Genomic DNA, 115,343 nt, shown 5'->3' with positions numbered 1-115,343 from the left:
TTCAGATTCTTCAAATCATTGGACTCGCGCTGATCGCTGTCAGTATCGTGTATCTGCTGGCAGCAAACTGGTGGATGCTGCCGAAATTTGTCCAGTTGTTTATGCCGCAAGTTTTATTGCTGGGTTCGGCATTGCTGAGTGTGCATTTTGCTGCGCGAGAAAAGTTAAGACAAAGTCTGGATACAGTATCCGGTTTAATGCTGGGCTTAAGTCTGGCGGTGATCGGACAGATTTATCAGACTGGTGCGGATAGTTATCAACTATTTTTGCTTTGGGCATTGTTGCTCTTGCCTTGGTTGTATCGGCCTAATATCGGTATTTTTGCTTTATTTTGCGTGGTCAGTCAGCTGGCGCTTTATTTTTATTTTAAGCAAAGCTTTTGGTTGGTGCGTGCTGAAACTGCATATCTGCTCGGTCTGAATGTGTTAACCGGGCTAAGTCTGATCTATGCATTACGCTATTATCCGGTTTTGCGTTATCTGTTGATTGCCGTAGTAGTGCTTATTTCGCTATGGAGCATGTTGCGATTTATCGATGCGGATTCGCTCTGGTATCTGTGCTCGGTACTGGCCTTACCCCTGTTATTGAGTGCTTATTTCTATACCCGGCAGCGACAACTGGAAACCAGTTTGCTGATGGCAGGACTGGCACTCAGTTTGAGTATTCTGATTTTTGACCTGACTGAGCAATATTCGCAAAATTCCGCAGCAGGCTTGTTGGTACTGGCCTTGCTGATATTTGGCTGGTTCGCAGCGATTAGCGCGCTGCTGATGAAACTGCTGCCCAAGAGCCGCTTCTCGGTCATTCCACTGGCTTTAGGTGCGTGGATTGCCGGCGTGATTTTAGCCATGTTATTACTGACTTATTGGGAAAGTTTTTCCATCCTGATGGGGTTAATCTTCATTGCAGTGGCCTGCTGGCTGATTCGTAGCGCGCCTTCGGTTTTTCTACGACAGCTGGCGTATTGTCTGTGGGTCTGTGGTCAGGCTGCCGTCCTGATTCATACTGAAATATTAACCGATAGCTTGTTACTGATCTGGCTCATACAGCTGGCCATGAGCTTGGCAAGTATCATGCGTCGCATGCATTGGCTGGTGGTCTTGTTGCAACTATTACTTGCTCATGCGTTAGCAATAGCTGTTTTAATCGAACAGCATTCATTTTCGGATGAGCATCTCATCACCTGGATCATGCTGCTGAATTACAGCATTTTGACAGGAGCTTTACTTACTGCGAGACGATGGCTTGCTTCATGCTATGCCAAAACGATGCATCTGTGGATGATCAGTATTCTGGCAGCAACGGCCATGTTTCAATGTTTGTTGCAATTTGGCGTGGCGCAGCAACTGTATCCGCGCGGCGTAGATGAACTGATTATTTTCTATATCTTGCCCGCGATCTGGCTGCTGAGTTTTATCGGTATACATCTGAAGCAATTTTCACTGACAGCACTCTGGTTGATTCCTATTATGGGTGTTTTACTGATTGCACTGGGCTATTTTGAAATTTTCATCATTCTGGTACTTATGGCCTGGGCGATGGTCAATCAACAGCGATTGATGCAGGCCTTATTGGTTCTGTTACTGATCTTCTGGTTATGGTTGCTGTATTACAATCTGGGACTCAGCTTTTTATTTAAGAGTGTCAGTATCTTTGCTTCAGGTCTGCTGGTTTTGCTTCTGGCTTATGTGTTGAGCTCACCGAAATTTCAGTCGAAAACAGGAGTAGCCTCATGAAAAAGTTCTGGGTGCTACACCTGAGTATTTTTAGTATTGCCTTATTTGTGGGCTTAATTATCCAGCATGAATGGCATTTAAGAAATAGTCAGAGTATTTTTGTTAAGTTGGCGCCCGTCGATCCGCGTTCGATTTTGCAGGGCGATTATATGGCGCTGAACTATCAGTTGCATTTTGCTGGTCTGGATGCTGATGAAACTGCCCTGAATCAAACAGGTTCAGATATCACTATTCAGGATTTTAAAGATCGGTCTCAGATCGTGAGCTATGTACGCTTGGATGCACAACGACGAGTGATACGAAGCAGTTTTGATCCGCGTCTGTTACAAGTTCATCCGGCATCTTCCGCAAAACTGCTGTTAAAGAATCCACGCAATAGTTTTGAAGCTTTATATCCGGCGGCCAATAGTTTTTTATTCGCCGAAGGCCTAGAGCCGTGTTATCGCAATGCCAAATTTGCCGAACTTAAGCTTAAGGAAAATGGAAAGGCTTTACTGGTTAATCTTGTTGACTCCCATTTAAAGCCCCTAAATTGTGAAAGTTCTAAAAGCTGGCGGCAGGGCAGTTAATTATATTTAGTCATTCTGGCCATAAAAAAGCCCGCGAGGTGCGAGCTTTGGGAATCTGGTCGCATCGACTTAAGCGACTTGTACCGGAATACAGTTGGCAGTATGGCTGACGGTATTGTTTGGATTTGCATAGACCAAGCGTGGCTGATGTGCATTTGCTTCAGCTTCAGTGAAATCACCAAAAGTTGCAATAATGATGATATCGCCTACATCGGCTTGATGTGCAGCGCCACCATTGACTGAAATGATGCCTGAATTATCTTCGCCACGAATGGCATAAGTTGCAAAACGTTTACCATTGGTCACGTTCCACACATGAATTTCTTCGTATTCGCGAATGCCAGCTAAATCCATCAAAACGCCATCAATTGCACATGAACCTTCATAGTGTAATTCTGCATGTGTAACGTGAGCGCGGTGAATTTTGCATTTTAATAAACGAGATAGCATGGCTAGCGTCCCCTGAGTTGAACTAAGACTTTGATCATCATATGGTTGAATCAATTTCTACGACACTGGATAAGTGGGTAGGCTTGCGCATTTTGCGCTTAAATGATCTTTCTGACAAGCGGAATTGTCCAGCGATTTTTGAATGATCAGTTAGGCTTATAGGCATTAATTTGATTCATGGCTTGCTGTACTTCTGCATTCACCAGCATTTTGGTACGTGCGAGCGCATGTGAAATTGCATCATCCATTAACTTTTGTTCGCTGCTGGGCGCTTTACTGAGCACATGACCAGAAACACGGTCTTTGGCACCAGGATGGCCGATTCCAATACGCAGGCGATGGAAGTTTGAACCAATATGCGGCACGATATCGCGTAGACCATTATGACCACCGTGACCACCACCCGTTTTCAGGCGAATGACACCAGGATTCATATCCAGTTCATCATGGGCAATCAGGATCGATTCAGGTGCGATATTGTAGAATTTGGCGAAAGGAACAACACTTTTACCGGAAAGGTTCATAAAGGTTGTAGGTAGAAGAAGACGAACGTCTTGACCTTCGATATTGCCACGACCACTAAATCCATTGAATTTCGGGTCTTTCTTGAGGGTAATGCCATATTGCTCTGCAAGGCGTTCTACGAACCAGGCCCCTGCATTATGGCGGGTTTGGGCATACTCAGAACCTGGGTTGCCCAAACCAACAATCAGTGAAATATTTGACACTAATTACACCATTAACACTTATGCGCGTTTAAAGTCAGCGTGCATAGGCGTGTTTTTAGCTGGGTGACGTTGTAAGGCTTGGATTTTCACGCTTTCAACTTTACCGTCTACATCAATTTCGATAACTTCTTCAAAGAAAGAGTTATTTTCTAAGAATTTAACAAGCTGACGAAGCTCAAGAGTAACAGCTACAGGAGCAGCTTCGCCACCGTAGATGATTGCAGGAACTTTAGCTTGAAGACGAAGGCGGCGGCTCGAACCTTTCCCTTGAACTGCTTCTTCACGTGCTGCTGCGTTTAATACGAAGTTTGCCATGATAGACATCCTATTTAAGTTAAATGAACCAGACTTGCGACCAGTCTAGTGAGTAAAAGCCCTACCAAATGGCAGGGCTTTGAAAATTCAGCGCTCTATTATAGATAAGAATCGAACATTGCGCTAATAGATTCTTCGTTGTTAATGCGACGAATCGTTTCGGCAACCATGCTGGCTACGGAAACCTGGCGAATCTTGCCCAGTGCTAAAGCTTCATCTGAAAGTGGGATGGTGTCACAAACCACCAACTCATCAATCACAGAATGTCTTAAGTTTTCTAATGCTTTACCAGAAAGTACTGGATGCGTTGCATAAGCAACAACCTTGCGAGCACCAAAAGTTTTCAATGCATCAGCTGCTTTGCATAAAGTGCCTGCAGTATCTACCATGTCATCGACGATGACACAATCACGATCTTTCACATCGCCAATCAAATGCATCACTTGTGATTCATTCGCTTTTTGACGACGCTTATCGATGATTGCAAGATCGATATCACCCATTTGTTTCGCAACAGCACGTGCACGAACCACACCACCGACGTCAGGTGAAACCACCATCAGGTTGTGATGTGACTGCTGACGTAAGTCAGCAAGTAGCGCTGGTGTACCGTAGATGTTGTCTACAGGGATATCGAAGAAACCTTGGATCTGGTCAGCATGAAGATCAATCATCACAACGCGGTCAATACCTACAGTCGTCAGCATGTCTGCAACGACTTTAGCAGTAATTGGCACACGGCTTGAACGTGGACGACGGTCTTGACGAGCATAACCAAAGTAAGGAATCACGGCAGTAATACGACCTGCACTTGCACGACGCAAAGCGTCAGCCATGACTAAGATTTCCATCAGGTTATCGTTAGTAGGAGCACAAGTAGGTTGCACGACGAATACGTCTTTACCACGAACGTTTTCAGTAATCTCGACAGCGATTTCACCATCAGAGAACTGACCTACAGAGGCAGCGCCTAGAGGAATATGTAAGTGACTTACGACTTTTTGAGCGAATTGTGGATGCGCAGATCCACTAAAAACGACAAGATTGGGCATGAAGCACCCTTGGCGGTTGGGATATATGGGAATAGATGGCAGGGGTAGCTGGATTCGAACCAACGGATGCCGAGATCAAAACCCGGTGCCTTACCACTTGGCGATACCCCTAATGCGGCAGAACTTTAATATTTTTACGGTAAAGTGTCAAGGTAAATTAACAGTCTTACAGCAAATGAGTGTTCTGTCTTTTTTCGAGAAAATGGCAGGGGTAGCTGGATTCGAACCAACGGATGCCGAGATCAAAACCCGGTGCCTTACCACTTGGCGATACCCCTAATACAGTACATCTACAGGTGAAAATGGCAGGGGTAGCTGGATTCGAACCAACGGATGCCGAGATCAAAACCCGGTGCCTTACCACTTGGCGATACCCCTATCTACACTTTAAACTGAACTAAAGGTGATTCTTGTAAACTGTTGACCAGGTAAGCTTTACATGGTGCATTTGCAAGAATATCTTCGATATTCAGATTTTCAGTGACTTCAATAAACACACAAGCACCTGTACCTGTAAGTTTTGCAATACCGAACTGGTCGAGATATTGCATCGCTTCATCGACTTCAGGATATAAGGATCGAGCCAGTGGCTCAAAGTTATTTCCAAAATCAGATGGCGTTTGCTGATAGGCGCAAAATTTAGTGCTCTTCGTGTCTCTTGTCAATGCTTTTTGCGAAAAAAGCAGTTGAGTGCTGATAAAACAGTCAGGTTTTAACACAATGAATTGTTTTTGATCTAAGTCTATGAATGTTAAGTGTTCGCCAATGCCTTCAGCCCAGGCATTTCGACCATGTACAAATATCGGTACATCTGCACCCAGCTTGACTCCGAGATCTGCCAGTTGCTCGATATTTAAACCGCACTGCCAGAGCTGGTTCAGCACAATCAGGGTGGTGGCTGCATTAGACGAGCCGCCCCCGAGTCCAGCACCCATCGGGATATTTTTTTCCAGACGAATCTTTAGCCCGGTCAGTGTTTGAGCATAGGGCTTCAACAGTTGTACCGCACGATAGATTAAATTTTGTTCCAGATCGACGGAGGCCAGCCCTTCAATCTGGATGTATTGATTATCTGTTTGTTCAAACTCCAGCCAGTCATACAGATCAATCAGCTGAAAAATGCTTTGCAGCTCGTGATAGCCATTTTCACGGCGACCGGTAATATGTAAAAACAAATTCAGTTTAGCAGGCGAGGGAACACGAATCATCATGGGCTAACATCAGGTCAATTAACGGTTTTCAATGATCATTGTAATACGGTTTTCCGCGCCATTTTCAAGTGACTGCTTTAAAATCAAGCGGTTTGGCATTTTGGCCTGCGCATTGTAATTGAGATCGACCGTCCAGCCCTGTTCAATAATCTGGCTAATCCGCTGTGTATCATCTTTTTGCAATTTGGCAGTCGTTGTCGCAGGGCGGGCCTGTACCCAGTCCACTAAATAGCTGATCGGTGCTTGCCAGCCTGTGGCGCGTTGCAGTAATTCTTCGGCACTTGCCGCCTGAATCACACCTGTTTTAGCACTGTTTAATGTGACTTGGCCGGGCGTGCCGGAAATCTGGGTTTTGCCCACACCTAAAATACCACTCAGCTCAATATCAAATTCTTCTTGCTGTTGTACCCAGGTAAAGAATGCACTGCCGGTCTGTTGCGGTGTGCGCACACCAATTTTACCTTGCAGCTGGAATTGATTATCTGCCTGTACAGAAGGTGTCACTGGCGTTTGCGGATTGATCATCTGCTGACAGCCAGTTAAGAATAAAGCAGTTGCTGCAAAGGCACAGCAGCCCAATTGGCTTAAATTGCGCATAAAAGAATTAACTCGTTTGGTTTTGTGGTGCTAACAATAGCGAATTAAGTTGTTTTAATTCGGGGTCATTTGGATGGTTTTGTTGTAATTGTTGTAATACTTGATGGAAGTGTTGTATATCACCATTCATGTACAACGAACGCGCATAACGTACCCCAATCTTCACGCTTGGATTGAGTTGATATGCTTTGTATAAGACATCTGCAGCCGTGGCAAAGTCATTCTGTAAATAACAGATATAACCATAAGTATCCAGAATGGAAGCCTGTTCCGGTGCATATTCCAGTGCCTGTTCGACATAGCGGCGCGCTTCTTCCAGACGCCGGTTCTGCATTGCCAGGGTATAGGCATAGGCATTCAGATAGGTCGGACTATTCGGTTCAATCTTGAGTAAATTTGCCAGCAATTCATCCAGCTTGTTGCGATCCTGATGTGGATCTAGCAATAGCACTTGCGCATAAACCAGTTCCGGATCATCCGGCAGGTTTTTGCTGGCTTCTTCTAGCAGGCGGATCGCGGCTTTTTTATTCTGCATACGCGTTAAAATATCTGCCTGGGCCAGATATAAAAAGCTGGCATGTTGCGGATAATTCACCCGTTCCTGAGTCAAGAAACGCAGCGCATCATGCAGCTTATCCTGCTGGGCAAAAATCGAGATCATGTTACGACGCGAGACGGTGTACAGACTGCCATCGACCAGACGATAATAGGCTTTGGCGGTTTCATAATGCTGTTTGCGTTCAGCATTCACTGCCAGATAATAATAGGCTTCATTTTGATACTGTGCAGAATAACGCAGTTCGACCAGATGTTTTTCGGCCTTCTCGTATTCTTCCAGATCAATACTGGTCAGTCCGGCAATAAACAAGGCTTCTTCAGCCGTTGGCCATTTTTTTAGAATATCCTGCAGTTTTTTTAGCGCCAAAGTCGATTCATTGAGCTTGACCAGATATTTGACTTCGGCCAGACGCACATCCAGATTGTTACGGTGTTTACGGCTGGATTTTTCATACCATTGCAGAGTTTCCTCTGGATCGTCGAGAGCATTCAGCAGATTGGCTTTCATCAGGATATAACCAGTCGCATTCGGACGTTTTTTTAGAGCACGGTTAATGGTATTTAAAGCCTGTTCCAGCTGACCATTTTGTGCTTCCAGACCGGCCACCAGCACCAGAATAGACGGATTGTCTCTGGCTTTGGTGGTGCTTAAAGCCTGAATCAGATAGCTGCGGTCTTCCGTGCCTTCAGGTGAAATCCCAGCGAGAATTTCTTCCAGATCGGCACTGTCATCAATTTGCAGGATTTTCTCTAAGGTCTCAGCAGCCAGCTCATATTCATGCGCTTTAAGGGCAATATGTGATAAATAAAATAAAGCAGGGACGTCTTGTGGCTCTTGTACCACCCAGTGCGTGGAGATATCTAGTGCTGCCTGTAAATCATCATGTTCCAATGCAACATTCAGTGCACGCTGCTTGACCGTGGTGGAATTGCTCTTGATTGCCAGAACCGTATAGTTGTGCAAAGCAGTCGGAATGTCATGTGCGGCAATGGCAAACTCGGCCATCATACTTTGTTTTATGGCATCATAATTTTGATTTGCATGGTAAACTGCTTCCGCTGCATAAAGATGAGCAGTTGAAGCCATGCTACCCACCAATAGGAATGTGGTAGAATATTGCTTAATTGTAGGGCCGTTGATACGGCTGATTGTTTGACGCAATTTTTCTTGATCCAAGTAATGCTTTTTATGACACCGATATTGCACAATAGCATAAATTTATTGAAATGATGACCTGATATGTCTTTCTTTGCATTGGGTGTCAACCATCAAACTGCCTCTGTAGAACTGCGGGAACAAGTTGCGTTTAACCCTGAAAAGTTAAGTGCCATTCTTGCCGAGCAAAGCCAACACCCTGAATTAAACGACATGGTGGTGGTGTCTACATGTAACCGAACCGAAGTTTACGCGATGTCTGACAATGTCGACATGGTGCTGAACTGGCTCGCCCAAAAAAATGGGGTGGATGTCAAACAGCTGCAAAATCATGTCTATCGTTATGAAAATGCCCAAGCCGTGACGCACTTGATGCGTGTCGCCAGTGGTCTGGATTCACTGATGCTGGGTGAACCGCAGATTCTGGGACAAGTCAAAAATGCTCTTTCTCTTGCCAAAGATTCCCAGACGGTGTCACGCAGTTTAAACCGAATTTTTGAATATGCCTTTTATGCGGCCAAACGGGTTCGTTCCGAGACCGCTGTCGGCAGTCATGCGGTATCAATGGGCTATGCGGTCGCACAGTTGGCCCTACAGGTATTTAGTCATCCAGACAAGCTCACCATTATGGTGGTAGCAGCCGGGGAGATGAACAGTCTGGTCGCCAAGCATCTCGCAGAAATGGGTGTGGGCAAGATTATTATCTGTAACCGTACCCGCGAACGTGCCGACATTCTGGCGCAGGAAATTGCGCATCGGGTGGAAGTAGAAATTATTGACTTTGACCAGCTGGCAGACAATCTGCATCGCGCCGATGTGATTTCCAGTTGTACCGGCAGTCTGCATCAGGTGATTCATTTTGCAGATATCAAAGCGGCACTGAAAAAACGCCGTTACCAGCAAATGTTGTTAGTCGATCTGGCCGTGCCACGTGATATCGATCCTAAAGTTGAAAAACTTGATGGGGTATATCTGTATGGCGTCGATGATCTGCAAAGCGTGATTGAGGAAAATCTGGCGCATCGTCGTCAGGCTGCGGTTGAAGCCGAAGTTATGGTGAATCAGCTCGCAACAGAACTGATGACCCAGCAAAAGGTCAAGCAGGCCGGGGCCACCATTCATGCTTATCGTGACCATGGTGAAGAGTTGCGGCAGGAAGAACTGGCATTGGCGCTGCAACGTATTGCCCAGGGTGAAAAAGCAGAAATGGTTATGGCTGAGTTTTCGCACCGCCTGACACAGAAACTCTTACATCCGACTTCTATTGTGCTGCGTGAGGCGGCCAAGGCGGAAGATCCAAGCTGTTTTGAAATGATGCGCGATACCTTGCAAGAGGTAGTTGATACACGCCGCAAGACCAAACATTAGCGAGCTCTTTAACAATAGCTATTTTGAAGAAAGGCGTTTAGAGATAAACGCCTTATTTTTATTTGAAGCGATTTAAAACTGTTAATCGTCCAATAAGGTCATGGAGCGTTTTTTATCAATTTCGTAAATCTGCATTTTCAGATTCTTCATTTCTGCAATGCTGCTAAATTTTTTCGATTTTATCTTGTTTTTCAGACACTGATATTGCAGCTTGGTCGAGAAGTCTGCCGCCAGTTTGTCGGCCTGTTCAGGCGAAGAGGTATAATCACTCACATTGGCATGTTGTAGAATATGCTGTAATTCATGATGATGTACTGCACAGGCACCCAAAACATAATAGATCGACAGTTCAGGATCATCCGGCAGGTCATCAAAAATCACATTCAGAATATTCAGGATTTTAAACAGCAGCTGATCTTCCGCCACCAGCGCACGCAGTGGTTCAAAATGAATATACAAATAGGGATGATTCATCAAAATTGCAATCACATATTCTTCAGCATCAATTTTGGTGCTAAAACTTAAGGATGCATCGGTATTAACCTTGGGTTGCCATTTACGGTTAAAGCCCAGTTTTTCGCGGAAAAATTGCTGCAGCAAATAGCGGAATGAGCCATGTTTAGGCAATAATTCGGTCAGATTTTTCAGTTCACCCATGACCTGACTTTTACCTTCAGGGGTAGTGATGTCCTGATTTTGGGTCAGATGGGCAAACACGAAGTCCGACATCAGCGGCGCCTGATCCAGCAAGCGTCTAAAGTTTTCGATGCCTTCACGGCGGATCAAGGAGTCCGGGTCATGGTCAGCAGGCAAAACAAAGAATTTCAGCTCACGGCCATCACTGAGTAATGGCAGGGCAATGTCCAGCGTTCGGCGTGCGGCTTTTTGACCGGCAGCATCGCCATCAAAGGCAATGGTAATCCGGTTGTTCTGCTTAAACAGAATGTTCAGATGGTCGGTATTACTGGCAGTTCCCAGTGTCGCGACTGCGCCATGAATGCCGTATTGCTGCAATGCAATCACATCCATATAGCCTTCGACCATCAGCCATTCCTGGGCTTTCTGCTTTCTGCCTTCATACAGCCCATAAAGCAACTGGTTCTTATGGAAAACTTCAGAGTCTGGCGAGTTGATGTATTTGGGCTTGATCTCGTCATTGAGCGCACGGCCACCAAAGCCGACCACACGACCCTTGGTATCACGAATCGGGAAAATTACCCGCTCTCGCAGCAGGTCGAAATCACGGCCACTGTCGCTGGTACGAATTAGCCCCAGTAGTTTCAGGCCTTCGATATCCTGAGGAAAGGCTTTTTCCAGATGTTGCCAGTCTTCAGGTGCATAACCTAAGCGCCAATAGGCAATGGTTTCTGCAGTCAGGCCACGTTGCTTGAAATATTGCTGTGCACTGGAACTGTTGGGTAACTGGCGTTCATAGAACTGCGCAATATTTTCCAGCAGGTCGTATAAGTTGCCGTCTTGCTGAACTTCGGCCATTGGCATGTGCTCAAAAGCAGCAAAAGGGTCGCCGTAGAAATCCTGTTCGGAGGCCTGAAACTCTGCAAATGGATCAAAAGAAGCATCCGACACAGAATGTTCTTGTGCTGGGCGTTGCGGAGCTTGCGTATTCTCAACTTTGGTCGCAGCGACTATTTTCGGTTTGGCGGCTTCCCGTTTGTATTTTAATTTATTGGAATCAGTATTGTCTTTTGGCAGTTCAATGCCGGTCTGACTGGACAGGTCTTTCATCACTTCGACGAAATTACGGCTACCAATGTCCATTAAAAAACGGATGGCGTTGCCATTGGCCTGACAGCCAAAACAGTGAAAATATTGTTTGTCACGATAGACGTGAAAAGAGGGCGATTTTTCCTGATGGAAAGGACAGCAGCCCGAATAGGTACGGCCAGTTTTTTTTAGTTTCACGAATTGACCAATCACATCGACAATATCGGTGCGATCGAGAATCTGATCAATCGTATGTTGAGGAATTGCCATAATCTGCTGAGCTTCTCGTGCTGCGTATCTAAGGTTTAAGTGATTGAATCAATAGGATTCAACTGATTCAGGTCAATTCTTTTTAACTTCCTTTGTATACCTTTTGCACGATTTGTTCAAGCCTGGCCGGGACAAAGCAAAAGGGCAAGTATGATACCTTGCCCTTAAAGAAAATGCACCTGCGACAGTCGGCTTATTCGGCAGTCGGTTCAGGTTGCTCTGCTTCGGTATTTTTAGGACGATCAAGCAAACCAAAAGATACACGATTGGTCAGGCTGCGCTTTTCAGTTTCTGGCGCATCCGACTCTGCATTGTTGTCAGTCACCGTCTTGGCTTCTTTACCAAAAATACCCAGTGTGGCACGGTTAAAGAAACTGCTTTCGCTACGTGCTGCACGCAAGTTGACCGTACCATCAGATTTCACCAGATTTGGATAATTCAGCTTTAACACATCAACATATTGCTGAGAGGTTGCTTTATCACCCAGTTGATCATAGCCATAGGCAATCGTTGCCAGTGCTTCTGGAATCTGAGGGGTTTGTGGATAATGTTCCACCACCCATTGTGCACGTTCAACCGCAGCCAGATAGGCTTTACGTTTTAAATTAAAGCGTGCCGCATTCATTTCATGCTCAGCCAGTTCCTGACCGATAAATTTCATGCGCTGCGCTGCATCGACCGCATAGGTGCTAGACGGATAGCGGCGAATGAAATCGACAAAATTCTGATAAGCCACTTTCAGATAGCTGACATCACGATGCGACTGTTTCAGCGAGGTATAACGCAGCAGACCATTATAGTTCTGCTCCATATTGGATACGCCGCGTACATAGTAAGCATAGTCGACATTTGGATGTTGTGGATTCAGACGGATAAAGCGCTCTGCCAGTGCCACTGCACCTTCATAATCTTTTTGCTGAAATTTTACATATAACAGTTCAAGCTGCGCTTGCGGAGCATACTGACTGGTCGGGAAATAGGTTTCCAGTGCTTCTAGCTGTTTTGCGGCATCGGTATATTGATTACGATCTAGCGCTTTCTGTGCTTTTTGAATATAAACTTGCTCGCTAGATTCAGGACCTTTATCGACGACTTCTTTTTTGGGATTACTGCTACAGCCTACCATTGCCGATGCAATGCCAATCGTGAGGGCAAGCATTGTCATTTTATAATGTGGTAGCGACATAAAAATTCCTCTGTTAATACGGGCAATGAGCTACAATTGCACTATTAAACCACTTTTGTCTGAATGAGCAAATGAGTCAAGCACAATCTTCCAATTCTAATATCCCTGATACTGATTTCAATTTACTTGAAGATTCTGAGGATGCAGATAACCATACTTCAGAAGCAACTGCAACACGTTTATCGTTGCAATTTCAACTGGATGAAACTTATATCGGGCAACGGATCGACCAGATTGCCGCGATGGTCTGGAGCGATTTTTCCCGAGAAAAATTAAAGCAATGGATCAAAGATGGCAATTTATTGGTGAATGGTCAGCCGGTCAAGCCGAAATTTAAAAGTGATGGTTTTGAAATCCTGACCTTAAATGTCGAGCTTGAAGCGCAAACGCGCAGCCTGCCGGAAGATATTCCACTGGACATCATCTATGAAGATGATGACATTATCGTCATTAACAAAGCTGTCGGCATGGTTGTGCATCCGGGCGCAGGCAATACATCGGGTACTTTGGTGAATGCTTTGTTACATCATTATCCAAAATCGGCTGAACTGGCACGTGCCGGTCTGGTACACCGTATTGATAAAGACACCAGTGGTCTGTTGGTCGTCGCGAAAAATCTGGAAGCACAGTTCTCTCTCAGCAAACAGCTTGAGAAAAAATCAGTATATCGCCTGTATGATCTGGTGGTTTACGGCAATATTATTGCCGGCGGTACCATTGACGAACCGATCAAACGCCATCCGGTAGATCGTGTGAAAATGACTGTACTTCCAGGCGGTAAAGATGCCGTGACGCATTACAACGTCAAAGAGCGTTTCCAGCATTTCACCCGTGTTCAAGCCCGTCTGGAAACCGGACGTACCCACCAGATTCGTGTGCATTTTAGCTATATCGGCTTTGGCCTGATTGGTGATCAGGTGTATATGCCGCGTGTACGTATGCCGGCAGGTGCATCACAATTATTAGATGATACTTTACGTGGCTTTAAACGTCAGGCCTTGCATGCAGCAAAACTCGGTCTGACCCATCCGCGTAGCAAAGAAGAAATGACCTTTGAAGCGCCGTGGCCGGAAGATTTTGCCAATCTGATTGAAGTGCTGCGCACCGAAAACAAAGCCTATTAATTTTTTTATTTAGCTCGCGTCAAAGCAAGGAATCGAGATGCAATTTGTACCAGGACTTCCACAAGGTGTGTATGTGGGTCAGACCCGCATTCATCATGCGAAAGTACAGCCATCCACGCAGCCTGAGCTTGCAGGTTTTAATCTGGCCTTGCATGTGAAGGATGATGCGCAGCGGGTACAACAGCATCGTATGGCTTTACTGCAAGATTTCGCTGCCTTTGGCGTAGATAAAATTACCTGGATGACCCAGACGCATAGCACCATCTGTCATAGCATTAATGAACAGATGCCCTTTGAGGCATTGGTCGGCGATGGTCTGGTGACACAGCGCAAAGCGCATGCTTTGATGATGATGACCGCAGACTGTTTGCCGGTGGTGTTAGGTAATGCCGATGGTACGGAAGTTGCCAATTTGCATGCCGGTTGGCGTGGTCTGGCCGGTGGTATTGTCGAAAATACCATTGCCGCCATGCAGACTCCGCCGACCTGGGCCTGGCTTGGTGCAGCCATCAGTCAGCCCTGTTTTGAAATTGGCACAGAGGTAAAAGTGGCTTTTTGCAGTAAATATCCTGAACTGGATAGTGCATTTCAGGCCGGGGAACAGCCAGATAAATATTATGCCGACCTGTATGCGATTGCGCGTTATATCTTGCAGCAACATGGGGTAAATACCGTATTGGGCGGGGATCAGTGTTCTTATCGTCAAGCAGATGAATATTTTTCTTATCGCCGTGAGCCTAAAACGGGTCGTATGGCGACATTCGTGTTTATGGCATGAAAATGTTAAACTTAACTGAATTTTTTGGCTTTTGAGCATTATGTCCCTATCTTCCAAATCTGTTGCGATTGTTTATCACAGTCCTTATGGACACACGGCTAAAGTGGCAAATTTTATTGCCGATGGTGCACGGGAAACCGGTGTTCAGGTGCATATGATGAATGTCGAACATATTGATTGGGATGTGCTAGATGCCGCAGATGCGATTGTCTTTGGCTGTCCGACCTATATGGGGAGCCTGACCTCTGCCATGAAGCTGTTTATGGAGCAGTCTTCCAAGCGCTGGCTGGCGCGTAGCTGGCAGGGCAAACTGGCAGCAGCTTTTACCAATGGTGGCGGACTTAGTGGCGACAAACTGGCAGTGTTGCAGCAAATCAACCTGTTTGCGATGCAGCATGGTATGTTGTGGAGCGGTTTGCCCTTGATGCCGACAGGTCGTGCCGTGACTGATCTGAATCGTATGTCGAGCTTTTTGGGGCTGATGACCCAGTCGGACAATGCACCGGTAGAAGTCACCCCACCTGAAGGGGATTTAAAAACCGCGCTCTGGTTTGGCGAATATATTGCTTTGACACTGGCACGCTTAAATCATCCAGCTTAGTCAGTGATAAAAAAACCTCCACATGCTGGAGGTTTTTATATTCAAGTATTGATCCATTATTTATGGAAAATTCGCGCTTTATCACGTTGCCAGTCACGGTCTTTTTCAGTGGCACGTTTGTCATGGAGCTGCTTACCTTTGACCAGTGCAATTTCCAGCTTGGCATGCGGGCCTTTCCAGTAACAGGCCAGTGGCACGCAGGAATAACCTTTCTGGTTAATCGCGCCCATCAGCTTTTCAATTTCACGGCGATTCAACAACAGTTTTCGGGTACGGGTCGCTTCAGGCACCACGTGTGTTGAAGCACTCAGCAAAGGCTGAACTTGCGCACCAAACAGGAAAGCTTCACCATTTTTAAAGGTAATATAGCTTTCTACAATGGTCATACGACCGGCACGCATTGATTTGACTTCCCAGCCCTTTAATGACAGCCCCGCTTCAAATTTCTCTTCAATAAAATAATCGTGGCGGGCACGTTTATTCAGTGCAATGGTACCGCCATTATTTTTTTTTACTACAATAGATGCTTTCGCCATAATCTGATACTTCCAAACGTGCTGCTATTGTACCGCAACTAGAAATAAGGTGAAGTTTTTTAAATTAATGAGGATTATTCACCAAAAAAACAAGTTTTTGCTAAAATAAGATTCTACATAACAAACAGAGTACAAATGGATGTCTAAAACTCGTGTGATTTATCCGGGGACTTTTGATCCAATTACCAATGGACATATTGATTTGGTAACCCGCGCAGCGCGAATGTTTGATGAGGTCGTTGTGGCGATTGCCATCGGTCATCATAAAAATCCGGTATTTAGTCTGGAAGAGCGTGTTGCCCTGGCAAAAGAGTCATTGAGTCATTTGGACAATGTTGAATTTGTAGGTTTTGATGGTTTGCTGGTCAATTTCTTTCGTGAACAAAAAGCGACGGCTGTACTGCGTGGTTTGCGTGCAGTGTCCGATTTTGAGTATGAATTTCAGCTGGCCAATATGAACCGTCAGCTTGACTCCCACTTTGAAGCGGTATTTTTAACTCCTTCAGAGCAATATTCTTTTATTTCATCCACTTTGGTGCGTGAAATTGCTCGATTAAGAGGTGATGTGACCAAGTTTGTACCACCAAACGTGGTTGCTGCCTTCGAGCGTAAACTTCAACAAGGTTGGTAGCGTGTCTTTATATATCACCGATGAATGTATTAATTGTGATGTCTGTGAACCTGTATGCCCGAATGAGGCCATTTATATGGGTGAACTCATTTATGAGATTCATCCAGATTTATGTACAGAGTGCGTCGGACATCATGATCAACCGCAATGTCAGCTGTTCTGTCCGGTGGATTGTATTCCACTGGATCCGAACCATGCGGAAACGCAGGAGCAGCTGCAAGCCAAGTATGAAAAACTGACTGCTCAAAAAACATCAAGCAATTAGTCTCGATATTTGGTACTATGCCGCTCGAAGTGAGCCAGACGATCGCTGCTGTGGAGATCTCCGTGATTGAAGCAGGGGAGGAAAGTCCGGGCTTCATAGGGCAAGGTGCCAGGTAACGCCTGGGCGGTGTAAACCGACGGCAAGTGCAGCAGAGAGAAGACCGCCTTCATTATGTTTTCGAGCAATCGGAATCGGAGGTAAGGGTGAAAGGGTGCGGTAAGAGCGCACCGCATGGCTGGTAACAGTTCATGGCGAGGTAAACCCCACCGGAAGCAAGACCAAATAGGAATCCATTAGGCATGGCCCATGCTGGATTCGGGTAGGTCGCTTGAGCGCATGAGTGATTGTGCGCCTAGAGGAATGATCGTTCACGACAGAACCCGGCTTATCGGCTCACTTCAACAAATTTTGATCAAACAGTGCATTATGGGGTTGACGCTCTTTAAAGAAAATCTCATAATGCGCGCACAGTTTAAGGCTATGTAGCTCAGTTGGTTAGAGCACCGCACTCATAATGCGGGGGTCACAAGTTCAAGTCTCGTCATAGCCACCATATTCTGAAAAAACCCACTCCGATTGAGTGGGTTTTTTTATGTCTGATATTTGGTGATGATGTTGGTGGAAAATCTGAAAAGCACTACAATAGTTAAAATAAAACAAATAACAAGAATATGTATGATGATTAAAAATTTAATGCTATCAACTTTAATTTTATTTATGGCTTTGCCTGTTTTTGCTGCAGATTCAATTAAGTCATTTCCTTTTAAAGAAAAAAATATTTCCAAAGCAGAAATAAGATCAATTTGTCAAAAAGTAAAATTTAGTTGTGATGAGCGTGATGCAAAACTTTGGGTAGTTAAAATTGCTGAAGCTGAAAAATATTATTTAATTGATGAAAATTTACAAATTATTCAGCTTTCAAAAAATCTTGGAAAATATCAAATCATTGATTATTGGGATCTAACCACGTATCAACAGGTTTATGCGCTTAAAGAGGATAAGAGTGGTATAGAATTTATATATCCTGCCTTATACCCACTCAATCGGCATAGTTATGCTATTGCCTTAATTCATGGCTGGGTTTCAAATGATGCAGGTGAACAGAATGCACAGTTTATTCAATTACTTCCAAAAGGAAAGACAAAACTGGTCTTCGAGCATTTACCTTTTTACGAATACCAGAATCGACTTTCCTGCTACAAAGATATGAAAGATAAAAAGAATAATTATTGTGATGATCAGAAGGAGACCGTACTTAAGATCAGCTATAGAGATGTAGGATTGGCTTATTATGAATGGCGTTTAAGTTATTTGAATATAAACTGGCTTAAGAATAATAAAATCGACGAATATAAACAGCGGAGTTTGGCGTTAATCCCTTTTATTCAAGCGCAGTAAAGGCATGTAGCAGTGATCTAACATCATCCGTTTGCAACTGCTCACGCATTTTTAAAAACTGCTTTTCATCTAAGTCATAGAGCTTAAGAGAAAGCAGTTTTTCTATATCTGCTTTAGGAAAACGATATTTAATAATTTTGGCAGGCACGCCACCGACCACTGCGTATGATGGAACGTCTTTGGTGACCACGGCACCTGTTGCCACCACAGCACCTTCGCCAAGCGTTACACCTTGCATAATCATGGCACGTGAGCCAATCCAGCAACCATCGCCAATGAATGTATCGCCAGCAGGCACAAAACTGCGTGTATCGAACGGAAACGCTGAAATCCAGTCGGTACGGTGGAGTTGGTTACCACCCATCATAATCACGCATTCTGCGCCAAAACAGACAAAATTACCGATATGGAGCTGATCAATCGGCTTCTCGGGTGTGGCGGGCTTGTCATGTAAATAACGCACTACACAACGCTCAAACCCCTGATCCCAATAGGCTGAGTAGTAAGAGTAATTCCCCTTGATATGAATATTCGGATTCTTCACCGTTTTTGAGATGAACTCGAATTCACACCAGTGATTCACAGGAGAATTAATTAACTTTTCAGACATGCGTATATGGCGTTTAGAAGGTGGGGGGATTATATCAAACAAAAGTCCCCCTTTGAAAAAGTGGGATTTTGGGGGGATTCTTAAATAAGGCCTCTCCTTTGTCGAGTAGTGTTCTTCCTTTCCTAAAAGGAAAGGCAATTTTATTGTGAATTTTGATTTGTAATGATGGCTTTGTGTCCCTATGGAATAACATCCTCAGAATATATGCTGAGTGTACAAGGGGGTGAAGAATATAATTTAAATTATGAAAAATTTTATCTGAACAAATTCCAAAAGATACTAAAAATACGAGCAATACAATTGGGAAAATGAAAGCCCAGAATTGCGCAGCTGAGTATCGCGGTTGAAATAATCAGGACAGAACTGGTATGCATGTCGATGAAGTATGACCAGTTGATCGCGATGGCAACACCAAGGATCAAACCGCCAAGTGCATAGTAAAAAGCGTGTATGAAGCGATCATCCATTTTTTGTTATCTATTTTATTATTTGCTCATAAATTAAAGCTAAATCAATAGTTTTGCAATAAAAAACCCCTCAATTGAGGGGCTTTAATTGTTGTAAATATCTAAAGCTTAGATATATTCAACTTTCACAATTTCGTATTCAACTTCACCATTTGGTGTCGTAATTTTCACATCATCGCCTTCGTTTTTACCTAAAAGACCACGTGCAATTGGTGAGTTCACAGAGATCTTGTTGATCTTAAAGTCTGCTTCGTCATCGCCTACAATCTTGTAAGTTTTTTGCTCTTCAGTATCCAGGTTTTCAATTGTCACTGTCACACCAAAAACCACACGACCTGATTGCTCAAGTTCTTTCACATCAATGACCTGGCAAGCGCCCAGTTTCCCTTCGATGTCCTGAATACGGCCTTCACAGAAACCTTGCTGTTCACGCGCTGCGTGATATTCTGCATTTTCTTTTAAGTCGCCGTGTTCACGTGCTTCCGCAATCGAAGCCGTGATACGAGGACGGTCAACGGTTTTCAGTTGATGTAATTCTTTCTCTAAGGCAATTTTGCCTTCAGGAGTCATAGGATAACGTTGCATGTTGTCCCTCAAAAGTCAGTTGAAAGATATAAAATCTATAAATAAAAAAAAGCCCGCCACCAAGAAGGTAGCGGGACTTCTTGGAAACTTAATTAACCTTTAGTTAGGTCTTGCAAGCGATATACATCCATTGGCAATTTGATTGCTAAAGCTTGGCATACAGCATCAGCACCGTTCAAGGTGGTCGTGTAATACACTTTACCTTGTAGCGCAGAGCGACGGATCGAGAACGAATCCTGCTGAGCCTGTTTACCTTCAGATGTATTGATAATGAGGTGAATTTCGCCATTTTTCAAGCGGTCCACGATATTAGGACGGCCTTCGGTTACTTTATTCACACGTTCACATGCAATACCCGCTTCAGTAATCACACTGTATGTGCCACCCGTTGCAAGCAACTTGAAGCCATAGTCTACCAGTTGCTGAGCGATACGCGCGACATGCGGCTTATCTGAATCACGAACAGACAGGAATGCATGTTTTACTTCGCCTTCAGTTGGTTTACCTGGTAAGCGATCGTTCGAGCCTAATACAGCTTTATAGAACGCTTCACCAAATGATTTACCAACACCCATGACTTCGCCAGTCGATTTCATCTCAGGGCCAAGGATTGGGTCAACACCCGGGAATTTGTTGAATGGGAACACCGCTTCTTTTACAGAGAAGTGCTGAGGAATAATCTCTTTAGTGAATCCTTGAGATTCTAGAGATTGACCTGCCATACAACGTGCAGCAACTTTTGCTAAAGACTCACCGATACATTTAGAAACGAACGGTACAGTACGTGATGCACGTGGGTTCACTTCCAGAATGTAAACGTCAGTGCCTTTTACTGCAAACTGAACGTTCATCAAACCGATTACACCCAGTTCTTTTGCCATTGCAACAGTTTGACGGCGCATTTCGTCCTGTACTTCTTGAGAAAGCGAGTAAGGAGGAATCGAACATGCTGAGTCACCAGAGTGGATACCCGCTTGTTCAATGTGCTGCATGATACCGCCAATTACAACGTCTTTGCCGTCAGATACGCAGTCCACGTCAACTTCGATCGCGTCATCAAGGAAGCGGTCAAGAAGAACCGGTGCTTCGTTTGATGCTTGAACTGCATCACGTAAGTAGCGTTTCAATTCGTCATCGTTATACACGATTTCCATGGCACGACCGCCAAGAACGTATGATGGACGTACAACGAGTGGATAGCCAACTTTCGCTGCTTCAGCCATACCTTCTTCAGCAGATTTTACAATGCTGTTGTTCGGTTGACGAAGTTGCAGACGCTGAATCATTTGCTGGAAGCGTTCACGGTCTTCTGCACGGTCAATCGCGTCTGGAGATGTACCGATAATTGGCGCACCGGCTTCTTCCAAAGCACGAGCCAATTTCAAAGGTGTTTGACCACCGTACTGCACGATAATGCCTTTAGGCTTCTCGATACGTACGATTTCAAGCACATCTTCCAATGTGATTGGTTCGAAGTACAAACGGTCTGATGTGTCGTAATCTGTAGAAACCGTTTCAGGGTTACAGTTGACCATGATGGTTTCATAACCATCTTCACGCATTGCAAGCGCTGCGTGTACACAGCAGTAATCGAACTCGATGCCTTGACCAATACGGTTAGGCCCGCCACCAATCACCATGATCTTGTCACGCGTTGATGGATTTGCTTCACATTCTTCATCGTAAGTTGAGTACATGTATGCTGTATCAGATTCGAATTCTGCAGCACATGTATCGACACGTTTGTAAACAGGGGTTACGCCCAGGTTCCAACGGTGTTTACGGAATTGTTTTTGTGAAATGCCCATCAAGTCTGCAATACGAAGATCCGATAAACCTTTACGTTTGAAGCTGCGGATGTTGTCCGCGTTCAAATCACCAAAACCTAAAGATTTAATCTGTTCTTCAGTTTTAATGATGTCTTCGATTTGAATCAGGAACCAAGGGTCGATATTGGTTGCAGCAAATACTTCATCAAGTGTAAAGCCGTGACGGAATGCATCACCAATGAACCAGATGCGCTCAGGACCTGGCACTTTAAGTTCTTGAAGAATTTTATCTTTCGCACCTTCAGCACCGATTTCGATTTTTTCATCGAAGCCAGAAGCACCGACTTCAAGACCACGAAGCGCTTTTTGCATAGACTCCTGGAAGTTACGGCCAATGGCCATGACTTCACCGACAGATTTCATCTGAGTCGTCAAAGTTGCATCTGCTTGCGGGAATTTCTCGAAGTTGAAGCGAGGAATTTTCGTTACAACGTAGTCAATCGCAGGTTCGAATGAAGCCGGTGTTGTACCGCCCGTGATGTCATTTTTCAACTCATCAAGGGTATAACCTACAGCCAGTTTCGCCGCGATTTTCGCAATCGGGAAACCCGTTGCTTTAGATGCAAGGGCAGAAGAACGAGAAACACGTGGGTTCATCTCGATCACAACGATACGACCGTCTTTCGGGTTGATACCGAACTGAACGTTTGAACCGCCTGTTTCTACGCCAATTTCACGAAGTACAGCTAAAGATGCATTACGAAGTAACTGGAATTCTTTATCTGTCAGCGTTTGTGCAGGCGCAACAGTGATGGAGTCACCGGTGTGCACGCCCATTGGATCAAAGTTTTCAATGGTACATACGATGATACAGTTGTCATTTTTGTCACGAACAACTTCCATCTCGTATTCTTTCCAGCCAATTAAAGATTCATCAATCAATAACTGTTTGGTCGGAGAAAGATCGAAACCGCGTTCACAGATTTCAATGAACTCTTCACGGTTATATGCGATACCGCCGCCTGAACCACCCATCGTGAATGATGGACGGATAATCACAGGGAAGCCGAAGCGTGCTTGAATAGTTAAAGCTTCTTCCATTGACTCGGCAATATCTGCTTTTGGACATTCAAGACCAATTTTACGCATTGCCTGGTCGAAGAGTTTGCGGTCTTCAGCTTTTTCAATCGCTTCTTTGGTCGCGCCGATCAATTCAACATTGTATTTTTCTAGAATGCCGTGCTCATCAAGGGCAAGGGCACAGTTCAATGCAGTTTGACCGCCCATGGTGGGAAGAACTGCGTCTGGGCGTTCTTTCTCAATAATTTGTGCAACAGTTTGCCAGGTAATCGGTTCGATATACGTTGCGTCTGCCATTGCAGGGTCGGTCATGATGGTCGCCGGATTCGAGTTGACCAAAATAACGCGGTAGCCCTCTTCACGAAGGGCTTTACATGCTTGAGCACCTGAGTAGTCAAACTCACATGCCTGACCGATGACAATCGGACCCGCACCAATAATTAAGATGCTTTTAATGTCAGTACGTTTAGCCATGAATGATGCTTCCTTAATTACTTCTTAGATGCTTCGATAAGTTCGATGAAATGATCGAACAATGGTGCGCAGTCATGTGGACCAGGGCTTGCTTCAGGGTGACCCTGGAAGCTGAACGCAGGCTTGTCTGTGCGATGAATACCTTGGTTAGTACCATCAAACAGTGAGCGATGCGTTACACGCAATACATCCGGCAGGTTGCTTTCATCAACTGCGAAGCCGTGGTTTTGAGAAGTAATCATCACTGTACCATTTTCAAGGTTTTGCACAGGATGGTTGGCACCGTGGTGACCGTGAGGCATTTTTAGTGTTTTGGCGCCACTTGCAAGTGCAAGGATCTGGTGACCCAGACAGATACCAAATACTGGAATTTCAGTGGTTTCTACAATTGTTTTTACAGCTTCAATTGCGTAGTCACATGCAGCTGGATCGCCAGGGCCGTTCGAGAGGAACACACCATCTGGATTCAGAGCAAGTACGTCAGCAGCAGGAGTTTGCGCAGGCACCACAGTCAGTTTACAACCGCGGTCTGCGAGCATACGTAAGATGTTGGTTTTGACACCGTAATCGTATGCAACAACATGGAATTTAAGTTCAGGTTGAGAGAAACCTTTGCCTAATGCCCAAGAGCCTTCAGTCCACTCAAAGCCCTCAGGATCGCAACATTCTTTTGCCAGGTCTAAACCGTTTAAACCGCTAAAGGCACGTGCTTTTTCAAGCGCTTCTGCTTCAGTGATATTTTCGCCAGCAAGGATACAGCCATTTTGCGCACCTTTGTCACGTAGGATACGTGTCAATTTACGCGTGTCGATATCCGCAATTGCCACAACATTGTGTTGTACCAAATATTCAGCTAATGATTGGGTTGAACGGAAGTTACTGTGCAATAAAGGCAGGTCACGAATGATCAATCCGTTGGCCCAAACTTTATGAATACGACCTGATTCAGCGTCTTCTTCATTGCAGCCTGTGTTACCGATATGCGGGTAAGTCAGTGTCACAAGTTGCTGTGCATAACTCGGGTCAGTCAAAATTTCTTGATAGCCAGTCATGGCAGTGTTGAAAACGACTTCACCAGTCGTACTACCCGATGCGCCAATCGAAGTACCTTTAAAGATAGTTCCGTCGGCAAGGGCTAAAATTGCTGGGGTGCTCAAACCAAAGCTCCTGAAATTTAGGCTGTAAAAAAGCGAGAAGACGAAAAAAAAGGAAGGCTAATTTTTAAACCTACCCTCCTATGTCTGCTCGCTTGAACTTAACACGGCATTATACGCAGAATGATGCTTGAAGTCCAATGGCTTTGCAGCGAAAGTATAAGATAAATGCCTTGCTTTTTGAATGGAAGTCTGTTTTGTAAACAGGATGAAAAAATGTAAGCAATTAATAATTGTCAGACAAATCAAATCTTAAATTTTATCAAGTCTACTAATATAGCTCAGTCAATATAACAATAGGAACAAGACAAATGACTACAGCATCAAAATCTACCCAATCCAAAAAAGCCAGCCCGAGCGTCGTGGCAGAAACTGCCGAGAAGCTTGAAAAAGTAGCAGTAGAGGCGAAAGATCAAGCACTTGAAAGCATCGAAGAAAGTAAAGAAAAGCTTGAAGTTGAAGCCAAGCAATTGACCGATACCGTACAGGAACAATTGCGCCAATTTAAGCAGGAGGTGTTGCAGCGAATTGACACTTTAAAGGAGCAGATCTTCGGTTCACAAAAAGAATTAACTGAATTGAAGAGCTTTATCAAAACAGAATTCAATGCAGTGATCGAAGACTTGTCCAGTCTGGGCAAGGAACTGAAAGAGGATGTCAGTCAGATTTCGACCAAACATAAAGAGCATTTGACCGATACCTTAAAACGTTCTAAAGACAGCACCATTGAAGTGCTGAAAAAAGTCAAGCCGGTAGTGAAAGCAGAAAGTTCAGACAAAAAGCCTGAGCTGAAAAGTTAAACTGCGTTGAAAGGCTGCTCTTTAAAAGGAGAACAATCACATGTTCTCCTTTGTCTTTATGTAGCAAAACGGACTCACAATAATAATCAGAAGGGGTTACGATGCCACGGCATTATTTGGTAGGTGTGCTTGTTTTATTGATATTGATTATGCTGCTTAATCTGGAAAGCGGCTTGGGGCGCATACTTTATCTGGGTGTGATTGTGTTATGTTTGGGCGTACAGGGGCTGGTTTTGGGGACTGTTCTGCTCATGGTACTCACTTTTACTTTTATTCTTTATGCTGCAGTGAAAGCCATTCGGAGCCAGCATCAGTTACCTCATTAAAATGCTACTCTAAGATGTTCAAAAACAAGAAAATGCAAAATAACCATACACAGCTAACTACTTTGTTTAGATACAAACAAAAACGTGAGACTTCAAGTCTCACGTTTTATCAGCCTATTACAGATTCAGACAGAGGATATACAGGTTTGATTGATCTAAAATACATGCAACCAGTCACGTTTATTATGAAAATCTGCCTGAGGACTACTATGCTGCATCGCGTAGTACTGGTCACCTTGCGAGGTTTTTAAAACAGCAGATAAACCCAGGAACAAGTTTTCCCATTTGAGTTTATGTGTTGCCATAAAATCGGTCAGATCCACACTGACATTGAGACCATAATGGGTACGTTTGAGCTGATTCAGCTCAATATCATCTGCAGCTTGTGGTGGCATATCTTCAGGATAGCGGTATTCTTCAAATTGATAAGCCTGCCAGGCCTGAGAAGGGGAGAGATTAATCTCACGATAAAAATCTTCACCCTGAACCCCAATAAAAATTTCAAAGCAGGTCTGTTCCCACAAGAAATCCTGACGGGGATGTGCAGCTACCATGTCTGGCCACAGGATGTAATGATTGGGATCGCGGATCCAGAAGCCCACATTTAAACTACATGGACCTTGCTGTTCAATGGCAGCAACCAGAGAGATGGCCTGAAAACGGCGATCAAATGCGCTAAGTTCGTAACTTGCCATAAGTCCTGTACTTAGTTAGACAAATGAGCGAAACGAACAAGATTGGACAATTTTTGGTTCTGTTTTGCCGCTTTCTTATAAAGCAGTGCAATTTTACCAATAGTTTGAACCACTTCAGCACCAGTCGCTTCTGAAATTTCAGCAATCAGCGCTGCACGCGCTTCACGATCTTCAGCGACAATTTTAACTTTAATCAGTTCGTGATCGTTTAAAGCACGCGCTAATTCTTCGATGACATTTTCCGTCAGACCTTTGTCACCTAGCATCACGACTGGGTTAAGTGTATGTCCGATTTGACGTAAACGCTTACGTTCCTGAATAGATAAAGCCGCCATGAGAGATAACCTGAATTTTAAAACGGCTTAGTATAGCAAAAGCAAAAAATAAACGCTGTAAATTATCAGGAAATAATCATATTCAATCTGTCCACGGAGAGAGCAAAAGCCTTAGATTTAGATACACATGTATACTGCAAAATAAGTCTTTTTCACGTACAATTAATAATGAGACATTTTTTTATTTAGAGAGTTATGGCTACACGCATTACCAACCAAAAGTTATCTAAAAGTAGTCGTGATTGGATGAGAGAGCATTTAGACGATCCTTATGTGAAAAAGGCACAAAAGGAAGGCTATCGTGCGCGTGCAGCATATAAGCTCTTAGAAATGCAAGAAAAGTATAAAATCATTAAACCTGGTATGACTGTGGTCGACCTGGGCGCAGCGCCAGGCAGCTGGTCACAGATTGCCGGTAAACTTGTTGGCGATAAGGGTTTATTGATTGCATCTGATATTTTACCAATGGATGCTTTACCAGATGTCACTTTTCTGCAAGGTGACTTCCGTGAAGAAGAAGTTTTCCAAAAACTGCTAGAAATTTTAGATGGTCGTACTGTAGACGTTGTAATTTCAGATATGGCCCCCAATACATCAGGTAATAAGGCTGTAGATCAACCGCGTCAGATTTACTTGTGTGAACTTGCACTGGATTTTGCCAATAAGGTGCTAGGCCCCAAAGGTCAATTTGTGGTAAAAGTTTTCCAAGGCTCAGGTTTTGATGAATTCCGTAAGCAAGTGGTTGATAGTTTTGATATTCTGAAAACATCTAAACCCTTGGCATCACGTGCTCGCTCTAAAGAAGTTTTCCTGATCGGGCAGGGACGCAAGAAGGCTTTAAAATAAGTCTACTTGCCAAGTCGTTAAAAATTGTGCATTTTGTACGTTTTCAGATAATTGTAAGTTAATTTACAGCTTAAGTATTAAGGTCACCCTGAACAGGGCATGATCAAATTAGATTGGAATGGGAATAAAGCTTTGAGCGATCTTTTTAAGAATGCCGTATTGTGGCTCGTGATACTGGGTGTGCTGGTGTTAATCTTCAGCAACGTCAGTGACCGCAATCAACCGACTACAATGAACTACTCAGAGTTTGTTGCCGCGGTCAATGCTGGCCAAATTAAACAAGTTGTTATTGACGGCGAAAGAATTCGTGGCGAAAAATCAAACGGTTCAGAGTTTGAAAGTATTCGTCCGGCAGTTCAGGATCCTGAGCTGATGCCAAGCCTCATTAAAAATAATGTTGTGGTCGAAGGTGAAGCACCACAACGTCAAGGCTTGCTCATGCAGTTGCTTATTGCAAGTTTCCCTGTGCTTTTAATCATTTTGTTATTCATGTTCTTTATGCGCAACATGGGTGGCGGTGCAGGTGGTAAAAACGGCCCAATGAGTTTTGGTAAGTCTAAAGCCAAAATGTTGTCTGAAGACCAGATTAAAGTCACTTTCGTCGATGTTGCCGGTTGTGATGAAGCCAAGCAAGAAGTGGTTGAAATTGTCGACTTCCTGAAAGACCCAACGAAATTTAAACGTCTCGGTGCAAGTATTCCACGTGGTGTTTTGATGGTCGGTCCTCCAGGTACAGGTAAAACCTTGCTTGCCAAAGCCATTGCCGGTGAAGCTAAAGTGCCATTCTTTAGTATTTCAGGTTCTGACTTCGTGGAAATGTTTGTGGGTGTTGGTGCATCGCGTGTGCGTGACATGTTCGAACAGGCAAAACGTCATGCACCATGTATCATCTTTATTGATGAGATTGATGCAGTCGGTCGTCACCGTGGTTCAGGTACAGGCGGTGGTCACGATGAACGTGAGCAGACGCTGAACCAGATGCTGGTGGAAATGGACGGCTTTGAAGGCAATGAAGGTATTATCGTGATTGCTGCAACCAACCGTGCAGATGTACTGGATAAAGCATTACTTCGTCCAGGCCGTTTTGACCGTCAAGTTGTGGTTGGTTTGCCAGACATCAAAGGTCGTGAACAAATCCTGAATGTGCATTTGAAAAAACTGCCTTCAGTCACAGGGGTCGACGTTAAAGTACTTGCACGTGGTACACCGGGCTTCTCGGGTGCGCAATTGGCCAACCTAGTGAATGAAGCTGCTTTATTTGCTGCACGCCGTAACAAGAATACTGTCGATATGCATGACTTCGAAGATGCAAAAGACAAACTGTATATGGGGCCTGAGCGTAAGTCGATGGTGCTGCGTGATGAAGAGCGTCGTGCGACGGCTTATCATGAAGCAGGTCATGCGATTGTTGCTGAAAGTTTGCCGGGTACAGACCCTGTGCATAAAGTCACCATTATGCCGCGTGGCTGGGCATTGGGCGTGACCTGGCAGCTACCTGAATTTGACCAAACCAGCCATTATAAAGACAAAATGTTGAATGAACTTTCTATTTTGTTTGGTGGTCGCATTGCAGAAGAAGTCTTCATTAACCAAATGTCGACAGGTGCTTCAAACGACTTCGAACGTGCAACTAAAATGGCACGTGCGATGGTGACCAAATACGGTATGTCTGACAAAATGGGCGTCATGGTCTATGAAGAAGATGCACAGCAATCGTTTATGGGCAGTATTGGTAGCCGCAGTATTTCTGAAACGACCCAGTTAGAAGTCGATCGTGAAATCCGTCGTATTCTGGATGAGCAATATAAAGTCGCACGCGATATCTTGGAAAGTAAAAAAGATGTTGCCCATGCGATGGTCAAAGCCTTGATGGAATGGGAAACTATTGATCGTGATCAAATCCGTGACATTATGGAAGGTCGTGAGCCTCAACCGCCAAAAGTCTATGTTGCAGAAAATCCTGTGATTGATGTAACCCCAGATGATGGCCCGTTAACGCCACCGCCATTGCCAGCCAACTAAGTTAAATAAAAAATCACCTTCGGGTGGTTTTTTTATGTCAGTCATTTTTATGATAATTTTCTGAATGCTATATTTAACTCAAAACTAATGGGAAAATGTCTTATCGAGCTTTGCTTTATTGCTCTATCCATAAGACAATATTCGAATTATTGTGAACGAGAATGGAAACATGCAGCTGATGCCTTTACGACCACATGTATGGACATTTGGTGAGTTAAAACTGGACTTATCTCAGCCGCATGTGATGGGAATTCTCAATGTCACCCCCGACTCATTTAGTGATGGTGGTCGGCATAATCAAAAAGAAGATGCAGTTGCACGTGCGCTGGAGATGATGGCTGAAGGTGCGACCGTAATTGATATCGGCGGGGAATCGACCCGTCCGGGTGCCGCTGTGGTAGACGTAGAGGAAGAGATCCGCCGCGTGGTGCCTGTGGTTGAAGCCTTAGCAAAACATGATGTTGTTCTCTCGATTGATACTTCACAACCAGAAGTGATTCGTGCAGCGGTTCAGGCCGGAGCGCATATCTGGAATGACGTCCGTGCGTTGACCCGCCCCAATGCCTTAGTAACGGCCGCTGAATTAAATATTCCGGTAATCATTATGCATATGCGTGGTGAGCCGACCACCATGAACAATCTGGATCAATATGAGGATGTCACTACCGAGGTGATTGGCGAACTATCTCAACGTGTTCAGGATGCCTTGGATGTAGGAGTAAAAGCCGAAAATATCATGATTGATCCGGGGTTTGGTTTTGCCAAGAATGCCCAGCAAAATCTCAAGCTGCTTCAAGAATTTTATAAATTGACAGAAATGGGTTATCCGATTTTATCTGCCTTATCACGTAAACGCTTTATTGGGGCTGTCTTAGATGGCGCAGAACCACAGGCGCGTGCGGTGGGTTCGGCAACAGCACATTTGCTCAGTATTCAGCAGGGCGCCTGTATGGTACGGGCACATGATGTGAAAGCGACAGCGGATGCGATTAGAGTCTGGCAAGCCATGCAGATGGCGTAGACATTGATGGCGGGAGAGTAAGCATCTGGCAATGTTGTTTGGCTTTCAGGCAACAATGTGCTATATAGGCACGCTTAGATTAAATTGTCATCTTTTAGAGTGCCTGTAATGTTTGCAGATTTACTTCTCCCCATGTTCGATGATGCGTATTATCCCGATATTCTGGTTGCTGAAATCAAACAGCACATCGAACATTTTGCCCAAAAAGTCGCTAAATCAGCTTTGTCAGATCAAGAAATTTACCAGCTTGCCCATCTGACCGTTGCTGATATTAATGCCATGAAACCGCAGTTTGAAGATCTGGATTCATCTCTGGATGATACCGCTGCAGATTATATTGCCGAAGCCATGATGATGGTGGTGCAAGAGCACGGGTTGTTCGAGATTGAAATGGAAGAGCTGATTACCAATCGTGAATGGTGATCGATAAAACCCTGCTACTGCAGGGTTTTTTATTATTTGTAGAAATAGTCTTTAAAACTTTTAAAGCGAATCGAGCTGAGTAATTTTTGCTCTTCATGCATGCATTGCTGATAAAGATTCTGGTAATAAGCCTGCAGATTTGACTGGTCCTGAATCGGTTGCGGTGTTTTGGATCTGGACTGTTGATAGGCCCAAAAGGCCAGCTGCCGCAGTTTTTGCAGTTTGATCTGATCAATTGCACTACAAGAACTTTTAAATAAAGGTTCTAAGGTCACAGCGCCAAAAGAGGAAAGCGCTAAAATGATCATGCTGATGATCACCAACATATCTGAATGAATTACATACAGATTCAGCAATAAAACCAGAAAAATCGGAATTTGCAGATACAGACAGTTCTGCAAGCGCTGACTATAGGCTTTGGAGCTGAATTGCGCCTGATATTGTGCATACCAGATATAGGGATAAAGCAGGGCCATTAACATGATCAAGGTGACATTAAAGGCGATCGTGGCATTCTTGAAAAAATAATATTCCAGAAGTACTGAGCTGATGCTACAGGCCACGCAGATTAAAAGAGACAGTAAATTAATCGCGATCACAAACTGGAGATTTTGCAGGGCATTAAATTTGAAGCGGCTATAACGCAGCTTCAGGAAAAAAGCGTCTGGATGGCGTAATTGTAATGTGGCGAGATCGAAGTATTTTAATTCTGACATGAGGATTTCGCGCTAAAAGAATAAAATTCAGGCACAAAAAAACCAGCCTAATGCTGGGTTTTCTATTGCACCATTTTAATAAAGATTAAAATGGTGCCCGAGGCCAGACTCGAACTGGCACGCTTTGTGGGCGGGGGATTTTAAATCCCCTGTGTCTACCGATTTCACCACTCGGGCATGTGCGCAATAATAGAGGACGAAATAAAGCTTGGCAAGCACATTTCTAAATGATTGCTTTCTTTTCAAGCAATTCCGTGGCTTCTCTCTAAAAAAAACTAGCAAATCAATCTGTTTTTTTAAGGACCCTTATTAAAAATATTCAAGATGGCTAATCAAAATGATAGAGCACTATGAGTTCTCGTCCAAATAACTGTCGACATCCAGATGCTTGATGGTTTTACAGTATTGATGCTCATGTTTCAGCAGCTGGGTATATAATTCGGCATAGTGATTTAATTGCTGTTTTAGTTCGGCATGCCGAGGATGATTGCTTGAACAAAAACGTAATTTTAGTCGAAGCATACAGGTCTGTTTATAAGCCCAGAAGCAGATTCTACGTAATTGTTGCAACTGATAATGTTCAGTATTTTGGCTGTTTTCCCGGAACAAGTTTTCCCGATAAAAACGGATAAAGCCAAAGCTCACTCCAAAAAAGAATAAACTCCACATCAGTAGGCTACTTTGTACAAAAAACAGATTTAAGGTTTGTAGTAGAATCACCACAGCCATCTTGATTGGGGTATGGCGTAATAACTGATATAGCGAATAAGAAGAATGCTGAACCTGTTGCAGAATTAAGGTGAGACTCAACATCAGGAACAACAGTATCGCCAAAATGGCATAACTTTGCGCCTGAAATTCGCTCACTTGCACAAAAGATTGCTTTATGACGTCACCGAACATCAAACTGACGGGAATAAAAATCATGGCCGCCAAGACCCAGGGAATCAAAAGCTTGGCTTTATCCCAGATCCCACGGATTTTGATCTGGCTATAGAACAGGTAATTGCCTTTAAATGCAGTCGGATACTGTTGTTGAAGTTGCTGCAGCAACAAAGTCACTTGGGTAGTGGGCATCATCCAGAGATTGATTCAGAAATAGACACAGGCACTATAGTCGATTTGACGCAGAATCACAGGACAAATCCATTTTCAGCGCTTATCATTGCTTTAATCACGAAGATTTTAGTTTTTTAGCCACGAATTATGCGAAAATAGCCGATTCAAGATTTATTTTTTTAAGGACAGTTTATGACTGATCAATCTCCTGAGGCGTTAAGCGACATCGAAATTTTAGACATCCTGCAAAGCATGAAAAAGGATGAACTAAATACTGAGGCGAAAGAAGTGATTCGTCAGGGTGGTAAAGCTGGTCGTCAGGAAGCGCATAAAGAAGCGTTAGTGGCATTGAATCAGTCATTTGAAGACAAATTTGTCGAAGCGGTATCTTTGGCTTTGGGCCTGAATACGGCACAAATCAAAAAAATCCGTTATAAAAAAGACCGCGTCCGTATTTTAAAAGTGCGCGGAATTGATTATATGGCGATTGATGGTGCTGAAACTGCACAGGTACTGTCACAAATTGCCCAAGCAATTCTGCGTGAAGATGCGATTGTTACCCATGACCTGCATAATATTTTTCCATTCTGGAAAGAAGGCTGGCCTATGGTGCAGTTCGACAATGCTTACAAGATTCTAGAAGATGATATCCAGATTCACTATCAAGCTGTTTTAGATGCATTGTTAACAAAGATCTAAGCACCTCAATAGATGTAAAAAAGCACCGTTAGGTGCTTTTTTATGATTGAATTTACTGGTTTGAATAAAACAAACTTAAAATAAAACTGATAGGAACGATAAATAGTCGTCCCCATAAAATCAAAGGTATGGCCAAATACTGTCCCCAACTCATGGTTCGGTCATAATGGCCACGGTGACGCTGGTAACCATAAGGGGTAATGATGCAAGCAAAAATCAATAAAATGATCGCTAAAAACAAGAACAGCGGATTTTGTTGTTGAGCAAAAAAGAAATAGATTAAATACAGTCCTGAATAAAAACTAAAACAAGCCAACAGCGCAGAAATGGACATCACTCTATCCTTATGATTTTTATTTTAAAATAGAGGAAGAATCAGATTATTCTGATTCTTCCTGAATTAATGGATTGATTTCAATGATCCGAGTCACCAGCAACTGGTCAATCTTGAAATGATCGACATCGACGACTTCAAATTTATAACCGGCATGAATGACGGTATCGGCAGGACGCGGAATTTTACGCAGCTTGAACATCATAAAACCAGCCAGTGTTTCGTAATTTTCCTCATCTGGCATTGAGTCGATTTCAAGCGCATGTTTCATGTCTTCAATTGGCGTGCTGCCTTCAATCAACCAGGAATTATTGTCACGCTTAATAATTTGCTGATCGGCTTCAATTGGTGTCACCCAGTCGCCCATTACAGTAATCATAATGTCGGAGAGGGTAATCACCCCAACCACCAGCGCATATTCATTAATGACGACGGCAAATTTTTCCTTGGTCGAGCGAAAACGGTCCAGAACTTCCGATAAAGTTAAAGTATCCGGAATGGTCAGGACATTACGGATGGTATTTTCATTTAACTGTAGCAGCGACTGGTTATTCAGAATCCGTACCAGAATATCTTTGGCATCGACATAACCAATCACACTGTCGATGTCATTGCTACACACCAGAAACTTGGAATAGGGATATTCCGCCAGCTTTTGCCGAATACTTTCTTCTGGTTCATTTAGGGTAAAGAACACCACATTCTCACGGGTAGTCATACTCGAAGGTACATTACGCTCTTCCAGCTCGAATACATTTTCAATGAAATGATGTTCCTGTTTTTGCAGTACGCCAGCCTGCGCACCTGCATCCATCACTGCGGAAATATCATCAAAGGTAATATTATCATCACGAATGGTATTCACTTTAAACAGACGGAACAGCATGTTGGCAATAACATTAATGAGCCAGGCCAAAGGCTTACAGACTTTAATGAAAATCTGAATGGGTTCAATGACCGAGACTGCGATCTTTTCTGGTGCAATCATGGCCAGACGTTTCGGCATCAAGTCTGCAAATAGAATAAATAAAGAAGTGACGACAGTAAAGGAAAGTGCAAAGCTAATATTTTCAGCCCAAGGACCCTGGTAAAAGCGGGAAACAAAATTAAAAATATAAGGACGGAAGGCTCCTTCACCTAAAATACCGCCAAGAATGGCGACTGCATTTAAACCGATTTGAGAGGCTGCAAAGAAGTCAGCAGAATTTTCTTGTAGATCTAAAACTTTTTGAGCGCGATGTTCACCCGATTCAGCCAGAATTTTCAGTTTGACTTTACGGGCACCTGCGAGGGCGATTTCTGTTAAAGATAAAAAACCGGCCCCCGCGATGAGTATTAAGATAATCACGATATTTTGTAAGAGGCTCACAAATCCACCTGTGGATGAATAGTATCTTGGGATATTTTTAACACAAAAAAAGGCTTGAGGTGTAAAAACTACCTCTCAAGCCTTCAAAGTATAATCTTAAAAAATAAGAATTTAGAAGAATTTGAGTTTAATAGTGTGAAAATTGAGAATTATTGCTCAGGAATTCACGATTTTCTTCCTCAATCATTTGACGCGCAACATACAAAATCAGCTGACGTAACCAGCGATGTGCAGGGTGATGATGCAATAGAGGGCACCATGCCATTTTGAGTTCAAATTCGGGAATATAAAATGGAGGATCTTTCAGAATTAAATTATGATTCTTGGCTTGCAGGCGTGCGATCCGTGAAGGCAGGGTTGCCACCAGATCGACATTGGAGGCCAATAAACCTGGCATTTGATAATGACGGGTAAAGACCGAGATTTTACGTTTCTGGCCAATACGTTCCAAAGCCTGATCGATCCAGCCTAAACCGGCCTGTTTCTCCGGGTTGACCCCGAAGCCCACACCCATACCGGTTTTAGAGACCCAGATATGCTGTGCATCCAGATAGCTTTTTAAGTTCAGGTTGGTTGCAGCCGGGTGTTTATTGTTTAATAAACAGGAAAAACTGTCACGCCAGACCAGAACCTGATGAAAACTTTGCGGTATTTCATTAAAACGGTTAATCGCCAGATCAACTTTGCCTTGTTCCATGTCGCGATAAGACACATCACTCGGGGTTAGAAAGTCCAAGACCACGTTCGGTGCTTCTGAACGTAAGGCTTTGACCAGCCGAGGAACCAGTGTCGCTTCGGCATAATCCGAGGTCATAATCCGGAAGACACGATTTGACGTATAAGGACGGAACTCGGTACGCGGTTCCAGAATCATGGACAAGTCAGCCAGCGCATCGCGGATACGTGGCTGTAACTCAAGTGCACGTTCTGTTGGTGTCATGCCTTCAGAAGAACGGATCAGGAGAGGATCATTAAATAAATTGCGTAATCGGCGTAAAATATTACTCATGGCAGGCTGGGTAACGCCCAATTGTTCGGCTGCACGGGTGACATTTTTTTCGCGAAGAAGTACATCAAGATAAATTAATAGATTGAGATCGACCCGCTCCAGATTCATAAAAGAAATACCGAGAATAAATACAAGAAATTATGCTGATTATGCCATAACTGCCGGGCTTTGTGTAAAGCGCCGATGAAAAAAAAGCCATGAGAATGCAGATAAAATCTAGGGAATTTATGCAGGTTTAAGCTGAATGATTAATGATTTTATTCGACTGAGTAGAAGCACGGGCTAAGCAAAGATTCAGTATTTTCATGTATGCAGATCAACAGCTCCATAGCCAAGCTTTAAACTTTAAAAATACAGCTGTAATTGCGTGAATAATTGCGTGAAAAGTGTGCTATCTTGATAAATGCTTCAGCCTAAGAAATAATTCAAAATCATGATTATTTTTTAATAAAAGTGGATTTGAGCCAAGCCCAGACTTAAGTCTAATGAATTATTTTTAAGCAGTATGAAGGAAAAACGATCAATTTTATTTTAGTAAAATATAAAATAAAACAATATCTTATTTTAACATCACAGGATTATACTAAGACTTTCATCTACTCATTTTTTAAATAAATACTGAAGATTCTTGCAGACTATTGGATTAATTTTCATAAGCCCACTAATCTTTAGCTATCCCAACGGACCGGCGAAAATCTAAACAAGTTACTGAGGGTGTGATTTGAACGGTTCGTTGCAGAAAAATCCTAATATTATTACAGGAAAATATCATGACTACATACCAAACAGCGATTGATGCAATCCGCGAATTGAAAGCGAAATTCGGTAACACTTGGGCAGACATCAGTCCTGAAGATGCTGCGCGTATGCAAATCCAAAACCGTTTCAAAACTGGTTTAGACATTGCGAAATATACCGCGGCAATTATGCGTCGTGATATGGCTGCTTATGATGCAGACTCTAGCAAATACACTCAATCATTAGGTTGCTGGCATGGTTTCATCGCACAACAAAAAATGATTGCGAACAAAAAATACTTCGGTACGACTGAACGTCGCTACATTTACCTTTCTGGTTGGATGGTTGCAGCACTTCGTTCAGAATTTGGTCCACTTCCTGACCAATCTATGCACGAAAAAACTTCTGTTCCTGCATTGATCGAAGAAATCTACACTTTCTTACGTCAAGCTGACGCGAAAGAATTAAACGACTTGTTCCGTGCCCTTAAAAAAGCACAAGAAGCGGGCGACACTGCTAAAGCAGCTGAAATCACTTCACAAATCGACAACTTCCAAACTCACGTTGTGCCAATTATTGCGGACATCGACGCTGGTTTCGGTAACGAAGAAGCGACTTACCTTCTTGCTAAGAAAATGATCGAAGCGGGTGCTTGTGCACTACAAATCGAAAACCAGGTTTCTGACGCGAAACAATGTGGTCACCAAGCTGGTAAAGTAACAGTTCCACACGAAGACTTCATCGCGAAAATCCACGCACTTCGCTATGCATTCCTTGAAATGGGTCTTGACGACGGTATCATCGTTGCACGTACTGACTCTGAAGGCGCTGACCTGACTCAAAAAATCCCAGTGGTTAAAGAGCCAGGCGACATCGCTTCTCAATATATCAGCTACTTGGAAACATCTGAAATTGATATCGCTGATGCACAAGAAGATGAAATCCTGATCAAACGTGATGGCAAACTTCACCGTCCTAAACGTCTTGCTTCTGGCTTGTACCAGTTCCGTGAAGGCACGCAAATTGACCGCGTTGTACTTGACTGTGTAACCAGCTTGCAAAATGGTGCGGATCTTCTTTGGATCGAAACTGCGACACCAAACGTTGCTGAAATCGCTCACATGGTAAACCGTGTGAAAGAAACAGTTCCAAATGCGAAACTTGTATACAACAACTCACCTTCATTCAACTGGACGCTTAACTTCCGTCAACAAGCGTATGACCGTTGGGTTGCTGAAGGTAAAGACGTTTCTGCTTACGACCGTGCTAAGTTAATGAGCGCTGAGTACGATGCAACTGAACTGGCTGCTGAAGCTGACGAAAAAGTTCGTACCTTCCAAGCAGATGCTGCGCGTGAAGCGGGTGTGTTCCATCACTTGATCACACTTCCGACTTACCACACAGCTGCACTTTCTACGCATGAACTTGCTCAAGGTTACTTCGGTTCTGAAGGCATGTTGGCTTATGTTGCTGGCGTACAACGTAAAGAAATCCGCGGCGGTATCGCATGTGTTAAACACCAGGCAATGGCTGGTTCTGACATCGGTGATGACCACAAAGAAATCTTCGCTGGTGACAATGCATTGAAAGCTGGTGATGACGCTAAAAACACAATGAACCAGTTCAGTGCTTAATCTGCTGAATTGATTCACCAAAAAACCCTGCATCTGCAGGGTTTTTTATTTGGAAAAATGCTATTAATAAATAGGAAATGGCAACCTCAAGAAAGTATTCAAGTAAGATCATCCATAATTTCTCCATGATTGGTTTTTATCACAGTTATTATGTGTTTAATTCTTGCATTTTACTGCTATGTCACTGAATACTTAGATATAGCTTGCTCGTATTTGGTCTAAATTCATCCCTATTTAATTAAAAAGTGACTCGGACTTATGCTGTCTAAATTTTTTATCCACCGCCCGATCTTTGCTGGGGTATTGGCGATTGTCGTGATGGCGATTGGCCTGTTCGCAGTGATGAACCTGCCAGTGGAACGTTATCCGGATATTGCCCCGCCACGGATAACGGTGGCAGCAACCTATAGTGGCGCTTCTGCGGAAACTGTGGAAGAAAGCGTGACCCAGGTGCTGGAGCAGCAGATTAAAGGGATTGACCATTTACTGTATTTTAGTTCGAGTAGTGATTCTTCAGGGCGCAGCCGGGTCAGCATCAGCTTTGAAAATGGTACCGACCCCGATACAGCACAGGTTCAGGTACAAAATGCGATTAATGGGGTATTGAACCGTTTACCGGAAGATGTCCAACGCCAGGGCGTTAACGTGTTTAAATCTCTCGGCGATACCCATATGGTGATCAGCCTGTATGATGAGTCCGGCCGCAGTAACAATATTGAACTTTCTGATTACTTGATGACACATCTGGAGCAGGACATTTCCCGGATTGAAGGCATTGGTGAAGTCGATGTTTTTGGTTCTCAATATGCGATGCGGATCTGGCTGGATCCAGGAAAACTCAAACAGTATAAGCTGATGCCAAGCGATGTTCGTGCCGCCATTGAAGCTCAGAATACTCAGGTGGCTGCGGGCGCGATTGGGGATTTGCCGGCAGTGGATGAACAATACCTGAATGCTAAAGTCACCTCGGGTTCCCGTCTAAAAACCGTTGAAGAATTCCAGAATATTATTGTCAAATCGGATCGTGCCGGTAGTTTTATTTATTTAAAAGATATTGCACGGGTCGAACTTGGTGCTGAAAGTTATCAGTCTTATAGCACCAATAATGGTTATCCTTCGGCAGGTCTTGGAATTTCTCTGGCCTCAGGTGCCAATGCCATTGCCACCTCAAACTTGATTAAAGCTGAAGTTGCCCGTATTTCCCAGCAATTGCCCGAAGGCTATAAAATTGCCTATCCACGAGACAATACGCCCTTTGTACAAGAGTCGATTAAAGAGGTGGTCAAAACCCTGATCGAAGCGATCATTCTGGTTATCATGGTGATGTTCATTTTCTTGCAGAACTGGCGTGCCACCTTGATTCCTACCGTAACGGTGCCGGTGGTGATTTTGGGAACCATGGCAGTGCTGTATGCACTGGGCATGAGTATCAATACCTTGACCTTATTCGCTTTGGTTCTGGCCATTGGTCTATTGGTTGATGATGCGATTGTGGTGGTAGAAAACGTGGAACGGCTGATGCATGAACAGCATTTGTCTGCCAAAGAGGCGGCGTTAGAGTCCATGCAGGAAATTAGTGGGGCATTGGTCGGAATTACCTTAGTTCTAACTGCTGTATTTATTCCGATGGCGTTCTTTGGCGGTTCTACCGGGGTGATCTACCGACAGTTCTCCATCACTTTGGTCGCGGCCATGTCCTTATCCTTATTGGTGGCCTTGATTCTAACCCCAGCACTGTGTGCACTCATTCTGAAACCGAATCCAAAACCGGCAAAATGGGCGGCATGGTTTAACCAGAAGCTGGATCATTTAAAGTATCGTTATCTGCATCTTTCCAAAGTCACGACTCAGCATCAGGCCATTTGTTTACTGCTTTTTGCCGGCTTGATCTGTGTCTTTGCACTGTTTTACCGTGCTTTGCCAACCAGTTTTTTGCCGAGTGAAGATCAGGGGATTTTAAGCCTGCAAATCAAAGTGCAGGAAGGTGCTCCGATGAAAAATACCATTCAGGTCGGAGAAGAGGTTCGTAAATATTTTCTGGATCAGGAACAGGCCAATGTCAGCCTGGTGATGATTCGTTATGGCCGCAATTTCTCGGGAACTGGCCAGAATCTGGCCACCGGTTTTGTGGCATTAAAACACTGGAATGAACGTTCCGGTCAGGACAATACCGCACCCGCGATTCGTGAACGGGCTTTGAAGCATTTTCAAAGTAACCCTAATGCACAAATCAACGTATCCATGCCCGCGTCAGTCAATGGTCTGGGACAAACCGATGGTCTGGATTTCTGGATTCGGGATATCAATGGTAATGGCCGGCAGTATCTGGAACAGCAATTTCAGGCACTGGAAGCTCAGGCTGGCAATTATGCAAGCTTTGAAAATCTGGGTAAACGTTCTAATCCTGAAAAAGCCGAACTACGCGTCAATATTGACCAAAAACAGGCCATGGCCAATGGTCTGACCCAAACGGCAATTAACAGCACCTTATCTAGCGCTTGGGGTGGCAGTTATATCAATGACTTTATTGATCGCGGCCGGATTAAACGGGTGATCATGCAGGGCGATGCCGAATTTCGTTCCAAGCCGGAAGATCTGGCACAATGGCATGTCCGCAATGACCAGAATCAAATGGTGCCTTTTAGTAACTTCTCGCAAGTGGACTGGAGTGGTGGTCCGGAAGTGGTCAACCGTTTCATGGGCTATACCGCACTACAGATGGAAGCAGATCGGGCTCAAGGCAGCAGCTCCGGTCAGGCCATGCAGGATGTAGAGGCGCTGATTGCTGAACAGGACGGTGTAGATGTGGTCTGGAGCGGTTTATCCTTTGAAGAAAAACAGTCCAATAATCAGGCCATCTGGCTGTATCTGATTTCGATAGGTTTTATTTTCCTGTGTCTGGCCGCATTGTATGAAAGCTGGAGTATTCCAACGGCGGTAATGTCAGCAATTCCTCTTGGTATTGGCGGCAATATTATTTTCAGTTATTTGGCTGGCTTCCCGAATGATATCTATTTTCAGATTGCCTTGCTGACCACCATTGGCTTGTCCTGTAAGAATGCCATTCTGATTGTGGAATTTGCTTCGCTGGCACAGCAACAGGGAAAATCGGTGGTGGAGGCAGCATTGGAAGGTGCTTCCCTGCGTCTGCGTCCGATCCTGATGACTTCCTTGGCTTTTGGCGCCGGAATTTTACCTTTGGTCTTTGCCACGGGAGCAGGTGCGGTAAGCCGTCAGGAAATTGGTGTCAGTGTATTCGGCGGCGTAATTTTTGGAACCGTGCTGGTGCTAATTTTTATTCCCTTTATGTATGTGATGATTCGAAGTTTAATGGCTAAAAAAGAACCGGTTGATTCATGATCGTGCGCTCAGAAAAACAATCCATAGCCTGACTCAATCCGGCTGTGATGATTTAGATGCACTGAGAGCAAGGGTAATGTTCGGAGGATGATGCTAAAATCCACGCCTTTGCGCTTATAACCATGGACTGCCTATGCCGAAAATTTCAGAAAAAATACAGCATATTCAACAACAGATCCGTTCTGAAAACCATGCTATGGCGATTGGCTTATTAAATGAGCTGAATGTCGCCGATCAGGCCAGTATTTTAAAAGGTTTGAAGTTAGAAGAACAGATCCGGATTTTTCAGGAACTCAAAGAACCGAGCCGGGTATTCGAGTTTATGCCACTCAGCCAACAAGTCAGTCTGGCTGAGCAATTACCGGTCGCACAGATTATTGCGATTTTAAATGCGCTCGATTCGGACAACTTTGTCGATGTTTATAAGCGATGTTCTCCACAGCTGCAGCAGCAGCTCATGGCAAAATTGTCCGAAGCGAGTCGGCAAACCCTAAAAGATCTGGCGATTTATCCTGAAGGGACTGCTGGTGCGCTGATGAGCTCCAGTTTTGTTTCTTTGCATCAGGATCTGTCGATTCATGACGCTATCCAAATGTTGCGTGTGGTGGCCGCAGATCAGGAAACCCTGTATCTGATTTATATTGTTGATGAGCAGGACCAGCTGATCGGGGTAGTCTCTTTAAGGCAGATGATTCAGGCCAGTCCTGAAACCAGCATTGCCGAGATCATGCAAAGAGATGTGATTTACGCCAAGATTGGGGATGACCAAGAAGACGTCGCAAAAACTTTAACCTATTATGATTTTATGGCTTTGCCGATTGTCGATGAGCATAAAAAAATTCTTGGAATTGTCACTTATGATGATGCCATGGACATCATGGAAGCCGAAACCACCGAGGATATTTTAAAGTCAGGGGCGGTTGAGCCCTTAACTGAGTTAAGTTTAAAAACTGCGCCTATTTTTACATTGTACCAGAAGCGCGTATCTTGGCTGGTGATTCTGGTCTTTGGCAGTCTATTGTCCGGCATTGGCATTGCACATTATGAAGAGACCATTGCCGCGCATATTGTTCTGGTTTTTTTTCTGCCATTGCTGGTGGGCAGTGGTGGTAATGCCGGCTCGCAGTCGGCGACCTTGATGGTGCGTGCTTTGGCCACCGGTGATGTAGAGTTTAGAGACTGGTTTAGCCTGCTCAGCCGGGAAACCTTGGTGGCGTTGTGTCTGGGTGGTACCATGGCACTGGCTGTCTCGGTGTTGGGTTATGTCCGAGGGGATATCATGGTGGCTGTGGTTCTGGCGATCAGTATGCTCGGCATTGTGCTGATGGGCTGCCTGATCGGCATGAGTCTGCCTTTTATTCTGAACAAGTTTAAGATGGATCCGGCCAGTGCCTCTGCACCTTTGGTGACCTCTATTTGTGATGCCACCGGTGTGATTATTTATCTATTTGTTGCTTCCAAATTATTGTTTTAATTCACAGATTGCTACAACTTTGGTCTCAAAATAATTTATGCTGATGAAAGTCAGCCCTATTTTTGGAATCACATATGCCTGAGCCTGGACAAAAAACAAAACTGAGTCAACAAGAGGTCATTCGTCTGGAACGTGATCTGGCCAAGTTTGCCAACATGATGGATTCAGTGGTACGTATTCCATTTACCAAGCAAGGGGTAGGGGCAGATGCCGCGCTGAGTACGATTCCGGTCGCTGGAGATATCGCCGGTTTTGTATTGACCTGTTATGCCATTCATAAGGCCAAACAGATTGGGGTGCCGAGTGCCAAGCTGAATCCGGTCATGAAACTGGCGGTGATGGATGCGGTGGTTGGATTTATTCCAGTGGCAGGTACCATTTTTGATATTTTTATTCGTCCCAGTCGCAAGGCGCTTGATGTGGTGCATGTTCATATTCGCGAAGAATATCAGATTCACAGTGATCGACATGTGGTACACCCTTTTTTGCATGAAAGCCTGGAACGCAAACAGCAGCAATCTGCATTTTGGCGCAATCCCGTAGTGGCCTGGATCTGGATTCATATCCCGGATATTTTAGGCACCTTGTTCCTAATTCTATTTGTTTTTGCGATTGGGTGGGGTGCGATGGCGTTGTATCAGTGGATCAGCGCATAAAGCCCTATATAAATAATGAATAATTGAATCCAATAAAAAAGCCTGCAAGTGCAGGCTTTTTTCAATCAATGAATAGTATTACTTAAGCACAATCAAGCTGTTGTAGTGCAGCAACACGTTGTTCGATGCTTGGATGCGTCTGGAACAAGGCAGCAAGGCTAAAGCCTTCTTCTTTACCCGCAGAAATCGCAAATGCTTTCATTTCTTTCGGCATGGCATCTGGCATTTCAGACTCTGCCTGTAAGCGCAATAATGCTGAAATCATAGCCTGTTTACCTGCCAAGCGCGCACCGGCTTCATCGGCACGATACTCACGCTGACGGGAGAACCACATCACAATCGACGACGCCAGAATACCGAATACGATATCCAGTACGATGGTAATTACAAAATAGGCAATACCCGGTGCTTCACCTTCTTCACGACCAAAAACGTTACGGTCAATAAAATCACCCGCAACACGTGCGAAGAACATGACGAAGGCGTTCACAACACCCTGAATCAGTGCCAGAGTGACCATATCACCATTGGCGACGTGACCAATCTCATGCGCCAATACTGCACGAAGCTCGTCTTTGTTCATACGCTCAAGCAGGCCAGTCGATACGGCTACTAAAGCATCGTTTTTATTCCAGCCAGTGGCAAAGGCATTGGATTGATAAGATGGGAAAATACCCACTTCCGGCATTTTAATGCCTGCACGCTGAGAAAGTTGTGCAACTTCATGGAGCAACCAGGCTTCAGCTTGGTTACGAGGTGCATTCGGGTCAATCAGTTCAGTACCCGTGGTCTTTTTCGCCATCCATTTAGACATGAACAGGGAAATCATTGAGCCAACCATACCGAACACGAAACAGATGACCAGCAGGTTGCCTAGATTCAAGCCACCTGCGCCATGGTAACTACCGACACCGAAGAGTGACAAGATAATGCCAGCTACAACCAGTACCGCGAGGTTGGTTAGCAAGAACAAACCAATCCGCATCATTGAGAAATCCTCTTATTACAGAAAAATAATCTGATTATTGAATGTAAATCATTGAAATCAATATGAGGTGAAATCGATAAGATTTCAAGAAAAAAATAGCAATTCGCTACAAAAAGACAGTATGTTTTTTGTCCATATTGAAAGATAGGTCTTTAAAAACAAAGCTGTTTCAAAATTACTCACTTAAATATATTTTTGCAGATGCTGTCGCATTGGCAGTGGCATAAGAACCCATCGGTGCATCAGTGAAGCTACCATCTGCTCGTGCAATGATCTGACGCTGATATTTTGCTGCCTGAACATTGGACGCCGTCGTGGTTTCAGTTGAATAATTGGCAGAGCTGGCAATGACACGACCAGTATCAGAAGAAGCGGTATATGTACCACTGGTGCTGCCCAGTCCCTGTGCGTACAAGTTCTGATAACGGCTGCTGACACGGCGGACATAGTCCTGAGTTTCACGAAAAGGTGGCACACCCTTATATTTGGCCACATTGCCTTCGCCGGCATTATAACCTGCCAGTGCCAAGGTAGTATTGCCATTAAAGCGTTTCAATAACCAGGCCAGATATTTGGCCCCAGCCATAATATTCTGCTGCGGGTCATAGGCATTGCTGACATTAAAACGACGTGCTGTCGCCGGCATAAGTTGCATCAGGCCTTGTGCACCGACTGGAGAGCGTGCCTGTACATTAAAACCGGACTCGGTATGCATCACAGCTTTGATCAGGCCTTCAGAGACACCATAGGTTTGCGCTGCCTGGCGAATAATCGAATCATAAGCATTTTTATTTCTACTATAGCTCGGCAAGACCGAAGCTTCACTGGAACCCCAATTGCTATAACTATGAATATTACTGTCTGGATAATAGGTCTTCTTTTCAACCTGAAGATGGTTATAGCGACTTTTCTTATTGGTTAATAAGGTGCTGCCATTGCTATCGCGCAACTGATAAATGGTTTGACCGGCATAGACCAACTGGCAACAACTCGCCAATAGCACAGCACTGATCCCATGACACCCCAAAACACGCAAATTTATTTTCATTGTTTATATTAGGTAAACACAATCGAGAAAAATTTAATTATGAGTTTAACAAAAAATTACGGAATGAAAAGACTTGTACGCTGCATTTATAAACGAGTTTGTAAGTGCAAGCCATTTTTTACATTTTAGAGTTAGAAAAAAAAATATGATTTAATTTAAAACCTTAGGGTTGACAGGTTTAACTAGTTGATTTTTATTAATAATTAAATTGGTTAAAAAGTGATCAATTTAAAGAAAAGCCTTATCTTTTGAGACGAAGAACTTGTCAAGTGCGTTTCAATCCACAAAGTTATCCACAGCTTTTGTGGACAACTGTGGAAAAGTCCAAAAACTAGGCATCTTGCTGATTAATTGAACTGAAACGTTCAATATATCAATCTAAATAAAACATGAAAATGAAACTAATATGACATTTGCATGAAAATAAATTCTTTTGATGCGATGCGGGCCTGAATCGGCTAAAATTGCGCGGTATTTTTATTTATGGGTGAATCTCGTCTATGTACTCGCCAGTTGAGTCCGAACAAGGATTTAATTTCAAACCTGAACTGCCAACAAGCTCAGCCTACTATCGTTTGTTAAAGAAGCTGCGTCGCCAGGTCGGACATGCCATTCGTGACTTCAAAATGATTGAAGAAGGCGATAAGGTCATGGTGTGTATTTCAGGTGGTAAAGACAGTTACACCCTGTTAGATATCATGTTGCAGTTCAAGCGTATCGCACCGATCAACTTTGATGTCGTGGCGGTGAATCTGGATCAGAAACAGCCAGGCTTCCCGGAAGATGTATTACCACGTTATTTAGAAGAAAATAACATTCCGTATTACATTCTGGAAAAAGACACCTACAGCATCACCAAAAAGTTGACCCCGGAAGGTAAGACTTATTGCGCCGTCTGTTCGCGTCTACGCCGTGGCTCTTTGTATGGCTTTGCCCAGGAAATTGGTGCGACCAAGGTTGCGCTGGGGCATCACCGTGATGATATTCTGGCGACCTTCTTCCTGAACCTGTTCCATGGCGGCAGCTTGAAGGCCATGCCACCAAAACTGTTGTCTTCTGACAAAAAGAACATTCTGATTCGTCCACTGGCTTATGTGGAAGAAAAAGACATCATCAAATATGCAGAAATGCGTCAATTTCCAATTATTCCATGTAATTTATGTGGCTCTCAGGCGAACCTGCAGCGCGCAATTATCAATGACATGTTACGTGATTGGGATAAGGCACATCCAAAACGTCTGCACAGTATTTTTGGTGCATTGCAAAATGTCTCGCCATCACAGCTGGTCGATCGTGAATTGTTTGACTTTGAAGTGCTGGACAGCCAGCGCGAATTTGACTTCAAAGACAGCTGTTCGACTGAAGAAGCGCTGGAAGGCGAGAAACGCCGGATTAATATGGTCAATCTGGGCTTTGCCGCAGAATAATTTCAGCACACAGATATCAGCCTTCGGGTTGATGTCTGTATGAAAAACAAATAAAAATAGAACTACAAAAATTGAACGACGCGTACAAAATTCGTTAGCCTTTGCGCTAATGATCATGATATAACAAAGCACGAGCATAATAGCTTCAACATGATGTCGTCTGGATAGTCGACACAAATGAACAAATAATTTGAGGAAAGATCATGCCTGCTTTTTTAACTGATGATTGGTTTTCAACTGTAGAAACACTTACTGCGCAAGCTGGTGATTTAAACTTGCCACCAGCTTTGGCGAACCTGGCGATTAATTTGGTTGTAGCGGACACTACAGGTAATACTGAACTATCTTTAGATGGTGGAGCAATTAAAAAAGGTTTGTCTTCAAATGCCAAAACGACTTTGAATATGGACGGCGAAACGTTACGTAAAGTTTTTCTGGAGTTTGATATGGCCGCAGCCATGCAGGCATTTATGACCGGTAAAATCAAAGTACAGGGTGATATGTCTCAATTGATGGCACTTCAAACTGCCAAACCGAGTCAGGAACAAAAAGATCTATTCAAGAAAGTACTTGAAAATACGACAGCTTAATTTTGCTGAACATCAGCTGAAATGAGCACAAAAAAAGCTTACCTTTGAGGTAAGCTTTTTTATCGCCGGATAGAATAAAATCCAGCTCATCAGACCTTAGATATTCACCAATTGTGGTGTGGTCTTGATGTGTTCCAGATAAGCACGAATACGGGTTACATATTGTACTGCCTGACGATAGCGGCCGTTATTGGCTTTATTCTGATCCAGATAGGCATAGAGGTTGACCCAGTTATTTGGATTCTTGCCTTGTGACTGAATACGTTTTTGTAACTGATTCACTGCACCTGGGCCCATATTATAAGCGACCAGTGCAAACCAGTTGCGATCTGGATAAGGAATATGCTCATAGCGGCTCAGCATTTGATCATAATACTTGGCACCACCCTGAATGCTTTGGGCTGGATCGGTACGATTGCTCACACCCATTGCTTTAGCAGTGCTATTGGTCAGCATCATCAAACCGCGAACACCTGTCGGAGAGACTGAGTTCGGTTTCAGATAAGATTCCTGATAACCAATGGCAGCTAATAAATGCCAATCTAGATCATATTGCTGCGCTGTCTGTTTAAAGCTTGCTTTATAGATCGGTAACCGGTTGCTCAAATCACGTTGAATGGCTGTCCAAGATTCCTCTTTCACCACATTCTGATTATAAAATGAAGCAAGCTGCTTGATGGCACCACTTTGTTTGCCTTTACAGATAAAAGCACTAGCAGTCTGGCTCAAGGGATCTGTGGCAGATTTAAATACCAGATTTAAATTGGTATTCAAGCCATTACTCACCAAAATAGACTGATCACCACAGGTGGCGGAGAATGAAGTCAAGCGCTTATTTTCAATTTCACCTAAATCGGTGGTGGTCATGGCCAGATTGGCTTTGCCCTGAGCAACCCATTGCAGTGCAGTGGCATTATTCGGGACAATTTTAAAATCCAGTTTCACATTCAGACTGTTGGCATAGTTGCGCACCAGGTCATAACCGAAGCCATGCAGATGTTGTCCATCCTGAAATACGGTGGTCGGATTTTCGACTGCAACCACGGTCAGCTTATTGCTATTGACCACATGATCAAACTGAAGTGTGGTCTTACTTGCATTGATACTATGAAAGGGAATAAATGCAGTGCTCAGTACAAGTGCTTTCAAAGGGAGAGAAGAAATTACAGATCGTAGGCAAAGCCTCGACCCAGTGGATGAACTACTGTGCATGTTGTCTCCGCTACAAGTAATTTATGCCCTAAAAATCACAGCCAACATAGCCAGAAATTTTAACAGTTTGATAAATTCAATAAGGGTTGGGCAGTCATGACGTCATTCAAAATGACAAGAGATTTACGCATCATTATGTAGAAAAACTACATAGATTAAAAAGTAAGCATTTCCGGAAGTAGGTGGCATATTAATGATCTAAAAAACGATTGTCAAATTTTGTACACAAATTATTATTAAAAATAATTTTAAGATACTGAAATATAATGTGATTTTTTTTTGAATTTTTTCATTGTTTTGAAATGGTAAATAAAATAAGCTGTTTGTAAGTTAATACACTGAAAATTTGATCAGCACGACGTATGAAATCCAACTTAATCACCCGTGGTGGACACGATAAATTGGTGGCAGAACTTAAGAATCTCTGGCATGAAGAGCGTCCGGAAATCACCAGAAAAGTGAACTGGGCAGCGAGTCTCGGCGACCGTTCGGAAAATGCCGATTACCAATATAACAAGCAAATTTTGCGTAAGATTGACCGCCGGGTCAGATACCTAGGCAAGCGTCTTGAAGAGCTAAAAATCATCGATTTTTCTCCAGAGCAGGAAGGCAAGGTCTATTTTGGAGCTTGGGTCGAGATTGAAAATGAAGAAGGCGAGCAGAAAAATTTACGTATTGTTGGAGTCGATGAAATTTATGATCATCATCCGCAGCATATCTCGATCAGTTCGCCCATGGCACGTGCGTTGTTGGGCAAGCAGGTAGATGATGAGGCTGAAGTGCTGACACCTTCTGGAAAGAAACGCTGGTTCATCAATTCAATTCGTTATGAAAAACCAGAAAATTCAGCAAATTAATGGAATTGATTTTATTTTGTGCAATTGATGCAGTGAAAGCATGAAAATATTTGCCAAGCGTGATTTTTGTTTATATCATGTCGGCCATGGAAGCGTGGCAGAGCGGTTTAATGCACCGGTCTTGAAAACCGACGAGGGTGTGAGTCCTCCGTGAGTTCGAATCTCACCGCTTCCGCCAAATTCTAAAAACCCAGTCAATTGACTGGGTTTTTTTATGCCTTTATTTTTATATTCATTATCAAGCTAATTCTGATTCATGTCGTTGCTTTATCTTGAATTAAATACCTCTTGGCATCGTTTAAGTATTAACTTCTTTAAATAAAAATACATTTCAGCTTTTGTTTCGACTGATTTTTAACTGAATGAACAGCTTTTGCTAAAAGTTTTGCTAAATTTTATTGCCAAAAATCCGATTTATTTATATGATGGCGGCCAAGGAAGCGTGGCAGAGCGGTTTAATGCACCGGTCTTGAAAACCGACGAGGGTGTGAGTCCTCCGTGAGTTCGAATCTCACCGCTTCCGCCAAATTCTAAAAACCCCAGTCGAAAGATTGGGGTTTTTCTTTTTAGGCAGCAACGATTCAATACTTTATTCATCAATAACCAGCTCATAGCTTAAAACTTGAAAAATGGACGCATGTGCCAAATATAGAGTCAGAGACATCAACGCGCTATCATATGCCCAAGCATCATATGGATCTCATTATGAAAATTGTCGCAGATGAAAATCTGGCATTTACCGATTATTTCTTTTCTGAATTTGCAGACATTCGTCATTGTCCAGGCCGTAACTTAATGGCACAGGATGTTCAGGATGCAGATGCATTATTGGTACGCTCAGTGACTCAGGTCAATGAAGCACTGCTACAGAATAGTTCGATCAAGTTTGTAGGCAGTGCCACTATTGGTACAGATCATCTGGATATTGCTGCATTGGAACAGCATGGGATTCAGTGGAGCAATGCAGCCGGCTGTAATGCACAAGCTGTGGCTGAATATGTCATTACCGCATTACTGCATGTACGTCCTGAGTTAGTAGATGCCAATGCAACATTTAGTCTGGGTATAGTCGGTTTGGGTAATGTTGGAACCCGTCTGGCTTATATGGCAAAACTTTTGGGCTGGCGCGTGATTGGCTATGATCCTTTGGTTCAAAGAGCGCAGGTTGATCAAGTTGAATTTAATGAATTGTTGCAGCAAGCGGATGCGATTTCGATTCATGTCCCTTTAACTCAAACGGGTCTTTATCCAACTTACCATTTATTCAATACGGCTACATTGGTGCAAATGCAGCCTGATGCAATTCTGATTAATTCTGCACGTGGGCCAGTGATTGAAGAGGCCGCCCTGATCCAGGATCTTAAAGCGACACAACGAACCGTGATTTTAGATGTTTTTGAACACGAACCGGTTATTTCAGCAGAGCTTCTGGATCTGCTGACGCTGGTGACGCCGCATATTGCCGGTTATAGCCTGGAAGGCAAGGCGCGTGGTACTCAAATGATCTATGACGCTTTTTGTCAAACTTTTGCTTTTGCAGCACATAAACAGTTCGAAACCCAGCTTCCGGTCTGCAAGCAGTTTTTCCAAAATCAGGATTTAAAAATGGTGCTAAAGCAATATTTAACGCAAATTTATGATATTGCCCGTGATGATCAAAATCTGCGTGCTTGTGTCAAGGATGGCAAAGTGGATCAGCAGGCTTTTGATCATTTAAGAAAAACCTATCCGCTGCGTCGTGAATGGGCTGCACATGGTGGGCCAAAAGCATGAATAGCACTTATCAGCCGACGTGTGACCTGAATGCCATGCGTGCACGTGCCACCTTATATGCACAAATCCGTCAATTTTTTGCTGAGCGGGATGTATTAGAAGTCGAAACACCAATTTTATCTCAAGCCGGTGTGACCGATGTGCATTTGGCTTCAGTACAGGCGCAGCGTCATGTACTGGCTAAAGCACATACGCATTATTTACAGACCTCACCTGAATTTGCCATGAAGCGTTTATTGGCCAGTGGCAGCGGGCCTATTTACCAGATTTGTAAAGTCTTCCGTGATGATGAGCATGGGCGTAAGCACAATAGCGAATTTACCATGCTGGAATGGTATCGTCCGGGCTTTAGCTTAAAAGATTTGATGTTCGAAGTAGCCGATCTGCTTAATGTGACGCTTAAAGCACGTTTTGCTGAAATCCGCCCAACCATTTTGAGCTATAAACATGCCTTTATGGGTCGTCTGGATATTAATCCATTGCAAGCGACCTTGCAGGAACTGAAAGACTGCTGTCGCCGTGTCGGTCTGAATCTGGATTTGGGTGAGGATCGGCTCGGCTATATCGACCTGTTATTTTCACATATGGTGGAGCCAAGTCTCGGTTTTGATACCGCAGTATTCCTGACCGATTTTCCGCCTGAAATGGCCTCTCTGGCGAAAACCCGAATCGATGAAGATGGGGAACTGGTCGCTGCACGTTTTGAGTTGTATATCGAAGGTTTAGAATTGGCTAATGCCTATGATGAGCTGATTGATGCCGAAGTTTTGCGCTCACGCTTTGAGGCGGATAATGCAGAGCGGGCCAGACTTGGGCTGCATGTTATGCCTATTGATGAGTATTTACTGGCGGCTTTACCGAATATGCCGGAATGTTCAGGGATTGCTTTGGGAATTGACCGCTTGCTCATGATCGCGACCAATCAGATGAAACTGGAGCAAGTGATTAGTTTCCCGGCGGATATTTCCTGATCGGGATTTGATTTTCCTTAAGCTCTTTAGAGGGCTGGGTCTCTGCACTAAATGATTGAAGCAATAAAAAAGCACCCTCGGGTGCTTTGTCTTTATTCAATAGATACAGTTTGTTGGGCTTTAAGTTCACCCAGTGCCTGAATACGCCGTTCAATCAGCATTTCGCCAATATCCGGGCCTTGAATATCGGCAGGCAGGTCTTGTGCTTTAATGGCACGTACTATCTGCATGGCATCAAGTACATATTGTGCTTGTGGATAGGCACGATCTTCCAGTCCTAAACGGCCACGTGAATCACATTCACAGGCCTGTACAAAAGCTTCGACACGCTCGGGACGACGTAAAACGTCCAGACGCTGCAATAATCGCCATAAAGTACCGGGTTTGAGATTAAATGCCTGATGACATTTCAGATGCTCTTTACATACTGCCAACGCCAGTTGCTTGGTATAGGTCGGTACTTTTAAGCGATCACACAGATCATTGACCGGCTTGATGCCACGTTCTTCATGCATGATATGCCGCGGTAATTCTTCAACCGGGGTTAATGCTTTGCCCAAATCATGCACTAAAACGGCGAAACGTACATCCAGGCTATAGTTTTGACGACACGCCTGCTGCAAGGACATCATGGTGTGAATGCCGCAGTCAATTTCCGGATGATATTCAGGGCGTTGCGGAATACCATATAAGGCATCTATCTCAGGAAATAAGACTTTTAAAGCGCCACATTGACGCAATACTTCAAAATACACATCAGCATGACGTTCTGTTAAGGCACGTGAAGTTTCTTTCCAGACCCGCTCCGGTGTTAATGCATTCAATTCACCGGATTCCGTCAAGCGCTGCATGAGTGCTAAAGTTTCATCCGCAATCACAAAACCTGCACTGGTATAGCGGGCCGCAAAACGGGCAATTCGCAGCACCCGTAATGGATCTTCGACAAAAGCATCGGAAACATGACGCAGCACCCGGTTATTCAAATCTTGCTGACCGCCATAAGGATCATAAATCTGACCGGCATCATCCATCGCCATGGCATTAATGGTCAGGTCACGACGGATCAAATCCTGTTCCAGGGTCACACTGATATCGGTATGAAAGTCAAAACCATGATAACCGGTGCCGGATTTACGTTCGGTACGGGCCAGTGCATATTCTTCTTTTGTTTTGGGGTGTAGGAAAACAGGAAAATCTTTGCCTACGGGCTGATAGCCTAAGTCAAGCATTTGCGCCGGAGTTGCACCAACGACCACATAATCTTTTTCGTGATAGGGGTGTCCGAGCAAATGATCCCGAACTGCACCGCCTACTAAATAAACTTGCATGAAAAAACCTCTATTCTTAGAAGCATCATGCTACAGAATAGAGGTTTTCTCAAGTTAAGAAACGAGGCGGATGCGTCGTTATCTTGTCATTGGATTAAAGTGCGTCTTGTTCCGCTTGCTGGATTTCTGCAACGGTAAGTGCAGTCATGTTCACCACGCGACGCGTAGTCGCAGTCGGAGTCAAGATATGTACCGGCTTCGCAGCACCCAACAGAATTGGGCCAATCGTCACGTTGTTGCCTGAAGTTGCTTTCAACAAGTTAAACGAAATGTTGGCAGCATCCAGATTCGGCATGATCAGTAAGTTTGCAGAACCTTTAAAACGTGAGTTCGGGAAGGCAAACTGGCGAATATTTTCATCCAGTGCAGCATCACCGTGCATTTCACCTTCAACTTCTAGCTCAGGCGCGATTTCAGACAGGATGTCATATACCTTACGCATTTTTTGCGCGCTGGCATCATGCTGGTCTGAACCGAAACTTGAGTGAGAAAGCAGGGCAATACGTGGGGTCATACCAAAACGGCGCACTTCTTCAGCAGCCAGAATGGTCATTTCCGCCAGCTGTTCAGCCGTTGGATTGGTGTTGACATAGGTGTCGGCAATGAACAGGTTGCGATCTTCAAGCATCAAGGCATTTAGGGTAAAGAAAGTGTTATGACCTTCTTTTTTGCCAATGATGTTGCTGACGAAGTCCAGATGAATGTCGTAGCTTGAATAAGTACCACAGAGCATGCCATCTGCCATGCCATGTTTGACCAGCATCGATGCAATTAAGGTAGAGCGACGACGCGCTTCACGCTGTGCATATTCAGGCGTTACGCCTTTACGCTGCATGATCTGGTAATAATCGTCTGCAAACAACTCATAATTCGGATTCTTTTCCTGATCAACAATCGTGATATTCACGCCATCTTCAAGACGTAGACCCAATTTTTTGATATTGGCTTCAATCACGGCTGGACGACCGACCAGAATAGGGATCGCCAAACCATCATCGACTGCAATTTGAACGGCGCGAAGTACACGCAGGTCTTCACCTTCCGCATAGGCAATACGCTTAGGATTCGATTTTGCCTGTTCAAAGATCGGTTTCATCACGAATGCCGAGTTATAGACAAACTCAGACAAACGTTGACGATAATGCGAGAAATCTTTAATTGGACGTGTTGCTACACCCGAATCCATGGCTGCTTGTGCCACTGCAGGTGCGATTTCAAGAATCAGGCGTTGATCTAGTGGACCCGGAATCAGGTATTCACGGCCAAATGATGCCGATTTCTCACCATAAGTTGCAGCATCCGCTTCGACGTGTGCCATACGCGCAATTGCATGTACACAGGCAATTTTCATTTCTTCGTTAATCGTGGTTGCACCAACGTCTAATGCCCCACGGAAGATGTACGGGAAGCAAAGTGCGTTATTGACCTGGTTTGGATAGTCAGAACGGCCAGTGGCCATGATCACATCATCACGAACTTCGTGTGCATGTTCAGGCAGAATTTCTGGATCCGGATTCGCCAGTGCGAAAATGATCGGATCTTTGGCCATCACCTTAACCATTTCTTTGGTCAGGATGCCGGCAGCAGAAAGACCAAGGAACATGTCTGCACCCGCGATCACATCACCAAGCTGAGTGGCTTCAATGTCCTGTACATACGCTTTTTTAGATTCATCCAGACCTTCACGATGCGTGGTCAGCAGACCACGTGAATCGGCAACGATGATGTTTTCTTTTTTAGCGCCCAAAGCACACAGCAGATTTAAGCAAGATAGCGCTGCAGCACCCGCACCTGATGCCACAATCTTGATTTCGTCAATTTTTTTGCCATTAATTTGCAGGGCATTCAGTAACGCAGAACCAACAATAATTGAAGTACCGTGCTGATCATCATGGAATACCGGAATATTCATGCGTTCACGCAGTTTTTGCTCGATGTAGAAGCATTCTGGCGCCTTGATATCTTCAAGGTTAATCCCGCCAAAAGTCGGCTCTAAGGATGCGATAATATCTACAATTTTATCTGGATCATTTTCAGCGATTTCGATATCGAATACATCAACACCGGCGAATTTTTTAAATAATACGCCTTTGCCTTCCATGACTGGCTTAGAAGCCAGAGGACCAATATTACCCAGGCCCAGCACCGCAGTACCGTTGGTCACTACAGCGACCAGATTACCGCGTGCGGTATACAATGCAGCAGTTGAAGGATCGCGTTCAATCTCAAGACATGGTGCAGCTACGCCAGGCGAGTAAGCAAGGGCTAAGTCACGTTGGTTGACCAATTGTTTGCTTGGTGTAACGCTGATTTTCCCCGGGGTAGGAAACTCGTGATAGTAAAGGGCCTGTTGCTTTAAAGATTGTTCGTCCATCAGTCTCTCGATCGTTGTAAAGATTACCCGGTCAGCGGGTAAAAAATTTATTTATGTCCCCGAATATACCATTTGTTCGCCAGTTCGCACAGCCAAAGACGGCCGTTTTTCCAACAATCTTATTGGGAGAGGGTATAAACTTAGACTTGATAAGTATAAGAGTCATTGGTCATATTTTGTGTCAAATACGCAGTGGCTTCCTCTTCTGGCAGCGGTTTGGAGAATAAATATCCTTGAGCGATATCACAGTCTAAATCACGCAGATATGCTAACTGCTCTTCAGTCTCGATGCCTTCTGCCACTACGGTCATGCCCATGGCTTTACCCATCGCCACCATGGCACTGACAATGGCTTCCTGTTTGTTTTTACCAATCTTGGACACAAAACTGCGGTCAATTTTTAGGGTATCAATCGGGAAATCAGCAAGATAGGACAGGGATGAATAACCCGTGCCAAAATCATCCAGAGCAATATGGATCTGTCGCTGTTTGATTTCGTTCAGCAGGTTTTTGACTGCTTCCGAATTTTCAATTAAAGACGATTCGGTAATTTCCAGTTCCAGACTGGCACCTGAAATCTGGTTATCGGCAATGGCCTGATCCAGATCATCGAGTAACTGACCGCGGCGCAATTGCTGCGCCACGACGTTGACTGATACACAAATATGATTAAAGCCCAGATTATTCCATTGGCGGATCTGTTTGGCTGTCTGCTGGATGACCAGACGGCCAATATCTGAAATCAGGCTGGTCTGTTCGGCTAAAGGGATAAACAAGCCGGGTGGAATAATGCCTTTTTCGGGATGATTCCAGCGAATCAAGGCTTCAAAGCCATAAATGCGCTGATCACTGAAATTAATTTTTGGCTGATAATAAACAATCAGCTCATTATTCTGGATGGCTTTACGCAAATCCCGTTCCAGAAAAATCCCCGTTTCTTGTAAGCCATCACTTTGATTAGAATAAAAGTGAATGGTATTGCCGCCCAGATTTTTAGCTTCGTTCAGGGCCTGTTCGGCACAGTTGTTTAAATAATCGAGTTGACGACCATGATCTGGATAAAATGCCACGCCCATGGAAAGCGTGATCACATAATCCTGACCGTAAATATTAAATGGAGTGGTAAATGCCTGAGCGATGCGTTCACAGTGTCGCTGTACTGAAGGGCGAATATGTGAAATCTCATAGATAATTGCAAAATCATCACCATTCAGATGTGCCACAAACAAGGCTTCTGCATTATTCATGCGCAGGCGCTGCGCGACCTGACGTAAAAGTTCGTCCCCGCCATTATTGGATAGATATTCATTTAATGGACGGAAGCGATCGATATTTAGGCGAATCACGGCCATCTGCTGAATGGAGTCTTTTTGCGAGACCAGATATTGATGCAGCTGATAGTTATAATAGAAACGATTCGGTAAATCGGTCAGTGGGTCATAATTTTCCAGATAAGACAGGCGCTGTTCCTGTAATTTGCGTTCGGTCAGATCCGAGACAATCCCGACATAATGGGTAATCCGGCCTTCATCATCGGTGACGGCATTGATGTGTAACCATAAGGCGGATTGTTTGCCCGACATGAATTTGGCGTATACCTCGCCATCATAGGAGCCAATCTTTTGAAGCTGTTTGATAATACTGGCATGGTTACTGCGCTGTTCAGCTTTATTTTGTGCAACAAGATCGAATAAAGACTTACCGATGATCTGCTCACGCTCAAAGCCACTCAGGTATTCATAGTGAGGATTGACATCAATATAATACAGTTCAGGATTGAGAATAAAAATCCCTTCCGCGGCCTGTTCCAGTACACTGGCAACCAGTTTTAAACGTTCTTGAGAAATACGTTCCTGCTGAATATCACGACGAATACCCACCATTCGCAAAGGTTTGTTATTTTTAGGATCACGGCTAATCACGCGGCCAATATCATGCACCCAGTTCCAGCTGCCATCACTGAGCAGAATCCGGTAAGTGGCATCATAACGCTCAATCTGACCACGTAAATGCTGTTTCATGTTGCGCTTAAAATAGTCCAGATCATCAGGGTGAATCAGATGCTCTAATTGCAGATGATGATCTTTGGAATCACGCAGAATTTTTTCATCTTTATGATTGGTCAGGGTAATGAGGCGGTCTTTGATATTCCAGTCCCATGGGCGAATGCCGGCAATCTCATGGGCAAGATCCAGGTTCTGTTGCTGATTTTTCAAATGATAATTAATCTGTTCAATATCATAGGTACGTTCTCGTACTTTTTGTTCCAGTAATTGATTGTTGAGCTGTAACTGTAATTCAATATCTTTGGATTTATTGACTTCAGTTTGCAGTTGCTGGCACAGCTCATCAGTCCAGGCCACTTGCTGTTCGGCATTTTTAACCAGCAGACTGTTTTCTGCATACAAGCGCGATGTCCGGCGATGAATACGATAACTACTATTGGCACACAGCAGAATGACAATCACCGCAAAATTTAAGGCCAGACCGAAGAAGGGATTGGAAAGGCTGACATGATAAATTTGCGACAATAAAAAAGGGAATAAAGAGGGTAAAAATACTAGGCAGAAATAACTGAGTTTTTGGGTCAGATAAGTCAAGCCAAATGCCTGAGTCACAATCAGGAGCAGAGCAGACAAGGTCAGTGCTTCAATATCTTCGAATGCAGGATTGGCCTGTGGCAAATAGTAATAAATTGTATAAATACCGACAGCAATACAGCTCCCGACGGCAAGACTCTGAATCTGTAACCAGCGATGTGCGCCTTTTAAATCATATTGTTCAGGCTTAAAATAAAGTGTGCTCACCAACCAGCACATACTGACCAGTAGCTCGGTCAGAATAAACCAGATATTAAAATAGGTATTGGAAGGACGATATTGAAGGTGATAAATACAAAAAATATAAAGGCAAATCACCATTATACTGATTAAAAAATAGCGACTATGGCGAAGTGTGTTCGCAATCTGGGCATGATGCAAATGCTGCTGGATATAGTCGTCTTGCTTATCAACCATGTGATTCAATGCCTGTATTCATCCTAAACGTTTTTCCCTATGTATTGTTCTTATAAAAAAACTCCAGGAAATGTGTAAAATTAACTCATCAATAGTTATTATTCTTTCGTCGAGATTAGAGGTCTTAGGAATAAAAATCAACAAAATTAAAGACAAATTTTTACTGGCCTGATGAACTAGAGATTATAGTTCAAAATTGAAAGGGCCACGACAGGGGCTGTTTCGGTACGTAGTACGCGTTCACCAATACACCAGTTTAGAAAACCTTTTGCATTTGCTGCTGTAATTTCTGCCTCACTGAGACCGCCTTCAGGGCCAATCAGCAGTGCAATATCCAGGGTCGCATCTGCCAGTACATCTGTTTCATCTTTATTGGGCGCCAAAACCAGTTTGGTCTTGGGTAGCTCGGTTTCCAACCATTTTTCAAGTGATATTGGTGCTAAAATTTTAGGCACAATATTCAGTCCACACTGTTCACATGCTGCAATCGCGATCCCTTGCCAGTGATCCAGTTTTTTCTGGTCACGATCATACTTCAAGCGCATTTCACAACGATCCGAAGTCAGCAGCTGAATTTCGGAAACGCCCAATTCCACAGCTTTTTGAATCGCATAATCCATGCGGTCGCCTTTGCTCATCACCTGACCGAGCAAGGCCTGGAACTTGGGTGTGCGATTAGCCAGATTAAATGCATTGACCGATACTGTGGCTGATTTCTTAGCAACTTCAGTTAAGGTCACTTCATATTCGCCACCCTGTCCATTGAACAGGGTCGCGGTTTCGCCCGCTTGAGCACGTAATACCTTTACCCAATGATGAAAAACGGTTTCCGTTAACTCAACCGTAGTATCAACATTTAAGTCTGCTTCAATAAAAAAACGTGGCATGGAGGGATTACTCTCAGATGGAACAAAACAAGACTGCATTGCTATTTACACCCTCTTTGTGTTTTTCCCAAGGGGAGAAAATGGGTGAGATCAATGCAGCCTAAAAACTTATGCTAGACCTAAGTCTTTTACAAGTTGGCGTGTAGGATCAGTGGAGTTCATGGTGTAGAAGTGCAAGCTTGGTGCACCACCTGCAAGCAGACGCTCACAGAATTTAACCACAACTTCGTGGCCAAAGGCTTTGATGCTGGCAGTATCATCACCATAGGTTGCCAGTTGCTTGCGAATCCAGCGTGGAATCTCGGCACCGGTACCGTCCGCAAAGCGGATCAGGTTGCTGGCATTGGTGATTGGCATAATGCCCGGCGCCACAGGAATATCAACTCCGGCTTTCTGGATGCGATCTACAAAGTAGAAATAAGCATCTGGATTGAAGAAAAACTGGGTTAATGCTGCATTGGCACCAGCTTGTACTTTTTCAACAAAGTGCTGGATGTCTTGATCAAAGCTTTCTGCCTGAGGATGCATTTCCGGATAAGCTGCGACTTCAATCTTGAAATGATCGCCTGAATATTCACGGATAAAGCGAACCAGATCAGCGGCATAGGGTAATTCACCCAAACCAACCTGACCTGATGGCAAGTCACCGCGGAGGGCAACAATACGGTCAATGCCTTGTGATTTGTACAGATCAAGCAGTTCTGCAATACGCGCTTTGTCATCGCCGATACATGACAGGTGAGGGGCAACAGGTGCACCTTTGCCATTAAAGTCTTTGATGGTAGACAGGGTACGTTCACGGGTCGAACCGCCAGCACCATAGGTCACAGAAAAGAATTCTGGATTGAGCAATTGTAGTTCTTGATGAACCACTTTGAGTTTTTCCGCACCTACATCAGTTTTGGTCGGGAAGAATTCAAATGAAATTGGAATCTGTTTAGACATGTTCAAATCCTTTTTATAAATACTTTTTAATTAGTTTTACCTCTCCTAAATCCTCTCTTGCGCTGAGCTTCAAAGCAGTGCTTTAAGCACGCTCAGGAGAGGATTTACCCTCGATGACATACATTTGGTAATGAATGTTCCCTCTCCCTATGGGAGAGGGTTAGGGAGAGGGTGGAGTTTAATTAGTATTTATAAGCATCAGACTTGAATGGACCTTCAACTTGAACGCCTAAGTAATCCGCTTGTTCTTGAGTCAATTGAGTCAAGACACCACCGAAACCAGCAACCATCGCAGCAGCAACTTCTTCATCTAATTTCTTAGGAAGAAGTTCTACACGAATTTGTGCAGCTTTTTCAGATTCTGGAAGATCAGCAAATTTCTCAGCGAATAAATGCATTTGACCCAATACCTGGTTGGCAAATGAACCATCCATAATACGTGATGGGTGACCAGTCGCATTACCAAGGTTCACCAAACGGCCTTCAGAAAGAAGGATCAGGTAATCATTTTCATTTTCTGAACGATACACCTGGTGTACTTGAGGTTTAACTTCAACCCACTTGTAGCCACGTAGGTAAGCTGTATCAATTTCAGTATCAAAGTGACCGATGTTACAAACAACTGCGCCAGCTTTTAATGAATCAAGCATTGCAGCGTCACATACGTGGTAGTTACCCGTTGTAGTCACGATCAGGTCAGTATTCTGAAGAAGGTCAACATTGATGTCTTCTTTCTTGCCAGTTTGTACGCCATTTTTGTATGGAGAAACAACTTCGTAACCGTCCATGCATGCTTGCATTGCGCAGATTGGATCAACTTCAGTGACGCGTACAATCATGCCTTCTTGACGAAGTGATTGAGCAGAACCTTTACCTACGTCACCGTAACCAATTACAAGCGCACGACGGCCAGATAAAAGCATATCTGTACCGCGTTTGATGGCATCATTGAGTGAGTGGCGGCAACCGTATTTGTTGTCGTTTTTAGATTTCGTTACTGAATCGTTTACGTTGATTGCAGGAACTTTTAAAGTGCCATCACGAAGCATTTCATACAGACGTTGAACACCTGTCGTTGTTTCTTCAGTGACACCGTGGATTTTAGCAATCACTTCTGGGTATTTTTCATGAACAAGTAGCGTTAAATCACCGCCATCGTCAAGAATCATGTTGGCATCCCAAGGCGTGCCATTGACATTGATCTGTTGTTCAAGACACCACATGTATTCTTCTTCAGTTTCGCCTTTCCAGGCAAACACAGGAATACCCGCAGCCGCGATTGCAGCAGCAGCGTGATCTTGAGTAGAGAAGATGTTACATGAAGTCCAGCGAACTTCAGCGCCCAATTCAACCAGTGTTTCAATAAGAACAGCGGTTTGAATAGTCATGTGGATACAGCCGAGAATTTTCGCGCCAGCAAGTGGTTTAGCAGCAGCATAGCGTTTACGCAGACCCATTAGGGCTGGCATTTCAGCTTCTGCAAGTTTAATTTCTTTACGGCCGTAATCAGCAAGTGAAATATCAGCAACTTTGTAATCTGTAAATGAAGCAGTAACCGCGTTCATCAGGATCTCCTAGGAAAAAATAGATTGGATCGTTCTGTTCGCGGATGCCGTTGTTGATCAGAACGAATGTCTGACCGATGGTCGAGCCTAGCGATTTTACATTTAGTGCCTGTAAAACGTCGCAGCATCCCTCGACTAGCGCAGTATTGTACTTGGAAATTGATTTTGTTCCAATCTTAAATTGATTATTATCTGACTAATAAGAAAATTTTGAGAATAAACTATGAATGATGGTTTTGAGTATGCAATCAAAGACTGGGCTGAAATTAAGGATGATTATGAGAATGGCAATTTAATTATTGGTAATGGGGCGAGTGTTGCTTTGCATCAAAAATTTCGTTTTGATTCTTTAAAAGAAGAGGCTGAAAAATTAAGACTTTTTAATGAGGATATATCTAAACTTTCTATTGAGTTTGATACATCTGATTTTGAATTAATTTTACGATTGGTTTGGCATGCGAAGTTAGTAAATAAGCATTTGGGAATAATTGATCAAAAAATTGATTCAGCTTACGAAAATATAAAAGAAGCTCTTATTAAAGTGGTGAAGGAAGTTCATTGTGAACATTCTGATATCGCGGATCAATTACCTCAGCTATATCAATTTACAAAACAATTTAGAACAGTAGTCTCCCTTAATTACGATTTAATCCTGTATTGGATTTTAATGTATGGAAATAGAAATGAAGATGGACATAGATTTAAAGATTGTTTTCAAGGTAGCGGGCTATTTAGAAATAATTGGCAAGATTTGAGAAATCCTATTCGTAAGGAAAAAGAAGTAACTTTGAGTCTTTATCAACATGGTAATTTATCTATTTTCAGAGATGCAAAAAATACCGAAACTAAAGTTCAAAGAGGGGATTTTGAGGATTTGTTAGAAGTTATTACTTCACAATGGGAAGATAATAAAATTCCTTTATTTGTTGCCGAGGGTACGGGAACTAAAAAGCTTGAATCTATAAAAAGTAGTCCCTATTTGAGTACTATTTTCTATGAAGTTCTACCAGATTTAATAACTCAAAAAGCTAATTTAGTCATTTATGGCTGGAGCTTAGGCAAGCAGGAATCACATTTGGTAAAGCAGATATTTAAGAACAACCAATCAGGTAAGGTGGCTATTTCTATATTTCAAAATAATCAGGAAGAGTGCCATCGAATTTATAGGCTTATAAAAAATGAAAAAGTAGCTCCAAATATCGAAGTAGAATTTTTTGACAGCCAAAGTTCAGGTTGTTGGAATAATCCTTAAATAAAAAGCCCATCATCTGACGGGCTTTTCTTACTTATTTAGTTTCAGCAGCATCTGCTTTTTGAGTCCAGAACTCAGCCTGTTCTTCATCGCCATCTACGCCTAAACCATTGGCATAAATAAATGCAAGATCGCGCATTGCTTGAACTTCGCCAAGTTCCGCAGCCTGTTTGACCAAAGCAATCGATTTTTCCACGTCTTTTTCAATTACATCACCGCGACGGTAGAAACCGGCCAACTCTAAAGTCGCAGCAGGATGCTTCTCGATATTGGCCTTACTTAGCCAGTAATAGGCTAACTCAAAGTGAGCTTTAGATTCTTCTGGATCTTCTTCAGCCAGTTCTTTGGCATAAACGGTATAACCTTCACCTAACCAGTACATCGCATCAACCAGTCCGCCGTTGGCAGCTTTCAATGCCCATTCTTCAGCCAGAATAATGTCATCATCATGCTCGCTTTGCATATACAGTTCAGCCAATTCAAATTGCGCTTCAGCATTGCCTGCTAAGGCAAGATTGGTCAGGGCAGCAGAGGGAGAAACACGCTGGGTCATATCAACATCTCAAAAATATTATGCGTAGACTAAAGGTTTAAATTAAAAAAGCCAATCCGAAGATCAGCTTTTCAAGTATGAGGGGGTAAATTAGAATTTTAGACCAAGCAAATGATTGCTGAAATCACGGCGATTACCACACAGATTGAGGCGATTACTTTAATTTTACTTTCCAGATAGCTCAGGCTTAAACCAACGACTAATGCTGCAAAAGTTAAACTGCCCAGCCAATAACTGATCATGTTACTGATTGTACCTGCGAACAGGCACAGGATGAGCGCAATCGTTAATATCACCCAGCCAAGAATGCTGGCTATTTTGGTTTTGGGAGCATCTAGCTCTTTAGCAAAGATCTGTTTCTGATGTTTGGACATCGACGCGGCAAGTGCAAACATACCGAGAGAAGTCAAAGCCCAAATCAATAAGAAGAACATCATGCCTGATTCTCCTTGAGCATCACTTTAGATTTTTTAGGCGGCAAGCCTTTATGGTTTTTCACTTTCTTGAATGCAAACCAGAATAGGATTGCAAGCGCCCACATCGCCAGATCAAAAGAAGCAATCATCCACTGACCATGCATGATGCTGTTCCAGATTGCCTGACCGCCGGTCAGGAAGTTTACAATTGGGAGTAGCGCAAATGCTGCTGTTGCAAGCAGGAGCAGCTCTAGCCAGGCCTGACGATTGCTACGAATCATGGCATAAACTAAGGTCAGCAACCAGATGATAAAGAAGCTGCGAATTTCCCAGTTCAAACGCATGTCCATGTCTGCCGGAATAAAACGGTTGGCATAAAAGTAGGCAGCACAGGCAATCGGTAAACCGATAATTGCCGCGATATTAGTCACTTCCACAAGACGATAACCAAAAGATTTATAGCCTTGCTTTTGTTGTTGTGGTGCGCGTTTGACACACCACAGAATCAAACCAGTCGCAATCATGAATGTGCCGACCACACCAGACATGAACAATAACCAGCGTAGAGCCAAGTCCACGCCACGTGCTTCATGCAGTGTGGTAAATACGTTATAAATACCGTTTGCAACCGAGGGTGTTTTCAGTGTGGTTTGATCCGGCTTTAATTCACCCGTCACGCCATTGAAAGCCAGACTCGGATAAACATTGCGATAGGCTACGCTGACCCCATTTAAGGCACGAAGTTCAATTTCAGCTTTGGCGGTATTTGGCTGGATGATGTTAATTGTAGCAACCGGATTGTTTTTCCATTGCTTTTCTGCTGCTGCAAGAATGGGCGCTAAGTCTGCCAATGGCGCAGGGCGGGCAGGTGACGCATCGCCACGCGAACGGCGAGCTTCACCCCGTGCAGACATATCACCACGTTCACCACGATTCTCTCCCTCACTACGCGGTCGACGCTGGTCACTATCACCGGATTCAGCCTGAACGCTATTGTCCTGAATCAAGCTCTTACGTTGATCTTGCAGAAATGCACCTCGATTTTCATAAATCTGGTTGACACCCCAAGGCATCAGGGTAAACAGCAGCAGTAACAAACCGCTAAAGGTAATCATGATATGGAACGGCAGGGCAAATACCGCCGTTGCATTATGGGCATCCAGCCAGGAGCGCTGACCTTTGCCAGAACGGAAAGTAAAGAAATCCTTAAAAATTTTCTTATGGGTAATGACACCGCTGATAATCGCCACCAGCATGAGCAAGGTTGCAATGCCGATAATCCAGCGCGCCCAGATTCGGGGCAGTCCGTACAGTTCAAAATGAAAACGGTATAAGAATGAACCACCGCGTGTTTCACGGGCTTGCAGCACTTCACCGGTTGCACTGTCAATGGTTAGGCGGGTACCGCCACGACGGGCACGCGGATCTTCACCGGCACCGCGAATATTCAGTATGGTGGTATTCTGGCGTGAGTTAGGCAGCTGAATCGCCCAGCTGCCGGCATCCGGATGATGCTGTTGCAGATAAGCCAATGCGACACGGGTCTGTTCGATTTGGGACTTTTGTGGGACTGACTGATGAAATTCCGGTTTCATCCAGATGCTGATTTCATTCTGGAAAAAACTTAAAGTTCCAGTTAAAAAAATCGCATATAAAAGCCAGCCTAAAATCAGACTGGCCCAGGTATGCAACCATGACATCGACTGGCGTGGCCCTTCCTGTTTTGCATCTACTCTCATCTTAATTTCCTAGGAATTTATAGCTGATATAGAGCAAAACACTGGGAATTACGATTCCGAGCGTTGCCTTGATAGTTTTGTTGACCATAAATACCCAAATAAAGGCTGCGGTATTCAGGCTAAAACCAATCAGGGTGGCTGACATGGCAGCACTGCTTCCTGCATCCATAAACATCTGGGCAATCACGATGGCAGCCAGCGAGGCAAGCATATAACCGCCGACACCAGCCAGAAGAAAGCGATATAAAATCATCCCACGATAAACCAGCAGATTTGCTTTAACTTTATTTTTGCTCGATGGACTCGGTGCAGTAACTGTTTCAGTCGCTATTGCATGCATATTCGGACTACTCATCATCGAAAATTCTATCTATTAAACTTGTTAAGCTATTTCGATGCGAATGATAACAATTATTGTTTATATTTTAAATACGAAACATCAAACTATTTATATGAAAAATAAAAAGAACTATTGGACAGGCTAAAAGGGGGGTATTAAAAAATATAAGCTTTAAAAATAAAAACAGCGGCTCGAAAGCCGCTGTCTAAATATTATCTGTTCAGAATTAGTCTTGCTGAATACCTGCAACCACCCAGTCCTGATTTGAACCTGCTGGTTTAGTGAAATGCCAGATTTCTGCAAACGGTTGTGGCAAGCTGTTCAAGTCTTCGCTTACCGTACCGGTAAAGCGTACGCTGACAATATACTGACCATTGTCAGTCGATGAATCTACCACCATGGCATTCAGATTTGAAAACTCGGCAACATCCTGATCCTGATTGCTCATGATGTCATTACGCATTGACTGATAAAGATCAGGAGTTAGGTAACGCTGAATTTCCGAAATATTGCTTGCCGTATTCATAGACTGAATGTGGTTAAAACGCTGACGTGCGACACGCAAGAACGCGGCAGGTTCAGTACCATCCGGTAACTGGCTACCACTTTGGGTATAAGCCGTGCCGAAAGGCGCCGTATTTACCGGCGCAGAACCAAACGGTGCATTAGTACTTGGCGTTTGACCACCAACATTCTGACCAAAGATATTGCTATTGTCACCACCGCGAGGTGCAGTCGGTGCTTGACCAAAAGGTGCTGTATTACCAGCACCGCTATTTGGTGCAAATGGATTAGAAGCTACTTTTTTTTTTGCGCCCATCTTACGGAAAATGAAGAAGGCAACAGCAGCAGCAAGCAGGATCCAGATCCAGCCTGGAATACCACCTTTTTCCTCTTCTGCTGGAGCCGCCTGAGCTTCAGACGCTGCCACACTTTGATCATCGGCCAATGCATTGGCAGCTACGGCACCAATCGCAGCACCCGCTACACCGGCAGCAACCATACCACCCACACCTGGGCCAGATTTTTGCTGGGTTGCAGCACCGGCAGCTGGCGCTTGTTGAGCAGGCGCAGCTTGACGAGGTTGTTGATAAGATTGGGTAGGCTGTGCAGAACGTTGCATACCGTGACTTTTACCGCCACCGGCACGTTTTGCTTCAGCAGCAAAAGGCGCAACCAATAATACTGCTGTCAAGATACCTGTAATCAAACCGCGCTGTCGAACTTGCATTCATTTTTCCTATGAGAATAAAACCTATTTGTACAGTCTATTTATATAGGCTTTGTGTGGAATTTCAATCAAAAATCTGTATTTTTTTGCGCTTTACTGCAAATTCACTGCCTGATGCTTAATTTAGCTCATCACTTAAAGACATGGCTTCACTCAGGGCTTCATGCAAACGGGCAACAGCAATAATCTGCACGCCTGCAATGGTTTTTTGCGGTGCATTGCCACGCGGCACAATAATGTATTTAAAACCATGCTTGATCGCTTCTTTCAGACGCTCCTGTCCATTTGGCACGGGACGAATTTCACCAGACAGCCCGACTTCCCCAAAAACAGCCAGTTGTTGTGGTAAGGCCTTGCCACGAATACTGGAAGCGCAGGCCAGAAGTACCGCCAGATCGGAGCCGGTTTCTGTAATTTTAAGACCACCAACAATATTGACATACACATCCTGACCTGAGGTTTGTACACCACCATGCCGGTGCATGACGGCCAAGAGCATATTCAGGCGGTTCTGGTCCAGACCCAGCGCGACCCGTCGTGGCTGACCATGCGCATCATCGACCAAAGCCTGTACTTCGACCAGGAGTGGACGCGTGCCTTCACGACTGATCATGACAATCGAGCCCGGAATCGCTTCATCATAACGGCTTAAAAATATTGCAGATGGATTGGACACTTCGCGCAGCCCTTTGTCGGTCATGCCAAACACCCCGAGTTCATTCACCGCGCCAAAACGGTTTTTGACGGCACGGATCATCCGGTAACGTGAATCGGACTGACCTTCAAAATACAGTACACAATCGACCATATGCTCAAGTACGCGTGGGCCTGCCAAGGCGCCTTCTTTGGTGACATGACCGACCAGAAATAAAGAGGTACCGCTGTTTTTGGCAAAACGGGTCAGCAGGGCAGCGGATTCACGAATCTGCGAGACTCCACCTGGAGCTGATTGTAAGGTCTCGGTATACAGGGTTTGAATTGAGTCCAGAATTGCGACGGCAGGACGTTGCTGGGCCAGTACTTCACAAATGCGTTCGACACAGGTTTCTGCCATGACCTTGAGCTGATCGGTTGGCAGATCCAGACGCTGGGCACGTAATGCGACCTGAGACAGGGATTCTTCGCCGGTGACATATAAGGCCGGATTTTTGGCAGAGGCCATATGCGTGGCTGTTTGCAGCAAAATGGTTGATTTACCAATGCCGGGATCACCGCCGATCAGAACCACTGAACCCGTTACCAGTCCGCCGCCCAGAACCCGGTCAAACTCACTGATACCGGTCGGTAAGCGTGTTTCATGCGAGACTGAGACCTGATTTAAGGTGGTGATTGTGGATGCCTGACCTGCATATCCACCCGCGATTTTTGGCTGAGCCCGATGTGTAACCGCAGGTGCAATGCTGACCTCAGTCAGGCTGTTCCATTCCCCACATTCCGAACATTGTCCCGACCATTTCGGATGATCTGCACCACATTGTTCACAACGATAGACACTTTTTGCTTTAGCCATATTTTAAGATGAAGCGATTGAAATTGACTGACAGCATAGCGGTGAATGTGATCTAAAACCAAGCCTTTCACCTGAGAAATCATGGTTTTTACGACAAGGCTTGTCGTTTTTATTTGTGCTTATTCGGATGTTGTGTATCAACGCCGTCTATAATGCCCGTCTTGTTATGCTGAAATGGAACAGATCTTGTCACAATTGCTGAAACATATTGATGCGATCGCACGTGAAAAAAACCGTGATGTGCTGTTTGTGCATTTTGAACAGTATGTATACCCAGATCAGGACGCTCACTCGGTTCGGCAAATGTTTATCGGCTGGTTAGAGCAACAGGGTATCCGTTATATACCGTGTTTGGGCATTGAGCCCACAGTCCGCAGTGACGTGTATTCGGGCAGTCTATATCTGGATGTACCTTTTGACCTGCAGCATAAAACTTATCAAAAACTGAGCGAGTATTTGGAAGATGATCAGGGCAATATGAAAATTGAAGGTATTCAGTTTTTTGTTTTATCTTTAGGACTGGCACTTGAACTCGAATCTGACGGCAAATTACCAGAATGGGGCGGTTTACGCTCATAGAACATGAATATTGGATTTGAATTTCGAATAATTAATAATAAAAAGCCACAATTGATGTGGCTTTTTATTCTCTTGGTTCGGGATTTAAGCAATAAGGCGGTTAATAAAGTTCACCAGATTTACGTCTTGCGATGAAGTCTTTCGATTCCTTGGCAATCACGCCAGACAATAACAGCAATGCAATCAGGTTGGGAACCGCCATCAGACCATTAAAGGTATCGGCAAATAACCAGACCAGATCCAGTGTCGCGATACAGCCGACAAAAACCGATGCAATATAAATAATACGATAGGGTAGAACGAACTTTTCGCCGAGCAAGTAAGTGGCACATTTTTCGCCGTAGTAGCTCCAGCCTAAAATCGTGGAATAAGCAAAGAAAATAATTCCGAAGGTGACCACCCAGCCACCGACACCGGGCAGGAGTTTGTCGAACACGCCAATCGTCAGTACTGCACCGGTCTGATCACCAAATGAATTACCGGCCATGATGTAGCCCATGACCAGAACAATACCAGTAATTGAACAGACAATAATGGTGTCAATAAAAGTACCGGTCATAGAGACCAGACCCTGACGGGCAGGATGGTCGGTTTTTGCTGCTGCGGCTGCAATCGGCGCAGAGCCCATGCCGGCTTCATTCGAGAATACCCCACGTGCTACACCATAACGAATCGCCGCACCAATCGCACCGCCTACTGCAGCTTCACCGGTAAAAGCATAGGTGAAGATCATTTTTAGTGCAGGTGCTACCAGTTCTAAATTGTTGAGAATAATGATCAGACCGCCAGCCACATAGCCTACCGCCATGATTGGAACAATCACCGAAGATGCCTTGGAAATCGATTTAATCCCGCCCAGAATCACCAGTGCTGAAAAGGCAGTAATGATAATACCGGTCATCCAGGTTTCGATCCCCAAACTGTTTTCAACTGCCAGTGCAACAGTATTGGACTGCACTGAACTGCCGATCCCAAAAGAGGCCAGTGTCCCGAACAAGGCAAAAATCAGCGCCAGCCATTTCCATTTCAGGCCACGTTCGATGTAGTACATCGGACCACCCGACATTTCACCTTTTTCATTTTTAATTCGGTATTTGACTGCAAGGACACCTTCGCCGTATTTAGTCGCCATACCAAACAGCGCAGTCATCCACATCCAGAAGACCGCACCCGGACCACCCAGCACACAGGCGGTGGCTACGCCGGCAATATTACCGGTACCAATCGTGGCAGACAGTGCGGTCATCAGTGAAGCGAACTGGGAAATATCACCTGAGTGCTCGGGATGCTTGCCAAAAACCTGTTTGAAGGCCAGTGGCAGCATACGGAATTGCCAGAACAATAAGCGGAAAGTGAGGAATATCCCGGTGCCGACAATCAGTACCAGCATATAAGGGCCCCAGACCCAGCCGCTTAAAGTCTCCATTAAACTTTGTAAATTTTGCATAAAATTCTTCTTATTGATCCATGTCTATGTAATTCGAGATATTGATTAAAAAGCAATTATTGTGCCATCGGTATTCATCCTGAATACTTAAAATGGCGGAATTGTGTTCTAGTTTTTACATGGTTTTGCTGCTTTGACAAGAAGTTTCTTGAATCTCGGGCGTCGAAAAAATAAGCGTTAAGCTGGCGCGAGTGAGATATAAGAAAAATAAATGAACTTTACAGTTTAGGCAGAAAATACAAATGATGTGATTTTTCTTTTTGTATTCAGGCTTTTTTACGTTAATTTGTCGCGAGTAAAACTCGAAGTTGAAATCAATAATGTCAGAAAAATATAACAGTTCATCGGCAGAGCACGGTGAGTTACAGCGAAGTTTATCCAATCGGCATCTACAGCTTATTGCCATTGGTGGCGCCATCGGAACCGGCCTGTTTATGGGTTCGGGCAAGACCATCAGTCTCGCAGGTCCTTCTATTCTGGTGATCTATATGATCATCGGTTTTATGGTATTTCTGGTAATGCGTGCACTCGGTGAGTTGTTGCTCTCGAATTTGCAATATAAATCATTCATTGATTTTGCCACGGATCTGATCGGGCCTTGGGCCGGATACTTTGTTGGCTGGACCTACTGGCTGTGCTGGATCACTATCGGGATCGCAGATCTATCCGCGATTATTTATTACCTGCAATTCTTCAATAATGGCTTGCCCTTTAGTCCTGAAGAAGGAGTGATGATCAGCGTTGCCGCGATTGTGTTTATCATGGGTTTGAACCTGGTCACGGTCAAACTGTTTGGTGAAATGGAATTCTGGTTTGCTCTGGTCAAGATTATCGCGATTGTGGTGCTGATTGCCGTTGGCCTGTGGATGGTCTTTACCGGGTTTACCTCGGATGCCGGCACAGTTGCGTCATTTAGTCATATCTGGTCACATGGCGGTATCTTCCCGACTGGAGCGATGGGCTTCCTGGCCGGGTTCCAGATTGCGATTTTTGCCTTCGTGGGTGTAGAGCTGGTGGGTACGACCGCAGCTGAAACCAAAGATCCGGAAAAGAACCTGCCGAAAGCAGTGAACTCGATTCCGATCCGTATCATTATTTTCTATGTACTGGCACTTTTGATTGTGATGTCGGTAACGCCATGGAATCAGATTGATCCAAATATCTCGCCCTTTGTGAACCTGTTTAGTCAGGCTGGTATTGCCGCAGCTGCGATCATCATGAACCTGGTGGTGTTGTCCTCGGTGATGTCATCGATGAACAGTGGGGTATTCTCGACCAGTCGTATGCTGTTCGGTCTGTCGCGTGAAGAGCAGGCACCACTTGCCTTTGGTCGCTTAAACCGTCGTGCAGTTCCGGCAAATGCCTTGTATTTCTCTGCGGTATGTTTGTTGCTGGGTGCAGCACTACAGTATTTCGTTCCAGATACCGTCCGCGCTTTCACTTTAGCAACGACTTTATCCACGATTCTGTTTATCTGTGTCTGGATCATCATTATCTGGAGCTATATCGTGTACTACAAAACACGTCCAGAATTGCATGCCAAATCGACCTTTAAGTTGCCGGGCGGTCTGGTGACCTGCTGGATTGTGATCGTATTCTTCCTGAGCATGATCGTGGTGTTGGCGCTGGAAGAGGATACCCGCCAGGCACTGATGATCAGTCCGATCTGGTTTATCCTGCTAATCATTGGATATTTTGGTTTCTATAAACAGAAACATAAATAAACCTTATCAATAAAAACGTCAGCGATCTGCTGGCGTTTTTTTATCGCTAAAGATAATCTCTAGGCTTTAGCGCTTTGGTCATGGTGATCATCGCGTTATACTTCATCGAAACTATTACATTAGGTGGTCAGATGCATCAAGTCATTTGCTACATCAGTATCTTGGCGACAAGTCTTGTTCTTGCAGCTTGTGGGCAGTCAGGTGCGTTGCACTTGCCGAATGATCCAGATTACGACAAGCGTGCCAAGTATTTGTTATATAAAAATACCGAAGCTGAATCCAAAGCCTCCGATGAAAAACGAGATGCCCCTGTGCAACAACAGTTTGCTGCGCCTGAAGCATCAGATTCAACGACTACACCTTAACGCTTTCAAAGAAAGGATACCTTCATGAGTTTCACCCGCATTAATGGGGTATTGCACGCTGAGCAATGTTCATTACAACAGCTCGCAGAGCAATTTGGCACACCTCTCTATGTTTATTCCAAAGCCACCTTGGAAAAGCATTTTTTAGATATGGACCGTGCTTTTAACTTTATCGATCATCAAATCTGTTTCGCGGTAAAGTCCAACTCCAATCTTGCGGTATTGAATGTATTGGCCAAACAGGGGGCCGGTTTTGATATTGTGACCGGTGGTGAATTGGCACGTGTGCTAAAAGCCGGTGGTGAGCCTTCGAAAATCGTATTTTCGGGCCTGGGTAAATCTGAAGCGGATATCAAAAAAGCCTTAGAAGTGGGCATTGCCTGCTTTAATGTGGAATCTCATGCCGAGCTGGATCGTATTCAAAAGGTTGCGGCTGAATTGAATGTTAAAGCGCCGATTTCATTGCGCGTGAATCCGGACGTCGATGCCAAAACCCATCCTTATATTTCAACCGGTCTAAAAGAAAATAAATTCGGTATTCCATCTGATAGCGTATTTGCAACCTATCAATATGCGGCGTCACTGGCCAATCTGGATGTGGTCGGGATTGACTGTCATATCGGTTCACAGCTCACCGAAACCCAGCCTTTTGTTGATGCGCTGGATCGTGTCATTGTCATGATTGACCAGCTCAAAGAAATGGGTATCCACCTCAAACACATCGATATTGGTGGTGGTCTGGGGGTGACTTATAAAGATGAAACCCCGCCATCGGTTGAAGAATATGCCAATGCGCTACGTCCAGCATTAGAAAAATTGGGCCTGAAAGTGTATATGGAGCCGGGGCGTAGTATTTCTGCCAATGCGGGTGTATTGCTGACCAAAGTCGATCTGCTCAAACCGACCAATCATCGTAATTTTGCCATCATTGATGCGGCGATGAACGACCTGATTCGTCCGGCTTTATATGAAGCATGGATGGACATTCAGCCAGTGACGCCGCGTAATGATGCTGAAACTAAAGAATGGGATGTGGTAGGTGCGATCTGTGAAACCGGTGATTTCCTCGGTAAAGAGCGTGAATTGGCAATCAAAGAAAATGATGTACTGGCAGTCTTGGGCGCAGGTGCCTACGGTTTTGTGATGAGCTCAAACTACAACAGTCGCGGCCGTGCGGCTGAAGTGATGGTTGATGCAGATCAGGCACATCTGATTCGTGAACGTGAGACGATTGAATCACTCTGGGAACGTGAGCGTTTATTGCCTTAAGGACTAAATCGAGATGTTATTAGAATTTACCAAGATGCATGGTCTGGGCAATGACTTTATGGTGGTTGATCTGATCAGCCAGCGCGCTTATTTGGATCCGGTCACCATTCAGCGCTTGGCCAATCGTAACTTTGGTATTGGTTTTGATCAGCTGCTGGTGGTTGAACCACCAGACGTACCGAGTGCAGATTTTAAATATCGGATTTTTAATGCCGATGGTTCGGAAGTAGAACAATGTGGCAATGGCGTGCGCTGTTTTGCCAAGTTTGTACATGACCGTCAGCTGACCAGCAAAACCAAAATCAAGGTACAGACGAAGTCTGGTATTGTTGAACCGGAATTGGGTGCCAATGGCTGGGTGCGGGTCAATATGGGCTATCCGAAATTCCTGCCACAGGACATTCCATTTTTGGCCGATGCACCGGAAAGCCTGTATGACATTGAGCTTGCTAGCGGTGAAAAGCTGAGCATTGATGTGGTGAATATGGGTAATCCACATGCGGTGACGATTGTACCGGATGTGATTGCTGCCGATGTGGCACGTATTGGCCCACAAGTTGAAGCGCATGCGCGTTTCCCGGCACGGGTCAATGCTGGCTTTATGCAGATCATTGATGAAAAACATGCGCGTTTGCGTGTGTATGAACGTGGTGTCGGCGAGACTCTGGCCTGTGGTACAGGTGCCTGTGCCGCAGCCATTTCCGGGATGCGCCGTGGTCTGCTGTCGAGCAAGGTTGAAATCGAGCTGGCAGGTGGCAAGTTGCAGATCGAGTGGAAAGAAGGTGATGTGGTCTGGATGACCGGACCAACGGCGACCGTGTATGAAGGGCGTCTGGATTTGCGTTATTTTCAGGGTTAATCGGCATTAAGTTTTAAAAAAGCACCGTGCTCAGAACGGTGCTTTTTTTATGTTAGGATGAAACTGAAATTTAATATGCATGATTATGCCTTCATGAATCAGCTTGTATTTTTACCGGGTGCATCTGGCAGCCAAGGTTTTTGGCAGCCGTTAAGGGCAGCATTAACCGAATATCCAGATCAGCAGGTCATTGCCTATCCAGGATTTGATGGGGTAGCGCCAAATGTAGCCATTCAAAACCTGTATGATTTGCAAGAACTAGTAAATAGGCAGATTCAGGATGACTCCATTCTGATTGCCCAGTCGATGGGTGGTGTACTGGCAGTTGGGTTGGCGCTTAAGCATCCGCAAAAAGTCAAAGGGCTGGTATTGTTGGCGACATCCGGTGGTTTAAATTTGAAGAGATTTCACTGTGCCGACTGGCGAACAGATTATGGTGAACAGTTTAAAGCAGTACCGAACTGGTTTGTACAAGATCACACTGAATTTAATCCTGATCAGCTCGCCGGTCTTGAAATTCCCATTTTGCTGATTTGGGCAGATCATGATCCTCTAAGCACCATTCAAGTAGGACAATACTTAGAAAAAATATTTAAAGCAAAACTGCATATCATCCAAGGCGGAAATCATTTCTTTGCCCACACTCATGCAGATCAGGTGGCAGCACTGATTCAAGATTATCTGGAGCAATTTTAAATGGAGCATGCAGTGACTGTGCCTCCTCAACTTTTACTCAATATGTGGCTGAAAGAACGTGAAATCCAGAACCAGTCTAAACATACCTTGCAGGCCTATGCTCGTGATGTCTCGGATTTTTTAGAGTTTTGCCAGCGTGAGCAGCTCAATTTAAACGATGTAGAAGCCACAGACCTGCGCCAGTTTCTGGCTGAAAAAGTCGAACAGCATCAGCTGAGTCCCAGCAGTCTTCAGCGCATGCTGTCGTCCATTCGCCAGTTTATGAAATGGGCAGAGCAGGCCCAGCATCTCGCTTTTAATCCGGCTGATGATTTTCAGTTAAAGCGCCAATCGCGTCCTTTGCCGGGCATGGTAGACATTGAAACCGTGAATCAGATCATCGATCAGCCTGCGCCTGAAAATGAAATCCAGCAGCAAATGTGGCTCCGGGACAAAGCGATTCTGGAGTTGCTGTATTCCAGTGGGTTGCGTCTGGCCGAATTACAAAACCTCAGAATCAAAGATATCGACTTTAACCGGCAGTTGTTACGTATTACTGGTAAAGGTAATAAAACCCGGATTGTGCCTTTCGGCTCCAAGGCCAAAGCAAGTGTCATGGCCTGGTTACAGCTTTATCCACGCTGGAATGGCGACTTTGTGCCAGAGGCGAATGTATTTATTACCCAGAAGGGCAATCCACTGGGTGCACGCCAAATTGAAAATCGGGTCAAGTTTCAGGCGCAGCGCGCAGGCGTCAATGTGGATTTACATCCGCATTTGTTACGTCACTGCTTTGCCAGTCATATGCTGTCGAATAGCCGCGACTTACGTGCGGTTCAGGAAATGCTGGGCCACAGTAATTTAAGCACCACCCAGATTTATACTCACGTCGATTTTGATCATCTGGCACAAATTTATGATCAGGCGCATCCGCGTGCACAGCATAAAAAGGATTGATCATGCGCCAAGTGGTAGAAAGTAAGAATCATGAATATATTTTTTTGGCATAAAACTTTCATATTTAAATCTTAAAATGGAATTGAACTGAAAGCTGGCGTTCTGTTGGGCATTTCACTATTGTCTTATTCGTTAAATGCGCCATTTCAGGTATAACAAGAACGAGTAATTAATATTTAAAATGAAGTATGACTGAGCAAAGTCTCAGCATTTGGCGGATGGGAATTGATATGGACACAATAGTGATTGCAGATATAGAACAAAAATATGCACAGTTAAGCGCAGCTCAAAAAGAAATGTTTGCAGGTTATGGTTTGCGACAAATCAAGCATTTTGTGGACATTAGCTTACCGAGTCTTGCAGCGACTTTACCTGAAGGTGCCATCATTCAAGGGATTAATGCCGATGGTAAAGTTCAGGCATTTAATGCAATGACAGGACAATACTATTTATGGATTTCTGATTTACAGTGGCAAGTGTCGAATCGTGCCACCCAAGCGGTCGATTTAAAAGAAGATGCGATTGCGATTTGGACAGTTTTTGAATTATCAGACTATGAATTGGTGGATTTAAGCCATATTCATCGTGATTTTTTAGCACAGGTAACTGCCTAAACTCCCTAGTATCTCGGCTTTACTCAAGGAAAAGGTTGTCTTTAAACAAGGCAACCTGATATTTTTCTTATCGTCAAACTTGCGATCTATCTATCTGCAACATAGCGGGTGCTTTAAGCTGGCTATGATTATTTAGCGCTGGAATTAAAAATACGCCGTCGCCATTCTTAATCCATTCGTTTATAAATCTTCTAAAGGCAATTGGAAACTCTGTTTAATAATCTGACTAGGTAAATCGGTTTTAACACTGGTAATACCATTTTTTTTAGTCAGATGGGTCGACTGGAATTTACGGTAACTTTCCAGATCAGGCACCACAACCTTCAGCATGGCATCACTCTCTCCCAAAATGATATAGCACTCCATCACCTGAGGCAGTTCTTTCATGGCCTCAATAAAGGTGTCAATGGTTTCAGCATCTTGACCGACCAGCCAAATCCGTGAAAACAAAATCAGCTGAAAGCCAATTTTCTGTTGATCGACAATGGTGGTGTAATTCTGAATCACACCCGCATCTTCCAGTAATTTGACCCGCCGCAAACAGGAGGAAGGTGAAAGTCCAATTTCCCGCGCCAGATCATTATTCTGAATACGGCCATTGGCTTGTAAGTGTCGAATGATATTTTTATCAATTCGATCAAGTTTTACTCGCACAGACTTGGTAGATATTTTCATAAATTAGAATAATATTCGAAAAATAAGACTTATTATAAAATAAATTGAAAGCCAATTTTGTAAAAAATCGCAGATACTTGTTTCACTTTCTGGAGTTTGAAAGGAAAAGGAAATGTCTGTATTTGTACTCTTTGCACTGACCGTGCTTCCCCTGATTTTTACGCCTGGACCCGATATGTTATTTATCCTGTCTCAAGTGATGGGTAAAGATGCAAAAGCAGGCATGATGGCGACTGTCGGTGTGTGTTGTGGTTATCTGGTGCATTCGATTCTGGTCGCACTCGGAATTGCCGCGATTATTGTGTCCTTTCCGGTGCTGTTTGAAACGATTCGCTGGCTCGGAATTGCTTATCTGCTGTATCTGGCCTTTGGCCTGTTCAAGTCAGTATTCAGTAAAAATGTGCTGAACATTGAGAAAAAGACGTCAGCCAATCCGATTCAAAAAGGTTTTTTTACTGCGTTATTAAACCCGAAAGGCATGCTGATTTATTTTGCGATTTTGCCGCAGTTTATTGATAAATCGGCCAATACTGTCAGTCAAGGTTTGATTCTGTCCTTTATTTTTATTGGTCTAATTTTTGTGGTGTATTGTGGCTTAAGTATTTTGTTCAGCAAAATCAGCCAGAAAACCCAGATTGATGAACGTAAACAAAAATGGGTAGACGGAACTTCTGGTGGTTTATTGGCGCTTGCAGCAAGCTGGCTCATCATCAATTAAGCCCGATTCAAAAAAGCATACTTTTCACAGTATGCTTTTTTTATAGTTAAAAGCACTTGAAAAAGAGATGACTTTTCCAGCATATCTATAAGTGAGCGGGTTGCTTATTCAGTCAATTGGTCTTTTTAGTGGGCCAAATCCGTTTCAAAGAAGATTTCTGTCTAAAATGACAAATATGATTGTGGGTTCATCCTGCCAGTTTTGCTGCCAACTACTTTCATTTTATTTTGCGTACAGCTTTTCAATCAGAACTATTGATGTGACTAATCAAATAAAAAAATAATATAAATCAATGCTTAAATTTTAAGTAAATGTTTATACATTTCATTGTAATAAATGGATAACAATTAATTGTGAACGCATCGTTCAGGTAAATTTACGCATTTTTACAGCTCTTTGTTGAATTGTGACTTGACCGAAATGCCGTACACATTGCAAGATAGGGCACCTAAAAAAATTTAAGTGAAGAGTTACACTAACTTTTCTCAACATTTACATTTGCTAAAACAGCCGAGGATTACATGAAGGCTCTTGTTGCTGTAAAACGTGTGGTTGATGCCAACGTTAAAGTTCGTGTTAAACCGGACAACAGTGGTGTTGACTTAACCAACGTTAAAATGTCAATTAACCCATTCTGTGAAATCGCAGTGGAAGAAGCGGTTCGTTTAAAAGAAAAAGGAACTGTTTCAGAAATCATTGTTGTTTCTATTGGTCCTAAAGAAGCGCAAGAACAGATCCGTTCTGCAATGGCGCTTGGTGCTGACCGCGGTATTCTGGTTGAAGCTGATGACAGCCAGCTCGGTGCGCTAGAAATTGCTAAAATCCTGAAAGGTGTTGTTGAAGCTGAACAACCACAATTAATCCTTCTAGGTAAGCAAGCCATTGATGACGACTCTAATCAGGTTGGTCAGATGCTTGGCGCTCTAATGGGTGCGGGCCAAGGTACATTTGCTTCTGAAGTGAAAGTAGATGGCGACAAAGTACAAGTAACACGTGAAGTAGACGGTGGTTTACAAACTGTTGAACTTGCACTTCCAGCCATTATTACCACTGACTTGCGTTTGAACGAGCCACGTTATGCAGCGCTTCCAAACATCATGAAAGCGCGTAAAAAACCGCTTGATAACAAGTCGCCTGCAGATTTTGGTGTAACGACCACAACTAAACTGAAAACAGTAAAAGTTGAATCACCTGCAGAGCGTAAAGCTGGCGTACAAGTGAAGTCTGTAGACGAGCTTGTAGAAAAATTGAAAAACGAAGCGAAAGTGATCTAATACAGAAGGATAAAAATCATGAGTATTTTAGTTATCGCTGAGCACGACAACAAAGCATTAAACGCTGCTACTTTAAACGTTGTTGCTGCGGCGCAAAAAATCGGTGGTGATATCACTGTATTGGTTGCTGGTTCTGGCGCTCAAGCAGTTGCTGATCAAGCAGCGAAAGTTACGGGTGTAAGCAAAGTCGTACTTGCTGATGATGCTGCTTATGCAAACCAGCTGGCTGAAAACGTAGCGAAACTGGTTGCTGAATTAGGTAAAGGTTATAGCCATATTCTTGCTGCTTCGACTACCACTGGTAAAAACATTTTACCACGTGCAGCTGCGCTTCTTGATGTGAGCATGATTACGGACATCATCGCAGTCGATGGTCCTAAAACATTCAAGCGTCCGATCTATGCAGGCAACGCGATTGCAACTGTAGAGTCAGGCGAAAATGTCGTACTGGCAACTGTTCGTGGTACAGCATTTGATGCTGTTGCTGCTGAAGGCGGTTCTGCCTCTGTAGAAGCTGCGACTGTTGCTGGCGATGCAGGCATTTCTAAGTTTATCAACGAAGAAATCGTAAAGTCTGAGCGTCCTGAATTAACAGCTGCTCGCATCGTGGTGTCTGGTGGTCGTGGTGTGGGTTCTGGTGAGAACTATCACGCGATCCTTGATCCATTGGCGGACAAGCTTGGTGCTGCACAAGGTGCATCACGTGCTGCAGTAGATGCTGGCTTCGTTCCTAACGATATGCAGGTTGGTCAAACCGGTAAAATCGTTGCACCTGACCTGTACATCGCTGTCGGTATTTCTGGTGCAATTCAGCATTTGGCCGGTATGAAAGAATCTAAAGTGATCGTTGCGATCAACAAAGATGAAGAAGCGCCAATCAATGCAGTGGCTGACTACTGGTTAGTTGGTGACTTGAACACTGTTATTCCTGAATTGGTTTCTAAAATCTAATTCCTGAATACAGTTTAAAACGCCTCTTAGTCTCTGTACCAAGAGGCGTTTTTTATTGGAAAATTTTTAAAGATACTCGGCAGTCGAAACTAGAGTATGTGATTTGGATGAAAAGTGATAAAATCCTGCTTTGCTTTTTCTCCTGTTTTGATCATGTCCTTTTCCAGAACCGCTCATATCCTGTTTATTAGTTTCCTGCTGATTGCGCTCTATGTGAGTATTTGTGTGCATACTGCGTTGAATGCACCGCTGTCAGTAACCCAGTATTTATTCAGTGAGTCGGGCGCTTTTGAAGTGCTTAGTCCTTGGCTATGGTACTTGCTGGCCATGCTGTGTCTGCTAAATACTGAAATTAAACTGAATACCCGGATATTTACCGCTGCTGCTGCGATATTGTTGGGCTTCAGGGAAATGGACTTTCATAAGCGACTGTTTGATGACAGCTTTATTAAAACCAATTTTTATCGCAGTGCTGAAATTCCGCTCATGGACAAGCTGCTGGGCTTTATTTTATTGCTCGGGATTATTTTTGTCTTTATGGTACTGGCAAAAAAATTGGTAAACACCATACGCAGCATGAAAGATTCTTTGAATATTGCGCATTTTTTTATCTTCCTGACCATTGCCTGTGGCGGACTGAGCAAGGTTCTGGATCGCACGACGTCAACCCTCAGGGAGGAATTCAATATTCAGCTCATACCACATACCCAGGTCATGATCATGACCATTGAGGAAGGGGTGGAGATGCTATTGCCGATTCTATTGATTGTGGCGGTGCTGACTTATCGCAAGGTACTGAATCAAGCGCATTAAAAGACAGATTAAATCTAAGGAAGATGCCCATTTTGTGTGTGCATCTTTTTTTTGCACTGCTGTTTTTATGTATATTTCGGGTGCGAAAAAATATGGATGTGGTGCACTTGTTTTTGACGCTGAAATAACAGGAAAATGACCACTAAAATGAAGATAATTAACAAGGTTAAGCTGAATATTTCGACACAAAAATACAAGTGTTTATGCTATAATTTAGGGCTGTATTTTAGTTTTTAACTCAGTCGTTTGAGTTAATGATTTTGCTAGTTTTACGACATATAAATACAAGCCAAAACTGGCTTGTAGAATAAGGAGTATGCATGAGCGTATCGGAAATTAGACCGATTGCCATTGAGGATGAACTTAAAAGCTCATATCTCGATTATGCGATGAGCGTGATTGTGTCACGTGCATTGCCCGATGTACGAGATGGTTTAAAACCTGTTCATCGTCGTGTGCTTTTCGCAATGCACGAATTAGGCAATGACTATAACAAAGCTTATAAAAAGTCTGCACGTGTCGTCGGTGACGTGATCGGTAAATATCACCCGCATGGTGACTATGCTGTATACGAAACCATTGTACGTATGGCACAAGATTTCAGTTTGCGTTACCAGTTGGTCGATGGTCAGGGTAACTTTGGTTCGGTCGATGGCGACAGCGCAGCAGCGATGCGTTATACCGAAGTGCGTATGCGTAAACTGACCCACGAACTCTTGGCGGATCTTGAAAAAGATACCGTCGAGTGGGAAGACAACTACGATGGCTCTGAGCGTATTCCTCAGGTGATGCCCACCCGTGTACCGAACTTACTGGTTAATGGTGTAACCGGTATTGCGGTGGGTATGGCGACCAATATGGCGCCGCATAACATGACTGAAGTTGTGAATGCGTGTCTGGCCTATGCCAATGATCCCCAGATCAGCATCGAAGGGTTGATGGAACACATTTCTGGTCCGGACTTCCCGACAGGCGGTATTATTTACGGTAAATCGGGCATCGTGGATGCCTACCGTACCGGTAAAGGCCGTTTACACATCCGTGGCAAGTATCACTTCGAAGAAGATCCGAAGAATGGCCGTACCACGATCGTGTTTACGGAAATTCCATATCAGGTCAATAAAGCAAAAACCATTGAACGTATTGCTGAACTGGTTAAAGAGAAAAAACTGGAAGGTATTTCCGAGCTGCGTGACGAGTCTGACAAAGACGGTATGCGTATCGCGATTGACTTGAAACGTGGCGAAAACGCCGAAGTGATCGTGAACAACCTGTTCCAGAATACGCAACTTGAAAACTCTTTCAGCATCAACATGGTCTGCCTGGACAATGGCCAGCCTAAACTGATGAACCTGAAAGATATTATTGCAGCGTTTATCCGTCACCGTCAGGAAGTGGTAACGCGTCGTACCATGTTCGAATTACGCAAAGCGCGTGAACGTGGTCATATCTTGGAAGGTTTAACCGTTGCTCTGGCGAATATTGATGCCATCATCGAAACCATCAAAAGTTCTGCAAACCCGGCTGAAGCGCGTGAGCGTTTGCAGGCAGGTGAGTGGGCAGGTGGCGGTGTATTGGCATTGCTAGAAAAAGCTGGCTCAGTTTCTGTACGTCCGGATGAGATTGAAGGTGAAGACCCAAGTCGTCCGTTTGGTCTGGATGGCGATATTTATCGTCTGTCACCAACCCAAGTCAATGCGATTATGGAACTGCGTCTGCATCGTTTAACCGGTCTTGAACAAGACAAGTTACATGCTGAATATAGTGAAATTCTGGCGCAAATTGCTGAACTGACTGCAATTTTAAATGACTTTAATCTGTTGATGAATGTGATTCGCGAAGAGCTTGCGTTAATTCTGCAGCAATATGGCGATGCACGTAAAACGTCGATTGTTGAATCACGTATCGATTTCTCTCGTGAAGATCTGATTCCTGAAGAGCAAATGGTGCTGACGGTTTCAAAAACAGGCTATGCGAAAACTCAACCATTGTCTGACTACGCCGCACAGCGTCGTGGTGGCCGTGGCAAGTCTGCGACCAGCATGAAAGAAGACGATTACATTCAACATCTGATTGTGACGTCAAGTCATGCGACGGTACTTTGCTTTACCAACGTTGGTAAAGTCTATCGTCTGAAAGTGTATGAAGTGCCACAAGCATCACGTGGTGCCAAAGGTCGCCCAATGGTGAACTTGTTGCCATTAGACGAAAACGAGACCATTACCGCAATTTTACCGGTGATTGATGCACCGAAGAAATTCAAAGAACGTCTGGCGGACTTCAAAGCCTTCGTAAAAGCCAATGCTGCACAACTGCAAAGCAATGAAGTGATTAATGGTCACTTTACGGCACTTGAAGCGGCACTTGCTGAATCTGAAGAGGGTGCGGATGATATTTCTGATGCACTTCGTGTTCAATTGAAAGAGCTAGGTTTAGAACTTTCAACGACCGATCTTGATGATGACATCATCAATGATTTTGCACAGCAGGCTGAAGCGGTTCGTAAAAACTTCTATGTGTTTATGGCGACTGAATACGGTACGATTAAACGTGTAGAACTTGAACAGTTCTCGAATGTGCGTTCAAACGGTTTACGTGCGATTGAACTGAATGGCGATGACACTTTAATTGGTGTTGCGATTACTGACGGCGAACAGCAAATCATGTTGTTCTCGAACGAAGGTAAAGCCATTCGCTTTGCAGAAACTGATGTACGTTCAATGGGTCGTTCAGCCAAAGGTGTGCGCGGTATGCGCGTGACCATCGGTGCAGCAGCCTTGCTGGAAGAAAGCGAAGAAACTGAGATCGAGTCTGATGATGAAGATACTGCAGATTCAGCATTGATCAGCCGGATTGTATCTTTAGTTGTTGTCCCTGAAACTGGCGAAGTATTGTGTGCTTCTGAAAATGGTTATGGTAAACGTACCCCGGTGGATGACTTCCCGACCAAGAAACGTGGCGGTAAGGGTGTGATTGCACTCAAGACCTCAGAACGTAATGGTCAGTTGGTCGGTGCAGTAGCGATTGATGCATCTAAAGAGCTGATGTTAATTTCCGATGGCGGTACTTTGGTTCGTACCCGTGCCTCTGAAGTGGCTCAAACCGGTCGTAATGCACAAGGTGTTCGTCTGATCCGTCTCGGTAATGAAGAGTTACTGGTTGGTGTGGTTTCAGTTGAAGCTGTTGAAGAAGATGAGTTTGTTGAAGCGACTGAAACAGATGCAGTAGCTGAACATGTTGAAAAAGATGGTGAAAACTCAGTAGAAGAATAAGTGTTCTATTGATAAAAAGGGCGCTTCGGCGTCCTTTTTTATAAATCTTGACTGAATGAAGGTAAGCGATGAAAACCCAATCAATGTTGTTAGCGGCAGCAGTTGCATTAAGTGGCTGTAACTCAATGGACAATATCCCAAACCCAAGTCCTGAGCAGGAACAGGCAGCACAGCTGGCCTATGAGGATTTGCGTGATGGGAAATATGACGAGTTTCTGGATCAGCTAGAGCCGCAATTGCAAACACAGTTTAAGGACAACGAAAAGCTGATGAAACGCTTTTCACGTTCAATTCCGCAAGGTGAGTACAAGTCTAAAACTTTAATGACCAAGCAGATTGAAGAAGCAACCAACCAGCCTGGCCAATATAAGATCAGCTATGAAATTGCCTATCCAAATAATCTGGTGCAGTATGATGTCAGTTTCGACCAGCCGAATGGTAGCAACAAGATTCGTAATTTTAATATTCAGGTCTTTGGCGAATCTTAATCCATAAGTTGATGACAGCATAAATCCAATGCTTTATCTGCTTTGACTCACTTGAATCAAACGTCGATAAGCCAAGAAAAAACATAAACTGCCTATCAGCCCCAGATATATCAGTTTAGGCAAAATCAGTGCGGTCGGTACACCCATCTGATTCAGTTGAATAAACATCTGCACCATTTGGGTAGAAGGCAGTATCTCAGCGATCACTTGCATCCAGATGGGCATAGCTGCATGTGGCCAGGCAGCACCGGATAAAAAAAATAGAGGGATAGAAGTAAAAACAATTACATGTCCAGCGCGTTCCGGCATATCCAGAAAACTGGCAAATAGGCAGGTGATTCCAATCACAGTATAAACGAAAACCGGCACAGCCAGCAGCATGCCGAATAGGTTACCCCCTCGCGGATAATCAAATAACCAAAAGGTAAATCCAAATAAATAAAAACAACCCAGACAGCCAATGCTCAATATCGCTAAACATAGCCCAATCAACGCATTTGAGTTTAACTGCACTTTTCTTTCGCGGTACACCAGAATCAGCATATTCAAACCTAAAAAAATGGTCTGATGAATGATGAGAGGGGCGACCGCAGGAAAGACATAACTGCCATAGCCGGAGAGCGGATTAAACAATGGAATCTGATGCACTGATAGGGCAGGAGAAAAATCTGAAACCTGGCCAAAACGTTCAGCATAGTCTGCCAAGGTCTGCTCAAGAGAGGTCGCTAAACCGATCCCCATCTGTTTGGTGACTAAAAAATTGGCAGCACTTAAGTACAGTCCTATTCCACCCGTTTCACCATGCCTTAACGTTTGCGATAAATTGTCCGGTAGCAGCAAAATCCCATCCGCTTGTTGCGATTCAACCCATGTTTTGGCTTCGGCGAAATTGCTGGTAATCGTCTTGATTTCAACATCCGGGCTTTGACGGACTTGGCTAATAATCCGCGCGCTCAAGTGACTTTGTTCTGCATCAACAATAATAATCGGTAAGGCTTCGGCTTGCTGTGCCTGATAAGCAAAGGGATAAAAGAAGCTATAAAACACCACTGATAAAATCAGCGTGGTAAAGATAGCGCCGTGGCTGGCAATATCTTTAAAGCTGCGCAGATAATAAAACCAAAGGGATTTCATCAGGCTGCTCCTTTGGCTATTTTCTTGAGAAAAATATAGGCTAGCAGTGCGTACACCACCACATAGGCCAGCAAGATCCATACAGCTTGCAGTGAGATCTGCACTGGACTGCCAATCATCCATTGTTCAGTTTGTAATTTGGCATAAGGAGTAAAGGGGATAATATTGGCCCAAAACTGGGTGAATAGGGGTGCATTATTTAAAGGTAAAGTCACCCCGGCAAAGCTCAATGATGACCCACCATATACAGCAATCAAGCCGAAAGATTTACTTAAATCTTGGGTGGTCAGCACCACCGCAGCGCTTAAAAATGCATAGGCGCTATACAGCAGCAATTGTGCCAATAAAATCAGACCAAGCGAACCGGCAACAAACCAGCCGCGAATTTCAATCATCCAAAACATCCACGCCCAAGTCCATAGACTAAAAATAGCCACATAGACCAGATTTTTAGACACTAAAGCCATCCAAATGGATGAGTTGCTAATCCAGCTTGTTAAGGTCTGCCGCTTCAGTTCCTGACCGACGGAAAATGCCACACAACAACACAGCAGTAAATGCAGAACTGCGAGAATGACATAAGGTTCTAGATATAACTCATAATTCAATTGCGGATTATACAAAGGTGAGATTTTGATCTGTGGTGTCGGTGCTTGGATATAGGGCAGTCGATTCACCAGATAGTGCTGTTCAGTAAACTCAGCCAGGGCTTGTAAGGTACTCACCAGCATGGCTGAAGAAATTGTATTGCCGATACTGAAATAACTCTGGTTAAAGGCAATGCTAATTTCTGCATCCTGAGCACGAACAAAACGTTGTTCGGCACCATTTGGAATATGGATATAACCCCAAATTTTATTTTTATTCAGTAGGCGTTCAACTTCAGCAGCTTGCTCGGATACTGTTTCAATTTTAAGGGTATGATTGAGCGAGACATGTCGATAGATGCTTTGGCTGAACGCACTTCGGTCTTGATCAATAATGGCAATCGGTAAATGAGTAGGCTTGCCCTGCGCAAACATGCTGCTGAATAAAATAATTACTAGAGCAGGTGCCAGCGTAACCAGGCACAGATCCCATTTTTCTCGGAGCAAATAGCTTAGTTCGCGCCATATACCCAGCCACATTAGGGCGTCTCTTTAAGTTTAAATAATACGCTCATACCGACTTTCAGTTCAGGTATGGTTTGTGTCGGTAGCAAATGCAGTTTAAAACTTCTCACATCATAGCCGCCGGTTTGGCGGGTGGTTTTAATGGTGGCAAATTCACCTTCAGCGCTAATACTTTTGATCTGAAAACTGGCTGTTTGATCCAAGGCTGGAATATAACCTTGAATGCTTTCTAATTTTTGAAATGGAGCATACTGGTCTTCGCGAATATTCAGGCTTACCCACATCTTCTCTTCAATCAGGCTGACCACGGGCACTGCGGTTGCGACCAGCTCAGATATTTTGCCATAAGTTTTAGACACCGTTCCATTGACGGGGGCCAGCAATTCGGTTTCTGCTTCTAGCGCATTGGCTTCGTTTAGAGCAGCCTGGGCAATGTCTACTTGTGCATCGGCTGAACTCTTTTGCTGCGGGGTGCTGCCACGCTTGGCACGTGCATATTGCTGATAGGCGGCCTCAGTCATTTCTAGCGCAGATTGACTGGCTGCATACAGTTCATCACGGCGCTGACGTGAAATCACACCTTCCTTAAATAGATTTTCCCCACGCTGATAAGATACTGTGGCGAGATTTTGCTGTGCTTTTAGCGATTGCCAGTTGGCATACAGACTCGCGACATTTTCTTCCTGCGAGCCACGTTCAGCTGTGGACTGTAAGGCCAAAGCCGATTGTAAGGCTGCTGTAGCTTGCTGTTTTTTGGTTGCAATTTCCGGGCTATTTAAGCGAACCAGAACATCGCCTTTTTTAACTCGCTGACCTTCTTCCACATAGATTTCTTCAATCCGGCTTGGCACTTTGGTGGCCACCTGAATCGTTTCAGCCTCGACACGACCTTGCAATTCAATCGGCGTCGGTTGATAGCTTTTCCATAATCCAAAAATAATCACGGCCAGCAGAATAGGAAGCAACGCCAGCAGTAGATATTTTTTCTTTTTGGAGATTTCAGGAGGCTGCTCATCGGTCGAGGTCGTCGCGTGATTTTCCTCTAGCGTTGCTGATTGGGTCTGTGGAGCGGGAGAGCTTTCTGTTTCGGTAGATGAAACCGCTTCATTCACAGGATCATTGGGTTTTTGATCGTCGTTCATGTTCGGCTCCATTAGCGAATATAGTGAGTATTGGTGTGTTGAATATAATTGGGAAATTCGGTAATCGAGCCATGGCTTTGTAACAGGGTGGCCAGTGACATCACATATTTATAGGCATTCAAGGCAGTTTCGGCTCGTAGCCCGCTAAGCATGTTTTGGGCATCAATGACCTGTGTTGCTGTTCCGATATCCTCTTTAAAGGACAACTCTTGAATGCGTAAATTTTCCTGCGCAGCTTTTAGATTTTGTTCCAACAAAGCATGACTTTGCTGTGCACTCAAGGCTTCGCTATAAGATTTATAAATCAGGTTTTCAATCTCTTGCTGGGTGCGTGAGGTGAGCAGTTCTGTGGCATAGCGTTTGAGCTCGGCCGCCTGAATATTTTTGTTTTTATCAATCCCTGAAAACAGGTTATAGCGTGCGGCAACACCGACAATCCAGTTTTGATTCTGATCCAAACTATATTCACCAAAAGCAAAGACATTGGGTTTTTTTGCTGCTTGCTGAGCTTTGACATTGGCTTGTGCTAATTGGGTATCTAGCTGCATTTTTTGAATCAGCGCAGAGTTTTGACTAAAGGTTTTCAGTAGTTGATTTAAAGCCTGTGGCTCGGTCTGATTGACAAATAAAGGTGTCGACAGTTCAGTGATACTGCTTTGTTGCAGCAGATTATTCAGTTGAAATAGACTGGCATTTAAATTGGTTTGCATATTTTGCTGACTGCGCTCGGCATTATTACGCGCCACTTCAAACTGCATGCGCTGGCCTTTGCTAATAAAACCTTGCTGTTCCATTTTTAAGGCATTGCGATAATGCTGTTGCATGGCATTCAGATTAAATACTGCTGCTGCATGGAGTTGCTTTTGCAGTTGCACATTAAAATAACTTTGAATCAGTTCGAAACGCTGCGTGTCTTGTTGCTGTTGATTACTGAGCTGACTGCGACCGACCTGAAGATTGGCAATCTCCTTGGCGCTATGAGTCAAACCACCGGTATAAAGCGGCATCATCATGGACACGGTAGGACGAATCACTTGATCTTCGAGTACGACCTTGGAGGTATCGGGAATTAAGCCTACACCGTCATGAATCGGTTGTTGTAAACCTTCTTTTAAAGGATTGGCAATATTCTCAGCTAAATTAAACTCATCAATTTTATTATTTAAGCCATTGGTGAGAGATTGCTCCAAGTTGTTTTTAAGAGCACCTAAAGGAATATCTAATTCATTATGAAAGGCATAAGCACGCACATTCAGATCGACACGTGGTAATCCCAAACCTTTTACCGCTTCAGCTTCAAGTTTCGAGGCTTGTTCCAAGCTTTGATAGGCCTGACTGCTGTAAGAAGACTGCAATAACTGTTTTTCGGCGTCTTGAAAACTCAAAGTCTGGGCGTATAGACCCTGGCTATTCAACCATAGACCTGACAATAATCCACACCCCAAAAATAATTTACTTTTATAGTTCGTCATATTCATGCAAGCAGATGGCCAAAGTGAAGAATAAGTTGATTTGTGTACATTATAAATCAGTGGTTTGCAGCTCAGTAAGGGGCATGGTTGTAGTATTGTTTATTTTACATCTGTCTAGCATTAAGGACGCTTGCGCGTCCTGACTAACTTAGGGCGGTTCTTTTGAAATTTTCATCATTCATGCAAAAATCTAAACAATCTTTTAAAACCCCTACGGCTCTATAAATATGCTCCGGTTTATCCAGATAAATTTGTCCATTATTTAACACTTCTAGACCCGCTCTATTTAATTCAAGTTTATGTCTCTCATCAATGGGAACAATAAATTGAACAGTAGGACGTTTTCGGTTCACATCATAGCGGAATAACCATCTATTATTTTTACTTTGATACAGAATGGAATAATAGCTCTCCGTATCTTTTCCGGTGAGTTCATGGTCTGGAAAAAGTTCATGGATAATATTTTGTAAGCTTTGTTCATCTACCGTTGTAACAATTCTTTGATTCTGAGGATTTATAATGTCTTGTTGAAGATTTGAGGGAGTCGGTTCTTCTGAAACTTCATCAGTCCTTAATTCAGTTTGTTGCTCAATGGGTTATGCTGTAATGATGGTGGGTGCAGATAAGCCTTTTAAAACCGTATCGCTAATTGCACGTTCGACTGCTTGTTTAACGAAGGGTTGAATTGATTCAAGGAATTTTGTATTGAGCTGTCTTGGAATATTGGCTTGCTGAGCAACATAACGTACAAAATCAATATCGACTTCATTAATTGATTTTTTGATTACCGCTTTAAACTGTTGGATATACTGATTCTCTTCGGCAAAAAATCGTAATTTTTCTACATGGAAATTATCATGTTTGAATTCTGCTAATTGAGTCAGTTCTTCGGCTTGATGTTTAGTGAAATCAACAACCAGAAAAGGTTTTTCATCCATAATATTTGGATTAATGAGGTCAGTGAAAAAACGCCATTCACGTCCATTGGTAATGACGCCAATGGTCACTCCCAGAGTAGAGTTAAAATATCGGGAGAGTTGTGGTGCGTGATTTGTTAAATTACTTGCATAAGATTTGGCTTCAATAAACATAACTGGTTGACCATTACAATATAGGGCGTAGTCAACGCGCTCTGTTGATTTGACACCAGGAAAATCAGCGGCAAACTCTGCCAGTACTTTCGTTGGATCATAAGGACTGAAGCCTAAAATATCCAGAAGTGGTAATATAAGTGCTTGTTTGGTGGTTTCTTCAGTTGAGCAATGCGCACCGACACGTTTAACATGCTCAATATGTAATTTGAGGCGATTAATAAAGTTATCCATTTTTTCCCTACTTCTAATTTTTCAGATTATTTTTTAATCATTGTGAGTTCATCATAATAGTTTTATTTTTAAACTCAAACATTTAATAAAAATAGGCATAATAAGTTTAATTAACCCTATAAATGGTCAACTTATCTTGTGAATCTACATTGATTTTTTGACTGTAATTACAGTTCGAGATTGAAATAATTTTGTGCAAGACCTTGCCAGATATGGTTAAATGCCATCATTTTATTGTGTCTCACATAGATAAGGAAAACTCATGCGCGCGTACAACTTCTGTGCTGGTCCTGCTGCATTACCGACTACCGTACTTGAAAAAGCTCAAGCTGAAATGCTTGACTGGCATGGCAAAGGTCTTTCGATCATGGAAATGAGCCACCGTAGTTCCGACTATGTGGCCGTGGCTGAAAAAGCGGAAGCAGACCTACGCAAACTCATGAATATTCCCGAGAACTACAAAGTATTGTTCTTGCAGGGTGGCGCATCCTTACAATTTTCGGCAATTCCATTGAACTTGCTGGGTAAAAATAACAAAGCGGACTATATCCATACCGGAATCTGGTCTGAAAAGGCATTGAAAGAAGCGCAACGCTATGGCGATATCAATGTCGTAGAAGCAGGTATCAAAATTGATGCTAAACACGCGATTAGTGCGCAAAGCGAATGGAAGCTGTCTGCCGATGCCGCCTATGTGCACTATGCAGACAACGAAACTATTGGTGGTCTGCAGTTTGCCTCTATTCCTGAAACAGATAAGCCCCTTGTTTGTGACTATTCGTCAAGCATTTTATCTGCGCCACTTGATGTATCAAAATTTGGTGTGATCTATGCAGGTGCGCAAAAGAATATCGGCCCAGCGGGTTTAACCCTGGTGATTATTCGTGAAGATTTACTGGATCAAGCCAAAGCTGAAATTCCAAGTATCTTAAAATACTCAGATCAAGCCAAAAATGGTTCTATGGTAAATACGCCGTCGACTTATGCATGGTACTTGTCTGGTCTGGTATTTGAATGGTTGCTGGAAAATGGTGGTGTAGAGGCCATGCATAAAGTGAACCTGGAAAAAGCCAATCTGCTTTATGGTTATATCGATCAAAGCGATTTTTATGCCAATCCAATCTTCAAAGAAAATCGTTCAATCATGAATGTGCCATTTACTTTGGCCAATGCAGATCTTGAAAAACAATTCCTGAAAGAAGCAGAAGCCCAGCATTTATTGAATCTTGCGGGTCACCGCTCTGTCGGTGGTATGCGTGCCAGTATTTATAATGCAGTGCCATTAGAGGGCGTACAAGCCTTGGTGAATTTTATGGATGACTTTGCAAAACGCAATGGTTAATCCCTGAAATGTAAAAACCCAGCATAGGCTGGGTTTTTTTATGCATTCGGTTATGTCAGGGAATTTAAAAAATAAAAGTATGCAGGGTAAAGCCGCAGATCAGCATTCCCAACATGAAAAAAAGGCATGACATCATATCAATATTATAGCGAGAGCTAAGATGATGCTCGACCTGGTCTAATGTTTCTTCTTGCACGATTTTCATAGATATTTATTGTCCGATCTATTTATCGTTAATACTATTTGTTGTGAGTATTTTTATCATAAAAAATTGATTAAATAAAGTACATTCTTGATTAAAGTTCATAAATTTTCATTTTATTTAAATATCAGCTTTGGATTTGTCTGAACTTATTCGTATGCGAAATCAAAGTCTTATTTTTACAAGATTTTTAGGATTCGATTGCATGTATAAAATGAATTCATGTGAATTTAACAATGTGGATAACTCGATTTTTTAAATGATTTAAATAGGTTATTAAGCTAGAAAAAATGGGTAAAAAATAATCAAAAAAATAAAATTAAAAACAGAAAATACGGATTAAACAAAGAAGATCCCCATCAAAAAGAAGACCTTCTTTGTTTATTTTAACTTAAGCCGATTTTCTATAAATATTGGCCTGAATCCACAGATTTCCACGAATATATTGACCAATCTGGAAATTTTTATGCTGCTCATTCCGCGTTGCAATCCGGATCAAGGTGGCTGGTTGACCTTCATCATGAATCAGCGTGACATCATACAGGGTATAGTCCTGATCCATAAACTGCATGGCAGTTTTACCGACAATATTGCCCTGAAACCAGGCTTCATCTTCCTGACCCATGGTTTCACCATAAAGATAAGCCACCATTTTAGAGAAATCTACAGTAACAGGTGCTTTATCTTCTTCTGAGTGTGGCTGCCAGGCATCAATCTGTTCCTGCAAATTATCGGGTGCCACGCCCTGGTTGGCTGCCAGAATATCATTCAAGGCACGGTGATGCTTGATCGAAGCCGGATCATCCACCACCAGATGTTCATGGTCAGCCACTGCTTCAAGCTCATAGGCCCAAGCATTCAGATTCACCACATAGGACTGGTCTTTTTCATAATGCGGATGATTGACGCTATACAGACTATCGAAAGCATAAATAATATTGTTGGCACCCAGATTCAGACGTAATACCGCCTGAGTATTGGATTTGCAGGAAATAATTCGGTCGATGGTCGCTTTGACCTGATAAGGACTATCAAAGCAGGGGAATGCAGTTTTTACTGCTTGCGGCTTATTATTTTCTATGGCGATCACTTGGCTCAATTGCACCGCAGCTTTGCTCGGCCCCTGAATCAGCCAGGTATTTTCATCCATATCACATTCTTGTGTGCAAATGCCCATCGGCATAATAGGCGCATCAAGAGCTTTGCCTAACCACTGTGGCACATCTGTACCTGGATTCTCGGTGAGTAATGTCCAGTGTTCGACGTGACTACCGAAATTCTGATCATCAATGGTGATGATCTCTGGGCTATTCTGATTTTTCATATGCACAATTGATCTTGGATGACTTATTTATAGTTAATCGAGGGTCATTGCGATTTTTCAAGTCAATCGAATGAATTTTCAAATTAAATGCAGCCAATTTTTTTCTAGACTAAATCACAGTCGTTGCTCAAATCAAATAGATTCAAAAAAACATGAGCGACAGCAGCGATGAAAATGCAACGATTTAATCATCAACCTGATCCTCTCAATTTGCTAGAATACCCAGGATTTATACCTTAATGGGAAACCCTGTGTTGCCATTCAAACTTTGGGTCGATGCTGATGCATTACCCCGTATTTTAAGAGATGTGATTATCCGTGCGTCGGATCGCTATCAGTTGGAAGTGACTTTTGTGGCTAATCAGTCGGTGGGCATTACGCCTTCAGTCCGGATTAATTCAATTCAGGTGATGAGTGGCGCTGATGCTGCAGATAAAGAGATTATTCTGCGCATGAAAGAGCATGATATTGTCATGACCCAAGATATTCCCCTGGCGGCAGAAGTGATTGAAAAGGGCGGGATTGCCATTCATCCACGCGGTGAAGTGTATACCACGGCCAATGTCAAAGCACGTTTACATCTAAGAGACTTTATGGATAGTTTGCGTGGTGCCGGCGTACAAACGGGTGGGCCACCTCCGATTTCAGAGCGGGATAAGCGTGAATTTTCAAGCGCACTGGATCAAACCATTCAAAAACAAAAACGTAAAACATCTGCACTTTAAGAGCAATCGCGCATGCCAACACACACCAATATGGTTGTGACCTATCTTTTATTGGTTTTTATCTGGGCCACTACACCGCTAGCCATTGTCTGGAGTGTAAGCGATCTGCATCCGCTCTGGGCACTGGCTCTGCGATTTTTTCTGGCATTGCCTTTTGCATTTATCTTGTTGTGGCTGTTTAAAACCCGTTTTCCTGTCGATTCTCTCTCGATGCACAGTTATCTGGCTGGAGCTTGCAGTTTTATTGGCTCGCAGATTTTTACCTATCTGGCCACGGATTATCTCAGCTCAGGCATTATTGCGCTGATGTTTGGTCTGGCACCTATTATTACCGGATTGATTGGCCGTTTCGTGTTTCAGCTCAAGCTCTATCCTTCACAGTGGTGCGGGATGGCGATTGCCCTGACTGGTTTGGCAGTGATTTGTCTCGGTGGTAAAGACCAGCACATTCAGCCAATCGGCATTGGTCTGATGTTACTGAGTGTGTTTATTTATTGTGTTTCGATGTTCTGGGTCAAAAAAGTCAATGCACCCTTACAACCGATGGCGCAAGCGGCAGGTTCCATTGCAGTTTCAGCAGTCATGGCGTGTGCCATGTTGCCATTTATCTGGCAATTTGTGCCAACCCAAATGCCTCAGGCAAAATCACTGATCGGGCTAGGATATGCCGTGGTGATGGCTTCGCTGATTGCCATGTTCTGTTATTTTAAACTGGTACAGAAAATCAGGGCGACCACCTTGTCTTTGACGACGGTATTGACTCCAATGCTTGCTTTATTCGTAGGTGTGCTTTTGAATGGTGAAAGCTTGTCGGGTGAGGCCTTAATCGGTGTCGGTATTTTGTTGACGGGTTTATTGTTGTATTTTTCCAGAGAAATTAAAGCGAGCTATGCAGCTCGCCTTCCATCCAGTATTCACAATGACTAAATCAGTGATTTAAGCAAAGTTGGCTTTGACACATTCACCCAGTTTGACGCGGTCTTGTGGGTGCATGGTAATGAAATAAGCACCGGTCCGGAATTTGCTATTTTCTTCTTCACGACTGTAGGCCACCTGGGCGGTTGCCGCAATATGGAAGAAATTTTCCGGGTGGCTTAAAGTCACGTGCAGATAGGTACCTTCAGTGATGGGGCGGTCACTAAAGAAACTAAAACCGGTTTCCGAAAAGTTCACCTGCTCTGGTACGGGTAACATGCTTTGTACAATTGCGTCATACAAAGAACCGGTAATAAGGTTTAATTTTTGGTTGAATAAGGATAAGATTCGAGCAATTTGTTGATCTTTTTCAGATAATTGTTCTAATTCGTAGTTAACCGCATGATCAAATTGATCTAGCTCTGCAAGTAGTAGAAAATAGCGGGGCAAGACAAAGTTAGAGTCATAAGGATCATTTAAGGCAACATCATCGGAAATAATCTGATAATTAATTCGTAAGGCAGCATCGATGCGAGACATAACGCGTCTTTCCGTGTATCCGTTTGGATGCTGTACATTTTCCATAATTTATTACCTCGGACTAGATGGTTATGTTTAAACCAATCTCGCTGTATATAGGGTTGAAATATACTCGCGCACGGCGTAGTAACCACTTCATTTCTTTTATTGCATTGGTCTCAATGATCGGTCTCACGCTCGGTGTAGCAGTCCTCATTACAGTTTTGTCTGTGATGAATGGGTTTGACCGAGAGTTGAAAAATCGTGTCTTGGGAATGATACCTCAAGCTACTGTTTCTTCAACGCAAATTCTAACAAATTGGCCCGAACTTGCAAAGCAGATTGAGCAGCATGAGCATGTCCAAGGGGTCGCACCATTTACCCAATTACAGGGCATGCTGACGGCACAGGGACAGGTTGCCGGGATTATGGTCAGCGGGATTGAACCCGAGTATGAGAAAAAAGTATCCATTATACAAAACCATATGGTCGAGGGCAGTATTGATAGCCTGAAAAAAGGTGAATTTGGTATTGTTCTGGGCAAGCAGATGACCGATGCCATGGGGGTCGGTTTAAACGATAATATTACTCTGGTATTGCCAGAGGCGACCCCTTCACCAGCAGGTGTGGTGCCTCGTTTCAAGCGCTTTAAAGTGGTGGGAATTTTCAGTATTGGTGCTGAAGTCGACTCGATGATGGGATATATCGCTTTAAATGATGCTTCAACTTTATTGCGCCTACCAGATGGTGCACAAGGCGTGCGTTTAAAACTGGATGATATTTTTGTCGCACCGCAAGTGTCTCAGGAAATCGTGCGAGATTTACCAGCCAACTTCTACGCATCTGACTGGACTTATACTCATGGTAATCTGTTCAGCGCGATCCAGATGGAAAAAGCCATGGTCAGCTTGTTATTATTCCTGATTGTGCTGGTTGCGGCATTTAATATCGTTTCATCACTGGTGATGGTGGTGACGGATAAAAAATCGGACATTGCGATTTTACGGACTTTGGGTGCTTCGCCTGCCACCATTACCAAAATCTTTATGGTGCAAGGCACGGTGATTGGGGTGATTGGGACATGTGCCGGCGCAATCCTCGGGATTATTGCAGCGACCAGTATCAGTAGCTTTATCGGCTGGTTAAACAATACTTTGGGTCTGAATATGTTTGATGCCTATTTTATCAATTATCTACCTTCTTATTTACGCTGGCAGGATGTCTTGGTGATTGTCGGCTTGTCATTGGCCTTAAGTTTTGTCGCGACGATTTACCCCGCTTTACGTGCAGCAAAAATTCAACCGGCAGAGGCTTTGCGTTATGAGTAATCTGATTTTAGATGCCCAGAATATTCACAAATCCTTTACCGATGGCAAAGCCACCGTCGATGTGATTCGAGGCTTGTCGCTGCAGGTCAAAGCAGGTGAGTTTGTCTCGATTGTCGGTTCGAGTGGTTCTGGTAAAAGTACCTTATTGCATGTTTTGGGTGGACTGGATCGACCAACATCAGGGCAAGTGATGGTCAATGGTCGCCGTTTCGATACCTTGTCTGAAGCAGAACGCGGCTATGTGCGCAATGAGCATTTGGGTTTTGTGTATCAGTTTCATCATCTGTTGCCAGAATTTACGGCACTGGAAAATGTAGCCATGCCCCTGATGCTCCGCGATAATGTGAAGTTTAAAGAAGCCAAACAGCAGGCTGAATACTTGCTGGAGCGGGTTGGTCTTTCGCATCGTCTGACACATAAGCCAGGTGAATTATCTGGAGGTGAGCGCCAGCGTGTGGCCTTAGCGCGTGCAGTGGTGGGCAAACCTAAACTGATGATGGCAGATGAACCGACCGGAAATCTGGATCGTAAGACTGCAGCAAAGATTTTTGAACTGCTCACCGAATTGCAACGTGAATTCAATATGGCGATGCTGATTGTGACGCATGATGAACAACTGGCACATGCTGCAGACCGAATTTTACATATGCAGGATGGTCTTTGGGTCACACCCTAAATCAAGAGAATATTCGCATTTGATTGAAGCTCACTCCGGTGGGCTTTATTATTGGGTGAAATAATAACCATAAAGAATAAGATCCAATGTTGCAGTGGCTGTGTATCGGCTGGATTTTAGGCCTGGCCTGTATGGGGAAAAGTTTTCTGTCTGTTCAACTGGGCAGCACGGTCGTTCTAATCGCGGTATTACTGTGGTATCTGGGTTGCCGTAAATTAAAGCACATTTTCAACACACCATTACGCAATTTGGTCATGACTGGTTCAAGCCTGCTGTTAGGATTATTTCTAGGCCATGGCTATGCCAATCTGCAACTGTCTGAACGCTTGTCGACGCGTGAACATGAAGTCTCCGAAAAACAGATTGTGGTGCATATCAAAGACCTGAATAAACTTGGTGAGCAGAATATCCAGCAAGCTCTGCATGTGCTCAGCCCTGATGGCAGTACAGTTAAATGGATGGGCTTTTTGCCTGTCCAAGAACCCGTGACTCAATCCAGTTTGATAAATGCGCAGATAAAGCAGCACCTCCTTGAACTTGGACGATATTACTTAATTCAAGGCCAAATCCGACCTCATCATAGTTATGCCACCCCCGGATCTTTTGACGCTGAAAAGTGGGCATTACAGCAAAATATCATGGCCGGTTTCCGAATCAAGAGCATTCAGGAGTTACAACCGCAACAACTTTATGCGCTTGGTCATGGCAAATATTTACGCCAGCAGCAAAATTTAAGTCCGCGAATTTTACTTTGGGTAGAGCGGCAGCGACTGGCATTAAGAGAATTCGTAGCCAGGCAACCCGTACAGCATAAAGGTTTGTTATTGGCCTTATTAAGCGGTGATGAAAGCCTGTTAGATCCGGCGACAGAGCGACAATTCCAGCGTTTTGGTATGAGCCATTTATTAGCCATTTCCGGGCCGCACGTTCTGATCTTTGCCTTGATGGTCTGTGGTACTTTGCAATATCTGATTTCAAGATTTATGCCGCATATTTATCTGAAATGGCCAAGGCAGTATTTTTTGAGCCTGCCTTTTTTACTATGTGTCTTGCTGTACTGCGCCTTTGTGGGCTTTGAAATTCCAGCGCTACGCACTTTATTGATCTGCGTGATTGTGACCTTTACCTTGTTGCTCAGGCAAAATGTGCAAGCTTTAAAATTACTGATTCTGAGTGCTGCCTTATTATTGCTCTTTGATCCTTTCAGTATTTTGTCGGCTGCATTCTGGCTGTCTTATGGGGCCTGCTTTGTTTTGCTGCGAATCTATCAGACCATTCAGCAGCAACCGCGTCAGACAGAACAAACCTTATTACAACGGCTATATTTTGCGTTGAAAGTGCTGCTGGAATCACAATGGAAAATCTTTCTGGCGCTATTTCCCTTGATGATGCTGTTTTTTAAGCAAATCGCCTGGATTACCCCATTCAGTAACCTGGTCGCGATTCCATGGATTGGGCTGCTGATTGTGCCTATAGATATTCTGGCGGCTTTGTTGTTTTTTATTTCAGAGCCACTTTCCAGTGTGGTATTTCAATTGAATGATGTTTTCATTCACATGCTGCTGGCATTTCTGGATCTGCTTGATCGGCTGTTTGCTCCACAACTGATTCCGGTGGCGATGAATGTCTGGATGATTGCGCTGTGTATTCTGGCCTTAATGATTGTATTTTTACCGCGTGGCCTATTGCCCAAAAGCTGGACGGCGCTTGCCTGTGTGCCGCTGTGTATTCCTCAGCTCAATCAGCATGCATTTCAGCTCTCTATTCTGGATGTGGGGCAGGGACAAGCAATTTTTCTTCGGGATGGAGCACGCAGTATGATGATCGATATGGGTGGCTATTATGATGAAGAAAAATTCAGTATCGGTCGACAGGTGATTCTGCCATTTCTGTCTGTGCAAGGTGTGGGTAAGCTGGATCAACTGATTTTAACCCATCTGGATCAAGATCATAGTGGCGCTTATCACAGTATTAAACATCAATTGAAAATTAAAGAGGTATCGTCCAATCAGATTCCTGAAATAGCGCACTCCTCCCGTTTTCAGTTCTGTCATCAAGGTCAGCAGTGGCAATGGTCTGAAGATATTCAGTTTAAAATTCTGGCACCTCGGCAGCAGCAGTTAAATACAGCCCATTTCAATAAAAATGAACGGTCTTGTGTGGTATATCTGCAAGTTAAAAATGCCGGGCCTTATCAAAATTTTTTACTCATGGGCGATGCGGGTTGGGAGACTGAGTATCAGCTGCTCCAAGATTATCCTGAGCTTAAAGTTGATGTGCTGGTGCTTGGACATCATGGCAGTCAGCACAGCTCAGCCTATCAGTTTTTAGAAGTTTTACAGCCTAAACTGGCAATTGTTTCGGCAGGGAAATTTAACCGTTATGGCCATCCGAGCCAATTGACTCAGCAGCGGCTCAAAGCCCTCAATATTCCGTTACTGAATACGGCAGAGCAGGGTAGTCTGCACTTTCAGCAACAAGACTCAAAACTGGTACTTTCAGCCGAACGACATCAATGGCAATGGTTATATCGTCAGCCTTTAAGTCGCTGATTCTAGAGCGGGCGAAGCTTCATGTAATTCCTGAGTTCTTAACGCATTTACTTTGCCTAAAGCCTGTTCATGCTCCAGTGTATAAAGATTGCCCAAGCCCTGATGTGCATTAAAGCGTTTATAGCTCCAGTGATAATGTTCAGGATGGCGACGGATTAAATTTTCAATACTATTGATAATGACTTGCGTGCCCTGATTGGCATTGCCACTATAAATTTTTTCGTCGATCGCTTCGATAAAGATATCAAAACCATCTTCAGTATTACGCAGGGCATATAAAAACAGAGCACGGGCTTTGGTCTTTTGAATCAGCTTGGCACTTAAATTACTGGTGGCCAAAGGCACCCCAAAATACGGAATATACTCACCACCCACATTGGGCGTATGATCTGGCAAAATCACGGTGGTGCCACCTTGTTTTAAGGCCTTAAAAATCTGACGGACGCCAGATTCATCGGTCGGCACCAGATGTGCCTGTTCGCGGCTACGCGCAGCCCGTACAAACTGATCCGCTGCCTGATTTTTTACAGGTTTATACATAATGGTCATGGAAGTAAACTGGGCGACATAGGCATTCATGATTTCCCAGGTACCAAAATGTGGCACGATTAACACCAGGCCTTTATTTTGTGCCAGTGCATCATGCAGTAGATCTTCGCCAATGACGCGATGCACCCGTTTGATATTTTTCTGATTAGTTGAGCCCCAAATGGTAAAAAACTCGAAATATGACATTAATTCATTGCGAACCGCAGCACGGTTAATACGCTCACGTTCGTCATTGGACAGTTCAGAAAGGCTGATCTCGAGATTGAGGCGAATGATTTCCGAAGTTTTCGTGACTTTGAAACTGTTCACAATAAAGGCCAGAAGACGGGCCATCCATCGAGAAACCGGAAGCGGTTGGCGGCTAATGTATTTGAGTAAACCGTAAGCTGAATTCCGTGAGTCCTGTTTGGTCATTGATTTCGTCTAAGTACAATAAAAAGAGAACAAAATTTATTATAGGCGAAAACGTTTTGTTTAGACAGAATTACCCGATTCAGTGTATATAATGGGTTCAATATAAATCAATTTATTGGATTATTTATGTCCGATTGGCCACCAAAACCTGAAAATCAAATACAAAATACGCAACAGCCAGTTCAACCGACTGGTCCGGAATGGAAATTGCTGGAAAAAGCGGTTTTAGCTTCGGTTGAAGAGCAGCGCCGTGCGCGCCGTTGGGGAATTTTCTTTAAATTCCTGACTTTTGCTTATCTGCTTGTGGTGATTTTGGCACTCGGCAAGAGCTGTAGTTCAGTTTCCTCAGATGCCAGCGCTGGCGCAGGTGCTCATATTGCCGTCGTCGATATTATTGGTACGATTGCTGCCGACAAGCAGAGTGTCAACAGTAGCAATACGATTAAATCGCTGAAAAAAGCTTTTGAAAATAAACAAAGTAAAGCCGTAGTGCTGAATGTCAACTCGCCGGGTGGTTCACCGGTACAGTCCGATGAAATCTGGCAAGAAATTCAGTATTTGAAAAAGCAGTATCCCGAGAAAAAACTCTATGCAGTGATCGGTGATACCGGTGCTTCGGGTGCTTATTATATCGCTTCTGCTGCGGATGAGATTATTGTCAATCCATCGAGTTTAGTCGGTTCGATTGGTGTGATCATGCCAAATTATGGCGTGAGTAATTTGCTGCAAAAGCTTGGTGTTGAAGATCGCACCATGACTTCAGGTGACAATAAAGCCTTGCTGTCGATGACTCAACCAGTCGATCCTGCACAAAAAGCCCATGTACAAGGTGTCTTGGATAATGTGCATAGTCACTTTATTAATGCGGTAAAACAGGGGCGTGGTAATAAACTGAAATCAACCGATCCTACGATTTTCTCTGGTTTGTTCTGGACCGGTGATCAGGCGGTGAAATTAGGAATTGCAGATCGGATTGGAAGTTTAAACACCTTGAAGCGCGAACTTAAAACTGAAAGAGCCTTGAATTATACGATTGAATATAGTCCATTTGAGTCCGTATTGGGTCGCATGGGCTCATCGATTGGTGACGGAATTGCCACTTCAGTTGCGCAGAAACTTCAGTCAGAAAACAGTACGACATTGCAATGAAACCATTGATTCATTTCGCGCACGCCAATGGCGTGCCATCGAAAGTCTATCAAAAGCTGTTTGATGGACTGCAAGATGATTACGATATTATCTATGTGCCGCTCTTAGGGCCTGATAAACGTTATCCAGTGGATAATCATTGGAAAAGCCTGACTCAGCAAGTGATTGACAGTATTGTGCGTCAGTCAAAAGGTCGACCGGTGATTGGTTTGGGACATTCTCTAGGATCAGTATTAACTTTCCAGGCTACCTTACAGCGTCCCGAACTGTTTTTGCAGATGATCATGCTGGACCCGCCGATGATTATGGGTAAAGAGGCCTTTGCCTTGCATCTTGCGAAAACTTTGCGCTTAAAAGCTTTGGACAGAATGTCTCCGGCAGGTCTGTCCAAGCGCCGTCGTGATCATTGGGATTCACGTGAACAGGCAGCTGAATTACTGCGTCCTAAAGGTTTTTATCAAGACTTTGATGCCGATTGCTTCCAGGCCTATATTGAGCATGCCTTGCAAGATGATCCGATTCGGGGCGGAGTAGAACTCACCATCCCTAAAAAGGATGAAGTGGCTGTGTTTAGAACCAATCCCTCACTGTGGTGGTTGCCTCAGGCGAAACCGAAAGTTCCGGTACATTTGGTCGTGGCTGAGCAAGGTCCATTTCTGGCCCGCAAGTTCCCGCAGCAGGTCGAAAAGAAATTTGGTATTCCTTTTACCGTGGTAGAGGGAGGACATATGTTTCCATTGGAACAACCCGATCAGGTAGCGGACTTGGTAAAGCAATTGATTCAGCAACAATCTGTTTGAATCATTAAAAAGAGAATATAAAAAACGCATCCGAGGATGCGTTTTTTATATTTAAATGATGTTAAAACTTGCAGAATTGAACAGGTTCTTGCATTTTCTCGTTTCGATATAGCACACCGTCTTCAGTGTATTGAATCGCACCGCTGCAAATCCATTCCACGACTTGAGGATAGATTACATGTTCAAGGCTATGCACACGCATTGCCAAACTGTCTACCGTATCGTGGTGAGAAACCTTGAGCACACCTTGAGCAAGCGCTTGGCCTGCGTCAAGTTCAGCCGTGACATAATGCACCGTACAGCCGTGCAGAACATCACCGGTATTGAGTACACGCTGATGGGTATGCATGCCTTTGTAATAAGGCAATAGAGAAGGGTGAATGTTCAACATTTTCCCCTCCCAGGCTTTTACAAATTTTTCACTTAAAATTCGCATAAAGCCGGCAAGTACCACCAGATCCGCATCCCAGTCCAGCAGTTGCTGATGCATCACATCATCAAACGCTTCTCGGTTTGGATATTGCCTGTGTTCAATAACTGCAGTTTGAATTCCTGCTTGTTGCGCACGCGTTAAAGCAAAGGCTTCAGGTTTATTGGAAATCACGCCGACAATTTGCCCTGAAAGATTGGCATCAATCAAGGCTTGTAGATTTGATCCGCTACCTGAAACAAGTACAGCAATTTTAATCATGCGAAATTATGCGAAGATCACACGAATTTTTTCGTCTGCACCTGCAACCGATTCAGCATTGTCTTGAATCTGACCCATTGTCCATGCTTTCTCACCAAGACCGTTGAGTAATTCAACAGTTTTGTCAGCTTCATTTGCATCAACCACAAGCACCATGCCGACGCCACAGTTAAAGGTACGATACATTTCAAACTGCTCTACACCGCCTTCGCGTTGAAGGAGTTTGAACAGCTCAGGCCATTCCCAAGAAAATTCATTTACGACTGCTTGAGCACCGTTTGGTAATACGCGAGGCAGGTTGCCTGGCAAACCGCCACCAGTGATGTGTGCCATTGCATGTACATCGACATGTTTAAGCAATTCAAGAATCGATTTGACATAAATACGGGTTGGTTCCATTGCAACATCTGCAAGTGGGCGACCATCAACGATTTGAGTTAAATCAACATTTTTCACGTCTAGAATTTTACGAAGCAGTGAGTAACCGTTTGAGTGCGCACCTGAAGAAGCAACACCAACTAAAACGTCACCGGCTTTGACTTTAGAGCCATCAATAATTTTGCTTTGCTCAACGACACCGACACAGAAACCTGCAAGATCGTAATCTTCGCCTTCATACATGCCTGGCATTTCAGCAGTTTCACCGCCGACCAGTGCACAGCCAGCAAGCTCACAACCAGTACCGATACCAGTGACAACATTTGCAGCAACATCCACATTCAAATGACCAGTTGCATAATAGTCGAGGAAGAACAGTGGTTCAGCACCACACACGAGAAGGTCGTTAACACACATTGCCACCAGGTCTTGACCAATTGTGTCATGACGGTTCAAATTCAATGCTAAACGTAATTTTGTACCCACACCATCTGTGCCAGATACGAGAACAGGTTCTTCATAACCTTTAGGAATTTTACAAAGTGCACCAAAGCCACCTAGACCGCCCATAACTTCGGGACGTGAGGTACGCTTAGCGACAGATTTGATACGATCGACTAACGCGTCGCCCGCTTCAATGTCGACACCTGCATCTTTGTAGCTTAAACCAGTATTTGGGGTAGAAGTTGAGTTGCTCATAATGAAGTCTCCGCATTCGCGGTGGCGATTATAACCTGAATATATAAAACTCTTATGGTATTTCTGATCTAAAATGCTATCTTTATTGAAATATTTTAATTTTTAGAATGATTAATAGAGAAAAGGCGAAACTTTATGGTAGATCGCACATTGCGTCGCGTGTTTATCCTAGCTGGGATAGCTTTATTGTTATGGACTTTATACTTATTAAAACCCGTTGTAATTCCATTTGTTGCAGCACTTTTAGTGGCTTATCTATTTAGCCCGCTGGTGGATAAATTGCATGATGTGGGTCTGCCGCGTTGGCTTTCTATTAGTATTGTTTTTATCGGAATCGGAATTGTACTGACCTTGGCCATCTGGTATTTAGTGCCACTGATCTGGCAACAGTTGATGTATGCACGTGACAATATACCCGCGATCATTGGATGGATTAATTCGACCTTTTTACCATGGTTGTCCAATACCTTTAATGTCGTTGAAATGGAAATTGATACCAATCAGATTTCTGATGTGGTCATGAATTATGTACAAACCAATTATAGCGCAGACAGTATTCAGGCATTCTTGTTACGCCTTGCTCAATCCGGAATTAATTTTCTCCAGATTGGCGGTACGATTGTCTTAATTCCCATCATTGCCTTCTATTTCCTGCTGGATTGGGATCGTATGCTGGGGAGCTTGCGCCGCCTGATTCCGCGTCCTTATGAAAAAAGTACACTAAAAATTGTAGGCGAATGTCATAGCGTGCTGGGTGCTTTTGTTAAAGGGCAGTTTCTGGTCATGATCTTGCTGGGAATTGTCTATGCGGTGGGCTTGCAACTGATTGGTCTTGAGGTTGGATTGATTATTGGTATGGTGGCAGGTCTGGCCAGTATTATTCCTTATCTGGGCTTTGCAGTCGGTATTATCGCAGCGGTGATTGCGACCTTACTGCAATTTGGGATTGACTGGTGGCAACTGGTATTGGTCGGCATTGTGTTTATGGTCGGACAGGCAGTTGAAGGTTATATTCTGCAACCATTCTTGCTGGGCGATAAAATTGGTCTTTCTCCTGTTGCCGTAGTATTTGCCGTATTGGCAGGTGCACAGCTGGCAGGCTTCCTGGGAATGCTGATTGCATTACCGGTGGCAGCCGTCATTGTGGTACTACTGCGGCATGTACGCGAGTACTATGAACACACAACATTTTATGGCGATCGGGCCATTGTGATGCAAGATGCCTCTACTGGTTCAATCAATATCGAAACAGCAGACTTAGATGTTGATATTGAAATGAAAAAGCCAGAGAAAAAACCGCTGCAAGCAGAGGAGAACTCAAGTAAAATTCATGATCCCCATGGTAGAGACTCATAAGGCCAAAAAATCATATGCGTCAATTGCAGTTAGATATAGAACCTCAGCTCGATGCCCGAATCAGTGATTTTTCAGGGCCGGGTTGGGGGCATGTGATTGATGCAGTGCGTCAATTACATGCAGGCTTAATCAGCCGTTTTTATGTCTATGGTGGGGCGGGTACAGGGAAAAGTCATTTATTGTCTGCTATCTGTGACTCTTATCTTGAAGTAGGGAAATCTGCGATTCAGGTATCTTTACTTGAGCTTCTAGATGCCCCGACCGAGGCGATTACCTCGCTGGATCGTTTTGATCTGGTCGCACTCGATGATATTGAAGCGATTAGTGGTGTGCCGCATTGGCAGCGCGCAGTCTTTCATCTGATTAATTATAATAATGAAGGCGGCGGACAGCTGGTATTTTCTTCACGCTTTGCGCCGATTGAACTTAAGCTTGAGCTGCCAGATCTACAGTCACGCTTAACACAAGCGGTGAGTACCCGTGTGCCGAGTGGTAGCCTTTATGCTGATCGTTATGCGCTGGTTTCATCCGTACTGGATCGTCGGGGGATTCATTTAGATCCTCAAATTTTTGACTATTTACTGAGTCATGGGCCACATCAAACTTCGGTACTTCTTCAGAGATTAGAGCAAATTATTCAACTGCTTAAGGGAGAAAAACTGAAGGTCAGCAATGCCAATCTGCGACAGATTTATGCCTTGATTGACGAATATCGGTAAATCATAAAAATTCTTGAGTAATTGCTCAGTCTATGCCACAGTAAGGCAAAATAATTCACAGTTGCAAGGATTCTGCAACTTTAGAAGAAAAAGAAAGAAATAAAAATTAAGGAGAAGGTTATGCTCAAGAAGAGCATAGGCATGGCTTTGCTGTGTATGGCAGGGCAGGCGTATAGTGCAGATATTATTGTAACCACGACAGAAGATATTGAAAAAGATGACAAGGAATGTTCACTTCGAGAAGCCGTTGGATATATTAACCGGGGCTTAGCCAAAGAAGGTTTTATGGGATGTGGTGGAGAAAATTCATCCAGTACCATTATTTTAAAAGAAAAAAATACTTATGTGCTCAATAAGCATATAGCAATCAAAAAATCTCTAAGCATTCGGTCTGTAGCTGATAGCGATGAAGAATTCAGTACAACTGAAAAAACACTGGGTCTGCATAATGCCCATATTCAAATGCAAGGAACTGACAATCTATTTCGCCTTAACAGCACAGATACACTAGTTCAGCTTAACTTAAAAGAACTAGACCTCGAAGGCTGTGGCAAAGTCAGTTGTGCTGAACAAGGTGGTCTGATTCATAATAAAGGCCAAGTGGTGGTTGAATATAGCCGTTTATTTAATGGTGCAGCCAATTTGGGTGGGGCAATTTATAATACGGGACAATTTGGTCAGAACTTTCTCAGTCGTGTTGAAATTAAAAATAGCCTGATTGAAAATAACAAAGCACAACGAGGTGGCATTTTATATAGCGAGTTGCCCGCTTTCCTTATCAGGCAAAGTGTCCTTAAAAATAACCAGACCTTAAATAACTCGGCGGCCAATATTTATAGCGCCGGGCAGTTTGCTGACACAGAGAATCTTCAAAACATTAGTGCCGAAGTATTAAGTAGTACCCTATTAAAAAATAAGGGGACACTCATTAATGTCATGGACGGGATGGGATTAAATAACCTAACGATCGTTGATAATGCTGATACTGCTTTACGTATGAATGCCCCGGCTGGCAGGGCTTATGTGGCAAATAGTATTATTTTAAGAAATGGTGCACAGGACTGCCAAATTGAAAACGGCGATAAAACCCTGATTCAAAACAATCTGCTGACTGTGTCCTGCGGTACAGGGGATGCTGTTGCTCCAAATGAGCTTTGGAATGGTACACAAATCTTAGCCGAAGCTTCAAATAAGAGTGAAGGTGTTTGTCAAACCTTGAGTGAAAATAGCACAGCCATACTTTGTCCATACAGCGTTGCTAAAGGGCAATTTCTTGGTTATATGCGTCCACGTATTTTATTAAGTCATAATCAGGTCAGCGACTCATCTATTGTAAATAGAGGTACAGCGCTTAATCTTGCAGCCCCGACAGTGGCATGTGAAGCTGCTGACCAGCGTGGTATCAACCGTTTAATGGATAATCTGTTCTGTGACCGTGGTGCGATTGAAATCACTGTGCCAACCTCAGGGAGTCTGGTTGGACAAGACCTGTTAAAAGGTGAAATTGCCAAATTTTCAATTGAATCCTTTTTGGGTGATAGTGATTTAATTCCAAAAGAACAATGCAATGTCATGGTTGGTCAACAGCCGACAGGTGAGCCTTGGCAAGATGGATGTTTGAAAGTTGTGCAAACTAAAACAGAGTCCAAAGGTAAAACACGCATCGATATTCATGGCAATGTGGTGTATACCCCAGATTCGACTTGGCATGGGGCAGATATCTTCGAGCTGCAAGTGGTAACCACATCCACGCGATTTAATAAAAGTAAACCTTATCTGACCATTACCACTCAAATCGTGCAGGAGCCAAAAAATGAAATGGAAGACAAATCAGTCAAAACTTCAGGTGGCGCATGGGGCTTTGGTGGGCTACTGATTTTAATTGGGTTAATGGGTTTGCGCCGTGAATTAAAAGATTAAGGAAAAATCATGAAAAATTATAAAAAAGGACTGCTTGCGGCCATGATTTTATCTGCCATGAGTTTGATGGCAGCCGAAGATAAAACTATCTATGTCACCACTTTGGTGGATGAAGACGGAGAGAACAGTAATGCCTGCTCTTTGCGAGAAGCGATTAAAACTGCAAAATTAGATAAATCCTATGGCGGATGTAACGTCGGCCGTACGCTTCGGCTGGATGGTTCAGCCCCAGACGTGATTCAGCTTGAAGCGGGTGAATACAAATTAGACAGCGAACTTGTCATTGAGTCCGCGCTCAAAATTTATGGAAAAACGCCCTTTAGTTATACCAGTCGTAGTCCGATTACGAATTTATATCCAACCCGTGATGCTTTAAAAACCACGATTTCAGGTCAGGGAAAAACCCGTCTCTTTAACAGTATGGCCAGTCAATCCAGTCTGGAAGTCTATCATCTCATCTTAAAAGATGGTTATGCGGCAAAAAATACACAGGATAAGGGCAATGGCGGTACCTTTTATGTCGCGGGCCCCTTAAGCATTAATAGCAGTGAAATCGTAAATTCTCGGGCAGATGCAGAAGGGGGGGCTATTTATACGGTGGCGATGAATACCGAAAGGAGTGTGATCATCCAGGATTCGCTGCTTCACCAAAATAAGGCAAGTTCATATGGTAGTGTGCTGGCTATGGATTGCCAGGGGAATTTAGGGACGACTCAAACCAATGTAAAAGTTAGTTCTAGTAGTATTGTAAAAAATGGGTCAGAAAATACGGCCAGCATTCTTGATTTTTGTGGTTATGCAACCGTAGAGTTGAATAATTCTACCATTGCCAAAAATACTGCGAGTCAGACAGGACATATTTTGCGTATGACCAATCAAGCTAATCGCCCTCTCAGTGCCTTTTCCAGTTTAACTGCCTTAAGTAATACTATTGTTGAGAATGCAGCTCAATCTACTTTATTTTATGACAAAACAGGTTCTAAATATTTCTATTTTAATGTTTTAGCATTTAATCAGGGCTTATCTTGTGAATATGCCTTAAATCAGGGGAATCCGACTAAGGAGCAAAGCGTCGTATTTACTACTGTTAAAAATGCCATACAAACCACTGGACTATCACGTTGTGTATTGCCAGAGTTAGATGCGGATGAAACTTCAAACAATCTTGACGTTTCTGACAGCACGATAAACAACTTATTAACAGCCTATATTGAGCCTGCAATTGATAACCGTTTTCTAGGCATGTATTACCCACGTGATAATGGAACAGCTACAGATTTGGTAGATGTGGGGGTAAGTGGCTGTGCTGAACAGGATCAACGTGGCATTGATCGGGTGGTGGGATCTACTCTTACCTTAAATCCAGATGCAAAAAATAGCTGTGAAATCGGTTCAATCGAAATCCGACGTCTGACCGCAGCAGATATCACAGATCTGAAAAATAGCAGCTTGGTCGATTTGAATAATTTTTATCAGGACAATATAACTGACATCAAAAGTATTATTACAAATAAGAATACGCCAGCAGAGGAAATACCTGGTTTAAAGGAAGAGTTAAAAGAATACGAAGATTTACTTAAATATACCAAGCAATATCAGCAATACCGTGCAATTTATGTCAATCCCTTTGTGCTGGCCATGCCTCAGGAAACCTTGATGGGCAATACGGTTCAAACCAAAGTCTTGAATGCACAAAATTATGATATTAGTGTTAAGTCTTTAGGAGTAGGTGAGTTAATTGGTACCGGTAGTTCGACCAGTGTGAAGGGTGATCCGAATGACCCCAATCTTAAGTGTGAATGGAAGCCTGATCTCAACCGGATCATGATGTATCGTACCGATGGGAAAATGACCAAGGCAACAGATATGGAATTCTGTAGCTATACTCTCAAAGATAAGGCCACGGGGATCAGCAGTGCTGGAATTTTAAAAGCAGCTTTTAACAATATTGCACCGATTGCCAAGAGTGATGAATACTGGATTAGCCCAGAGAATAATCTGACAGTGACTGTGAATCCACTTGAAAATGATAGTGATGATGGTGATGGGCCTCTACCTTCAGGAAAGTCGGCTTTTTATCAGGATAAAGAGGGAAAAGAGATTCCAATTCGTATTGTGAAGATTCCTGCCGGAGTTTCTCTTAATGCAGAGCGACAAGGCCCTTGTCCTGATACTTATCAGCGCGAGACCTGCTATGGTGGAAAACTGACATTTAGTGTGAGAAATAACTTAAGTCAGGCAGATTACAGCATGCAGTATACGATTTTTGATGCAGATGAAAAAATGTCTGAAACAGCAACGATCCTGCTACGAAATACGGTAAAAAATGCCAATACGTCATCAAGTAGTGGTGGTTCATTCGGAATTTGGGGACTATTCGGATTATTTGGGCTGGTCGCTTATCGCCGTCTAAGAAAATAAAACCTAATTGGAAAATTCAAAAGCCTCCATTTGGAAGAATGCTGATCAGTTAAAGAGTTTAGAAATAGACACTTTAACTTTTTAGTGGTTCACGATGGAGTCTTAAGGTTTTAAATCAAATATTTGTCATATCATTTGTGACTTTGGTTTTGCCCAAATGAGAAGCGGAGTTTCACAAGGAAGGCATCTTGCGGAGTAATACACCTCATGCATCCAACAGTTGCGGATGACTTTTCCACCTGGCAAATATGATCATGAATTTAAAAAAGAAAATGCCAGTCAATTGCTTAACTGACTGGCATTATCCATTTAGAGGCTTTTTATATGGGTCGCTTAATGCGAGCTAGAGGGTGGTTGAGTCGTTTGCTGGTATTTGAGAATGTACTCTTCCCGAATGGCAAGTCGTTCTTCAGGTTTGGCGTTTTGCATGCGTAAGCCAAGTTCTCGACGTTCCTGACTGCTCATCATTTGCCAAGTCTCACGCATTCTTTGTTTTTCAACCTCAGGAAGCTGGGTAAACCAGTCCATACGCTGCTGTAAGCTGACGCTCTGCTGTTCTGGAATTTCCTTAAGAGACTGATAGCGTTTAATAAGTGCCAACTGTTCGGAATCAGAAAGACTATCCCAGGTATCGGAAACCTGAGTATTCGCATCTTTAGAAAAGATCCAAAAACGTTCAAATCCTGCAAAACTGGTTTGCAGAAAACTGAATGCACAAAAAGCAATTGCCAATCTTTTAGCTGCCATGTGGAACTTTGTCCTCACCTAGAACCATTAGCATTTCTAAATCTTCAAGCATTTGTGGGGACAGTTTCGGTACTGACACCATTTGGGTTTGCGGCTCATTGTGGCTAGAAATATTGGGTAATACCACAACACCTGCAATTGCTGCTGCCAAGGCAAAACCTGACATTTTTAAAAATGCAAAACGTGAATGTTTAGAATCCTGAATTTCTTCAAGAACATGGTGCATGACAACAGGTTTGTCTTTATGTTGTTGTGCCAGTCCATCGAGTTTGGAAGTTACTTGTTTTAAGAAATCATCTTGATTCATTCGGATGACCCTCCCAGATATGGATTTAAATGTGCCAAAGAGGCACGTAAGCCTTGAATAGCACGGTGATAATGAGTTTTTACACTGCCTTCTGAGCAGTCCATAATTTGTGCGGTGGTATGCGTATCAAATCCTTCCCAAGCTCTCAGCATAAATGCCTGCTGCTGACGTACAGGTAGTTTGGCAATGGCTTCCTGGATTTCTTCAGCTGTCACTGCCTGATCCAGAAAGTCCAAAGGCGTCGGTGTAGCTTCGTCCACGATATCCTCAAGTTCAATTTCGTCATCATCCAGACTGACTTTCTTGAAAAATGAAAACATCTGACCACGCCGTGCTTCTTTACGACGCCAATCCTGTAATTTGTTGTTCAGAATTGTATAAAATAGGGGATACCATTCTTCAGTACTTTTTTCCGCATAGGATTTATGTAAGGAAATGAAAGCTTCCTGAACCAGATCCATGGCAATACCATGATGACCTTGAGTTGCACTTTCCATCATCACCAAGGCGCGTCCAGTCACATCTTGCATAAAATTCTTCAGACGTGCTTCAGCCGTACTCTTCAGAATACTTACATCGTGTGATTGCAACTGTTTTGGTGCTAAATCCATAGAGATGGAAAATCCTGTCATTGGACACCCACCATGATTCCCAAGTTCATAATCATATAACGTTGGGAATTATGGTTTGGTTGACAATTAAGTTTATTATTTTTGTAGTGTAATCTATTTTATAAACGGGCAGGGCCGAATTAAAACACTGTAACCTAAATCCCTAATTAGATACGTTGACGTACCATTTCAAAGAAACAGA

At 43.7% G+C, this 115,343-nt stretch carries 103 protein-coding genes, 7 tRNA genes, 1 other RNA gene and 1 pseudogene (2 of these 112 only partly in view); 56 read left to right on the top strand and 56 right to left on the bottom strand.

Annotated elements, in window-relative coordinates:
- A protein-coding gene (locus GVV58_RS05220; protein ID WP_159516105.1) for a DUF2157 domain-containing protein crosses the window boundary here: on the top strand, positions 1-1,736 show its 3' portion. The gene continues 67 nt to the left of window position 1, outside the view; only the last 1,736 of its 1,803 coding nucleotides appear in the window; its start codon lies off the left edge, out of view; it ends in the stop codon at positions 1,734-1,736.
- A complete protein-coding gene (locus tag GVV58_RS05215) occupies positions 1,733-2,305 on the top strand; it encodes a GDYXXLXY domain-containing protein (protein ID WP_005097744.1) in 573 nt (190 codons plus the stop codon). The genes GVV58_RS05220 and GVV58_RS05215 overlap by 4 nt, the downstream gene beginning before the upstream one ends.
- 69 nt (positions 2,306-2,374) lie before the next feature.
- Here the strand turns inward: GVV58_RS05215 and panD are convergent, their stop codons facing one another.
- The 10 genes from panD to GVV58_RS05165 all read right to left on the bottom strand — a co-directional run bounded on the left by panD (position 2,375) and on the right by GVV58_RS05165 (position 8,378).
- The gene (gene panD / locus GVV58_RS05210; RefSeq protein WP_005097743.1) at positions 2,375-2,755 is read right to left on the bottom strand and encodes an aspartate 1-decarboxylase; all 381 of its coding nucleotides are present in this window, start codon (positions 2,753-2,755) and stop codon (positions 2,375-2,377) included.
- Positions 2,756-2,901: 146 nt separating this feature from the next.
- Positions 2,902-3,483, bottom strand: a complete 582-nt coding sequence (pth, locus tag GVV58_RS05205) for an aminoacyl-tRNA hydrolase (protein ID WP_074383404.1) — start codon at positions 3,481-3,483, stop codon at positions 2,902-2,904.
- A gap of 18 nt (positions 3,484-3,501) precedes the next feature.
- Positions 3,502-3,798 carry a 50S ribosomal protein L25 gene (gene rplY, locus GVV58_RS05200; RefSeq protein ID WP_005097741.1) on the bottom strand — a complete coding sequence of 99 codons (297 nt, stop codon included), beginning with the start codon at positions 3,796-3,798 and terminating at the stop codon, positions 3,502-3,504.
- Positions 3,799-3,896: 98 nt separating this feature from the next.
- Positions 3,897-4,850 carry a ribose-phosphate pyrophosphokinase gene (locus tag GVV58_RS05195; protein WP_005097740.1) on the bottom strand — a complete coding sequence of 318 codons (954 nt, stop codon included), beginning with the start codon at positions 4,848-4,850 and terminating at the stop codon, positions 3,897-3,899.
- A 36-nt stretch (positions 4,851-4,886) separates the two neighbouring features.
- Positions 4,887-4,961: transfer RNA gene (locus GVV58_RS05190), tRNA-Gln, on the bottom strand.
- Between the two features lie 92 nt (positions 4,962-5,053).
- Positions 5,054-5,128: transfer RNA gene (locus GVV58_RS05185), tRNA-Gln, on the bottom strand.
- Between the two features lie 25 nt (positions 5,129-5,153).
- Positions 5,154-5,228: transfer RNA gene (locus GVV58_RS05180), tRNA-Gln, on the bottom strand.
- A gap of 2 nt (positions 5,229-5,230) precedes the next feature.
- Positions 5,231-6,058 carry a 4-(cytidine 5'-diphospho)-2-C-methyl-D-erythritol kinase gene (gene ispE, locus GVV58_RS05175; RefSeq protein ID WP_159516167.1) on the bottom strand — a complete coding sequence of 276 codons (828 nt, stop codon included), beginning with the start codon at positions 6,056-6,058 and terminating at the stop codon, positions 5,231-5,233.
- Positions 6,059-6,079: 21 nt separating this feature from the next.
- Positions 6,080-6,658, bottom strand: coding sequence for a lipoprotein insertase outer membrane protein LolB (gene lolB / locus GVV58_RS05170; RefSeq protein ID WP_005097737.1), 579 nt, complete (start codon positions 6,656-6,658; stop codon positions 6,080-6,082).
- 7 nt (positions 6,659-6,665) lie between these two features.
- Positions 6,666-8,378, bottom strand: coding sequence for a tetratricopeptide repeat protein (locus GVV58_RS05165; protein WP_100329191.1), 1,713 nt, complete (start codon positions 8,376-8,378; stop codon positions 6,666-6,668).
- 78 nt (positions 8,379-8,456) lie between these two features.
- On the opposite strand from GVV58_RS05165, the gene hemA reads away from it, so the two are divergent.
- Positions 8,457-9,740 (top strand): glutamyl-tRNA reductase, encoded by a 1,284-nt coding sequence (gene hemA, locus GVV58_RS05160; RefSeq protein ID WP_005169843.1) that lies wholly within the window; start codon positions 8,457-8,459, stop codon positions 9,738-9,740.
- An 81-nt stretch (positions 9,741-9,821) separates the two neighbouring features.
- Here the strand turns inward: hemA and GVV58_RS05155 are convergent, their stop codons facing one another.
- Entirely contained in the window at positions 9,822-11,735 is a 1,914-nt protein-coding gene (locus tag GVV58_RS05155; RefSeq protein ID WP_159516104.1) for a CHC2 zinc finger domain-containing protein, read from the bottom strand.
- A gap of 193 nt (positions 11,736-11,928) precedes the next feature.
- Positions 11,929-12,921, bottom strand: a complete 993-nt coding sequence (locus GVV58_RS05150; RefSeq protein WP_005097733.1) for an outer membrane protein assembly factor BamD — start codon at positions 12,919-12,921, stop codon at positions 11,929-11,931.
- 71 nt (positions 12,922-12,992) lie between these two features.
- Between GVV58_RS05150 and rluD the strand changes: the two genes are divergently transcribed.
- From rluD to GVV58_RS05135, 3 genes are read left to right on the top strand one after another with little or no spacing between them, the layout of a single operon-like run.
- A complete protein-coding gene (gene rluD / locus GVV58_RS05145; protein ID WP_100329101.1) occupies positions 12,993-14,045 on the top strand; it encodes a 23S rRNA pseudouridine(1911/1915/1917) synthase RluD in 1,053 nt (350 codons plus the stop codon).
- 37 nt (positions 14,046-14,082) lie between these two features.
- Positions 14,083-14,823: a peptidoglycan editing factor PgeF gene (pgeF, locus tag GVV58_RS05140; protein WP_159516103.1), complete on the top strand. Its 741-nt coding sequence runs from the start codon at positions 14,083-14,085 to the stop codon at positions 14,821-14,823.
- 40 nt (positions 14,824-14,863) lie between these two features.
- Positions 14,864-15,424, top strand: coding sequence for a flavodoxin family protein (locus GVV58_RS05135; RefSeq protein WP_005097730.1), 561 nt, complete (start codon positions 14,864-14,866; stop codon positions 15,422-15,424).
- 56 nt (positions 15,425-15,480) lie between these two features.
- Here GVV58_RS05135 and smpB read toward each other — a convergent pair whose 3' ends face one another.
- A complete protein-coding gene (smpB, locus tag GVV58_RS05130; protein WP_004280586.1) occupies positions 15,481-15,960 on the bottom strand; it encodes an SsrA-binding protein SmpB in 480 nt (159 codons plus the stop codon).
- A gap of 139 nt (positions 15,961-16,099) precedes the next feature.
- Between smpB and coaD the strand changes: the two genes are divergently transcribed.
- The 5 genes from coaD (at position 16,100) to GVV58_RS05105 (ending at position 18,254) form a co-directional block, all read left to right on the top strand.
- Positions 16,100-16,591, top strand: coding sequence for a pantetheine-phosphate adenylyltransferase (coaD, locus tag GVV58_RS05125; protein WP_004280585.1), 492 nt, complete (start codon positions 16,100-16,102; stop codon positions 16,589-16,591).
- A gap of 1 nt (position 16,592) precedes the next feature.
- On the top strand, positions 16,593-16,856 hold the full coding sequence (locus tag GVV58_RS05120) for a YfhL family 4Fe-4S dicluster ferredoxin (RefSeq protein WP_005097729.1): 264 nt from the start codon (positions 16,593-16,595) through the stop codon (positions 16,854-16,856).
- 26 nt (positions 16,857-16,882) lie between these two features.
- An RNA gene (rnpB, locus tag GVV58_RS05115) (RNase P RNA component class A) lies at positions 16,883-17,260 on the top strand.
- A gap of 72 nt (positions 17,261-17,332) precedes the next feature.
- Positions 17,333-17,409: transfer RNA gene (locus GVV58_RS05110), tRNA-Met, on the top strand.
- A gap of 122 nt (positions 17,410-17,531) precedes the next feature.
- Positions 17,532-18,254: a hypothetical protein gene (locus tag GVV58_RS05105; RefSeq protein WP_159516102.1), complete on the top strand. Its 723-nt coding sequence runs from the start codon at positions 17,532-17,534 to the stop codon at positions 18,252-18,254.
- Here GVV58_RS05105 and GVV58_RS05100 read toward each other — a convergent pair.
- From GVV58_RS05100 to carA, 4 genes are all read right to left on the bottom strand, one after another.
- On the bottom strand, positions 18,238-18,864 hold the full coding sequence (locus tag GVV58_RS05100) for a CatB-related O-acetyltransferase (RefSeq protein WP_159516101.1): 627 nt from the start codon (positions 18,862-18,864) through the stop codon (positions 18,238-18,240). The genes GVV58_RS05105 and GVV58_RS05100 overlap by 17 nt on opposite strands.
- Before the next feature lie 575 nt (positions 18,865-19,439).
- The gene (gene greA / locus GVV58_RS05095) at positions 19,440-19,916 is read right to left on the bottom strand and encodes a transcription elongation factor GreA (RefSeq protein ID WP_005097724.1); all 477 of its coding nucleotides are present in this window, start codon (positions 19,914-19,916) and stop codon (positions 19,440-19,442) included.
- 92 nt (positions 19,917-20,008) lie between these two features.
- Complete coding sequence (carB, locus tag GVV58_RS05090; RefSeq protein WP_005097722.1) at positions 20,009-23,239, bottom strand: carbamoyl-phosphate synthase large subunit; 3,231 nt, start codon at positions 23,237-23,239, stop codon at positions 20,009-20,011.
- Between the two features lie 17 nt (positions 23,240-23,256).
- On the bottom strand, positions 23,257-24,396 hold the full coding sequence (gene carA / locus GVV58_RS05085) for a glutamine-hydrolyzing carbamoyl-phosphate synthase small subunit (protein WP_005097721.1): 1,140 nt from the start codon (positions 24,394-24,396) through the stop codon (positions 23,257-23,259).
- A gap of 308 nt (positions 24,397-24,704) precedes the next feature.
- On the opposite strand from carA, the gene GVV58_RS05080 reads away from it, so the two are divergent.
- The gene (locus GVV58_RS05080) at positions 24,705-25,193 is read left to right on the top strand and encodes a hypothetical protein (RefSeq protein WP_159516100.1); all 489 of its coding nucleotides are present in this window, start codon (positions 24,705-24,707) and stop codon (positions 25,191-25,193) included.
- A gap of 101 nt (positions 25,194-25,294) precedes the next feature.
- Positions 25,295-25,519: a hypothetical protein gene (locus GVV58_RS05075; protein ID WP_159516099.1), complete on the top strand. Its 225-nt coding sequence runs from the start codon at positions 25,295-25,297 to the stop codon at positions 25,517-25,519.
- Positions 25,520-25,674: 155 nt separating this feature from the next.
- Here the strand turns inward: GVV58_RS05075 and GVV58_RS05070 are convergent, their stop codons facing one another.
- Together GVV58_RS05070 and yhbY are read right to left on the bottom strand one after the other, a co-directional pair.
- Positions 25,675-26,214, bottom strand: a complete 540-nt coding sequence (locus GVV58_RS05070) for a DOMON-like domain-containing protein (RefSeq protein ID WP_005169863.1) — start codon at positions 26,212-26,214, stop codon at positions 25,675-25,677.
- An 11-nt stretch (positions 26,215-26,225) separates the two neighbouring features.
- On the bottom strand, positions 26,226-26,549 hold the full coding sequence (gene yhbY, locus GVV58_RS05065) for a ribosome assembly RNA-binding protein YhbY (RefSeq protein ID WP_005097716.1): 324 nt from the start codon (positions 26,547-26,549) through the stop codon (positions 26,226-26,228).
- A gap of 195 nt (positions 26,550-26,744) precedes the next feature.
- Here yhbY and rlmE point away from each other — a divergent pair, with 195 nt between their 5' ends.
- The 4 genes from rlmE (at position 26,745) to GVV58_RS05045 (ending at position 30,861) form a co-directional block, all read left to right on the top strand.
- On the top strand, positions 26,745-27,395 hold the full coding sequence (gene rlmE, locus GVV58_RS05060; RefSeq protein ID WP_005097715.1) for a 23S rRNA (uridine(2552)-2'-O)-methyltransferase RlmE: 651 nt from the start codon (positions 26,745-26,747) through the stop codon (positions 27,393-27,395).
- A gap of 132 nt (positions 27,396-27,527) precedes the next feature.
- Positions 27,528-29,417 carry an ATP-dependent zinc metalloprotease FtsH gene (gene ftsH / locus GVV58_RS05055; protein WP_100355633.1) on the top strand — a complete coding sequence of 630 codons (1,890 nt, stop codon included), beginning with the start codon at positions 27,528-27,530 and terminating at the stop codon, positions 29,415-29,417.
- Positions 29,418-29,586: 169 nt separating this feature from the next.
- Positions 29,587-30,438 (top strand): dihydropteroate synthase, encoded by an 852-nt coding sequence (gene folP / locus GVV58_RS05050; protein ID WP_159138239.1) that lies wholly within the window; start codon positions 29,587-29,589, stop codon positions 30,436-30,438.
- A gap of 108 nt (positions 30,439-30,546) precedes the next feature.
- A complete protein-coding gene (locus GVV58_RS05045) occupies positions 30,547-30,861 on the top strand; it encodes a DUF5713 family protein (RefSeq protein WP_005169878.1) in 315 nt (104 codons plus the stop codon).
- Between the two features lie 32 nt (positions 30,862-30,893).
- On the opposite strand, the gene GVV58_RS05040 is transcribed toward GVV58_RS05045, so the two are convergent.
- From GVV58_RS05040 to GVV58_RS05030, 3 genes are all read right to left on the bottom strand, one after another.
- The gene (locus GVV58_RS05040; protein WP_100329093.1) at positions 30,894-31,577 is read right to left on the bottom strand and encodes a hypothetical protein; all 684 of its coding nucleotides are present in this window, start codon (positions 31,575-31,577) and stop codon (positions 30,894-30,896) included.
- Between the two features lie 91 nt (positions 31,578-31,668).
- A tRNA-Leu gene (locus GVV58_RS05035) sits at positions 31,669-31,754 on the bottom strand.
- Positions 31,755-31,925: 171 nt separating this feature from the next.
- Positions 31,926-32,654 carry a hypothetical protein gene (locus GVV58_RS05030; protein WP_159516166.1) on the bottom strand — a complete coding sequence of 243 codons (729 nt, stop codon included), beginning with the start codon at positions 32,652-32,654 and terminating at the stop codon, positions 31,926-31,928.
- Between the two features lie 174 nt (positions 32,655-32,828).
- Here GVV58_RS05030 and GVV58_RS05025 point away from each other — a divergent pair, with 174 nt between their 5' ends.
- Entirely contained in the window at positions 32,829-33,335 is a 507-nt protein-coding gene (locus GVV58_RS05025) for a hypothetical protein (protein WP_159516098.1), read from the top strand.
- Between the two features lie 52 nt (positions 33,336-33,387).
- Here GVV58_RS05025 and GVV58_RS05020 read toward each other — a convergent pair whose 3' ends face one another.
- The 3 genes from GVV58_RS05020 to GVV58_RS05010 all read right to left on the bottom strand — a co-directional run bounded on the left by GVV58_RS05020 (position 33,388) and on the right by GVV58_RS05010 (position 36,155).
- On the bottom strand, positions 33,388-33,669 hold the full coding sequence (locus GVV58_RS05020; RefSeq protein WP_005097706.1) for a hypothetical protein: 282 nt from the start codon (positions 33,667-33,669) through the stop codon (positions 33,388-33,390).
- Positions 33,670-33,715: 46 nt separating this feature from the next.
- Positions 33,716-35,038 (bottom strand): hemolysin family protein, encoded by a 1,323-nt coding sequence (locus GVV58_RS05015; protein ID WP_005097704.1) that lies wholly within the window; start codon positions 35,036-35,038, stop codon positions 33,716-33,718.
- A gap of 127 nt (positions 35,039-35,165) precedes the next feature.
- Entirely contained in the window at positions 35,166-36,155 is a 990-nt protein-coding gene (locus GVV58_RS05010) for a LysR family transcriptional regulator (protein WP_005097703.1), read from the bottom strand.
- Between the two features lie 662 nt (positions 36,156-36,817).
- Here GVV58_RS05010 and GVV58_RS05005 point away from each other — a divergent pair.
- The 4 genes from GVV58_RS05005 (at position 36,818) to GVV58_RS04990 (ending at position 43,909) form a co-directional block, all read left to right on the top strand.
- Positions 36,818-38,419: an isocitrate lyase gene (locus GVV58_RS05005; protein ID WP_159516097.1), complete on the top strand. Its 1,602-nt coding sequence runs from the start codon at positions 36,818-36,820 to the stop codon at positions 38,417-38,419.
- Positions 38,420-38,677: 258 nt separating this feature from the next.
- Entirely contained in the window at positions 38,678-41,779 is a 3,102-nt protein-coding gene (locus GVV58_RS05000; RefSeq protein WP_159516096.1) for a multidrug efflux RND transporter permease subunit, read from the top strand.
- A gap of 133 nt (positions 41,780-41,912) precedes the next feature.
- Positions 41,913-43,253 carry a magnesium transporter gene (gene mgtE / locus GVV58_RS04995; RefSeq protein ID WP_005097697.1) on the top strand — a complete coding sequence of 447 codons (1,341 nt, stop codon included), beginning with the start codon at positions 41,913-41,915 and terminating at the stop codon, positions 43,251-43,253.
- A 74-nt stretch (positions 43,254-43,327) separates the two neighbouring features.
- Entirely contained in the window at positions 43,328-43,909 is a 582-nt protein-coding gene (locus tag GVV58_RS04990) for a DUF4112 domain-containing protein (protein ID WP_159516095.1), read from the top strand.
- Positions 43,910-43,991: 82 nt separating this feature from the next.
- Here GVV58_RS04990 and htpX read toward each other — a convergent pair whose 3' ends face one another.
- Together htpX and GVV58_RS04980 are read right to left on the bottom strand one after the other, a co-directional pair.
- The gene (gene htpX, locus GVV58_RS04985; protein ID WP_005097694.1) at positions 43,992-44,897 is read right to left on the bottom strand and encodes a protease HtpX; all 906 of its coding nucleotides are present in this window, start codon (positions 44,895-44,897) and stop codon (positions 43,992-43,994) included.
- A 175-nt stretch (positions 44,898-45,072) separates the two neighbouring features.
- Positions 45,073-45,945 (bottom strand): lytic transglycosylase domain-containing protein, encoded by an 873-nt coding sequence (locus GVV58_RS04980; protein WP_005097692.1) that lies wholly within the window; start codon positions 45,943-45,945, stop codon positions 45,073-45,075.
- A gap of 500 nt (positions 45,946-46,445) precedes the next feature.
- Here GVV58_RS04980 and ttcA point away from each other — a divergent pair, with 500 nt between their 5' ends.
- Complete coding sequence (ttcA, locus tag GVV58_RS04975; protein WP_005097691.1) at positions 46,446-47,372, top strand: tRNA 2-thiocytidine(32) synthetase TtcA; 927 nt, start codon at positions 46,446-46,448, stop codon at positions 47,370-47,372.
- Positions 47,373-47,575: 203 nt separating this feature from the next.
- Positions 47,576-47,962: an SCP2 sterol-binding domain-containing protein gene (locus tag GVV58_RS04970; protein ID WP_004280536.1), complete on the top strand. Its 387-nt coding sequence runs from the start codon at positions 47,576-47,578 to the stop codon at positions 47,960-47,962.
- A 96-nt stretch (positions 47,963-48,058) separates the two neighbouring features.
- Here the strand turns inward: GVV58_RS04970 and GVV58_RS04965 are convergent, their stop codons facing one another.
- Positions 48,059-49,174, bottom strand: a complete 1,116-nt coding sequence (locus GVV58_RS04965; protein WP_005097690.1) for a transglycosylase SLT domain-containing protein — start codon at positions 49,172-49,174, stop codon at positions 48,059-48,061.
- 362 nt (positions 49,175-49,536) lie between these two features.
- Here GVV58_RS04965 and greB point away from each other — a divergent pair, with 362 nt between their 5' ends.
- From greB to epmA, 5 genes are all read left to right on the top strand, one after another.
- Complete coding sequence (gene greB, locus GVV58_RS04960) at positions 49,537-50,031, top strand: transcription elongation factor GreB (protein ID WP_005097688.1); 495 nt, start codon at positions 49,537-49,539, stop codon at positions 50,029-50,031.
- A gap of 88 nt (positions 50,032-50,119) precedes the next feature.
- Positions 50,120-50,209, top strand: a tRNA-Ser gene (locus GVV58_RS04955).
- Positions 50,210-50,467: 258 nt separating this feature from the next.
- Positions 50,468-50,557: transfer RNA gene (locus GVV58_RS04950), tRNA-Ser, on the top strand.
- A gap of 179 nt (positions 50,558-50,736) precedes the next feature.
- Positions 50,737-51,804 carry a 4-phosphoerythronate dehydrogenase gene (locus GVV58_RS04945; protein WP_159516094.1) on the top strand — a complete coding sequence of 356 codons (1,068 nt, stop codon included), beginning with the start codon at positions 50,737-50,739 and terminating at the stop codon, positions 51,802-51,804.
- On the top strand, positions 51,801-52,775 hold the full coding sequence (gene epmA, locus GVV58_RS04940; RefSeq protein WP_159516093.1) for an EF-P lysine aminoacylase EpmA: 975 nt from the start codon (positions 51,801-51,803) through the stop codon (positions 52,773-52,775). Before GVV58_RS04945 ends, epmA begins: the two co-directional genes overlap by 4 nt.
- A gap of 92 nt (positions 52,776-52,867) precedes the next feature.
- Here epmA and GVV58_RS04935 read toward each other — a convergent pair whose 3' ends face one another.
- The 6 genes from GVV58_RS04935 to ahcY all read right to left on the bottom strand — a co-directional run bounded on the left by GVV58_RS04935 (position 52,868) and on the right by ahcY (position 62,891).
- Positions 52,868-54,103, bottom strand: coding sequence for a multifunctional CCA addition/repair protein (locus tag GVV58_RS04935; protein ID WP_074383390.1), 1,236 nt, complete (start codon positions 54,101-54,103; stop codon positions 52,868-52,870).
- A gap of 94 nt (positions 54,104-54,197) precedes the next feature.
- A complete protein-coding gene (locus GVV58_RS04930) occupies positions 54,198-56,477 on the bottom strand; it encodes an NADP-dependent malic enzyme (RefSeq protein ID WP_100357854.1) in 2,280 nt (759 codons plus the stop codon).
- Between the two features lie 140 nt (positions 56,478-56,617).
- Positions 56,618-59,494: a bifunctional diguanylate cyclase/phosphodiesterase gene (locus tag GVV58_RS04925; RefSeq protein WP_159516092.1), complete on the bottom strand. Its 2,877-nt coding sequence runs from the start codon at positions 59,492-59,494 to the stop codon at positions 56,618-56,620.
- A 176-nt stretch (positions 59,495-59,670) separates the two neighbouring features.
- Positions 59,671-60,381 (bottom strand): 16S rRNA (uracil(1498)-N(3))-methyltransferase, encoded by a 711-nt coding sequence (locus GVV58_RS04920; RefSeq protein WP_035337758.1) that lies wholly within the window; start codon positions 60,379-60,381, stop codon positions 59,671-59,673.
- 108 nt (positions 60,382-60,489) lie between these two features.
- Positions 60,490-61,326, bottom strand: coding sequence for a methylenetetrahydrofolate reductase [NAD(P)H] (gene metF, locus GVV58_RS04915; RefSeq protein WP_159516091.1), 837 nt, complete (start codon positions 61,324-61,326; stop codon positions 60,490-60,492).
- A 182-nt stretch (positions 61,327-61,508) separates the two neighbouring features.
- Positions 61,509-62,891 (bottom strand): adenosylhomocysteinase, encoded by a 1,383-nt coding sequence (ahcY, locus tag GVV58_RS04910; RefSeq protein WP_159516090.1) that lies wholly within the window; start codon positions 62,889-62,891, stop codon positions 61,509-61,511.
- A gap of 223 nt (positions 62,892-63,114) precedes the next feature.
- Between ahcY and GVV58_RS04905 the strand changes: the two genes are divergently transcribed.
- Positions 63,115-64,143 carry a DUF4917 family protein gene (locus GVV58_RS04905; RefSeq protein ID WP_252721255.1) on the top strand — a complete coding sequence of 343 codons (1,029 nt, stop codon included), beginning with the start codon at positions 63,115-63,117 and terminating at the stop codon, positions 64,141-64,143.
- Between the two features lie 34 nt (positions 64,144-64,177).
- Here GVV58_RS04905 and GVV58_RS04900 read toward each other — a convergent pair whose 3' ends face one another.
- From GVV58_RS04900 to radA, 6 genes are all read right to left on the bottom strand, one after another.
- A complete protein-coding gene (locus GVV58_RS04900; RefSeq protein ID WP_005097675.1) occupies positions 64,178-64,696 on the bottom strand; it encodes a tetratricopeptide repeat protein in 519 nt (172 codons plus the stop codon).
- Between the two features lie 98 nt (positions 64,697-64,794).
- Entirely contained in the window at positions 64,795-65,133 is a 339-nt protein-coding gene (locus tag GVV58_RS04895) for a DUF3325 domain-containing protein (RefSeq protein WP_100534857.1), read from the bottom strand.
- A complete protein-coding gene (locus GVV58_RS04890; RefSeq protein ID WP_159516089.1) occupies positions 65,130-66,851 on the bottom strand; it encodes a PepSY-associated TM helix domain-containing protein in 1,722 nt (573 codons plus the stop codon). Before GVV58_RS04890 ends, GVV58_RS04895 begins: the two co-directional genes overlap by 4 nt.
- A 1-nt stretch (position 66,852) precedes the next feature.
- On the bottom strand, positions 66,853-67,209 hold the full coding sequence (locus tag GVV58_RS04885) for a hypothetical protein (RefSeq protein WP_034608454.1): 357 nt from the start codon (positions 67,207-67,209) through the stop codon (positions 66,853-66,855).
- A 208-nt stretch (positions 67,210-67,417) separates the two neighbouring features.
- A complete protein-coding gene (locus tag GVV58_RS04880; RefSeq protein WP_005169956.1) occupies positions 67,418-68,422 on the bottom strand; it encodes a Tim44-like domain-containing protein in 1,005 nt (334 codons plus the stop codon).
- A gap of 118 nt (positions 68,423-68,540) precedes the next feature.
- On the bottom strand, positions 68,541-69,932 hold the full coding sequence (radA, locus tag GVV58_RS04875) for a DNA repair protein RadA (protein WP_159138228.1): 1,392 nt from the start codon (positions 69,930-69,932) through the stop codon (positions 68,541-68,543).
- A 174-nt stretch (positions 69,933-70,106) separates the two neighbouring features.
- Between radA and GVV58_RS04870 the strand changes: the two genes are divergently transcribed.
- Positions 70,107-70,511, top strand: coding sequence for a hypothetical protein (locus GVV58_RS04870; protein WP_005169959.1), 405 nt, complete (start codon positions 70,107-70,109; stop codon positions 70,509-70,511).
- Between the two features lie 100 nt (positions 70,512-70,611).
- Here the strand turns inward: GVV58_RS04870 and GVV58_RS04865 are convergent, their stop codons facing one another.
- On the bottom strand, positions 70,612-71,958 hold the full coding sequence (locus tag GVV58_RS04865) for a sodium:alanine symporter family protein (protein ID WP_005169960.1): 1,347 nt from the start codon (positions 71,956-71,958) through the stop codon (positions 70,612-70,614).
- A 320-nt stretch (positions 71,959-72,278) separates the two neighbouring features.
- Here GVV58_RS04865 and GVV58_RS04860 point away from each other — a divergent pair, with 320 nt between their 5' ends.
- The 7 genes from GVV58_RS04860 (at position 72,279) to GVV58_RS04830 (ending at position 78,421) form a co-directional block, all read left to right on the top strand.
- Positions 72,279-73,682, top strand: a complete 1,404-nt coding sequence (locus GVV58_RS04860; protein ID WP_159516088.1) for an amino acid permease — start codon at positions 72,279-72,281, stop codon at positions 73,680-73,682.
- A gap of 131 nt (positions 73,683-73,813) precedes the next feature.
- Complete coding sequence (locus tag GVV58_RS04855; protein WP_005169961.1) at positions 73,814-74,047, top strand: lipoprotein; 234 nt, start codon at positions 73,814-73,816, stop codon at positions 74,045-74,047.
- 24 nt (positions 74,048-74,071) lie between these two features.
- Positions 74,072-75,316 (top strand): diaminopimelate decarboxylase, encoded by a 1,245-nt coding sequence (gene lysA / locus GVV58_RS04850; protein ID WP_159516087.1) that lies wholly within the window; start codon positions 74,072-74,074, stop codon positions 75,314-75,316.
- A gap of 13 nt (positions 75,317-75,329) precedes the next feature.
- Positions 75,330-76,175, top strand: a complete 846-nt coding sequence (dapF, locus tag GVV58_RS04845) for a diaminopimelate epimerase (RefSeq protein ID WP_100534855.1) — start codon at positions 75,330-75,332, stop codon at positions 76,173-76,175.
- Between the two features lie 93 nt (positions 76,176-76,268).
- Positions 76,269-76,871 (top strand): alpha/beta hydrolase, encoded by a 603-nt coding sequence (locus tag GVV58_RS04840; protein ID WP_252721254.1) that lies wholly within the window; start codon positions 76,269-76,271, stop codon positions 76,869-76,871.
- Positions 76,872-77,807: a site-specific tyrosine recombinase/integron integrase gene (xerA, locus tag GVV58_RS04835; protein WP_005097658.1), complete on the top strand. Its 936-nt coding sequence runs from the start codon at positions 76,872-76,874 to the stop codon at positions 77,805-77,807. It abuts the gene before it with no gap.
- A gap of 230 nt (positions 77,808-78,037) precedes the next feature.
- Complete coding sequence (locus GVV58_RS04830) at positions 78,038-78,421, top strand: hypothetical protein (RefSeq protein WP_034608955.1); 384 nt, start codon at positions 78,038-78,040, stop codon at positions 78,419-78,421.
- A 180-nt stretch (positions 78,422-78,601) separates the two neighbouring features.
- Here GVV58_RS04830 and GVV58_RS04825 read toward each other — a convergent pair whose 3' ends face one another.
- Positions 78,602-79,096, bottom strand: a complete 495-nt coding sequence (locus GVV58_RS04825) for an Lrp/AsnC family transcriptional regulator (protein ID WP_004645712.1) — start codon at positions 79,094-79,096, stop codon at positions 78,602-78,604.
- 112 nt (positions 79,097-79,208) lie between these two features.
- On the opposite strand from GVV58_RS04825, the gene GVV58_RS04820 reads away from it, so the two are divergent.
- From GVV58_RS04820 to GVV58_RS04795, 6 genes are all read left to right on the top strand, one after another.
- Positions 79,209-79,814 (top strand): LysE family translocator, encoded by a 606-nt coding sequence (locus GVV58_RS04820; RefSeq protein WP_005097656.1) that lies wholly within the window; start codon positions 79,209-79,211, stop codon positions 79,812-79,814.
- Between the two features lie 521 nt (positions 79,815-80,335).
- The gene (locus GVV58_RS04815) at positions 80,336-81,088 is read left to right on the top strand and encodes an electron transfer flavoprotein subunit beta/FixA family protein (RefSeq protein WP_005097655.1); all 753 of its coding nucleotides are present in this window, start codon (positions 80,336-80,338) and stop codon (positions 81,086-81,088) included.
- 18 nt (positions 81,089-81,106) lie between these two features.
- The gene (locus tag GVV58_RS04810) at positions 81,107-82,039 is read left to right on the top strand and encodes an FAD-binding protein (protein ID WP_005169982.1); all 933 of its coding nucleotides are present in this window, start codon (positions 81,107-81,109) and stop codon (positions 82,037-82,039) included.
- Positions 82,040-82,192: 153 nt separating this feature from the next.
- Positions 82,193-82,852, top strand: coding sequence for a hypothetical protein (locus GVV58_RS04805; protein ID WP_100355612.1), 660 nt, complete (start codon positions 82,193-82,195; stop codon positions 82,850-82,852).
- Between the two features lie 320 nt (positions 82,853-83,172).
- Positions 83,173-86,124: a DNA gyrase subunit A gene (gene gyrA / locus GVV58_RS04800; protein WP_159516085.1), complete on the top strand. Its 2,952-nt coding sequence runs from the start codon at positions 83,173-83,175 to the stop codon at positions 86,122-86,124.
- Between the two features lie 68 nt (positions 86,125-86,192).
- Entirely contained in the window at positions 86,193-86,612 is a 420-nt protein-coding gene (locus GVV58_RS04795) for a hypothetical protein (RefSeq protein WP_005097650.1), read from the top strand.
- Positions 86,613-86,645: 33 nt separating this feature from the next.
- On the opposite strand, the gene GVV58_RS04790 is transcribed toward GVV58_RS04795, so the two are convergent.
- The 5 genes and pseudogenes from GVV58_RS04790 to GVV58_RS04770 form a co-directional block, all read right to left on the bottom strand.
- Entirely contained in the window at positions 86,646-87,746 is a 1,101-nt protein-coding gene (locus tag GVV58_RS04790) for an ABC transporter permease (RefSeq protein ID WP_159516084.1), read from the bottom strand.
- Positions 87,746-88,873: an ABC transporter permease gene (locus GVV58_RS04785; protein ID WP_159516083.1), complete on the bottom strand. Its 1,128-nt coding sequence runs from the start codon at positions 88,871-88,873 to the stop codon at positions 87,746-87,748. Before GVV58_RS04785 ends, GVV58_RS04790 begins: the two co-directional genes overlap by 1 nt.
- Positions 88,873-90,000, bottom strand: coding sequence for a biotin/lipoyl-binding protein (locus GVV58_RS04780; protein ID WP_159516082.1), 1,128 nt, complete (start codon positions 89,998-90,000; stop codon positions 88,873-88,875). The genes GVV58_RS04785 and GVV58_RS04780 overlap by 1 nt, the downstream gene beginning before the upstream one ends.
- Positions 90,001-90,011: 11 nt before the next feature.
- Positions 90,012-91,478 carry a TolC family protein gene (locus GVV58_RS04775; protein WP_159138220.1) on the bottom strand — a complete coding sequence of 489 codons (1,467 nt, stop codon included), beginning with the start codon at positions 91,476-91,478 and terminating at the stop codon, positions 90,012-90,014.
- Between the two features lie 137 nt (positions 91,479-91,615).
- Positions 91,616-92,797: pseudogene (locus GVV58_RS04770) on the bottom strand (type I restriction endonuclease).
- A gap of 262 nt (positions 92,798-93,059) precedes the next feature.
- Here GVV58_RS04770 and serC point away from each other — a divergent pair.
- Positions 93,060-94,139 (top strand): 3-phosphoserine/phosphohydroxythreonine transaminase, encoded by a 1,080-nt coding sequence (serC, locus tag GVV58_RS04765; RefSeq protein WP_074383369.1) that lies wholly within the window; start codon positions 93,060-93,062, stop codon positions 94,137-94,139.
- 593 nt (positions 94,140-94,732) lie between these two features.
- Here the strand turns inward: serC and GVV58_RS04760 are convergent.
- On the bottom strand, positions 94,733-95,665 hold the full coding sequence (locus GVV58_RS04760; protein WP_005097639.1) for a hypothetical protein: 933 nt from the start codon (positions 95,663-95,665) through the stop codon (positions 94,733-94,735).
- Between the two features lie 239 nt (positions 95,666-95,904).
- Between GVV58_RS04760 and GVV58_RS04755 the strand changes: the two genes are divergently transcribed.
- Positions 95,905-96,390 carry a YaiI/YqxD family protein gene (locus tag GVV58_RS04755; RefSeq protein WP_005097638.1) on the top strand — a complete coding sequence of 162 codons (486 nt, stop codon included), beginning with the start codon at positions 95,905-95,907 and terminating at the stop codon, positions 96,388-96,390.
- Between the two features lie 12 nt (positions 96,391-96,402).
- Positions 96,403-97,317 (top strand): EamA family transporter, encoded by a 915-nt coding sequence (locus GVV58_RS04750; RefSeq protein ID WP_100534843.1) that lies wholly within the window; start codon positions 96,403-96,405, stop codon positions 97,315-97,317.
- Positions 97,318-97,326: 9 nt separating this feature from the next.
- Here the strand turns inward: GVV58_RS04750 and GVV58_RS04745 are convergent, their stop codons facing one another.
- Complete coding sequence (locus GVV58_RS04745) at positions 97,327-97,890, bottom strand: PilZ domain-containing protein (RefSeq protein WP_005097634.1); 564 nt, start codon at positions 97,888-97,890, stop codon at positions 97,327-97,329.
- 26 nt (positions 97,891-97,916) lie between these two features.
- Here GVV58_RS04745 and GVV58_RS04740 point away from each other — a divergent pair, with 26 nt between their 5' ends.
- From GVV58_RS04740 to GVV58_RS04730, 3 genes are all read left to right on the top strand, one after another.
- Positions 97,917-99,152, top strand: a complete 1,236-nt coding sequence (locus GVV58_RS04740; RefSeq protein WP_005097633.1) for a lipoprotein-releasing ABC transporter permease subunit — start codon at positions 97,917-97,919, stop codon at positions 99,150-99,152.
- Positions 99,145-99,828, top strand: a complete 684-nt coding sequence (gene lolD, locus GVV58_RS04735) for a lipoprotein-releasing ABC transporter ATP-binding protein LolD (protein ID WP_005097632.1) — start codon at positions 99,145-99,147, stop codon at positions 99,826-99,828. Before GVV58_RS04740 ends, lolD begins: the two co-directional genes overlap by 8 nt.
- Positions 99,829-99,914: 86 nt before the next feature.
- Positions 99,915-102,380 carry a DNA internalization-related competence protein ComEC/Rec2 gene (locus tag GVV58_RS04730; protein WP_159516081.1) on the top strand — a complete coding sequence of 822 codons (2,466 nt, stop codon included), beginning with the start codon at positions 99,915-99,917 and terminating at the stop codon, positions 102,378-102,380.
- On the opposite strand, the gene GVV58_RS04725 is transcribed toward GVV58_RS04730, so the two are convergent.
- Complete coding sequence (locus GVV58_RS04725; protein ID WP_159516080.1) at positions 102,369-103,343, bottom strand: lysophospholipid acyltransferase family protein; 975 nt, start codon at positions 103,341-103,343, stop codon at positions 102,369-102,371. The two genes, GVV58_RS04730 and GVV58_RS04725, sit on opposite strands and share 12 nt — an antisense overlap.
- Positions 103,344-103,469: 126 nt before the next feature.
- Between GVV58_RS04725 and sppA the strand changes: the two genes are divergently transcribed.
- The gene (gene sppA, locus GVV58_RS04720) at positions 103,470-104,492 is read left to right on the top strand and encodes a signal peptide peptidase SppA (protein WP_005170028.1); all 1,023 of its coding nucleotides are present in this window, start codon (positions 103,470-103,472) and stop codon (positions 104,490-104,492) included.
- On the top strand, positions 104,489-105,292 hold the full coding sequence (locus tag GVV58_RS04715) for an alpha/beta hydrolase (protein ID WP_159138216.1): 804 nt from the start codon (positions 104,489-104,491) through the stop codon (positions 105,290-105,292). The genes sppA and GVV58_RS04715 overlap by 4 nt, the downstream gene beginning before the upstream one ends.
- Before the next feature lie 61 nt (positions 105,293-105,353).
- Here the strand turns inward: GVV58_RS04715 and purN are convergent, their stop codons facing one another.
- Both purN and purM read right to left on the bottom strand, forming a co-directional pair.
- Complete coding sequence (gene purN / locus GVV58_RS04710; protein ID WP_074383364.1) at positions 105,354-105,983, bottom strand: phosphoribosylglycinamide formyltransferase; 630 nt, start codon at positions 105,981-105,983, stop codon at positions 105,354-105,356.
- A 6-nt stretch (positions 105,984-105,989) separates the two neighbouring features.
- Positions 105,990-107,060, bottom strand: coding sequence for a phosphoribosylformylglycinamidine cyclo-ligase (purM, locus tag GVV58_RS04705; protein WP_159516079.1), 1,071 nt, complete (start codon positions 107,058-107,060; stop codon positions 105,990-105,992).
- Between the two features lie 135 nt (positions 107,061-107,195).
- On the opposite strand from purM, the gene cxpE reads away from it, so the two are divergent.
- The 4 genes from cxpE to GVV58_RS04685 all read left to right on the top strand — a co-directional run bounded on the left by cxpE (position 107,196) and on the right by GVV58_RS04685 (position 113,476).
- Complete coding sequence (gene cxpE, locus GVV58_RS04700; protein ID WP_005097625.1) at positions 107,196-108,416, top strand: chloramphenicol efflux transporter CxpE; 1,221 nt, start codon at positions 107,196-107,198, stop codon at positions 108,414-108,416.
- Positions 108,417-108,430: 14 nt separating this feature from the next.
- On the top strand, positions 108,431-109,135 hold the full coding sequence (gene hda / locus GVV58_RS04695) for a DnaA regulatory inactivator Hda (RefSeq protein ID WP_005097624.1): 705 nt from the start codon (positions 108,431-108,433) through the stop codon (positions 109,133-109,135).
- Positions 109,136-109,255: 120 nt separating this feature from the next.
- Positions 109,256-111,055 (top strand): rhombotarget A, encoded by a 1,800-nt coding sequence (gene rbtA, locus GVV58_RS04690; RefSeq protein WP_159516078.1) that lies wholly within the window; start codon positions 109,256-109,258, stop codon positions 111,053-111,055.
- Positions 111,056-111,064: 9 nt separating this feature from the next.
- Complete coding sequence (locus GVV58_RS04685) at positions 111,065-113,476, top strand: CSLREA domain-containing protein (protein ID WP_159516077.1); 2,412 nt, start codon at positions 111,065-111,067, stop codon at positions 113,474-113,476.
- Between the two features lie 333 nt (positions 113,477-113,809).
- On the opposite strand, the gene GVV58_RS04680 is transcribed toward GVV58_RS04685, so the two are convergent.
- The 4 genes from GVV58_RS04680 to GVV58_RS04665 all read right to left on the bottom strand — a co-directional run.
- Positions 113,810-114,223: a DUF3106 domain-containing protein gene (locus tag GVV58_RS04680; protein WP_005097618.1), complete on the bottom strand. Its 414-nt coding sequence runs from the start codon at positions 114,221-114,223 to the stop codon at positions 113,810-113,812.
- A complete protein-coding gene (locus GVV58_RS04675) occupies positions 114,213-114,530 on the bottom strand; it encodes a hypothetical protein (RefSeq protein ID WP_159516076.1) in 318 nt (105 codons plus the stop codon). Before GVV58_RS04675 ends, GVV58_RS04680 begins: the two co-directional genes overlap by 11 nt.
- Positions 114,527-115,141: an RNA polymerase sigma factor gene (locus tag GVV58_RS04670; protein ID WP_100329059.1), complete on the bottom strand. Its 615-nt coding sequence runs from the start codon at positions 115,139-115,141 to the stop codon at positions 114,527-114,529. Before GVV58_RS04670 ends, GVV58_RS04675 begins: the two co-directional genes overlap by 4 nt.
- 167 nt (positions 115,142-115,308) lie before the next feature.
- Positions 115,309-115,343 carry the 3' portion of an RNA methyltransferase gene (locus tag GVV58_RS04665; protein ID WP_005097613.1) on the bottom strand. The gene runs 742 nt beyond the window's last position, so 35 of the gene's 777 nt are visible here — the last part of the coding sequence; the start codon falls outside the window, past its right edge; it ends in the stop codon at positions 115,309-115,311.

It is taken from the genome of Acinetobacter sp. 18QD2AZ41W (assembly GCF_009829025.1).
GTDB lineage: Bacteria > Pseudomonadota > Gammaproteobacteria > Pseudomonadales > Moraxellaceae > Acinetobacter > Acinetobacter pseudolwoffii.
Note: the sequence above shows the minus strand (reverse complement) of the source record. Positions and strands in the feature narration are given on the sequence as shown.

Excerpts from the sequence above, each read along its gene's own strand:
- GVV58_RS04790 (WP_159516084.1), bottom strand. The coding sequence starts at position 87,746 with ATGAAATCCCTTTGGTTTTATTATCTGCGCAGCTTTAAAGATATTGCC.
- GVV58_RS04760 (WP_005097639.1), bottom strand. The coding sequence starts at position 95,665 with ATGAAAAATCAGAATAGCCCAGAGATCATCACCATTGATGATCAGAAT.
- GVV58_RS04945 (WP_159516094.1), top strand. The coding sequence starts at position 50,737 with ATGAAAATTGTCGCAGATGAAAATCTGGCATTTACCGATTATTTCTTT.
- gyrA (WP_159516085.1), top strand. The coding sequence starts at position 83,173 with ATGAGCGTATCGGAAATTAGACCGATTGCCATTGAGGATGAACTTAAA.
- GVV58_RS04860 (WP_159516088.1), top strand. The coding sequence starts at position 72,279 with ATGTCAGAAAAATATAACAGTTCATCGGCAGAGCACGGTGAGTTACAG.
- GVV58_RS04980 (WP_005097692.1), bottom strand. The coding sequence starts at position 45,945 with ATGAAAATAAATTTGCGTGTTTTGGGGTGTCATGGGATCAGTGCTGTG.
- radA (WP_159138228.1), bottom strand. The coding sequence starts at position 69,932 with ATGGCTAAAGCAAAAAGTGTCTATCGTTGTGAACAATGTGGTGCAGAT.
- GVV58_RS04810 (WP_005169982.1), top strand. The coding sequence starts at position 81,107 with ATGAGTATTTTAGTTATCGCTGAGCACGACAACAAAGCATTAAACGCT.
- GVV58_RS04935 (WP_074383390.1), bottom strand. The coding sequence starts at position 54,103 with ATGCAAGTTTATTTAGTAGGCGGTGCAGTTCGGGATCATTTGCTCGGA.
- rluD (WP_100329101.1), top strand. The coding sequence starts at position 12,993 with ATGAGTCAAGCACAATCTTCCAATTCTAATATCCCTGATACTGATTTC.
- GVV58_RS04920 (WP_035337758.1), bottom strand. The coding sequence starts at position 60,381 with ATGCCACGTTTTTTTATTGAAGCAGACTTAAATGTTGATACTACGGTT.
- GVV58_RS04895 (WP_100534857.1), bottom strand. The coding sequence starts at position 65,133 with ATGATGTTCTTCTTATTGATTTGGGCTTTGACTTCTCTCGGTATGTTT.
- GVV58_RS04795 (WP_005097650.1), top strand. The coding sequence starts at position 86,193 with ATGAAAACCCAATCAATGTTGTTAGCGGCAGCAGTTGCATTAAGTGGC.
- GVV58_RS04865 (WP_005169960.1), bottom strand. The coding sequence starts at position 71,958 with ATGCAAAATTTACAAAGTTTAATGGAGACTTTAAGCGGCTGGGTCTGG.
- GVV58_RS05150 (WP_005097733.1), bottom strand. The coding sequence starts at position 12,921 with ATGTCGCTACCACATTATAAAATGACAATGCTTGCCCTCACGATTGGC.
- GVV58_RS04840 (WP_252721254.1), top strand. The coding sequence starts at position 76,269 with ATGAATCAGCTTGTATTTTTACCGGGTGCATCTGGCAGCCAAGGTTTT.
- GVV58_RS05105 (WP_159516102.1), top strand. The coding sequence starts at position 17,532 with ATGATGATTAAAAATTTAATGCTATCAACTTTAATTTTATTTATGGCT.
- panD (WP_005097743.1), bottom strand. The coding sequence starts at position 2,755 with ATGCTATCTCGTTTATTAAAATGCAAAATTCACCGCGCTCACGTTACA.
- GVV58_RS04965 (WP_005097690.1), bottom strand. The coding sequence starts at position 49,174 with ATGCACAGTAGTTCATCCACTGGGTCGAGGCTTTGCCTACGATCTGTA.
- rbtA (WP_159516078.1), top strand. The coding sequence starts at position 109,256 with ATGCTCAAGAAGAGCATAGGCATGGCTTTGCTGTGTATGGCAGGGCAG.
- serC (WP_074383369.1), top strand. The coding sequence starts at position 93,060 with ATGCGCGCGTACAACTTCTGTGCTGGTCCTGCTGCATTACCGACTACC.
- purN (WP_074383364.1), bottom strand. The coding sequence starts at position 105,983 with ATGATTAAAATTGCTGTACTTGTTTCAGGTAGCGGATCAAATCTACAA.
- GVV58_RS04970 (WP_004280536.1), top strand. The coding sequence starts at position 47,576 with ATGCCTGCTTTTTTAACTGATGATTGGTTTTCAACTGTAGAAACACTT.
- GVV58_RS05215 (WP_005097744.1), top strand. The coding sequence starts at position 1,733 with ATGAAAAAGTTCTGGGTGCTACACCTGAGTATTTTTAGTATTGCCTTA.
- lolB (WP_005097737.1), bottom strand. The coding sequence starts at position 6,658 with ATGCGCAATTTAAGCCAATTGGGCTGCTGTGCCTTTGCAGCAACTGCT.
- rlmE (WP_005097715.1), top strand. The coding sequence starts at position 26,745 with ATGGCTACACGCATTACCAACCAAAAGTTATCTAAAAGTAGTCGTGAT.
- GVV58_RS04880 (WP_005169956.1), bottom strand. The coding sequence starts at position 68,422 with ATGCAAGTTCGACAGCGCGGTTTGATTACAGGTATCTTGACAGCAGTA.
- pgeF (WP_159516103.1), top strand. The coding sequence starts at position 14,083 with ATGCAATTTGTACCAGGACTTCCACAAGGTGTGTATGTGGGTCAGACC.
- GVV58_RS04715 (WP_159138216.1), top strand. The coding sequence starts at position 104,489 with ATGAAACCATTGATTCATTTCGCGCACGCCAATGGCGTGCCATCGAAA.
- htpX (WP_005097694.1), bottom strand. The coding sequence starts at position 44,897 with ATGATGCGGATTGGTTTGTTCTTGCTAACCAACCTCGCGGTACTGGTT.
- GVV58_RS04925 (WP_159516092.1), bottom strand. The coding sequence starts at position 59,494 with ATGGTTGATAAGCAAGACGACTATATCCAGCAGCATTTGCATCATGCC.
- GVV58_RS05005 (WP_159516097.1), top strand. The coding sequence starts at position 36,818 with ATGACTACATACCAAACAGCGATTGATGCAATCCGCGAATTGAAAGCG.
- GVV58_RS05030 (WP_159516166.1), bottom strand. The coding sequence starts at position 32,654 with ATGCCCACTACCCAAGTGACTTTGTTGCTGCAGCAACTTCAACAACAG.
- GVV58_RS04825 (WP_004645712.1), bottom strand. The coding sequence starts at position 79,096 with ATGAAAATATCTACCAAGTCTGTGCGAGTAAAACTTGATCGAATTGAT.
- GVV58_RS04805 (WP_100355612.1), top strand. The coding sequence starts at position 82,193 with ATGTCCTTTTCCAGAACCGCTCATATCCTGTTTATTAGTTTCCTGCTG.
- hemA (WP_005169843.1), top strand. The coding sequence starts at position 8,457 with ATGTCTTTCTTTGCATTGGGTGTCAACCATCAAACTGCCTCTGTAGAA.
- GVV58_RS04675 (WP_159516076.1), bottom strand. The coding sequence starts at position 114,530 with ATGAATCAAGATGATTTCTTAAAACAAGTAACTTCCAAACTCGATGGA.
- purM (WP_159516079.1), bottom strand. The coding sequence starts at position 107,060 with ATGAGCAACTCAACTTCTACCCCAAATACTGGTTTAAGCTACAAAGAT.
- GVV58_RS04745 (WP_005097634.1), bottom strand. The coding sequence starts at position 97,890 with ATGGAAAATGTACAGCATCCAAACGGATACACGGAAAGACGCGTTATG.
- sppA (WP_005170028.1), top strand. The coding sequence starts at position 103,470 with ATGTCCGATTGGCCACCAAAACCTGAAAATCAAATACAAAATACGCAA.
- GVV58_RS05025 (WP_159516098.1), top strand. The coding sequence starts at position 32,829 with ATGACTGATCAATCTCCTGAGGCGTTAAGCGACATCGAAATTTTAGAC.
- greB (WP_005097688.1), top strand. The coding sequence starts at position 49,537 with ATGAAATCCAACTTAATCACCCGTGGTGGACACGATAAATTGGTGGCA.
- GVV58_RS04870 (WP_005169959.1), top strand. The coding sequence starts at position 70,107 with ATGGAACAGATCTTGTCACAATTGCTGAAACATATTGATGCGATCGCA.
- GVV58_RS04775 (WP_159138220.1), bottom strand. The coding sequence starts at position 91,478 with ATGAATATGACGAACTATAAAAGTAAATTATTTTTGGGGTGTGGATTA.
- GVV58_RS04785 (WP_159516083.1), bottom strand. The coding sequence starts at position 88,873 with ATGTGGCTGGGTATATGGCGCGAACTAAGCTATTTGCTCCGAGAAAAA.
- epmA (WP_159516093.1), top strand. The coding sequence starts at position 51,801 with ATGAATAGCACTTATCAGCCGACGTGTGACCTGAATGCCATGCGTGCA.
- GVV58_RS04905 (WP_252721255.1), top strand. The coding sequence starts at position 63,115 with ATGAATGATGGTTTTGAGTATGCAATCAAAGACTGGGCTGAAATTAAG.
- GVV58_RS04890 (WP_159516089.1), bottom strand. The coding sequence starts at position 66,851 with ATGAGAGTAGATGCAAAACAGGAAGGGCCACGCCAGTCGATGTCATGG.
- GVV58_RS05000 (WP_159516096.1), top strand. The coding sequence starts at position 38,678 with ATGCTGTCTAAATTTTTTATCCACCGCCCGATCTTTGCTGGGGTATTG.
- GVV58_RS04900 (WP_005097675.1), bottom strand. The coding sequence starts at position 64,696 with ATGACCCAGCGTGTTTCTCCCTCTGCTGCCCTGACCAATCTTGCCTTA.
- GVV58_RS04750 (WP_100534843.1), top strand. The coding sequence starts at position 96,403 with ATGCCAACACACACCAATATGGTTGTGACCTATCTTTTATTGGTTTTT.
- coaD (WP_004280585.1), top strand. The coding sequence starts at position 16,100 with ATGTCTAAAACTCGTGTGATTTATCCGGGGACTTTTGATCCAATTACC.
- xerA (WP_005097658.1), top strand. The coding sequence starts at position 76,872 with ATGGAGCATGCAGTGACTGTGCCTCCTCAACTTTTACTCAATATGTGG.
- ttcA (WP_005097691.1), top strand. The coding sequence starts at position 46,446 with ATGTACTCGCCAGTTGAGTCCGAACAAGGATTTAATTTCAAACCTGAA.
- smpB (WP_004280586.1), bottom strand. The coding sequence starts at position 15,960 with ATGGCGAAAGCATCTATTGTAGTAAAAAAAAATAATGGCGGTACCATT.
- hda (WP_005097624.1), top strand. The coding sequence starts at position 108,431 with ATGCGTCAATTGCAGTTAGATATAGAACCTCAGCTCGATGCCCGAATC.
- GVV58_RS04855 (WP_005169961.1), top strand. The coding sequence starts at position 73,814 with ATGCATCAAGTCATTTGCTACATCAGTATCTTGGCGACAAGTCTTGTT.
- GVV58_RS05045 (WP_005169878.1), top strand. The coding sequence starts at position 30,547 with ATGTTTGCAGATTTACTTCTCCCCATGTTCGATGATGCGTATTATCCC.
- mgtE (WP_005097697.1), top strand. The coding sequence starts at position 41,913 with ATGCCGAAAATTTCAGAAAAAATACAGCATATTCAACAACAGATCCGT.
- GVV58_RS04685 (WP_159516077.1), top strand. The coding sequence starts at position 111,065 with ATGAAAAATTATAAAAAAGGACTGCTTGCGGCCATGATTTTATCTGCC.
- GVV58_RS05155 (WP_159516104.1), bottom strand. The coding sequence starts at position 11,735 with ATGGCAATTCCTCAACATACGATTGATCAGATTCTCGATCGCACCGAT.
- GVV58_RS05010 (WP_005097703.1), bottom strand. The coding sequence starts at position 36,155 with ATGAATCTGGAGCGGGTCGATCTCAATCTATTAATTTATCTTGATGTA.
- GVV58_RS05075 (WP_159516099.1), top strand. The coding sequence starts at position 25,295 with ATGCCACGGCATTATTTGGTAGGTGTGCTTGTTTTATTGATATTGATT.
- GVV58_RS04780 (WP_159516082.1), bottom strand. The coding sequence starts at position 90,000 with ATGAACGACGATCAAAAACCCAATGATCCTGTGAATGAAGCGGTTTCA.
- GVV58_RS04740 (WP_005097633.1), top strand. The coding sequence starts at position 97,917 with ATGTTTAAACCAATCTCGCTGTATATAGGGTTGAAATATACTCGCGCA.
- ahcY (WP_159516090.1), bottom strand. The coding sequence starts at position 62,891 with ATGAACGCGGTTACTGCTTCATTTACAGATTACAAAGTTGCTGATATT.
- lysA (WP_159516087.1), top strand. The coding sequence starts at position 74,072 with ATGAGTTTCACCCGCATTAATGGGGTATTGCACGCTGAGCAATGTTCA.
- GVV58_RS05040 (WP_100329093.1), bottom strand. The coding sequence starts at position 31,577 with ATGTCAGAATTAAAATACTTCGATCTCGCCACATTACAATTACGCCAT.
- folP (WP_159138239.1), top strand. The coding sequence starts at position 29,587 with ATGCAGCTGATGCCTTTACGACCACATGTATGGACATTTGGTGAGTTA.
- cxpE (WP_005097625.1), top strand. The coding sequence starts at position 107,196 with ATGGTAGATCGCACATTGCGTCGCGTGTTTATCCTAGCTGGGATAGCT.
- GVV58_RS05135 (WP_005097730.1), top strand. The coding sequence starts at position 14,864 with ATGTCCCTATCTTCCAAATCTGTTGCGATTGTTTATCACAGTCCTTAT.
- GVV58_RS04990 (WP_159516095.1), top strand. The coding sequence starts at position 43,328 with ATGCCTGAGCCTGGACAAAAAACAAAACTGAGTCAACAAGAGGTCATT.
- GVV58_RS05020 (WP_005097706.1), bottom strand. The coding sequence starts at position 33,669 with ATGTCCATTTCTGCGCTGTTGGCTTGTTTTAGTTTTTATTCAGGACTG.
- GVV58_RS04725 (WP_159516080.1), bottom strand. The coding sequence starts at position 103,343 with ATGACCAAACAGGACTCACGGAATTCAGCTTACGGTTTACTCAAATAC.
- ispE (WP_159516167.1), bottom strand. The coding sequence starts at position 6,058 with ATGATTCGTGTTCCCTCGCCTGCTAAACTGAATTTGTTTTTACATATT.
- GVV58_RS04885 (WP_034608454.1), bottom strand. The coding sequence starts at position 67,209 with ATGATGAGTAGTCCGAATATGCATGCAATAGCGACTGAAACAGTTACT.
- GVV58_RS04815 (WP_005097655.1), top strand. The coding sequence starts at position 80,336 with ATGAAGGCTCTTGTTGCTGTAAAACGTGTGGTTGATGCCAACGTTAAA.
- GVV58_RS04820 (WP_005097656.1), top strand. The coding sequence starts at position 79,209 with ATGTCTGTATTTGTACTCTTTGCACTGACCGTGCTTCCCCTGATTTTT.
- GVV58_RS04930 (WP_100357854.1), bottom strand. The coding sequence starts at position 56,477 with ATGGACGAACAATCTTTAAAGCAACAGGCCCTTTACTATCACGAGTTT.
- metF (WP_159516091.1), bottom strand. The coding sequence starts at position 61,326 with ATGTCTAAACAGATTCCAATTTCATTTGAATTCTTCCCGACCAAAACT.
- yhbY (WP_005097716.1), bottom strand. The coding sequence starts at position 26,549 with ATGGCGGCTTTATCTATTCAGGAACGTAAGCGTTTACGTCAAATCGGA.
- greA (WP_005097724.1), bottom strand. The coding sequence starts at position 19,916 with ATGCAACGTTATCCTATGACTCCTGAAGGCAAAATTGCCTTAGAGAAA.
- lolD (WP_005097632.1), top strand. The coding sequence starts at position 99,145 with ATGAGTAATCTGATTTTAGATGCCCAGAATATTCACAAATCCTTTACC.
- carB (WP_005097722.1), bottom strand. The coding sequence starts at position 23,239 with ATGGCTAAACGTACTGACATTAAAAGCATCTTAATTATTGGTGCGGGT.
- GVV58_RS04755 (WP_005097638.1), top strand. The coding sequence starts at position 95,905 with ATGGGAAACCCTGTGTTGCCATTCAAACTTTGGGTCGATGCTGATGCA.
- GVV58_RS05195 (WP_005097740.1), bottom strand. The coding sequence starts at position 4,850 with ATGCCCAATCTTGTCGTTTTTAGTGGATCTGCGCATCCACAATTCGCT.
- GVV58_RS05080 (WP_159516100.1), top strand. The coding sequence starts at position 24,705 with ATGACTACAGCATCAAAATCTACCCAATCCAAAAAAGCCAGCCCGAGC.
- GVV58_RS04670 (WP_100329059.1), bottom strand. The coding sequence starts at position 115,141 with ATGGATTTAGCACCAAAACAGTTGCAATCACACGATGTAAGTATTCTG.
- GVV58_RS04730 (WP_159516081.1), top strand. The coding sequence starts at position 99,915 with ATGTTGCAGTGGCTGTGTATCGGCTGGATTTTAGGCCTGGCCTGTATG.
- GVV58_RS04680 (WP_005097618.1), bottom strand. The coding sequence starts at position 114,223 with ATGGCAGCTAAAAGATTGGCAATTGCTTTTTGTGCATTCAGTTTTCTG.
- rplY (WP_005097741.1), bottom strand. The coding sequence starts at position 3,798 with ATGGCAAACTTCGTATTAAACGCAGCAGCACGTGAAGAAGCAGTTCAA.
- dapF (WP_100534855.1), top strand. The coding sequence starts at position 75,330 with ATGTTATTAGAATTTACCAAGATGCATGGTCTGGGCAATGACTTTATG.
- GVV58_RS05100 (WP_159516101.1), bottom strand. The coding sequence starts at position 18,864 with ATGTCTGAAAAGTTAATTAATTCTCCTGTGAATCACTGGTGTGAATTC.
- GVV58_RS05070 (WP_005169863.1), bottom strand. The coding sequence starts at position 26,214 with ATGGCAAGTTACGAACTTAGCGCATTTGATCGCCGTTTTCAGGCCATC.
- GVV58_RS04830 (WP_034608955.1), top strand. The coding sequence starts at position 78,038 with ATGGACACAATAGTGATTGCAGATATAGAACAAAAATATGCACAGTTA.